At 61.7% G+C, this 112,178-nt stretch carries 107 protein-coding genes, 5 tRNA genes and 1 pseudogene (1 of these 113 cut by a window edge); 43 read left to right on the top strand and 70 right to left on the bottom strand.

The window, feature by feature from the left end:
* Positions 1–98: 98 nt before the first annotated feature.
* From F3H95_RS16565 to F3H95_RS16575, 3 genes are read left to right on the top strand one after another with little or no spacing between them, the layout of a single operon-like run.
* A complete protein-coding gene (locus F3H95_RS16565; RefSeq protein WP_142880975.1) occupies positions 99–686 on the top strand; it encodes a nucleoside deaminase in 588 nt (195 codons plus the stop codon).
* A 24-nt stretch (positions 687–710) separates the two neighbouring features.
* Positions 711–1,541, top strand: coding sequence for a nucleoside triphosphate pyrophosphohydrolase (mazG, locus tag F3H95_RS16570; protein ID WP_149746806.1), 831 nt, complete (start codon positions 711–713; stop codon positions 1,539–1,541).
* Between the two features lie 36 nt (positions 1,542–1,577).
* Entirely contained in the window at positions 1,578–2,168 is a 591-nt protein-coding gene (locus F3H95_RS16575; RefSeq protein WP_149746807.1) for a hypothetical protein, read from the top strand.
* 5 nt (positions 2,169–2,173) lie between these two features.
* Here F3H95_RS16575 and hflX read toward each other — a convergent pair whose 3' ends face one another.
* The 8 genes from hflX to dusB form a co-directional block, all read right to left on the bottom strand.
* Positions 2,174–3,535 carry a GTPase HflX gene (gene hflX / locus F3H95_RS16580; protein ID WP_149746808.1) on the bottom strand — a complete coding sequence of 454 codons (1,362 nt, stop codon included), beginning with the start codon at positions 3,533–3,535 and terminating at the stop codon, positions 2,174–2,176.
* Positions 3,536–3,757: 222 nt separating this feature from the next.
* Positions 3,758–4,000 carry an RNA chaperone Hfq gene (gene hfq, locus F3H95_RS16585; RefSeq protein WP_037155370.1) on the bottom strand — a complete coding sequence of 81 codons (243 nt, stop codon included), beginning with the start codon at positions 3,998–4,000 and terminating at the stop codon, positions 3,758–3,760.
* A gap of 324 nt (positions 4,001–4,324) precedes the next feature.
* Positions 4,325–5,701, bottom strand: a complete 1,377-nt coding sequence (trkA, locus tag F3H95_RS16590; RefSeq protein WP_149746809.1) for a Trk system potassium transporter TrkA — start codon at positions 5,699–5,701, stop codon at positions 4,325–4,327.
* 52 nt (positions 5,702–5,753) lie between these two features.
* Positions 5,754–7,118, bottom strand: coding sequence for a sigma-54 dependent transcriptional regulator (locus F3H95_RS16595; RefSeq protein WP_142880980.1), 1,365 nt, complete (start codon positions 7,116–7,118; stop codon positions 5,754–5,756).
* The gene (locus F3H95_RS16600; protein WP_142880981.1) at positions 7,108–9,378 is read right to left on the bottom strand and encodes a PAS domain-containing sensor histidine kinase; all 2,271 of its coding nucleotides are present in this window, start codon (positions 9,376–9,378) and stop codon (positions 7,108–7,110) included. Before F3H95_RS16600 ends, F3H95_RS16595 begins: the two co-directional genes overlap by 11 nt.
* Positions 9,379–9,571: 193 nt before the next feature.
* Positions 9,572–11,023 (bottom strand): nitrogen regulation protein NR(I), encoded by a 1,452-nt coding sequence (gene ntrC / locus F3H95_RS16605; protein ID WP_142880982.1) that lies wholly within the window; start codon positions 11,021–11,023, stop codon positions 9,572–9,574.
* Positions 11,020–12,171 carry a nitrogen regulation protein NR(II) gene (locus F3H95_RS16610; RefSeq protein ID WP_142880983.1) on the bottom strand — a complete coding sequence of 384 codons (1,152 nt, stop codon included), beginning with the start codon at positions 12,169–12,171 and terminating at the stop codon, positions 11,020–11,022. Before F3H95_RS16610 ends, ntrC begins: the two co-directional genes overlap by 4 nt.
* Entirely contained in the window at positions 12,168–13,190 is a 1,023-nt protein-coding gene (dusB, locus tag F3H95_RS16615; RefSeq protein ID WP_149746810.1) for a tRNA dihydrouridine synthase DusB, read from the bottom strand. Before dusB ends, F3H95_RS16610 begins: the two co-directional genes overlap by 4 nt.
* A 195-nt stretch (positions 13,191–13,385) precedes the next feature.
* Between dusB and F3H95_RS16620 the strand changes: the two genes are divergently transcribed.
* Positions 13,386–14,579 carry a bifunctional 2-C-methyl-D-erythritol 4-phosphate cytidylyltransferase/2-C-methyl-D-erythritol 2,4-cyclodiphosphate synthase gene (locus F3H95_RS16620; protein ID WP_149746811.1) on the top strand — a complete coding sequence of 398 codons (1,194 nt, stop codon included), beginning with the start codon at positions 13,386–13,388 and terminating at the stop codon, positions 14,577–14,579.
* Positions 14,576–15,076: a CinA family protein gene (locus tag F3H95_RS16625; RefSeq protein ID WP_149746812.1), complete on the top strand. Its 501-nt coding sequence runs from the start codon at positions 14,576–14,578 to the stop codon at positions 15,074–15,076. Before F3H95_RS16620 ends, F3H95_RS16625 begins: the two co-directional genes overlap by 4 nt.
* Here the strand turns inward: F3H95_RS16625 and F3H95_RS16630 are convergent.
* Positions 15,067–15,510: a type II toxin-antitoxin system RatA family toxin gene (locus F3H95_RS16630; RefSeq protein ID WP_142880987.1), complete on the bottom strand. Its 444-nt coding sequence runs from the start codon at positions 15,508–15,510 to the stop codon at positions 15,067–15,069. The genes F3H95_RS16625 and F3H95_RS16630 overlap by 10 nt on opposite strands.
* 207 nt (positions 15,511–15,717) lie before the next feature.
* Here F3H95_RS16630 and F3H95_RS27185 point away from each other — a divergent pair, with 207 nt between their 5' ends.
* A complete protein-coding gene (locus F3H95_RS27185) occupies positions 15,718–15,885 on the top strand; it encodes a hypothetical protein (protein ID WP_185969712.1) in 168 nt (55 codons plus the stop codon).
* A 12-nt stretch (positions 15,886–15,897) separates the two neighbouring features.
* On the opposite strand, the gene lipA is transcribed toward F3H95_RS27185, so the two are convergent.
* From lipA to eno, 10 genes are all read right to left on the bottom strand, one after another.
* A complete protein-coding gene (gene lipA, locus F3H95_RS16635; RefSeq protein ID WP_142880988.1) occupies positions 15,898–16,875 on the bottom strand; it encodes a lipoyl synthase in 978 nt (325 codons plus the stop codon).
* 36 nt (positions 16,876–16,911) lie between these two features.
* A complete protein-coding gene (locus F3H95_RS16640) occupies positions 16,912–17,160 on the bottom strand; it encodes a GlsB/YeaQ/YmgE family stress response membrane protein (RefSeq protein ID WP_142880989.1) in 249 nt (82 codons plus the stop codon).
* A 236-nt stretch (positions 17,161–17,396) separates the two neighbouring features.
* On the bottom strand, positions 17,397–18,842 hold the full coding sequence (gene lpdA, locus F3H95_RS16645; protein WP_149746813.1) for a dihydrolipoyl dehydrogenase: 1,446 nt from the start codon (positions 18,840–18,842) through the stop codon (positions 17,397–17,399).
* Between the two features lie 89 nt (positions 18,843–18,931).
* Complete coding sequence (locus tag F3H95_RS16650) at positions 18,932–19,198, bottom strand: DUF465 domain-containing protein (RefSeq protein WP_142880991.1); 267 nt, start codon at positions 19,196–19,198, stop codon at positions 18,932–18,934.
* A 90-nt stretch (positions 19,199–19,288) separates the two neighbouring features.
* The gene (locus F3H95_RS16655; protein ID WP_149746814.1) at positions 19,289–19,927 is read right to left on the bottom strand and encodes an SGNH/GDSL hydrolase family protein; all 639 of its coding nucleotides are present in this window, start codon (positions 19,925–19,927) and stop codon (positions 19,289–19,291) included.
* A gap of 62 nt (positions 19,928–19,989) precedes the next feature.
* On the bottom strand, positions 19,990–21,333 hold the full coding sequence (locus F3H95_RS16660) for a pyruvate dehydrogenase complex dihydrolipoamide acetyltransferase (RefSeq protein ID WP_149746815.1): 1,344 nt from the start codon (positions 21,331–21,333) through the stop codon (positions 19,990–19,992).
* A 15-nt stretch (positions 21,334–21,348) separates the two neighbouring features.
* Positions 21,349–22,770 (bottom strand): pyruvate dehydrogenase complex E1 component subunit beta, encoded by a 1,422-nt coding sequence (locus F3H95_RS16665; protein ID WP_149746816.1) that lies wholly within the window; start codon positions 22,768–22,770, stop codon positions 21,349–21,351.
* A 15-nt stretch (positions 22,771–22,785) separates the two neighbouring features.
* On the bottom strand, positions 22,786–23,826 hold the full coding sequence (gene pdhA / locus F3H95_RS16670) for a pyruvate dehydrogenase (acetyl-transferring) E1 component subunit alpha (RefSeq protein WP_142880995.1): 1,041 nt from the start codon (positions 23,824–23,826) through the stop codon (positions 22,786–22,788).
* 145 nt (positions 23,827–23,971) lie between these two features.
* On the bottom strand, positions 23,972–24,289 hold the full coding sequence (locus tag F3H95_RS16675) for a septum formation initiator family protein (protein WP_142880996.1): 318 nt from the start codon (positions 24,287–24,289) through the stop codon (positions 23,972–23,974).
* Positions 24,290–24,446: 157 nt separating this feature from the next.
* A complete protein-coding gene (gene eno / locus F3H95_RS16680; RefSeq protein ID WP_142880997.1) occupies positions 24,447–25,721 on the bottom strand; it encodes a phosphopyruvate hydratase in 1,275 nt (424 codons plus the stop codon).
* 302 nt (positions 25,722–26,023) lie between these two features.
* Between eno and F3H95_RS16685 the strand changes: the two genes are divergently transcribed.
* A complete protein-coding gene (locus tag F3H95_RS16685) occupies positions 26,024–27,841 on the top strand; it encodes a methyl-accepting chemotaxis protein (RefSeq protein ID WP_149746817.1) in 1,818 nt (605 codons plus the stop codon).
* Positions 27,842–27,925: 84 nt separating this feature from the next.
* Here the strand turns inward: F3H95_RS16685 and kdsA are convergent, their stop codons facing one another.
* The 11 genes from kdsA to F3H95_RS16740 form a co-directional block, all read right to left on the bottom strand.
* Positions 27,926–28,771 carry a 3-deoxy-8-phosphooctulonate synthase gene (kdsA, locus tag F3H95_RS16690; RefSeq protein ID WP_149746818.1) on the bottom strand — a complete coding sequence of 282 codons (846 nt, stop codon included), beginning with the start codon at positions 28,769–28,771 and terminating at the stop codon, positions 27,926–27,928.
* Positions 28,772–28,897: 126 nt separating this feature from the next.
* Positions 28,898–29,482 carry a hypothetical protein gene (locus F3H95_RS16695; protein WP_348530065.1) on the bottom strand — a complete coding sequence of 195 codons (585 nt, stop codon included), beginning with the start codon at positions 29,480–29,482 and terminating at the stop codon, positions 28,898–28,900.
* A 347-nt stretch (positions 29,483–29,829) separates the two neighbouring features.
* Entirely contained in the window at positions 29,830–30,186 is a 357-nt protein-coding gene (locus tag F3H95_RS16700) for a hypothetical protein (RefSeq protein ID WP_149746820.1), read from the bottom strand.
* Positions 30,187–30,502: 316 nt separating this feature from the next.
* Positions 30,503–31,396 (bottom strand): Mu-like prophage major head subunit gpT family protein, encoded by an 894-nt coding sequence (locus F3H95_RS16705; protein WP_149746821.1) that lies wholly within the window; start codon positions 31,394–31,396, stop codon positions 30,503–30,505.
* A gap of 11 nt (positions 31,397–31,407) precedes the next feature.
* Positions 31,408–32,364: a phage protease gene (locus tag F3H95_RS16710; RefSeq protein WP_149746822.1), complete on the bottom strand. Its 957-nt coding sequence runs from the start codon at positions 32,362–32,364 to the stop codon at positions 31,408–31,410.
* Positions 32,364–32,882 carry a hypothetical protein gene (locus tag F3H95_RS16715; protein WP_149746823.1) on the bottom strand — a complete coding sequence of 173 codons (519 nt, stop codon included), beginning with the start codon at positions 32,880–32,882 and terminating at the stop codon, positions 32,364–32,366. The genes F3H95_RS16710 and F3H95_RS16715 overlap by 1 nt, the downstream gene beginning before the upstream one ends.
* A gap of 414 nt (positions 32,883–33,296) precedes the next feature.
* Positions 33,297–33,737, bottom strand: a complete 441-nt coding sequence (locus tag F3H95_RS16720) for a regulatory protein GemA (protein ID WP_149746824.1) — start codon at positions 33,735–33,737, stop codon at positions 33,297–33,299.
* On the bottom strand, positions 33,737–34,156 hold the full coding sequence (locus tag F3H95_RS16725; RefSeq protein WP_149746825.1) for a hypothetical protein: 420 nt from the start codon (positions 34,154–34,156) through the stop codon (positions 33,737–33,739). Before F3H95_RS16725 ends, F3H95_RS16720 begins: the two co-directional genes overlap by 1 nt.
* Positions 34,157–34,247: 91 nt before the next feature.
* Complete coding sequence (locus F3H95_RS16730) at positions 34,248–35,030, bottom strand: AAA family ATPase (protein WP_149746826.1); 783 nt, start codon at positions 35,028–35,030, stop codon at positions 34,248–34,250.
* On the bottom strand, positions 35,030–37,048 hold the full coding sequence (locus F3H95_RS16735) for a helix-turn-helix domain-containing protein (protein ID WP_149746827.1): 2,019 nt from the start codon (positions 37,046–37,048) through the stop codon (positions 35,030–35,032). Before F3H95_RS16735 ends, F3H95_RS16730 begins: the two co-directional genes overlap by 1 nt.
* Before the next feature lies 1 nt (position 37,049).
* Positions 37,050–37,265: a DNA-binding protein gene (locus tag F3H95_RS16740; RefSeq protein WP_149746828.1), complete on the bottom strand. Its 216-nt coding sequence runs from the start codon at positions 37,263–37,265 to the stop codon at positions 37,050–37,052.
* 60 nt (positions 37,266–37,325) lie between these two features.
* Here F3H95_RS16740 and F3H95_RS16745 point away from each other — a divergent pair, with 60 nt between their 5' ends.
* Positions 37,326–37,922: a helix-turn-helix transcriptional regulator gene (locus tag F3H95_RS16745; RefSeq protein ID WP_188134405.1), complete on the top strand. Its 597-nt coding sequence runs from the start codon at positions 37,326–37,328 to the stop codon at positions 37,920–37,922.
* Positions 37,923–38,274: 352 nt separating this feature from the next.
* Positions 38,275–38,994, top strand: coding sequence for a transcriptional repressor LexA (gene lexA / locus F3H95_RS16750; RefSeq protein WP_142881001.1), 720 nt, complete (start codon positions 38,275–38,277; stop codon positions 38,992–38,994).
* On the opposite strand, the gene F3H95_RS16755 is transcribed toward lexA, so the two are convergent.
* Positions 38,975–41,407 carry a ComEC/Rec2 family competence protein gene (locus F3H95_RS16755; RefSeq protein ID WP_244618047.1) on the bottom strand — a complete coding sequence of 811 codons (2,433 nt, stop codon included), beginning with the start codon at positions 41,405–41,407 and terminating at the stop codon, positions 38,975–38,977. The two genes, lexA and F3H95_RS16755, sit on opposite strands and share 20 nt — an antisense overlap.
* 450 nt (positions 41,408–41,857) lie before the next feature.
* On the opposite strand from F3H95_RS16755, the gene gltA reads away from it, so the two are divergent.
* Together gltA and F3H95_RS16765 are read left to right on the top strand one after the other, a co-directional pair.
* On the top strand, positions 41,858–43,147 hold the full coding sequence (gene gltA / locus F3H95_RS16760; RefSeq protein ID WP_142881002.1) for a citrate synthase: 1,290 nt from the start codon (positions 41,858–41,860) through the stop codon (positions 43,145–43,147).
* Between the two features lie 149 nt (positions 43,148–43,296).
* Complete coding sequence (locus tag F3H95_RS16765) at positions 43,297–43,680, top strand: DUF4440 domain-containing protein (protein ID WP_149746830.1); 384 nt, start codon at positions 43,297–43,299, stop codon at positions 43,678–43,680.
* Here the strand turns inward: F3H95_RS16765 and lpxB are convergent.
* From lpxB to F3H95_RS16835, 14 genes are all read right to left on the bottom strand, one after another.
* Entirely contained in the window at positions 43,653–44,849 is a 1,197-nt protein-coding gene (gene lpxB, locus F3H95_RS16770; protein ID WP_149746831.1) for a lipid-A-disaccharide synthase, read from the bottom strand. The two genes, F3H95_RS16765 and lpxB, sit on opposite strands and share 28 nt — an antisense overlap.
* Positions 44,846–45,733 (bottom strand): UDP-2,3-diacylglucosamine diphosphatase LpxI, encoded by an 888-nt coding sequence (lpxI, locus tag F3H95_RS16775; RefSeq protein ID WP_149746832.1) that lies wholly within the window; start codon positions 45,731–45,733, stop codon positions 44,846–44,848. The genes lpxB and lpxI overlap by 4 nt, the downstream gene beginning before the upstream one ends.
* Before the next feature lie 4 nt (positions 45,734–45,737).
* A complete protein-coding gene (lpxA, locus tag F3H95_RS16780) occupies positions 45,738–46,553 on the bottom strand; it encodes an acyl-ACP--UDP-N-acetylglucosamine O-acyltransferase (RefSeq protein ID WP_149746833.1) in 816 nt (271 codons plus the stop codon).
* Entirely contained in the window at positions 46,550–47,017 is a 468-nt protein-coding gene (gene fabZ, locus F3H95_RS16785; protein ID WP_142881007.1) for a 3-hydroxyacyl-ACP dehydratase FabZ, read from the bottom strand. The genes lpxA and fabZ overlap by 4 nt, the downstream gene beginning before the upstream one ends.
* Positions 47,010–48,071, bottom strand: coding sequence for a UDP-3-O-(3-hydroxymyristoyl)glucosamine N-acyltransferase (gene lpxD, locus F3H95_RS16790; RefSeq protein WP_149746834.1), 1,062 nt, complete (start codon positions 48,069–48,071; stop codon positions 47,010–47,012). Before lpxD ends, fabZ begins: the two co-directional genes overlap by 8 nt.
* 50 nt (positions 48,072–48,121) lie before the next feature.
* Positions 48,122–50,443, bottom strand: coding sequence for an outer membrane protein assembly factor BamA (gene bamA, locus F3H95_RS16795; RefSeq protein WP_142881009.1), 2,322 nt, complete (start codon positions 50,441–50,443; stop codon positions 48,122–48,124).
* Positions 50,444–50,633: 190 nt separating this feature from the next.
* Positions 50,634–51,758, bottom strand: a complete 1,125-nt coding sequence (rseP, locus tag F3H95_RS16800; protein WP_149746835.1) for an RIP metalloprotease RseP — start codon at positions 51,756–51,758, stop codon at positions 50,634–50,636.
* A 24-nt stretch (positions 51,759–51,782) separates the two neighbouring features.
* The gene (locus tag F3H95_RS16805; protein ID WP_142881011.1) at positions 51,783–52,616 is read right to left on the bottom strand and encodes a phosphatidate cytidylyltransferase; all 834 of its coding nucleotides are present in this window, start codon (positions 52,614–52,616) and stop codon (positions 51,783–51,785) included.
* Positions 52,616–53,365, bottom strand: a complete 750-nt coding sequence (locus tag F3H95_RS16810) for an isoprenyl transferase (RefSeq protein ID WP_142881012.1) — start codon at positions 53,363–53,365, stop codon at positions 52,616–52,618. Before F3H95_RS16810 ends, F3H95_RS16805 begins: the two co-directional genes overlap by 1 nt.
* A gap of 48 nt (positions 53,366–53,413) precedes the next feature.
* A complete protein-coding gene (gene frr / locus F3H95_RS16815) occupies positions 53,414–53,974 on the bottom strand; it encodes a ribosome recycling factor (RefSeq protein ID WP_142881013.1) in 561 nt (186 codons plus the stop codon).
* A gap of 49 nt (positions 53,975–54,023) precedes the next feature.
* On the bottom strand, positions 54,024–54,749 hold the full coding sequence (gene pyrH / locus F3H95_RS16820; protein ID WP_142881014.1) for a UMP kinase: 726 nt from the start codon (positions 54,747–54,749) through the stop codon (positions 54,024–54,026).
* Between the two features lie 100 nt (positions 54,750–54,849).
* Complete coding sequence (gene tsf, locus F3H95_RS16825) at positions 54,850–55,776, bottom strand: translation elongation factor Ts (RefSeq protein WP_149746836.1); 927 nt, start codon at positions 55,774–55,776, stop codon at positions 54,850–54,852.
* A 232-nt stretch (positions 55,777–56,008) separates the two neighbouring features.
* The gene (gene rpsB / locus F3H95_RS16830) at positions 56,009–56,776 is read right to left on the bottom strand and encodes a 30S ribosomal protein S2 (protein WP_142881016.1); all 768 of its coding nucleotides are present in this window, start codon (positions 56,774–56,776) and stop codon (positions 56,009–56,011) included.
* Positions 56,777–57,048: 272 nt separating this feature from the next.
* Positions 57,049–57,888, bottom strand: coding sequence for a cell envelope integrity EipB family protein (locus F3H95_RS16835; protein ID WP_142881017.1), 840 nt, complete (start codon positions 57,886–57,888; stop codon positions 57,049–57,051).
* Positions 57,889–58,000: 112 nt separating this feature from the next.
* Between F3H95_RS16835 and F3H95_RS16840 the strand changes: the two genes are divergently transcribed.
* From F3H95_RS16840 to F3H95_RS16860, 5 genes are all read left to right on the top strand, one after another.
* Positions 58,001–58,471 carry a RidA family protein gene (locus F3H95_RS16840; RefSeq protein ID WP_149746837.1) on the top strand — a complete coding sequence of 157 codons (471 nt, stop codon included), beginning with the start codon at positions 58,001–58,003 and terminating at the stop codon, positions 58,469–58,471.
* Positions 58,468–59,205, top strand: a complete 738-nt coding sequence (locus F3H95_RS16845; protein ID WP_188134406.1) for a glycerophosphodiester phosphodiesterase — start codon at positions 58,468–58,470, stop codon at positions 59,203–59,205. Before F3H95_RS16840 ends, F3H95_RS16845 begins: the two co-directional genes overlap by 4 nt.
* On the top strand, positions 59,202–60,389 hold the full coding sequence (locus tag F3H95_RS16850) for a GNAT family N-acetyltransferase (RefSeq protein ID WP_149746838.1): 1,188 nt from the start codon (positions 59,202–59,204) through the stop codon (positions 60,387–60,389). The genes F3H95_RS16845 and F3H95_RS16850 overlap by 4 nt, the downstream gene beginning before the upstream one ends.
* 30 nt (positions 60,390–60,419) lie before the next feature.
* Positions 60,420–60,845, top strand: a complete 426-nt coding sequence (locus F3H95_RS16855; RefSeq protein ID WP_142881020.1) for an HIT family protein — start codon at positions 60,420–60,422, stop codon at positions 60,843–60,845.
* Positions 60,846–60,999: 154 nt separating this feature from the next.
* The gene (locus F3H95_RS16860) at positions 61,000–62,130 is read left to right on the top strand and encodes a GGDEF domain-containing protein (protein WP_149746839.1); all 1,131 of its coding nucleotides are present in this window, start codon (positions 61,000–61,002) and stop codon (positions 62,128–62,130) included.
* Positions 62,131–62,177: 47 nt separating this feature from the next.
* Here F3H95_RS16860 and F3H95_RS16865 read toward each other — a convergent pair whose 3' ends face one another.
* The 8 genes from F3H95_RS16865 to F3H95_RS16900 form a co-directional block, all read right to left on the bottom strand.
* Positions 62,178–62,513, bottom strand: a complete 336-nt coding sequence (locus F3H95_RS16865; protein ID WP_149746840.1) for an AzlD domain-containing protein — start codon at positions 62,511–62,513, stop codon at positions 62,178–62,180.
* The gene (locus tag F3H95_RS16870; RefSeq protein WP_149746841.1) at positions 62,510–63,280 is read right to left on the bottom strand and encodes an AzlC family ABC transporter permease; all 771 of its coding nucleotides are present in this window, start codon (positions 63,278–63,280) and stop codon (positions 62,510–62,512) included. Before F3H95_RS16870 ends, F3H95_RS16865 begins: the two co-directional genes overlap by 4 nt.
* Positions 63,281–63,371: 91 nt before the next feature.
* Positions 63,372–65,885 (bottom strand): ATP-dependent Clp protease ATP-binding subunit ClpA, encoded by a 2,514-nt coding sequence (gene clpA / locus F3H95_RS16875; protein ID WP_142881024.1) that lies wholly within the window; start codon positions 65,883–65,885, stop codon positions 63,372–63,374.
* A 9-nt stretch (positions 65,886–65,894) separates the two neighbouring features.
* Positions 65,895–66,248 (bottom strand): ATP-dependent Clp protease adapter ClpS, encoded by a 354-nt coding sequence (gene clpS / locus F3H95_RS16880; protein ID WP_142881025.1) that lies wholly within the window; start codon positions 66,246–66,248, stop codon positions 65,895–65,897.
* Between the two features lie 253 nt (positions 66,249–66,501).
* A complete protein-coding gene (locus tag F3H95_RS16885) occupies positions 66,502–66,852 on the bottom strand; it encodes a phasin family protein (RefSeq protein ID WP_142881026.1) in 351 nt (116 codons plus the stop codon).
* A gap of 215 nt (positions 66,853–67,067) precedes the next feature.
* Positions 67,068–67,271 carry a DUF3126 family protein gene (locus tag F3H95_RS16890; RefSeq protein ID WP_142881027.1) on the bottom strand — a complete coding sequence of 68 codons (204 nt, stop codon included), beginning with the start codon at positions 67,269–67,271 and terminating at the stop codon, positions 67,068–67,070.
* Between the two features lie 152 nt (positions 67,272–67,423).
* Positions 67,424–68,248, bottom strand: a complete 825-nt coding sequence (gene cysE, locus F3H95_RS16895) for a serine O-acetyltransferase (protein WP_149746842.1) — start codon at positions 68,246–68,248, stop codon at positions 67,424–67,426.
* 89 nt (positions 68,249–68,337) lie between these two features.
* Positions 68,338–69,117 carry an alpha/beta hydrolase gene (locus tag F3H95_RS16900; protein WP_149746843.1) on the bottom strand — a complete coding sequence of 260 codons (780 nt, stop codon included), beginning with the start codon at positions 69,115–69,117 and terminating at the stop codon, positions 68,338–68,340.
* A gap of 185 nt (positions 69,118–69,302) precedes the next feature.
* On the opposite strand from F3H95_RS16900, the gene F3H95_RS16905 reads away from it, so the two are divergent.
* Together F3H95_RS16905 and F3H95_RS16910 are read left to right on the top strand one after the other, a co-directional pair.
* On the top strand, positions 69,303–69,551 hold the full coding sequence (locus F3H95_RS16905; RefSeq protein ID WP_142881030.1) for a zinc-finger domain-containing protein: 249 nt from the start codon (positions 69,303–69,305) through the stop codon (positions 69,549–69,551).
* 14 nt (positions 69,552–69,565) lie between these two features.
* The gene (locus F3H95_RS16910; protein WP_142881031.1) at positions 69,566–70,732 is read left to right on the top strand and encodes an FAD-dependent monooxygenase; all 1,167 of its coding nucleotides are present in this window, start codon (positions 69,566–69,568) and stop codon (positions 70,730–70,732) included.
* Here the strand turns inward: F3H95_RS16910 and F3H95_RS16915 are convergent, their stop codons facing one another.
* Positions 70,733–71,923, bottom strand: coding sequence for a cystathionine beta-lyase (locus tag F3H95_RS16915; protein WP_149746844.1), 1,191 nt, complete (start codon positions 71,921–71,923; stop codon positions 70,733–70,735).
* Between the two features lie 361 nt (positions 71,924–72,284).
* On the opposite strand from F3H95_RS16915, the gene F3H95_RS16920 reads away from it, so the two are divergent.
* From F3H95_RS16920 to F3H95_RS16935, 4 genes are all read left to right on the top strand, one after another.
* Positions 72,285–73,307: an amino acid ABC transporter substrate-binding protein gene (locus F3H95_RS16920; RefSeq protein WP_142881033.1), complete on the top strand. Its 1,023-nt coding sequence runs from the start codon at positions 72,285–72,287 to the stop codon at positions 73,305–73,307.
* A gap of 120 nt (positions 73,308–73,427) precedes the next feature.
* On the top strand, positions 73,428–74,630 hold the full coding sequence (locus F3H95_RS16925; protein WP_142881034.1) for an amino acid ABC transporter permease: 1,203 nt from the start codon (positions 73,428–73,430) through the stop codon (positions 74,628–74,630).
* Position 74,631: 1 nt separating this feature from the next.
* The gene (locus tag F3H95_RS16930) at positions 74,632–75,786 is read left to right on the top strand and encodes an amino acid ABC transporter permease (protein WP_142881035.1); all 1,155 of its coding nucleotides are present in this window, start codon (positions 74,632–74,634) and stop codon (positions 75,784–75,786) included.
* Positions 75,787–75,804: 18 nt separating this feature from the next.
* Positions 75,805–76,584, top strand: a complete 780-nt coding sequence (locus F3H95_RS16935) for an amino acid ABC transporter ATP-binding protein (protein WP_142881036.1) — start codon at positions 75,805–75,807, stop codon at positions 76,582–76,584.
* A gap of 322 nt (positions 76,585–76,906) precedes the next feature.
* On the opposite strand, the gene F3H95_RS16940 is transcribed toward F3H95_RS16935, so the two are convergent.
* Positions 76,907–78,949 (bottom strand): flotillin family protein, encoded by a 2,043-nt coding sequence (locus F3H95_RS16940; protein ID WP_149746845.1) that lies wholly within the window; start codon positions 78,947–78,949, stop codon positions 76,907–76,909.
* Between the two features lie 672 nt (positions 78,950–79,621).
* On the opposite strand from F3H95_RS16940, the gene F3H95_RS16945 reads away from it, so the two are divergent.
* The 4 genes from F3H95_RS16945 to F3H95_RS16955 all read left to right on the top strand — a co-directional run bounded on the left by F3H95_RS16945 (position 79,622) and on the right by F3H95_RS16955 (position 81,122).
* Positions 79,622–79,879, top strand: coding sequence for a hypothetical protein (locus tag F3H95_RS16945; protein WP_149746846.1), 258 nt, complete (start codon positions 79,622–79,624; stop codon positions 79,877–79,879).
* A gap of 43 nt (positions 79,880–79,922) precedes the next feature.
* Positions 79,923–80,399: a hypothetical protein gene (locus tag F3H95_RS16950; protein WP_149746847.1), complete on the top strand. Its 477-nt coding sequence runs from the start codon at positions 79,923–79,925 to the stop codon at positions 80,397–80,399.
* 167 nt (positions 80,400–80,566) lie between these two features.
* Positions 80,567–80,695 carry a hypothetical protein gene (locus F3H95_RS27650; protein WP_280177849.1) on the top strand — a complete coding sequence of 43 codons (129 nt, stop codon included), beginning with the start codon at positions 80,567–80,569 and terminating at the stop codon, positions 80,693–80,695.
* Positions 80,696–80,876: 181 nt separating this feature from the next.
* Positions 80,877–81,122, top strand: a complete 246-nt coding sequence (locus tag F3H95_RS16955; RefSeq protein WP_142881039.1) for a DUF982 domain-containing protein — start codon at positions 80,877–80,879, stop codon at positions 81,120–81,122.
* Positions 81,123–81,283: 161 nt separating this feature from the next.
* Here the strand turns inward: F3H95_RS16955 and F3H95_RS16960 are convergent, their stop codons facing one another.
* From F3H95_RS16960 to F3H95_RS16985, 6 genes are all read right to left on the bottom strand, one after another.
* A complete protein-coding gene (locus F3H95_RS16960) occupies positions 81,284–81,853 on the bottom strand; it encodes an RES family NAD+ phosphorylase (RefSeq protein WP_149746848.1) in 570 nt (189 codons plus the stop codon).
* A gap of 104 nt (positions 81,854–81,957) precedes the next feature.
* A tRNA-Arg gene (locus F3H95_RS16965) sits at positions 81,958–82,034 on the bottom strand.
* 18 nt (positions 82,035–82,052) lie between these two features.
* Positions 82,053–82,358, bottom strand: a complete 306-nt coding sequence (locus tag F3H95_RS16970; protein ID WP_142881041.1) for an ETC complex I subunit — start codon at positions 82,356–82,358, stop codon at positions 82,053–82,055.
* A gap of 121 nt (positions 82,359–82,479) precedes the next feature.
* Positions 82,480–82,556: transfer RNA gene (locus tag F3H95_RS16975), tRNA-Pro, on the bottom strand.
* A gap of 150 nt (positions 82,557–82,706) precedes the next feature.
* Positions 82,707–83,183, bottom strand: a complete 477-nt coding sequence (locus tag F3H95_RS16980) for a DUF192 domain-containing protein (RefSeq protein ID WP_149746849.1) — start codon at positions 83,181–83,183, stop codon at positions 82,707–82,709.
* Complete coding sequence (locus F3H95_RS16985) at positions 83,183–83,761, bottom strand: cold-shock protein (protein ID WP_142881043.1); 579 nt, start codon at positions 83,759–83,761, stop codon at positions 83,183–83,185. The genes F3H95_RS16980 and F3H95_RS16985 overlap by 1 nt, the downstream gene beginning before the upstream one ends.
* A gap of 211 nt (positions 83,762–83,972) precedes the next feature.
* On the opposite strand from F3H95_RS16985, the gene gloA reads away from it, so the two are divergent.
* The 5 genes from gloA (at position 83,973) to F3H95_RS17010 (ending at position 85,951) form a co-directional block, all read left to right on the top strand.
* Positions 83,973–84,413, top strand: a complete 441-nt coding sequence (gene gloA, locus F3H95_RS16990; RefSeq protein ID WP_142881044.1) for a lactoylglutathione lyase — start codon at positions 83,973–83,975, stop codon at positions 84,411–84,413.
* 186 nt (positions 84,414–84,599) lie between these two features.
* Positions 84,600–85,181: a hypothetical protein gene (locus tag F3H95_RS16995; RefSeq protein WP_149746850.1), complete on the top strand. Its 582-nt coding sequence runs from the start codon at positions 84,600–84,602 to the stop codon at positions 85,179–85,181.
* A gap of 172 nt (positions 85,182–85,353) precedes the next feature.
* A tRNA-Glu gene (locus F3H95_RS17000) sits at positions 85,354–85,428 on the top strand.
* A gap of 168 nt (positions 85,429–85,596) precedes the next feature.
* Positions 85,597–85,671 (top strand) — tRNA-Glu (locus F3H95_RS17005).
* 205 nt (positions 85,672–85,876) lie between these two features.
* A tRNA-Glu gene (locus tag F3H95_RS17010) sits at positions 85,877–85,951 on the top strand.
* 102 nt (positions 85,952–86,053) lie between these two features.
* On the opposite strand, the gene recJ is transcribed toward F3H95_RS17010, so the two are convergent.
* The 5 genes from recJ to F3H95_RS17035 form a co-directional block, all read right to left on the bottom strand.
* Positions 86,054–87,856, bottom strand: coding sequence for a single-stranded-DNA-specific exonuclease RecJ (gene recJ / locus F3H95_RS17015; protein ID WP_142881046.1), 1,803 nt, complete (start codon positions 87,854–87,856; stop codon positions 86,054–86,056).
* A 123-nt stretch (positions 87,857–87,979) separates the two neighbouring features.
* Positions 87,980–88,198 carry a hypothetical protein gene (locus tag F3H95_RS17020; protein ID WP_149746851.1) on the bottom strand — a complete coding sequence of 73 codons (219 nt, stop codon included), beginning with the start codon at positions 88,196–88,198 and terminating at the stop codon, positions 87,980–87,982.
* A gap of 107 nt (positions 88,199–88,305) precedes the next feature.
* Positions 88,306–89,625, bottom strand: a complete 1,320-nt coding sequence (locus F3H95_RS17025; RefSeq protein ID WP_149746852.1) for a homoserine dehydrogenase — start codon at positions 89,623–89,625, stop codon at positions 88,306–88,308.
* 58 nt (positions 89,626–89,683) lie between these two features.
* Positions 89,684–90,907 carry an LL-diaminopimelate aminotransferase gene (locus F3H95_RS17030; protein ID WP_142881048.1) on the bottom strand — a complete coding sequence of 408 codons (1,224 nt, stop codon included), beginning with the start codon at positions 90,905–90,907 and terminating at the stop codon, positions 89,684–89,686.
* 99 nt (positions 90,908–91,006) lie between these two features.
* A complete protein-coding gene (locus tag F3H95_RS17035; RefSeq protein WP_149746853.1) occupies positions 91,007–91,405 on the bottom strand; it encodes an SHOCT domain-containing protein in 399 nt (132 codons plus the stop codon).
* 132 nt (positions 91,406–91,537) lie between these two features.
* Here F3H95_RS17035 and phaC point away from each other — a divergent pair, with 132 nt between their 5' ends.
* The 6 genes and pseudogenes from phaC (at position 91,538) to F3H95_RS17065 (ending at position 97,651) form a co-directional block, all read left to right on the top strand.
* Positions 91,538–93,379 (top strand): class I poly(R)-hydroxyalkanoic acid synthase, encoded by a 1,842-nt coding sequence (gene phaC, locus F3H95_RS17040; protein ID WP_149746854.1) that lies wholly within the window; start codon positions 91,538–91,540, stop codon positions 93,377–93,379.
* Positions 93,380–93,498: 119 nt separating this feature from the next.
* The gene (gene sfsA, locus F3H95_RS17045; RefSeq protein ID WP_149746855.1) at positions 93,499–94,215 is read left to right on the top strand and encodes a DNA/RNA nuclease SfsA; all 717 of its coding nucleotides are present in this window, start codon (positions 93,499–93,501) and stop codon (positions 94,213–94,215) included.
* Positions 94,216–94,245: 30 nt separating this feature from the next.
* A complete protein-coding gene (map, locus tag F3H95_RS17050) occupies positions 94,246–95,085 on the top strand; it encodes a type I methionyl aminopeptidase (RefSeq protein WP_149746856.1) in 840 nt (279 codons plus the stop codon).
* Between the two features lie 3 nt (positions 95,086–95,088).
* Positions 95,089–95,778 (top strand): annotated as a pseudogene (gene radC / locus F3H95_RS17055) (DNA repair protein RadC); the annotation flags it as partial.
* 188 nt (positions 95,779–95,966) lie between these two features.
* Positions 95,967–97,208: a site-specific integrase gene (locus F3H95_RS17060; RefSeq protein ID WP_149746858.1), complete on the top strand. Its 1,242-nt coding sequence runs from the start codon at positions 95,967–95,969 to the stop codon at positions 97,206–97,208.
* A complete protein-coding gene (locus F3H95_RS17065; protein WP_149746859.1) occupies positions 97,205–97,651 on the top strand; it encodes a nuclease in 447 nt (148 codons plus the stop codon). Before F3H95_RS17060 ends, F3H95_RS17065 begins: the two co-directional genes overlap by 4 nt.
* Before the next feature lie 290 nt (positions 97,652–97,941).
* On the opposite strand, the gene F3H95_RS17075 is transcribed toward F3H95_RS17065, so the two are convergent.
* Genes F3H95_RS17075 through F3H95_RS17090 form a run of 4 tightly spaced genes read right to left on the bottom strand, consistent with a single transcriptional unit; the run spans position 97,942 to position 103,390 of the window.
* A complete protein-coding gene (locus F3H95_RS17075) occupies positions 97,942–99,708 on the bottom strand; it encodes a UvrD-helicase domain-containing protein (protein WP_149746860.1) in 1,767 nt (588 codons plus the stop codon).
* A complete protein-coding gene (locus F3H95_RS17080) occupies positions 99,701–101,773 on the bottom strand; it encodes an ATP-dependent endonuclease (RefSeq protein ID WP_149746861.1) in 2,073 nt (690 codons plus the stop codon). The genes F3H95_RS17075 and F3H95_RS17080 overlap by 8 nt, the downstream gene beginning before the upstream one ends.
* The gene (locus F3H95_RS17085; RefSeq protein WP_149746862.1) at positions 101,773–102,804 is read right to left on the bottom strand and encodes a nucleotidyl transferase AbiEii/AbiGii toxin family protein; all 1,032 of its coding nucleotides are present in this window, start codon (positions 102,802–102,804) and stop codon (positions 101,773–101,775) included. Before F3H95_RS17085 ends, F3H95_RS17080 begins: the two co-directional genes overlap by 1 nt.
* On the bottom strand, positions 102,797–103,390 hold the full coding sequence (locus tag F3H95_RS17090; protein ID WP_149746863.1) for a DUF6088 family protein: 594 nt from the start codon (positions 103,388–103,390) through the stop codon (positions 102,797–102,799). Before F3H95_RS17090 ends, F3H95_RS17085 begins: the two co-directional genes overlap by 8 nt.
* A gap of 234 nt (positions 103,391–103,624) precedes the next feature.
* Between F3H95_RS17090 and F3H95_RS17095 the strand changes: the two genes are divergently transcribed.
* The 6 genes from F3H95_RS17095 to F3H95_RS17120 form a co-directional block, all read left to right on the top strand.
* Complete coding sequence (locus tag F3H95_RS17095) at positions 103,625–104,569, top strand: zincin-like metallopeptidase domain-containing protein (RefSeq protein ID WP_149746864.1); 945 nt, start codon at positions 103,625–103,627, stop codon at positions 104,567–104,569.
* A 160-nt stretch (positions 104,570–104,729) separates the two neighbouring features.
* Complete coding sequence (locus F3H95_RS17100; protein WP_149746865.1) at positions 104,730–106,841, top strand: ParB/RepB/Spo0J family partition protein; 2,112 nt, start codon at positions 104,730–104,732, stop codon at positions 106,839–106,841.
* A 126-nt stretch (positions 106,842–106,967) separates the two neighbouring features.
* Positions 106,968–107,384: a hypothetical protein gene (locus tag F3H95_RS17105; RefSeq protein ID WP_149746866.1), complete on the top strand. Its 417-nt coding sequence runs from the start codon at positions 106,968–106,970 to the stop codon at positions 107,382–107,384.
* The gene (locus F3H95_RS17110) at positions 107,381–107,644 is read left to right on the top strand and encodes a DUF6117 family protein (protein WP_149746867.1); all 264 of its coding nucleotides are present in this window, start codon (positions 107,381–107,383) and stop codon (positions 107,642–107,644) included. The genes F3H95_RS17105 and F3H95_RS17110 overlap by 4 nt, the downstream gene beginning before the upstream one ends.
* On the top strand, positions 107,641–107,937 hold the full coding sequence (locus tag F3H95_RS17115) for a hypothetical protein (protein WP_149746868.1): 297 nt from the start codon (positions 107,641–107,643) through the stop codon (positions 107,935–107,937). The genes F3H95_RS17110 and F3H95_RS17115 overlap by 4 nt, the downstream gene beginning before the upstream one ends.
* A gap of 152 nt (positions 107,938–108,089) precedes the next feature.
* Positions 108,090–112,178, top strand: the 5' portion of a protein-coding gene (locus F3H95_RS17120) for a bifunctional class I SAM-dependent methyltransferase/DEAD/DEAH box helicase (protein ID WP_149746869.1). It continues 258 nt past the right edge of the window; the window shows 4,089 of its 4,347 coding nt (coding positions 1–4,089); the start codon lies at positions 108,090–108,092; its stop codon lies off the right edge, out of view.

A 112,178-nucleotide genomic window follows, 5' to 3' on the forward strand; every position in this document is an offset into this window, starting at 1 on the left:
CTCCACACGCGGCATGTGCTCCTAGCCGAAAAGGGATTTCCCGCAGCGCACACAGCGCTTAAGGTGGAGATCGACAACAAGATTTGAGGACATCGCCCGTGAGCACTGCCACCATCGCCGCCCGTCTGCTGGACGTTATCGAAAACGACATTCTTCCCTTGACGGAACGGGGCGTCGCGGCCGGCAACAAGGTGTTCGGCGCGGCGATCCTGCGCAAGTCGGATCTGTCGCTGGTGCTGGCGGAGACAAACAACGAGCTGGAAAACCCGCTCTGGCACGGCGAAGTGCATACGCTGAAGCGGTTCTACGAACGGGGCGAGGTTCCGGATACCCGCGACCTGATCTTCCTCTCCACGCACGAACCCTGCACCATGTGCATGTCGGCGATCACTTGGGCGGGCTTTGACAATTTCTATTACTTCTTCAGCCACGAGGATTCGCGCGACGCCTTCGCCATTCCGCACGACCTGAAGATCCTGAAAGAGGTGTTCGATCTGGAGCCCGGCGGCTATCGCCGCCACAACGCCTTCTGGAACGCCTTTGCGATTGCCGATCTGGCCGAGACGGAAGAGGTAGCGGTGCGCGACGCTCTGAAGGCGCGGATCGCCGCGATCAAGGCGCGCTACGATGCGCTCTCCGAGACCTATCAGGCCAGCAAGGCCGACAACAAGATTCCCCTGAACTGACGCCTGCCGCAAAGGATCGGAACCATGGAGCCCTCCAAGGATATCGCGCGCCTGCTCGACCTCATGGCAGCGCTGCGTCACCCGCACACCGGCTGCCCCTGGGATGTCGAGCAGACCTTCGAGACGATCAAGCCCTACACGATCGAGGAAGCCTATGAGGTGGCGGACGCCATCGAGCGCAATGATCTGGACGATCTCAAGGATGAGCTGGGCGACCTGCTGTTCCAGGTGGTGTTTCATGCGCAGATGGCCTCGGAAGCCGGGGCGTTTTCGTTCGGCGACGTGGTGGAAGCCGTCATGACCAAGATGATCCGCCGCCATCCGCATGTCTTCGCCCGCTCTGACGCGGCCACGCCGGAAGCCGTGAAGGTGCAGTGGGACGAGATCAAGTCCGCCGAAAAACGAGAGCGCGCCGAACGCCGCGCCCGCCGCGGCATCACCGAGGATGTCAAGGCAGGCTTCCTCGGTTCCGTGCAGCGCAGCCAGCCGGCCCTGACGGAGGCCCTCAAACTGCAGGAGCGCGCCGCCAAGGTGGGCTTCGACTGGTCGGAAGCCGAACCGATCCTCGACAAGATCGAGGAGGAAATCGAGGAGCTGCGCGCGGCACTGAAATCCGGCGCACCGGATAAAGTAAAGGATGAACTGGGCGACCTGATCTTCGCCCTCGTCAATATCGGGCGCCACGTCAAAGCAGATCCGGAGCAATCCCTGCGCGGAACCAATACAAAATTCCGTCGTCGATTCAGCCATATAGAAACATCGCTTCAGGCGATGAATGTTTCACTTGAAGATGCATCGCTGGAGCAGATGGAAGGACTCTGGCAGGCGGCGAAGCAGCTTGAGAGACAAGACTGAGAACGTGATTCAACCGAGCAGAAAAGGCGGCAAGGCATGCGGCTGCGCCATATCCTGATCGGCGGCACCTCGCATGCCGGCAAATCCACGCTGGCGGCGGAACTTGGCAGACGGCTTCGATGGACGGTGGATTCGACAGATGCCATTGCCCGCCATCCGGGTCGGCCCTGGCCGGAGTTGCGGCCGCAGGTCGGCGAATTTTACAGGTCCCTGTCGCCTGAGACGATCCACTGGTTCCTGAAGGTGCACCACGACAACATGTGGCCGCTGATCTTGCAGCGCCTGGCTTCCGTTGCCGCAGACGGCGGCACGCTTGTCCTTGAGGGTTCGGCGCTCCGCCCGGAACGGATGGCTGCGCTTGTCTCAAGCGATCTGTTCGCCTGCCTGCTGCATATTGCGCCGGACCGCCTGACCGAGCGGATGTACATTGCCTCCGAGTATCGGAATCGGGACAGCGACAGTCGGCTGATCATCGACAGGTTCCTCGAACGATCGATCCGGGACGGCAGTGAGGTGTACGAAAGCGCGCGGCAACACGGTGTGCCGATCTTCGATGCCGAACAGACGGACCTGCCGGAGGCTGTCTTCCACGCCCTCGCCCAGCAAGGCACGCGGCCAGACGAATGACGCCCCTACCGCTCCCAGTCTTCCCGCTCGCGCACCGGCATCACGCCGAGCTTGCGCTCCAGCGCATTGGCCTGCTCCGCCGACAGGCGCAGGTCGAAGGCGACCGAGCCATCCTCGCGATCCTCCCGGTGCTCCACCATGGCATTCTGATAGATCCACGAAATCAGGCCGAGCTTTTCCGGCGGCAGAACCACGGTGGCTTCGGTCACGACGCCGGACAGGCGCCGGGCAATCTCGTCCATCAGCGGATCGATACCCTCGCCGGTGATGGCGGAGACGGCCATCACATTGTCGCGGCCGGCGGCCTTCTCGGCCACTGCGTCATGGGCTTCCGGCTCCAGCCGGTCGATCTTGTTCCAGACTTCGAGAATGCGGTCATTGCGCTCCTTCTCGTCGATGCCGAGATCGTCGAGGATGCGCAGCACGTCGGCGGACTGGGCAGCATTGTCCGGGTCGGACATGTCGCGCACATGCAGGATGAGATCCGCTTCCAGCACCTCTTCCAGCGTGGCGCGGAAGGCCGCGACCAGATGCGTCGGCAGGTCGGAGATGAAACCGACGGTATCGGAGACAATCACCGTGCGGCCATGCGGCAGCTTCAGGCGGCGCAGCGTCGGGTCGAGCGTGGCAAACAGCATGTCCTCGGCCAGCACGCCGGCACCGGTGATGCGGTTGAAAAGCGTCGACTTGCCGGCATTGGTATAGCCGACCAGCGCCACAATCGGGTGCGGCACCTTGCGGCGCTTGGCACGATGCAACTGGCGGGTGCGCACCACCTGCTCCAGTTCGCGCTCCAGCCGAACGATCCGGTCCTGCAGCAGGCGGCGGTCGGCTTCGATCTGGGTTTCACCGGGGCCGCCCATAAAGCCCGCGCCGCCGCGCTGACGCTCCAGGTGGGTCCAGCTGCGGACCAGCCGGCCCTTCTGATAGTTGAGATGCGCGAGGTCGACCTGCAGCGTACCTTCCTTGGTGGAGGCCCGGCGGCCGAAGATCTCCAGAATGAGGCCGGTGCGGTCGATGACCTTGGCGTTCCATTCCTTCTCGAGATTGCGCTGCTGCACCGGTGTCAGCGGATGATCGACAATGACGAGGCCGGCATCCCGCTCGTCGAGCAGTGCCTTGATCTCCTCGATCTTGCCCGTACCGATCAAGGTCGCCGGTCGCGGCTGGCCGACCGGCACGATCAGTCCCTGGGCAATCGTCAGTTCGATGGCGCGCGCAAGGCCCACGGCCTCTTCCAGCCGGCTCTCGTCGGAGCGACGCGGCGAGGACAGAGCGGCCTCGCCCTGGGGCGCGCGGGCCGGACGGTTCTGCTTGAGAACGGGCACGAGCACGACGGCGCGCATGTCGTCGCGCCGTTTCTCCATGTCCGGAACGATGGATTCGTTGCTGGTATCGCGAATGCTGATGGCCTTGGTCCTTCAGGAGAGCGCCACAGACGTTGCGCGATGCCGGCGCAAGCCGCCGCTTGGGGCATGCGAGCCGGCAACATTGAGCCGCGTCGTGGGAAAACTGTCTGACCGCCTAGATGGGACGATCAGACAGACAATTCAACCCATCGGCTTCGGCATCCGCAGGGCGCGAAACGATCAGGCCGCGTTTTCTTCGCTTTCGAACATCTGCATCGGCTGTCCCGGCATGATGGTCGAAATGGCGTGCTTGTAGACCAGCTGCGAATGTCCATCGCGGCGCAGCAGCACGCAGAAATTATCGAAGGAGGTGACAACCCCCGTCAGTTTGACACCATTGATCAAAAAGATGGTGAGAGAAATCTTTTGCTTCCGGACCGTGTTGAGAAAAAGGTCCTGAAGATTCTGAGAACGTTCCGCCATGGCGCCGCTTCTTTCTTTCTTTGTTGCCGGCCGGATCGCCGGGAATGATCACGCGTGGAAGGCCAGCCGGAAACCCTCTCCTGTCTCCGCCGCCCGCATGACTGGTTATCAAATCGCCGTCTTTTCCGCAACGCCGAATAAACCATGCCATAGAACTGCTTGGCGAGCTGTTCCGCGCTCTGACACACGTCTCAAAGCGCTTTCCGCCATGGCTGACGGAAAGCTGCGGCGTGCGGGAAAGGAAGGCTGGCGGCAGAGCCTTGTCGGGCTATCCACAGGCAATTGCGGCTGCCCCGAAAGCGAGCGATGGGCTGGCCCCGCCCCTCAGAAGTACTGGATGGAGACCCGGAACAGCTGCTCGACATGGCGCACGGTACCGGCGGTCGCAAACAGCACCACGCGATCCTTCGCGCGGATCCGGGTGTCGCCGTTCGGGCGAATGACCTGGCCGTCGCGTAGAAGCGCGCCAATGCGGATGCCAGCCGGCAGATCCAGCTGGCGAAAGGCGCGCCCGACCAGCGGCGAGGTTTCCAATGCTTCCGCCTCGATGACCTCGGCAGCGCCATTCTGCACCGCGTAGACCGAACGAATGCGCCCCTTGCGGACGTGCTGCAGCACGCGGGAAATCGTGACGGCCCTGGGATTGATCAGCGAATCAATGTTGAGCGACCGCGTTACCTCGCCCAGCGACGACGAGTTGACCAGCGACAGATTGGACCTGCAGCCAAGCGCCTTGGCCATCACCGCGCCCAGAATGTTCACCTGGTCATTGTTGGTGAGCGTCACCATCAGGTCCGCATCCTGGATGTCTGCCTGCTGGAGAATGGCCTGGTCGAGCGCGGAACCGTGCAGCACGATCGTGTGGCGCAACTGCTCGGAAATCGCCACCGCCCGCTCGCGGTCGCTTTCGATGATCTTGATGCGGGTCTTCGGCTGCATCTCCTCGATGCGGCGAGCGACATAGGTGCCGATATTGCCGCCGCCGGCAATCACGATCCGGGCCGCTTCCTGTTCCTCATGCCCGAACAGGCCCAGTGTCCGACGCGTGTGATCGCGCTGGCAGATGACATAGGCAAGGTCGCCCGCATGCAACTGATCTCCGGACCGCGGTACGCTCAACCGTCCCTGGCGATAGACGCCAACGACGGTGGCCACCAGATCCGGAAACAGCTGGCTCAACTGCTCAAGCGGCGTGTTGATGACCGGGCAGTCTTCCATGCATTCGATCGCCACCATGGCGATCTGGTCTTCCGCAAACCGCGCCACATCGGTGGCGCCGGGAAAGGAGATACGCCGCAGCACCATCTTGCCCACCTCGACCTCCGGAGAGATCGTCACGTCGATGGACATGTTCTTGCTGCTGAAGAGATCGGCATATTCCGGCAGAAGATAACTCTGCGACCGTATACGGGCGATCTTGGTCGGCACGCTGAACAGCGCATGCGCCACCTCGCAGGCGACGATATTGACCTCGTCATAGAGCGTGACGGCGATGATCATGTCGGCATCCTCCGCCCCGGCCCGCGCCAGGACATCGGGATGCGCGCCGTGCCCCACATAGCCGCGCACATCGAGCGTATCGGTGATGCCGTTGATCAGGGTTGCGGAGGTATCGATGACGGAGACTTCGTTGTCCTCCTGCGACAGGCGTTCGGCAATGCCGTATCCCACCTGCCCCGCCCCGCATATGATGACCTTCATGCCGTCCCCCCTGCCATGCCGCCCCTCGGCACGGCCCGGCCTTAACCTAGCCTCAGACGCCGAGCGACTTCAACTTGCGGTGCAGCGCAGAACGCTCCATGCCGACGAATTCCGCAGTCCGCGAGATATTGCCGCCGAAACGGTTGATCTGCGCCACCAGATAGTCGCGCTCGAACATTTCGCGGGCTTCGCGCAGCGGCAGCGTCATGATGTGATGATCGCCCTTGCCGGCAATCTTCGGCAGCATGTCGCCGAGATCGGTCGGCAGCATGTCGGCGGTGATCGGCGAATCGGGCCCGTCGGTGCGGGCGAGAATCATCAGCCGCTCGATGTTATTCCGCAGCTGGCGGATATTGCCCGGCCAGTCGTGCGCCTGCAGCACCGCCATCGCATCATCGCCGATCTTGCGCTGGCGGATGCCCGTCTGATCGGAGATCTGGCGCATGAACATGTCAACGAGGAAGGGAATGTCCTCGCGACGCTCCGCAAGCGACGGCACCTTGATCGGAACGACCGCCAGACGATGGTAAAGGTCCTCGCGGAAAATCCCCTCGCTGATCAGGTTTTCCAGATTGTAGGCGGTCGACGAGATGATGCGGACATCGACCTTCACCCGCTTGGAACCGCCGACACGCTCGAACTGCTGGTCGACAAGAACACGGAGAATCTTGTTCTGCGTCTCGCGCGGCATTTCGCCGACTTCGTCGAGATAGAGAATGCCGCGATGGGCCTCTTCCAGCGCGCCGATCTTGCGCGGCTGGCCGGGCCCGCCTTCGGTGCCGAACAGGGCGATCTCCATGCGCTCCGGCGTGATGGTTGCCGCGTTCAGCGCGACGAACGGGCCGGCCGAGCGCGACGAGCGCCGATGGATCATGCGCGCCACGAGTTCCTTGCCGGAGCCGGAGGGACCGAGGATCATGATGCGGCTGTTCGTCGGCGACACCTTGTCGATTGTCTGGCGCAGCTGGGAGATGGCGACCGAGGTACCGATCAGTTCCACCGCATCGCCGGTGCGCCGCTTGAGTTCCGTCACCTCGCGCCGCAGCTTGGAATTTTCCAGCGCCCGCTCGGCAATCAGGATCAGCCGGTCCGCCTTGAAGGGCTTTTCGATGAAATCGAAGGCGCCGCGCTTGATGGCGGAGACTGCCGTCTCGATATTGCCGTGTCCGGAAATCATCACCACCGGCAGGTCCGGATGGCGGGTCTTGATCTCGTCCAGCAGCGCCAGCCCGTCAAGACGGCTGCCCTGCATCCAGATGTCCAGGAACACCAGCCGCGGCACGCGGTCGGAAATGGCCGCCAGCGCGCTGTCGCTGTCATGCGCCGTGCGGGTCTCATGACCTTCATCCGACAAAATGCCCGAAACGATCTCGCGGATGTCGGCCTCGTCATCCACGACCAGAATATCAGACGCCATATGCCACTTCCTTGTCATTGCCGGTTTCGGGGGCTGCCGCAGCGGGAGGATGCGGCAGGATCACCCGGATCATGGCGCCCTTGCCATGATCGAAATCGGCGGGCGCATCGTGCAGTTCGAGCTGCCCGCCGTGTTCCTCGATGATCTTCTTGACGATGGCAAGACCGAGCCCCGTGCCCTTTTCGCGCATCGTCATGTAAGGTTCCAGAATGCGGTGCCGGTTTTCCACCGGCAGACCGCGGCCATTATCGATCACGTCCACACGAAACTGGTCGCGCGCCGCATCAAAGGCGGCCCGGACCAGAATGCGCTGCCCGTCCCGTTCCTCGTCAGCAGGCACCGCCTCGATGGATTCAACGGCATTCTTGATGAGATTGCCGAAGGCCTGTCCCAGCATGCGCGAATCGAACAGTCCCTCCAGAGGCGTCTCGCCGAGTTCGCGCTGGAACTGCACATGGCTTGCCCCCATCTCGCGCAGGAAGATCGCATCGCGCAGCACGTCACGCAGGTCCGCCCGCTCCTTGGCTGGCTTCGGCATGCGCGCGAAGGCAGAAAATTCATCGACCATGCGGCCGATATCGCCCACCTGCCGCACGATGGTATCGGTGCACTGGTCGAAAACGGCGCGGTCGCTTTCCTCGATCTGGCGGCCATAGCGCCGCTTGAGGCGTTCGGCAGAGAGCTGGATCGGCGTCAGCGGATTCTTGATCTCATGGGCAATGCGGCGCGCCACATCCGCCCAGGCCGTGGAGCGCTGGGCAATCACGAGATCGGTGATGTCATCCAGCGTGATGACATAGGATTCGGCCGCGTTGCGTTGTTCCTCGCGCGTCACCTGGACAGAGAGCGTGCGCTCCATGCCGCCGCGCATCAGGTTCACTTCCTTGCGCAGGTCGCCGCGGGCGCGTCCGGTTGCTTCCTTCAGCACCTGATCGACCTCCGGCACGATCTCGGCCAGTGAATGACCGATCAGGTCTTCGGCGGAAAGACCGAGAAGTTCCTCGGCGGAGGGATTGACGATGGAGATCCGGTGATCATCCTCGACGCCGATGACGGCGGCCGTCACGCCGGACAGCACAGCCTCGATGAAGCGACGGCGATCATCCACCTCGTCCTTGGCAACGAGAATCTCATCACGCTGGCTGCGGATCTGCGAAATCATCTTGTTGAAGGTGCGTGAAAGGTTGCCGACATCGCCATCGGCGGCGCGCACCGGCACGACGACGGAGAGATTGCCTGCCGCCACGCTGTCTGCGGCGCTGATCAGCAGCCGGATCGGACGCACGATGCGGTCGGCAACGGCAATGGCGGTCCAGATCGAGGCCAGAAGCACGATCAGCGCAAAGCCGAGATAGAGCACGGCGAAGGCAAGCTGCAGGCTGGCGCGACCGGCCTCCATTGCCTTGTATTCGGCGCGGTTGTCCTCCATCAGCCGCATGGCGCCCATGACCTTCGGATCGACGGCACGGATCGTGTAGAGGAAGGCGCCCGGGAGGGCATCCAGCTTGAGGATGGCACCGACAAGGTTCGTCACCCCAGGCGGAATGAGCGTCGGCTGACCGGCGGCCGAGCTTGCCAGCGCATCCTTCGGAATGGCGGGCAGAGGCCGGTCGGTCGGGATATCGGCCTGGGCAATCGCCGCACCGTCTTCGCGCACCAGGAAGGCTCCCAGCAACCCGCGCCCCCGGGCCTGCCGTGTCATCAACTCAACGAAGCCGGTGCGATCCAGATAAAACATCGCACGGTTGCGCTCGAGGTCATTGGCCATGGAGACCGTCTGGCCCTGCAGATAGCTCGCATTTTCCAGCATATAGGCCTGGGCCACATCGAGCGAGGACTGCACGATCGACTGCGTGCGCAGCGAGAACCAGCGATCGAGGCCCACATTCAGCGTCAGGGTTGCAAAGATCGCCACCAGCACCGCCGGCGTGATCGCGACGATGGAAAACAGCACCACGATGCGCACATGCAGCCGGGCCGCCGCCCTGCCCCGGCGCCGTGCCTTCAGCAGGCGCCCGACCTCGCGACCGATCAGGTACATCAGGCCCAGCACGAAGAGAGCGTTGAGCACAGCCGAGGCAATGACCACCTGCGAAGTGGGGGCCACCGGCGTCAGGCCAAGGAGGACGAACAGGGTTGCGATGGCGCACAGCAGCGCACCCCCCGCCAGCAGCAGGCCGGGAAGGGCAAACGAGGCCCTGCGATCCTGCACCAACGTCGCCGGATCGTCTCCGGCGGTCGTCGCAACGCCTTCATTCATCCGAAAATCACTCCCAGCCCCGATCGATCGGGGTTCATGCACGATGACGGATCAACCAGTGACGGGGCGCTTCCCCCAATCAGGCGCCAGACCTCTGGCACACACCACACATCATACCGGCTGACGTGACCACTGAGCAACACATTGTGGCGAAAATGCAACGAAGCTGCGACAGGTGTCAAGCAGCAACCGCTCATGCACTGCGCGAACTGCGGTAGACCGAGACGCCCAGTTCGCGGATCTTCTTGCGCAGGGTGTTGCGGTTCAGTCCGAGAAGATCGGCCGCCTTGATCTGGTTGCCGCGGGTGGCCGTCAGGGCCGCGAGAATCAGCGGATATTCCATTTCGGTCAGCACGCGGTCGTAGAGACCGGGCGGCGGCAGCGCATCGCCGAAGCTCGCGAAATAGGTGCGCATGTTCTCTTCCACCGCCTGGGCGATGGTAAGATTGCCGCTGCGGGCCCCCATCTTGTCAATCGGGCTGTCCGGCACGTCGGAGCGCAGTTCCTGATCGATGATCTCGCGGGTGATCACGTCCTGCGGATAGAGCGCCATCAGACGGCGAACGAGGTTTTCCAGCTCGCGCACATTGCCCGGCCACGCATAGGCCTTCATGATGTCGAGCGCCTCATTGTCGAAACGCTTGGCATCAAGCCCTTCCTTCTCGCCCATCTGCATGAAATGGCGGACAAGATCCGGAATGTCCTCGGCGCGGTCGCGCAGCGGCGGCAGGCGCAGCGGCACGACGTTCAGGCGATAATACAGATCCTCGCGGAACAGGCCCTGATTGATCAGCTGCTTCAGGTCCTTGTTGGTCGCGGCCACGATACGCACGTCGGTGCGGATCGGCGTGCGGCCACCGACGGTGGTATACTCGCCCTGCTGCAGCACGCGCAGCAGCCTTGTCTGCGCATCCATCGGCATGTCGCCGATTTCATCGAGGAACAGCGTGCCGCCTTCGGCCTGCTCGAAACGGCCGGTGGAACGGTTCTGCGCACCCGTGAACGCGCCCTTCTCGTGACCGAACAGTTCCGATTCGATGAGGTCGCGTGGAATGGCCGCCATGTTGATGGCAACGAAGGGCCCGTTGCGGCGCTTGCCATAGTCATGCAGCGCGCGGGCCACCAGTTCCTTGCCGGTGCCCGACTCACCGGTGATCATCAGCGTCAGGTCCGTCTGCATCAGGCGGGCCAGCACGCGGTAGATTTCCTGCATTGCGGCCGAGCGGCCGACCAGCGGCATGCCGTCCTGCATGTCGTCGTCCAGCTTGGCCGGCTTGCGCTTCGGCTCGGCGAGCGCTCGACCGATAATGGCGATCAGCTCCGTCAGATCGAAGGGCTTTGGCAGATAGTCATAGGCGCCCTTTTCCGAGGCCTTGATCGCCGTCATGAAGGTGTTCTGCGCGCTCATCACAAGCACCGGAAGCTCGGGGCGCGCCTTCTTGATGCGCGGCAGCAGATCGAAGGCATTTTCATCCGGCATCACCACGTCGGTGACGACGAGATCGCCCTCGCCCGCCGAAATCCAGCGCCAGAGCGTCGCGGCATTCGAGGTGATGCGCACGTCATAGCCGGCGCGGGTCAAGGCCTGGTTCAACACGGTGCGGATCGCCGCGTCGTCGTCGGCCACAAGGATCGTTGCGGTCATTTCAGGCTTCCTGTCGTGTTCAAGGGACGGTTCTCTTCCTGGGACCCGTCATCCTTGTGCATGGGCATCAATACGCGGAAAATGGTGCGGCGCGCTTGGCTGTCGCATTCGACGATGCCGCCATGGGCGCCGATGATCTTGGCGACAAGCGCCAGACCGAGGCCTGAGCCATTCGTCTTGGTGGTGATGAAGGGATCGAACAGATGCGGCAGGAGATCGCTCGGCACGCCGGGGCCGTTGTCGATCACGCAGAATTCGAGCGGCAGCGAAATCTTTTCGCGCGTGCCGGCCACCGACAGGCGAATGCCGGGACGATAGGCCGTCGTCAGCATGATCTCGCCATCCTGCTGGTCGCCGATCGCTTCCGCCGCATTCTTGATGAGGTTCAGGAAGACCTGAACCAGCTGGTCGCGATTGGCAAAGACAGAGGGCAAAGACGGGTCATAGTTCTCGAGGATCTTGATGTCGCGCGCAAAGCCGGCCTTGGCCACCGCCTTCACATGGTCGAGAACCGAATGGATATTGAGCGGCAGGCGATCCACCGGCCGTTCATCGGAAAACACCTCCATGCGATCGACCAGCGAAACGATCCGGTCGGTCTCGTCGCAAATGAGCCGGGTCAGCGCGCGGTCCTCGTCGGCCACGGAGGTTTCAAGAAGCTGCGCGGCACCACGAATTCCGGACAGTGGATTCTTGATTTCGTGTGCCAGCATGGAGGCAAGCCCGGTGACGGAGCGCGCGGCCGCCCGGTGCGTCAGCTGGCGGTCGATCTTGTCGGCCATGCTGCGCTCCTGGAAGACCACGACGACGGAGCCCGGCTCGCTGACAACAGGCGCGACATAGAGGTCGACCAGCTTCTCCTGGCCGAGCCGCGGCGAAGACAGGTCCACGCGGTATTCGTTGACGGGTGCGCGACGCTCGCGCACCTGGTCGATCAGCGCCAGAAGCGGACTGCCGAACGGAATGAAGGTAGAAATCCTGTTGCGGGCCAGATGCGCAGCGCTTGCCCCGAAGAAGGCTTCCGCCTCCCAGTTGGCAAAGGCGATCACGCCAGCCTCGTTGACGAGGATCACCGGATTCTGAACCGAATTCAGAACGGCCATGGCAAGCGCATTGCCTGCCGCCGCCTCCTGCGACGCCTTGCTCATGCGGCCTCCCTGCTGCTTGCATGGCCGCGATAAGCCGCCAGTTCCTCACCGAGAACACGGAGCACCATGTCCGGATCCTTTTCCGTCATCAATCCCGCCTTTCGCTCCGGCGCCATCTCGGGCGCGAAGCGGTCCAGATACCAGCCGACATGCTTGCGGGCGTGGCGCAAGCCAGCCTCGCGGCCATAGAAACCGAGCATCAATTCGTAATGTTCGCAGGCAACCGCCGCCATTTCCGTGGGAACGGGATGGGCGCGGCCGGCGAAAACACCCGGATGCCACGGTCGCCCCTGCGCGCCGCGGCCGAGCATCACCGCATCCGCCCCCGAACGCCGCAGGATCTCCTGCGCATCGCCATGCGTCTCCACATCGCCATTCGCGATCAGCGGGATCGAGAGAACCTCGCGGACACGACGAATGGCATCCCAGTCGGCGCGCCCCTCGTAAAACTGCTGGCGCGTGCGCCCATGCACGGTGATCAGGCTGACGCCCGCCTGCTCGGCGCGTGCGGCAATCTCCGGCGCATTGATCGATTGCTCGTCCCAGCCGAGCCGCATCTTCACGGTAACCGGCACCTTGACCGCCGCGACAACCGCCTCGATGAGGGACAGCGCATGGTCAGGATCACGCATCAGCGCAGAACCGGAATAACCGCCGGTCACCTTCTTGGCAGGGCAGCCCATATTGATGTCAACGATGTCGGCGCCGTTTGCTTCGGCGATCCGGGCCGCTTCCGCCATCCAGTGCGCCTCGCGCCCGGCAAGCTGCACCATGTGCGGCCGGATACCCGTCCCCTTCAGACGCTCCCAGGATTCGCCGCGGTTATGCGCAAGCTCGCGACTGGCCACCATCTCGGTCACGACCAGCCCTGCCCCGTAGCGCCAGGCCAGCTGGCGGAACGGCAGATCGGTGACGCCCGACATCGGCGCAAGCACGACGCGATTGCGGATGACCACCGAACCAATCAGAAAGGGGCTTGCGAGAGTGATGGGACTCAAATGATGATCTTTCGGGCACACACGAGTTTTGCACTATTTTTATTCAGAGTTTGGGTGTTTGCCAAGTGCTATTCCCAAACTGCGTTATTTCTGGGCGACGTGCTGGAAATGGGCGTTTTCAGTCTATAGTTCTGCGCTGTCAACCGGCGAAGTCCACCCCTTGGCGGCGATCTGAGTCGTTCATCAACCGAATAAGCGATCCTGACAGGCAGTTTCATGAAGATCGGCATCGTTATCGTGGCTGCCGGGCGCGGCGAGCGGGCCGGCGCTCCACACGAGGGGCCCAAGCAATACCGCAGGATCGGCGGCGAACCGGTCATCCGCCACACGCTGCGTGCCTTTCTCACCTGGGAAAAGGCAGGACCCGTGGTGGTGGTGATCCATCCGGATGATGAATCCCTGTTTGCCGCGGCCGTGCATGGGCTGGCGAAGGCCGATCGCATCATCATCACCCATGGCGGTGCAACGCGTCAGCAATCGGTGTTCGAAGGGCTCCGCACCTTGTCCACGACAGACGCCACGCATGTGATGATCCACGATGCGGCACGCCCCTTCATCGATCATCCGCTGCTGGAGCGCATCGAAGCCCTGCTGGGCGCCGGCCATGTGGCCGTGCTGCCGGCGCTTGCCGTCACCGACACGCTGAAACGCGCCGGCGAGAATGGCATCGTGCAGGAAACCGTGCCGCGGGCCGGCCTCTATGCCGCCCAGACGCCGCAAAGCTTTGCGCTGACCGCCATCTGTTCTGCGCATGAGAAGGCCGCGGCCGCCCGCCGCAGCGATTTCACCGACGATGCCGCGATTGCCGAATGGGCGGGCCTTGCCGTCACGCTGGCGGAAGGCGCGGCCGACAACATCAAGCTGACGATCAGGAGAGACATTGCCATGGCCGACGAGAAGCTGAGCCGCCAGACCGCCCTGCCGGACGTGCGCACCGGCAACGGCTATGACGTACACCAACTGGTCTCGGGCGATGGCGTAACCCTCTGCGGCGTATTTATCCCGCACGACCAGAGCCTCAGCGGCCATTCCGATGCGGATGTGGCACTGCATGCGCTGACCGACGCGCTGCTCGCCACCTGCGGCGCCGGCGATATCGGCGACCACTTTCCGCCCTCCGACCCGCAATGGAAGGGCGCCGCCTCCCGCATCTTCCTCGCCCATGCGGCCGAGATGGTGCGCCAGCGCGGCGGCGTGATCACCAATGCCGATATCTCGCTGATCGCGGAAGCGCCGAAGATTGCGCCGCATCGGGAAACCATGTGCCAGAACCTTTCCGAGATTCTCGGCATTTCCCGCGATCGCTGTTCGGTGAAGGCCACCACCAACGAGAAGATCGGCTTTATCGGCCGCAGAGAAGGCATCGCCGCCATCGCCACCGCCACTGTCGTCTATGGAGTTCTCGCATGAGCATCTTCGCTGCAGACATTCTCGACCAGGCCGAAGCCATCATCCGGCACTATGCCGCGCTGGGCCAACGGATCTCTACCGCCGAATCCTGCACCGGCGGCATGATTGCCGGCGCACTGACCGAAATCTCCGGCTCGTCGGCCGTCGTCGATCGCGGCTTCGTCACCTACAGCAACGCGGCGAAGATGGACCTTGTGGGCGTCACGCCCGCCACGCTGGACCGTTTCGGCGCCGTGTCGCGGGAAACCGCGCTGCAGATGGTCCGCGGCGCGCTGTTTCGCTCGCTGGCCGACAGTGCCGTCGCCGTCACCGGCATTGCGGGACCGGGGGGAGGTTCGGCGGAAAAGCCGGTCGGGCTCGTGCATCTGGCTGCGATGAGCAGGAAGGGCACCCTCCTGCATCGGGAGATGCGCTACGGCGATCTCGGGCGCGACGGCATCCGCACCGCCACCATCCGCACCGCACTGGAGATGCTGGCGGAACTCGTTCAGGCGTAAATCTTGTCGGCTCTGGCCTCGAACGCCTCCGCGAACATGCGGAACGCCCGGTCGAACATCGAGCCCATCACGGCGCCGAGGATGCGGCTCTTGAACTCGTAATCGATGAAGAAATTCACAACGCATCCTTCCGGGGCGGGTGAAAAGGTCCAGCGATTGTCGAGATACTTGAACGGGCCCTCGATATATTTGACGTCGATGGTCAGTTCGGCCGGATTGAGCAGGACCTGCGTGGTGAAGGTCTCGCGGATCGCCTTGTAGCCCACGGTCATGTCGGCAATCAGCAGTGTCTTGCCATCCCGCTCCTTGCGCGAGCGTACCGTGAGCCCGTCGCAGAGCGGCAGGAACTGCGGATATTTTTCCACATCCGCCACGAGGGCGAACATGTTTTCCGGCGAATGGCGGACGGGGCGGTGATTTTCGAACTTTGGCATGGACGTGAGCTAATGGCAGGTCGGTGGCTTGGCAAGTGACAGGTGGTCGCGGCCGAGGCAAGGTCGTAACACGCACAGACCTAATGCGAAATTAACCTTTATCCCCAAGAATTGTGCCACACAAACCTCTGATTTACCGATCATCACGCAGTTGCGCGTAAAAGCAGTATGCAGAACAGCCCTGACAAGAGCCCCACAGACAGGACAATGGACGATTTTACCCAGATCATGCGACTGCTGGAATCAACACGGCAACTTGCGGACATGAACCAGCTACCCATGCTGGTCTATCTCGTGGAAATGGCAAAGGCGGAGGCCCGCAGCCACCGTTTTGAGCTACGGGAAAGAAAGCGCGGCCAGGCGATCCCCAAATAGGGGGGCCGAGGCTTACTCGGCTGTAGCGAGAAGCTTCTTCTCGCGGGCGGCCTTCAGCCGGGCGAAATCGTCGCCGGCGTGATGCGAAGAGCGGGTGAGCGGGCTGGACGACACCATCAGGAAACCCTTGGTGTAGGCCACCGTCTCGTAGGACTTGAACTCCTCCGGCGTCACGAACTTTTCCACCTTGTGGTGCTTGCGCGTCGGCTGGAGGTACTGGCCGATGGTCAGGAAGTCGACGTCGGCGGTGCGCAGGTCATCCATCAGCTGAAGCACTTCGTTGCGCTCCTCGCCGAGGCCGACCATGATGCCGGACTTGGTGAACATGGTCGGATCCAGTTCCTTCACCCGCTGCAGCAGGCGGATGGAGTGGAAATAGCGGGCGCCGGGGCGAACCGTAAGGTAGTTGCCGGCCACCGTTTCCATGTTGTGGTTGAAGACGTCCGGCTTGGCAGCCACGACACGCTCCAGCGCGCCCGGCTTCTTCAAAAAGTCCGGCGTCAGGATCTCGATCGTCGTTGCGGGCGAGGCGGCGCGGATCGCCCAGATCACCTTCTCGAAATGCTCGGCGCCACCATCGTCCAGATCGTCACGGTCGACGGAGGTGATCACGACGTGGCTCAAGCCCATCTGGCGCACGGCCTTGGCAACGTTTTCAGGCTCGTCCTGGTCAAGCGCATTGGGCTTTCCGGTCGCCACGTTGCAGAAGGCGCAGGCGCGGGTACAGATCTCGCCCATGATCATGAAGGTCGCGTGCTTCTTGTCCCAGCACTCGCCGATGTTCGGGCAACCCGCTTCCTCGCAGACGGTGACCAGCTTGTGGCTGCGCACCAGCTCGCGCGTTTCCTGGTATCCCTTCGAGGTCGGCGCCTTGACGCGGATCCATTCCGGTTTGCGCATCACTTCCGTATCGGGACGATGCGCCTTTTCCGGATGCCGGACGCGCTTTGAATCGTCCGGGGACGACATCCGATCGAGGATTGTGACCATGACTAACCTGCTTTCAAGCCGCCTTCAGCCGGCGGATTAGCGTCTTACGAGTTTGGCGACAAATAACAGAGCACAGGCGCCGAGGAAACCGCTGACAAGACCGCCCCAGGCACCGGGTTCCACCCAGATGCCGGCGCGCTCCAGAACGGCAGTGGCGATCGCTGCACCCACGACGCCGATGACGATGTTCATGAAGACGCCGAAGCGCAGATCCATCAACATGCCCGCCAGCCAGCCTGCAAGACCGCCGACGATGATGGTGCCAAAGAAACCCAAACCTTCCATGACCGTCCTTCCGTTTTCGGACACTCATATGGTCCCGACGAGGGCGAAGCGCAATGCGACATGCGCGGCTTTCGCCAGCGCCACGTTGCGGCAGCCCCCCTCATCCGGCCCTTCAGGCCTCCTTCTCCCCGAGAGGAGAAGGGACATCGTTGCGGCCTCTCGTCCAGCCTGCGTATCGCCAGCCGGCAAGAGAGCTCCCCCTCCCACCCCACAGCGGGAAAGGGATGTCGACCAGATCAGGCGTTCAGCACCTTGCCATAGGCGTCGAGCACGCTTTCCTTCATCATTTCCGAGAGCGTCGGATGCGGGAAGATGGTGTGCATCAACTCCTCTTCCGTCGTCTCCAGGTTCATGGCGACGACGAAACCCTGGATGAGTTCCGTCACTTCCGCACCGACCATGTGGGCGCCGATCAGTTCGCCGGTCTTCTTGTCGAAGATGGTCTTGATCATGCCCTGGTCCTCGCCGAGCGCGATCGCCTTGCCGTTGGCAGCAAAGGAATAACGACCGACTCGGATGTCACGGCCCTCGGCCTTCGCCTTGGCTTCCGTCAGACCCACCGAGGCGACCTGCGGGTTGCAATAGGTGCAGCCCGGAATCTTTGCCTTGTCCATCGGATGGACGCCCGGCACGCCGGCGATCTTCTCGATGCAGATGACACCCTCGTGCTCGGCCTTGTGGGCGAGCATCGGCGGACCGGCAACGTCGCCGATGGCGTAGAGGCCCGGCACGTTCGTCTTGCCGTAGCCATCGATGACAATGCAGCCGCGATCGGTCTTCACGCCGAGCGCTTCGAGACCGAGGTTCTCGATATTGCCCTGCACGCCGACGGCCGAGATCAGGCGGTCAGCGGTGATCGTCTGAACCTTCCCGTCCTTGGTCTCGACATGGGCGGTGATGGAGTTGGCGCCCTTCTCTACCTTCGACACCTTCGCTTCGGTGATGATCTTCAGGCCACGCTTTTCCAGCTGCTTGCGGGCGAAGGTGGAGATTTCCACGTCCTCAACCGGCATGATGTTCGGCATCAGTTCGACGACCGTCACATCGACGCCCATGGAGCGATAGAAGGAGGCGAACTCAATGCCGATCGCGCCCGAACCCATGACCACCAGCGACTTCGGCATGAAATCCGGCTTCATCGCCTCGAAATAGGTCCAGATCAGCTTGCCATCCGGCTCGATGCCGGGGAGCGCGCGCGGACGTGCGCCGGTTGCGACGATGATGTGCTTGGCCGTGTAGGTGCCCTCGCCCAGCACGCCCTTCGGAACCGGGTTCTGCGGCTGCACCGCCGGCTTCGACGGCGCACCGACGACGATCTCGCCGGGTTTGGTGAGCTTGGCTTCACCCCAGATCACGTCGATCTTGTTCTTCTTCATCAGGAAGGCGACGCCACCGTTGAGGCGGGCCGAAACGCCACGCGAACGGGCAACCACATCCTTCACATCAGCCGTCATGGTGCCGTTCAGCGTCAGGCCGTAGGCCTTGGCATGGTTGGCGTGATCAAGGATTTCGGCCGAGCGCAGCAGCGCCTTGGTCGGGATGCAGCCCCAGTTCAGGCAGATGCCGCCGAGATGCTCGCGTTCCACGATGGCCGTCTTCAGGCCAAGCTGGGCGGCACGGATGGCGGTTACATAGCCGCCGGGGCCGGAACCGATGATGATGACGTCGTAGGATTGAGCCATGGGCGCTTCCACTCCTTCAAGAATGTGTCGAACCGGCGCGGAGCCGTCTTCTGTCGTTTTTCTCGGGAGTGGAAGCGGCGGCAGAACCTCTAGACTTCGGCCTCCTCGGCCAGCGGTTCCGCCCGCATCAACATCCCGTGTATTTCATCCTTCAGGGCCAGGCGCTCCTTGCGCATGCCCGCCATGCGGACGTCATCGCAGGGTTCCAGATCCGTTTCGGCCCGATGGATGCGATGATTGATGTCCTCGTATGCGGTTGCGATCCGGTGAAAGTGGCCATCCGTTTCACGCAGGTGGCGCATCTTCACAAGATGCTCCGGAAATTCCTCCGCGAGATGGTGTGGGGTATTCGACATGACCGTCCCTCCGTCTTCGTGACTTCGACTGTCATGCTACTCTCACCGTCTGCGTGTCCTCCTTGACCCTGATCAAACTTTTGCGCAGCCTCACAGGCCGAGCATCATCCGCACCACCGGCTCGATGCCGCGGCCGATGGCGCGCGTGTTGTCCGCATCGAGGTGAATGCCGTCGAGCGGCGTGGTGCTTGCGACGGAGCCAGCATCAAAGAAGCCGCAGCCCAGTTCGTCAGCCGCGTCGCGATACATGCTGGCGAGCATCGCCCCCTCGTCGATCGCCTGATTGAACTGCGCGCCGAAAAGGGCATCCGCCGTCTCGCAGATCGGCGGCGGCGAGACAATCAGCACGTCCGGCGTCTCGAAATCAAAACCCCAGTCGTGATGCTGCACCAGCTTCACCAGCCGCTTGACGCCATTCGTCGCACCGATCGCCGTGCCCTGGATTCCGCGCTTCAGATCGTTGGTACCCAGCATGACGATAACGAGATCGAGGGGCTTGTGCGTCGCCAGCAGACTCGGCAGAAGTTTTACCCCGTTGCGCTCGCCATCGCCGAGATGATCGTCATAGGCGGTGGTCCGGCCGTTCAGCCCTTCGGCGATGACCCGCACTCCATGCCCCAGCGCCTTCTGCAGAACGCTTGTCCAGCGATCCTCGTAGGCGTGGCGGTTGCGCGACACCGGGTCATAGCCCCAAGTCAGACTGTCGCCATAGGCAAGAACGGTTTTCATCGGCAGCCTCCCTCCCGGAGAAAGACGTGGAGAGGTAGCACAAGCCACCTCTCCTCATCTCGTCACACCAGCATGCCCATCGGGTTTTCGATGTAGCGCTTGAAGGCGCCGAGCAGTTCGGCTCCCAGCGCGCCATCGACAGCGCGGTGATCGGTCGAGAGCGTGACGGTCATGACATTGGCGATCTTCATCTCGCCCTTTTTCACGACCACGCGCTCCTCGCCGGCACCGACGGCCAGAATGGTGGCATGCGGCGGATTGACCACGGCGGCAAAGTTCTTGACGCCCATCATACCCATGTTGGACACGGCCGTCGTGCCGCCCTGATACTCTTCCGGCTTCAGCTTGCGTTCCTTGGCGCGCTTGCCATAGTCCTTCATCTCGTTGGAGATGGCCGACAGGCTCTTCGTCTCGGCCTTGCGGATGATCGGCGTGATCAGGCCGCCCGGGATCGATACGGCAACGCCGACATCGGAATGCTTGTGCTTGACCATGGCGCTGTCGGTCCAGGAGACGTTGGCATCCGGAACATCGCGGAGCGCCAGCGCCAGCGCCTTGATCACCATGTCGTTGACCGACAGCTTGTAGGCCGGCTTGCCATCCTTTTCAGGGGAAGCGGCATTGAGCTGGGCACGCAGGGCCAGCAACGCATCCAGCTCGCAATCTACGGACACGTAGAAATGCGGGATGGTCTGCTTGCTTTCCTGCAGGCGCTTGGCAATCGTCTTGCGCATGCCGTCATGCGGCACGAGTTCGTAGGAACCCTGCTCGAACAGCTTGAGGACGGCCTCGTCCGACGGACCCTTGGCAAGCGCCGGTGCCGGTGCGGCAGCAGGGGCCGGTGCGGCAGCCACGGGTGCGGCCTTTGCCGAACCGCCCGCCACGGCCTTCTCGACATCCGACTTCACGACACGGCCCTTCGGACCGGAGCCCGATACCTTGGCAATGTCGATGCCGGCTTCCTTCGCCACGCGACGGGCAAGCGGCGAGGAGAAGACGCGGTCGCCATTGGTCGCAGCCGGAGCCGGTTGAGCGGCAGGCGCGCCAGCCGGTGCAGCGGACGCGGCAGGCGCGGCCTCCGCCTTGGCCGGAGCCGGTGCAGCGTCCGCCTTCGGTGCCGGTGCGGCCGAACCGCCGCCGGCGGCAGCGGCCGCCACATCCTCGCCATCGGCGGCGAGGATCGCGATCAGCGCGTTGACCTTGACGGCCTCGGTGCCGGCGGGAACGACGATCTTGGCAACGACGCCTTCATCGACGGCTTCCACTTCCATCGTGGCCTTGTCGGTCTCGATCTCGGCGATCACATCGCCGGACTTGACCGTGTCGCCTTCCTTGACGAGCCACTTGGCGAGATTGCCCTCTTCCATCGTGGGAGAGAGGGCGGGCATGGTGATGTTGATCGGCATGAGCCTGCCCTCCCGTTACTTGTAGCAGACGGCTTTGACGGCCTGGACCACTTCGCCGACATTCGGCAGAGCGAGCTTTTCGAGATTGGCCGCATATGGCATCGGCACATCCTTGCCGGCGATCGTTATGACCGGGGCATCGAGATAGTCGAACGCCTCGCGCTGCACCGAGTTGGCGATGAAATCGCCGACGGACGACTGCGGGAAGCCTTCTTCCACCGTCACCAGACGGCCGGTCTTCTTCACCGACTCGATCACGGCCGGCAGGTCCATCGGACGCAGCGTGCGCAGGTCGATCAGTTCGACATCGATGCCGGCCTGTTCCAGCTCGGCAACAGCCTTGACCGCATAGGTCATGCCGATGCCCCAGGAGACCATCGTCACGTCCTTGCCGGGGCGATGAATGCGGGCCTTGCCGATCGGCAGCACGAAATCGTCGAGCTTCGGCACTTCAAAGGACTGGCCGTAGAGGATTTCGTTTTCGAGGAAGATGACCGGGTTCGGATCGCGGATCGCCGCCTTCAGAAGGCCCTTGGCATCGGCCGCCGTATAGGGCTGGATGACTTTCAGGCCCGGGATGTGGCTGTACCAGGCGCCGTAATCCTGGCTGTGCTGGGCCGCCACGCGGGCAGCGGCACCATTCGGACCACGGAACACCATCGGCGCGCCCATCTGGCCGCCCGACATGTAGAGCGTCTTGGCGGCCGAGTTGATGATCTGGTCGATCGCCTGCATGGCGAAGTTGAAGGTCATGAACTCGACGATCGGCTTCAGGCCGGCCATGGCCGCACCGACGCCGACGCCGGCAAAGCCATGCTCGGTGATCGGCGTGTCGATGACGCGGTTGGCGCCGAATTCCTGCAGCAGCCCCTGGGTGATCTTGTAGGCGCCCTGGTATTCGGCGACTTCCTCACCCATGACGAAGACGTCCGGGTCGCGGCGCATTTCTTCCGCCATGGCATCGCGCAGCGCTTCGCGCACCGTCATCGTCACCATTTCTGTGCCGGCCGGAATGGCCGGATCGGCAGCCACGGCCGCCTTCGGCTGGGCCGGAACCTTGGTGTCCGTGGCAGCGGTCGGCTCGTAGGACGATTCGCGTGCCTTGCCACCGGCGGCATCCGAGGTCGCAGCCGGCGTATCAGCATCGGCCTTCGGTGCGGATGCCGGTGCCGCCGAGATCGCATCGGCACTTTCGCCTTCCTGCAGCAGCACGGCGATCGGCGTGTTGACCTTGACGTTTTCGGTGCCGGCATCGATCAGCAGCTTGCCGATCACGCCTTCATCGACGGCTTCCACTTCCATGGTCGCCTTGTCGGTTTCGATTTCGGCGATCACGTCGCCGGAGGTGACCTTGTCACCTTCCTTCTTCAGCCACTTGGACAGCGTGCCTTCTTCCATGGTCGGAGAGAGGGCGGGCATGAGAATATTGATCGGCATGGGTTCCCTCCCCGATTAAAGCAGAATGTCGGTGTAGAGCTCGGACACATCCGGCTCCGGATCGTTCTGGGCGAAATCGGCGCTGTCGGCCACGATGTCACGGACATCCTTGTCGATGGCCTTCAGTTCGTCTTCCGAGGCCCAGCCCTTTTCCACCAGACGCAGACGCACCTGCTCGATCGGGTCATGTTCGGAGCGCATCTTCTGCACTTCATCCTTGGAGCGATACTTCGCCGGGTCGGACATCGAGTGACCACGATAGCGATAGGTCAGCATTTCCAGAATGATCGGACCCTTGCCGGAACGGCAATGCTCGACAGCCTCGTCGGCGGCCGCCTTGACGGCGCGCACATCCATGCCATCGACCTGAATGCCGGGGATACCGAAGGAGGCACCGCGCTGCGAAAAATCGGTCTGGGCGGAGGCGCGCGATACGGCGGTGCCCATGGCGTAGCGGTTGTTCTCGATCACGTAGATGACCGGAAGCTTCCACAGCTGCGCCATGTTGAAGCTTTCATAGACCTGACCCTGGTTTGCGGCGCCATCGCCGAAATAGGCAAGCGAGACATTGTCGTTGCCGCGATACTTGTTGGCAAAACCGAGACCGGTGCCGAGCGAAACCTGCGCACCGACGATGCCGTGACCGCCATAGAAGTTCTTTTCCTTGGAGAACATGTGCATCGAGCCGCCCTTCCCCTTGGAAAGACCGCCCCGACGACCAGTGAGTTCCGCCATGACGCCGCGCGCACTCATGCCGCAAGCCAGCATGTGACCATGATCACGATAACCGGTAATGACCTGATCGCCTTCCTTCAACGCCATCTGCATGCCGACAACGACAGCTTCCTGGCCGATGTAAAGGTGACAGAAACCGCCGATGAAACCCATGCCATAGAGCTGGCCGGCCTTTTCCTCGAAACGGCGGATGAGGAGCATTTCGCGATAGGCCTTGAGTTCCTCGGCCTTATCGAATTCAGCGATAGCTCCACCATTGGATTTTGCAGGCTTCGCTGCCGTCTTGCGACCGGCGGCGGACGCGACTTGCTTCGGCGCCATTCATAACCTCCCTGCGTGTTTGATTGGTTATGCGTACCATAGGCAAGAATGTTCGCCCCAGCAATGCCATAAATGCATGGCTCACATGATAATCAAAGCCATGAAATTTCAGGGAAAAAGCTGAATTAACTGGAATTCGGTTAATTTAGAAATAGTTGTTGAAGATCACGATCTCATCGCCGCGCGACACATTCAACTGATAGCGCGCAGTCTCGTCCAGCATGTCCTTTTCCAGCGAACCGTCGCTCAGCAACTGCACCTGACGCTCCAGCGCCTGCCGCTTCTGAACCAATTTGGCCAGTTGCGCGGCCCGTTCAAGGCGCATGCGTTCGAATTTCTCGGTCGCGATCAGGCCAAGATCGCCGTGAACGGAATGATAGCCGAAATAGGAAAGGAAGGCGGCGGTGATCGCCGGAAGGATCAGGCGACCCAGTTTCCGTTCTTTGTGATGCCTCGTCCACATGCGAGATTTTGCCCTGAAACGCATTACGTTCTGTCAGATTGGCAGAAGTTGATTAAACAATCGTTGACCATCTTTATCGCCACGGCCCGGCAAAAGAAAAAGGGCGGAACCGTTTTCGGCACCGCCCCTCGTTTTCTGTTTCGTTGTCGAAGGCCGATCAGGCCTTCAGCACGGCGCGGCCGGCAAAGGCAGCCTGCGGACCCAGCAGTTCCTCGATGCGGATCAGCTGGTTGTACTTGGCAATCCGGTCAGAACGCGACAGCGAGCCGGTCTTGATCTGACCGCAATTGGTGGCAACGGCGAGATCGGCAATCGTTGCGTCTTCGGTCTCGCCCGAACGGTGCGACATAACGGCGGTGTAGGCCGCCTTGTGCGCGGTTTCGACGGCATCGAGCGTTTCCGTCAGCGAGCCGATCTGGTTGACCTTCACAAGGATGGAGTTGGCAACGCCCATCTTGATGCCGTCGCGCAGGCGCGCCGAATTGGTGACGAACAGATCGTCGCCGACCAGCTGCACCTTGGAGCCGATCTTGTCGGTCAGATACTTCCAGCCGTTCCAGTCATCTTCCGCCATGCCGTCCTCGATCGAGATGATCGGGTACTTTGCAGCAAGCTCGGCGAGGTACTCGGCCATGGCTTCCGGCTCAAGCGTGCGGCCCTCGCCTTCCAGCGCATATTTGCCATCCTTGAAGAACTCGGTCGAGGCGCAGTCGAGAGCGAGATGGATGTCGTCGCCCGGACGATAACCGGCCTTCTCGATCGACTTCATGATGAAGTCGAGCGCTTCAGGTGCGCTCTTCAGGCCCGGCGCAAAACCGCCTTCGTCACCGACATTGGTGTTGTGACCGCCGGCAGCCAGCTCCTTCTTGAGAACATGGAAGACTTCCGAACCCATGCGCACGGCATCACGAATGCTTTCCGCGCCGACCGGCATGATCATGAATTCCTGGAAGTCGATCGGGTTGTCGGCATGGGCACCGCCATTGATGATGTTCATCATCGGCACCGGCAGCAGGCGGGCATTCGGACCGCCGACATAGCGGAACAGCGGCAGGCCCGCCGATTCGGCAGCAGCCTTGGCAACGGCGAGCGACACGCCGAGGATGGCGTTGGCGCCGAGGCGAGACTTGTTCGGCGTGCCATCCAGCTGGCACATCAGGTTGTCGATCAGAATCTGGTTTTCGGCGTCATGGCCACCGATGGCATCGAAGATTTCGCCGTTGACGGCTTCGACAGCCTTCTCGACGCCCTTGCCGTGATAGCGCTTGCCGCCATCGCGCAGCTCGACGGCCTCGTGCGCGCCAGTGGAGGCGCCCGACGGCACGGCCGCCCGGCCCATGCTGCCGTCTTCGAGGTGAACATCGACCTCAACGGTCGGATTGCCTCGGCTGTCGAGAATTTCGCGCGCGATAATATCGGTGATGGCTGTCATGGACTTTTCCTGCTGGTAAGTGCGGTGGAAATCACTGCCTGTCTTATCCAACGGTACAGAAAATACAATGGCAGGAGAATGACAGTTCCGTCGCCGGCCCCATGATCACGCGCTGTGCGGCGGATGCCGGCTGAGGGCTAAACCGAGACCGGAAGCAGAACAGGCAGTTCCAAATCTGGGAGCGAAACCTTGGCTTGGCTTTTATCAAAAAAGTAATTCATTTCGCATGAACTATTGACCCGGCGGAGCCCGCACAACAGGCGGCACAACCAGCTTTCGCCCTTTGGCCGGGAGGGCATGCAATGAACCTGACGATCGCGCGAAGCCTCACGCTTTTTGGCATCCTGGTGGGCAGTGGCGTGGCCCTCGCCATCGGGCTGCAGACCTACGCCTTCGACCGTCTGCGGGTGAACGGACCGGTGTATCAGCAGATCGTCTACGGCAAGGATCTGGTCGCCGATATCCTGCCGCCGCCGCTTTTCGTGGTGGAAGCCTATCTGCTGGCGACCGAAGGCGCCTATCATCCGGAGGCGGCCAGCGGCAATCTGGCGAAGATTGCCGACCTGAAGAAGTCCTATGACGAGCGCAAGGCCTATTGGCCGGGCACAGGCCTTGCATCGGACCTGAAGGCGCAATTGAAGGAACAGCTCGAACCGACCGCCGATGCCTTCTGGACGATCCTTGCCGGGCGCTATGCGAGCGCTGTCACGTCCGGCAACGCAGATGAGGTCAAGGCAGCGACGGTCGCCCTGAAGGCGGCCTTCGAGCGCCACCAGGCCAATGTGCTGCAACTGGTGGCCAAGGCAAACGATTTCCTGGCAGCGGCAGAGAGGCAGGCGTCTGCCGAAACGACCGGGCTGACGCTGATTTCTCTCTGTGCAGCCGGCAGCGCGCTGCTTCTACTCGGGGCCGGTCTTTATCTGCTGCATCGTCGTGCCGTAAGACCGCTGAACGGCATGCGGGATTATATGAGTATTCTTGCCAAAGGCGATTACAGCCAGCCGGTTCCCTTCCATGATCGTGCCGACGAGATCGGAGAAATGGCCGGCGCGGTGACCGTGTTTCGCGAAAACGCGCTGGAGCGCATCGCAGCCCGCAAGAAACAGGAGGAGGCGCGCGAACAGGCCATGCAGGCAGAGCGGGACGACATGGAGCGCAAGGCCGGCGAAGACGCCGCCCGCGCCAAGGTGATCGCGACACTCGCCGCAAGCCTCGAATCGCTGTCACGCGGCGACCTGACCATTCGCATAGAGGACCGCTTTGCACCGGACTACGAGATGCTGCGCGAACAGTTCAATGGCAGCGTCCAGTCGCTGGAACAGGCGCTGTTGAGCATCGCGGTCGCCATGCAGACGGTGCAGTCCGGGGTCTGCGACATTTCCACCGGCACCGACGACCTGTCGCGCCGAACGGAAGCGCAGGCGGCATCGCTGGAGGAGGCGGCATCCGCGCTCAGCCAGATCACCGTCACCCTGCGCGCCACCACAGAGCGGGCGCAGGAGGCAGACCGCCAGATGGCAGAGAGCCGGCGCGGCGCGGAACGGTCGACCACCATCGTTCGCGATGCCGTCGCCGCCATGGGCAAGATCGAGGAGTCATCGACGCAGATTCGCCAGATCATCGGCGTGATCGACGAGATCGCCTTCCAGACCAATCTCCTGGCGCTGAACGCGGGCGTGGAAGCGGCCCGCGCCGGAGAGGCGGGCAAGGGCTTTGCAGTCGTCGCCATGGAGGTCCGCGAACTCGCAAGCCGCTCCGCCAATGCCGCGCGCGAGATCCGCCAGCTGATCGACGTGTCCAACACGCAAGTCGGCCTCGGCGTTGGCCTCGTCAACCGCACCGGCGACGCACTGACGGAAATGGAACATCAGATGGAGCAGGTTGGTACCCTGATCGATGCCATCGTGCAGTCAGCGCGCGACCAATCCCGCGCTCTGGACGAAGTCAGCGATGCGGTCGGCCAGATGGATCAGGTCACGCAGAAAAATGCGGCCATGGCGGAGGAGGCGAATGCGGCCTGCCGCGACCTCGAAACCTGCGCACGGGATCTGGGAAGCCAGCTTGGCCGTTTCCGAACCGTCAGCACACGGTCGCAGCAAGGCTTCCGACTGGCCTCCTGAGGACCCGTCATCCTGGAAGTCGACACCAAAAGGGGGCCTGGACGCCCCCCTTCTGATGACTGCCTGACGCCGGGGTTCGCCCGCTCAGCCCTTGGCAACGGCGTCAAACGCCAGAAGCTTTTCCAGCAGACGTTCAAGCTCCGAGAGGCGCACCATGTTCGGGCCGTCGGAGGGCGCATTGTCGGGATCCTCATGCGCTTCGATGAAAACACCGGCAACGCCGACGGCGACCGCGGCACGCGCCAGCGTTTCGACGAATTCACGCTGGCCGCCGGTCGAGGCACCCTGACCGCCCGGCTGCTGCACCGAGTGAGTCGCATCGAAGACCACCGGCGCGCCCATGGCCGCCATGATCGGCAGCGAGCGCATGTCGGACACCAGGGTATTGTAGCCGAAGGATGCGCCCCGTTCACACAGAAGCACATTCGGATTGCCGCTTTCGGTGAACTTGGCCAGAACGTTGCGCATGTCCCAGGGGGCGAGGAACTGGCCCTTCTTCACGTTGATCACGCGCCCGGTTCTGGCAGCAGCCACCAGAAGATCGGTCTGCCGGCAGAGGAAAGCGGGGATCTGCAGGATGTCGACCGTCTCGGCAACGATCGCACACTGCTCCTCGGTGTGAATGTCGGTCAGCACCGGAAAGCCGAACTCCTTCTTCAGGTCGGCAAACACCTCCATGGCCTTCTCGAGGCCAATGCCACGCTTGCCGGCAATCGAGGTGCGATTGGCCTTGTCGAAGGAGGACTTGTAGACAAGACCGATGCCGAGACGGTCGCAGATGTCCTTGATGGCACCGGCCATCATGAAGGCATGCTCACGGCTTTCCATCTGGCAGGGACCACAGATGAGCGACAGGCGTGCGCTGTTTGAGAACTGGACCTGGCTTGCACCCTCGCCGACGGATACCACTGCATTGGCTGTGACTGACATGATCGATCCCACATTCCGGTAAAACCATGGATCCGGCACGTCCGGATGCCACCTTCGTGAGCGCGCTCATACCAGCCGAACGACAGCCTGTCACCCGCGAGCCCGCCTGGGCAGGTGATAGGGAGATCAGCGTGCCGTCACGTCCCGTGGTGCAAAGCCGAGGATGCTCTTTGTGTAGGTCTCGACCACCACGCTGAATGGCGTGCCGGACGGCGTTGCGAGATAGGCATGATGGCGCAGCAGATAATCGGGCATGTCGAGACCGCCGGACGTGGCGGCCTGGGCCGCGGCTCCCGTTTCCCATCCCGCCGGCAGCGGCTGCCACAGGAGGTCGGCGGAAACCGTGTGGCGCTGGAAGTGCAGCGGCTGCACCACACGGCCAAAGGCGGTGTCGGTGGTCTCCAGCGTCCTGTTCATTTCGGGCGTCAGAAGAGCAGGTATATACCAGTTGTCCGCCTCCGAAAGCACGACGGATCCGCATTTCAGCCGCACGTGACGATAGGCAAGTGGCGTGTCCCCGGACACGTTCAGCAGATGACGCACCTCCTCTGAAGCGGGCTTGTCTTCGCCCTTTATCCGTTCGGCAACGATTTTTTCGCCATCGGCGAGGTGGTGGGCTGCACACCAGCGATCGAGCGTCAGTGTCGCGCTGTCATGACTGAGCAATTCGGCATTCAGCGTCTGCAAAAGGGCGAGCGCTTCAAGCCGCATGACCGGAGTATCTGGCCAGACAGGAGCCGCGGCAGATGCGGGAAGGGAAAGGGACATCGAGATTGCAAACGGCAGGACGGACGAAAACAGCATGCGCATGATGAAGACTCCCGGCTGGAATGACCATCCCTCACGGATGGCATTTTGTGCACTGCATCACCCCAGCCGGCAGCATCCACCGATTCCCGCCGAATCTGTGGCGAGGGTCCTCACCAATGAGCCCGGATTGTCTCTTCGGCTCAGTGTACATGTTATCAATAACCCGGAACGTAGCCCTTTTCATGGGAACAACCGGGAATATCAGGTCTTTGTCGAGTTGTCTCGATTTCCGGCGAAAAGACATGAGTTCAGTCCTTCCGCCTGCCCCCCATATCCTGGGCGAAACGATATAGTTGCGAGCGCGAAATCAGCCCCTCGCCGAATTCTCTCACAAACGCCCCCATGATCTCGCTCACAGTCATTGTGGGCAAGCGCCGCAACACAAAATCGGCGTGCATTGAATTGCGGGCGATTCGTGTCCTGGAGAGATTTCGATAATTCTTGATCAAACCGAGATCGACCGCACAGGCCTTCGACTTCAAAAGCTCATACTCATCCAAGGCTAACGTGACCGTTCCCTTCGGAAAGGCAAAACGGCCACATTCCGCGCATTTTTCGAACGTCGCAGTCACGTGAACGGTGGCATCTTGTTTTGCTTCAGACATCAAACGTTCCTTTTTGCGCTTCGTAGGCCGTCCGCGAATATCAGCTCGGCGAAGGATATTTCGAAATTGCCTCAAACAAGGATTGAAGCGGCTTCGAACCCGCCCAAGCGTGCCGGTTCAATATCCCCGGCAGCGCGGTCGGCGGACGCTGCCGGGGCGGCTGGCGAACCAGCCGAGCATCATCCCCCAACGAGGACAAGGGATGATGGGTATCCGCTCCCAGTTCATCCGTGGTGAGCGAAATGGAGCCAGACGGCATGGTCGCCTCATGCCGTCTGGCAGGGCCTCGTTGCAGATCAGACGAGGCCGAAAAGCATCAACCAACCCAAGGCGTGACCAGAAGTTCGACTGAGTCCCGCCACGGGTTGCTCTCGCCAGCCGCCCTGGTCTGGGAAAGGATGAGTTCCCGTGCGGCTTCTTCAAGGGCAGGCCCGACGACCAGCAGCGTCGGCGTGATCCCGAGAAGACGGCCACTGTCTCCACGAAGGCTCATCATGGAGGCGCGAGCCGCAGCGTAGTTGGTTGCGTCGAGAACCTGTTTCGAGCCATAGGCCAACTGCCACAGGCCGAAGCCCGCATTGGCGCGCATGCGCACGCCGTAGACATACTCGTCACGCCAGAAGACGTTTTCGTCGTTGTCGTTGTCGAGGCTGGTCAGTTGCGGCTTGGTGCGATCTTGGTAGATGATCGGCTTGATCGCCCGGTTCCCATCCAGCAGGAACCAGGGTGAGCCGCTGCCGCCGTCCGAGTTGGAGGCAGAGACCAGCTCTCCGTTAGCGTTCTTGACCGGATGATCGGTATCGAAGAAATACTGCCCGTCATAGCACTTGCTGCTGAATCCGAGCGTAAGGAGGGCATAGACCAGTTCGTCAGGCAGTTCCTTTGCGCCTTTGCCCATCTCTTCGAAAAGCGGGCTGAAGATGCCGTACTGATCGTCCTCGAACTCCTCACGCTTGACCGTGATGGTGTTCTCAAACTTCCGGTTCGTGATCGTATGGCTGTGGGCCGACAGATTGTTGACGATCCGGTCTCCCAGCCATTCCCGCATCTTCGGGATCTGACCCAACCAGCCGTAGTTTTCGCTGGACGACGTCGATGGGATCGTCATGGCAACGCGGCTGTACGAAGGCTTTGCACCTTCAAAACCGCGATTGAATGAGGCTTTGAAGCCGGTGAATGCGGTCTCGATATTTGCTCGGTTGATAAGCATGGTGGTCCTCGTTACGCGCCTTCACGGGCGCTGATGAATTCGGCCTCGGTAAGCCCCATGGTCCGGCAGACGGCCAGTTCGCTGTCGGAAAGAACGGCGGTCTGGCCGCTGGACGGTGTGGCTGATCGCACCTGGACGGACATCATCTGCGTGAAGTGCGGGCCGGTACGGGCAATGAAACCGTCAAGCTGCGGCTTGTTGATCGAACACAGGTTGACTGCCCAACCCTTCAGGAAGGGTGCGAGTGCTCCACCCTTGATGAGCCCGTCAACATGTGCCTCTGCGGCCTGCTGCCCTATGCCCTGCCGCAGCTTATTGCCTTCCGACACGACGCGTTCGAATTCTCCGATTGGTACGAACTTGGACGGGTCCGGACTTGCGGTATTTGCGGAATGCATCAAGGTCGCGACCGCATCTCGAACGGTTGTGAAATCCGCGTCGGCTGCGAGACCGAGAAGATTGCGCAGTTCGGCCATCTGTTCTTCATTCATGGAAAAGACCTCCGACCGCGCCACGGCGGTCAAATCAAGATTGGGGGTATTGGTGAGGGCAACGTTGATCACGCGGGTGACATTGCCCGCAGCATCATGCTGAAAGACCGGAGACAGATAGCGGTAAGCCTTGCCTCGGATTAGGTTCGCGGCCTCTACGGTCCATTGCACTTTGGCCCAGATGCCGTTTGGCCGGGCTTCAAGACCGGAAATCCATCCGGCAGCCGGAGCCTTATGTCCACCCTTTGAGGCCGTCAGGGACTGGTGTTCGTAATCGACCACCATCTGTGACGTGCCGTGATAATGACTGGTTGCCAGCATGACGGCAGCGGGATCGGTAAGGGACCACGGTCCGCGCCCATCCCGACCCTGAGATTTTCCGGCTGGCAGGATGTGAACCCACTGCGAGTTATCAGCGGCGATCTGGTTGGAAAGGTCAACTGTCAAGGCTGACGGGTTGCCGTCGGTCACCGCCATCACAGTGCCGCCTTCTGCGGTTGCTTGACGCGAACGACCAGGCCAAGAGACACAGCCTCTTCAATCGCCTGGTCCAATTGTCTCCTGCGCGCATGCTCCCTTAGTCGCTGCCGCTCCTGTTCTGACTTCAGGTGTTTCCCGACGGTAACGTCAGTGGTACCCAGGCGGTTGGCAATCTCAGCGACCTTCAGGCCCTTGGAGCGAAGGTAACGGCTTAAGAAGGCCGTGGCACTCGGAACCCGATAGCTCTTGCCGTTTTGGTAGCCATAACCTGCATTCGTCAGAGCCTCTGAAATTCTTCCAATTTCCTCAGCCCCGAACAGCTTAGAAGCGGCGCTTACTTTTTTACGTCTATTCGAACCGACGTAAAAGTACCGCCCCCTGAAATACAGCAGAAACTCCGCCGCGACATGGATACCTACAGCATCAATGATAGGCCGCAGAGATGCCTCGACTTTCGCCGTATTCTCTTCGCCGTCGAGGTTTGCCCAACTGATTTCCATCTTTTTATGAACCATCCCACTTTCCGGCTCATACCAAATCAGCCGCAAGAGGTTGTGAACAGCCACAAGGAATTGTGGACCACGGTGTCAGGCGGATCGACGGGTTAGGATGGTTGGCGCGAACGCTATCCGTTCGCCCTGGTCTTCCGTTCTACGGTCAGGCCGGATAGCGGCCTCGAACGAAAGACAATCGAAACTCACACAGAGCACCGGGAAGAGCAAGAGCGGTATCGTCAGCGGTATCCGGCCCGCCGATCCCTCAAACGGCCTCTATGGGCATTGAGGAGGCTTCGAAATCGTGGTGAGGACCGGATGCTGTTCGACGCCCGTGGGATTTAAAATAAGGAACGCCTGACGGCCTTTGACAGGCTGAGATAGGCGGTTCACGCAACGCAAGCCCAAACCGCGCCAGAGGGCTTCAAAACCCCTTTAATTTTGATCCTGCTTGCGAGCAAGCATCGCCTTGAGCGCGGAAATGACCTTCGCGGCCTTTTTGTTGTCCACGAACCGCAGCGCGCCAACTTTGTGAAATCGGCCAAGCCACTTGTTTAGCTCGACATCATCAGGATCATCAGACCCCTTCCATTTGACCCATAGCGAACGGATAAGATCGATCTGGGGCGGTGTCGCCATCGTCGGTCGGTAGCCATAGGTTCGCTTCGTCCAGGTGGAACGGAAACCGCATGCCGTCATGTACCGCATGACATGATTGAAGCCCGACAAATCCAGATTGGCCGTACTCTCCGCTTTACCGTACCGGGCAAGGATCGCCCGGTAGTCTTCGTCGCTCAACCCCAGATCACGCTTTGCCACATGAAGGAGTGCGATCTGCTTTTTGGTAATGCCGTTTGAACTTGCGCGCACGATCATTATCTCTCCCTCCGAGAGTGCTCGTCCCGTGTGAGGGCGAAAGTAGCAAGGTATGCCTCGTAATCCTGTTGGGATCTGAACGCCTCTGGCGATAACGGCTTGCGGCGAAAGTCCTCGCTGGTTTTCAGTTTGGATAGCGATATCCGGCTCAAGTCGAATTCAAGTTCGTCGGATAACTGGCTCAGAGCATCCATCTTCCCGTCTACGTATTCATAAAAAGCGGAAAATATAGAAGTCAGGTCTTGGTAATCCTGCTCCATATTTCGGATGCTGTGGCACGCGTTATCTTCATAAACTTGCATCACGCGACACATGGCGCGAACGTGCCTTTCCGTATCCCTGATGATACTGGAAACCGTCATTTCGCTTTGCGGCAGGCCTGTGCGAAGCATGCTGTGTTCGGAATGTTTTTCCTTCATTGTCGTCCTCATTTTGGCATAGCTCCGCCTACGCCGCACAAAGGTGCGAAGCCTCGGGTTTCAGGTGATGTGAACTTTCAGGAAGCGGCGATCAGGCCGCTTCGGATTTCAAAAGCTGCGGTGATCCGAGCTTCGGATTACCTTCTAAAACTGCGCGGATATGGGCCAGTTTGATTCCGCCGCCGCTATGGGTTAGCAGCTTCGCGCTCTCGAGCAGTTGGCCCAAAAGGCGGGCGCTGGTCTGAGTGCCGTAGTTTGAGACTGCCTTGTAAGTGTCCATGCCCTCAACGCCATAAGCGGCGGCAATTAGCTGGCAGTCGTGTTCTGTCAAAGGGTTGAGGACGATTTCCATCCCTACCCGGCTGTCAATTTGTTCCCATGCGGCTTTGTCAATCCGCGACCCCGCAAGGCGTACGCCATTACCGCTCATAACCAGCGCGAGGTTGCAGGTTTCTTGGATATTCAGCAATTCACGCTGTGCCGTTGCGACGAGGTTTTGCACCTCATCTACGACCAGAAGCTTGCGCGGTCGCTTATGAGCCAAACCGTCCCAATTTCTGTCTTCGAACGTCGAAATGACTTCGGCGAACAAGTCGCGGGTGAACTTCTTGTCGGTAAGACGCCCTGCCGCTTCCAGCAGCATGCGGTACATATCCGGCGTGCTGTTCTGCGCCTGCCCTACGTGGCAATAGACCCCGCCAAGCTCCTGCGATAGATAGTACAGGGCCGTGGTTTTGCCGCAGCCAGGAGGGCTGATAATACGTGTAGGCCATCCGAAGTTCCGCGCATAAGCGATACCGCCACGGATATCGTGCACCGGCGCGATTTCAACGAAGAGGCTACGATCCGGGACTTTTGGCTTGGAGAGACGCATTAGAGGCCCTTTCCACTGATTGCGGTATTGATCATGAGCATTCGAGCCTCACGAAGGCGCTGCTGCTCTTCTTCCATTTGCTGGCGCGTCTTTTTGGCCGTCTTGCTCGGCACGATGGCCCGTTCCCGGTTCCAATCCACATCGACCGAGATCAGCGCGGCAGGTGGGTTCGGGACGACATCCGGCGTTGACTTGCCGATGTCGATCAGCTTTTCCAGCGGATCGATGTCAGGCACCGAACGCTTCATCTCGCGAAGAGCGCGCTTGCGGTTCTTGTCGCGGGCGGCACTGGTCTGTGCGCCTCTCGGATCATCGTACGGGAGTTGGACGTTCGGCTTTGCCCAACCAATCCGTTCTCCCTGGAGCGTTTCCACCAGCAGCTCATTGAAGCCGTGATAGGCTGGCACGCGGACGATGACTGTGTTTTCGAAGCATCTGTCGAGTTCGTCGCATGTCCATTCCCGCCCGTCCAGGCTGAAGACATGTTTACTCAGCTTGCGCTTTTCCGGCTTGGTGAACGCCATGTAGAACTGAGCTTCATCGATCAGCGTTGCCGCCCATCCATCCTTCACATGCGCGGCAAATGCCTGTTCTGGCGACTTTCCGCCCAAAGCACCGCCCTGCGGCAGACGCTCGTAGGCACTGAGAAGCCCGAAAACCGTTTCGCAGAAGGCGTCGAAACCGTCCTCGAACGGCGGCATCGGCTTCCCGAGTTCGCGCCGCTTCGGGTTCATGCGGTTGTCGTCTATCCAGCCTGGAATGTGCCGGAAATACTGCTGGTTCATCTGCCGGAAGAAGCCTTCGACCACCTTGGCGGAGGCGTTGTATGGCTTGGCGCGAATGACGCGGGCGCGATCCTCGGAATTGAAGGTCGTCACACTGCAATTGAGCTTCAAGGCGTCTTCAAGATAGTCCGCGAACCCGTATTCCGAGCCGTTGTCGCAATAAAGCTTCTGCGGCATGCCGAAGGCCGGATGCTGGCACATGCGCTTGAAAGCATCGATCACATCGACATTGCGCACCCCGCCCCGCTCATTCAGGAATACCAGATCGCCGAACACGCGGTTCGTTGCCACGTCATGGAAGGCGAGAAATTTCGGCGTGGCACAGGTGCCGTTCTCCCGGCGCACCATGACGTTGATATGGTGCACGTCCATGACGACGATTTCCATGGGCTGGAGACCGGCGATCGTGCGGCGGATACGGGGCTTGTTATCCTCGCTGGCCTTGCGGTCGAAATCATGCCGGTAGACAGCCTTGAAGCGCGCCTCTTGCGTGATCAGAGCATCGGGAATGCCGAAGAGCTTTTCCGCTTGTGCATTGTCATCCACCGGATAACCGTAGGCCGCTGTCAGGCGGCGCAACTCGGCGGACGCCATGAACTGGATGATCTTGCGCGTTGTTCCCTTCACGATCAGCCCGCGAATGAACTGCACGATATCCTCGGCAATGGTTTCCTTGGCGAAATCGTCAAAAGGAACGGCGTTCGACCAATACTGGTTGATGAATACCCGTTTCTGCCCCTTGTCGCGCCGGACCTTCTGCGCAAGCGCGTGAATGCCCTCGTTCTCGTAAATCTCGATCCACCTGTAGAGGGTGGATTTTGTCAGCTTGCGCCGCGATCCCGTCCAATCGAGCTTCCATTCACCGTCGAGCTTATCGATTACCGCCCTGCGTTCCGGGCTGCGGAACGGGTGAGCCAATGCCGGGGCGATGATCTCGTATTTCCAGGCCCGTTCGAAGCGGGCCGTATCATCGCCAAGACGGAGCCTTGAAACGGCCTCATCGGTCATTTGAAAGGCCTTCAAACGCTCCTGGAGATGCGGCGGAAGGCTGGAAACCTTGACCTGATATTGAATGCCGGATCGACCGCCGCGACCGTGGAAGGTTCGGACTTCAAGGGGGTGGCCATGCCAGGACATGCTTCGCCCGACCATTATCCTGTGGCAGCCACGACGAGCGTTTCGCTGATCGACGCCATACAAGCTCGCCAAGATTTGGCTGTCGATCCACTCCATCTTAAGCGGCCTTCAAGCCCGGAATGGTCGAAGGACTCTCTTCCTTCAGACCCAAGTCAACAGCGATGCGGTGACTGACACCACGCTTCCCACCCAGAGAACCGTTCAAAACCGCATAGACTGTGCGGGGATTGTAGCCTCTCCGCTCTGCCCATTCCCTGATGCTGATGCCTGCACATTCAAACTGTCGTTTGACATCTTCCCGGTTACTGATCATAGCAATCTCCTAGATGTTTCGCTGTCGAAGCACTCCATCAATATGTTTCAAAGGTGTCACATGTCAACACGAAAAAGTTTCGATAACGAAGCATCCAAGGCAATTGGGAAGCGGATTAGAGAAATTCGTGGTGACAAAACTCAAGCGGAGTTCGCCAACCTCGTCGGTGTGGATCGTGCAACATTATCGAACTACGAGAGCGGACGCAGACAACCCAATAGTGAAATTATCAAGAAGATAGCAGGAATAGGAAACGTAACTGTTGCCGCCTTGATTTTTGGCGAATACAAAACCCCATTTGAAGAATATCAAATGTCTATCAACCGAAGCATTGCTCAAGCTTCTGCGGAAAATCCGGGGTTCATACCAAAATGGTACATATCTCAGGACGAGATAGACGTAATTTTCTCGCTGAGGCGGATGTATGACGATGATGCGCGGCTAAGCATCATTCAAGAGATCGTCAACAAAGCCGAGGAATCCATAGATCATGACCGCGAACTAGATCAGGGTAAGGTTCCCCCCTATGGAGAAGCCGCTGTTGAGCGGTTGCGAGCGATACTCCAAACAGGGCGTTTCAACGAGGGATACGACCCGGAAGTTCAGTATTGGGCAACCCTCTGGGAAGAGGTGAAAAGCCCGCACAAAAAGGATTAGATTGATCACTATCCGCAAAGGTATCCGCAATCTTTTCGATCTGCGGACAAAAACATGGACGCTATCCCCAATAATGCAAGCCAACTCAGTTACTTAACCATTATGCCGGAACGGCGCAAAACGCTTCCACCGATTGGCGCATTGCGCACCCCCATTTTCCAACGAAAAATCTTTATAAATCAAGCGCGCAGGCCCGTTTTCATTCCAGAATAATTATGCGCGCCATTCCCGATTAATTATCGCGCCTCCATCAGCCGGTCACCCCAAAAACACCCGGCTTTTGGGGGCTTGCAGAACACATAAGGAACAGATAGGGTCTGTTCTGTATTTGTTTCGGGCTCGGGGTTGCCATATGCTGACACGCAAACAACAGGAACTGCTTCTGTTCATTCATGAACGCATGAAGGAGTCCGGTGTGCCGCCCTCCTTCGACGAAATGAAGGATGCGCTTGATCTGGCGTCGAAGTCCGGCATCCACCGGTTGATCACAGCCCTGGAGGAGCGCGGTTTCATTCGCCGCCTGCCAAACCGTGCCCGCGCGCTGGAAGTAATCAAGCTGCCGGAATCCTATGTGCCGCCGGCCCAGCCCCGTCGCGGCTTCTCACCCAGTGTTATCGAAGGCAGTCTCGGCAAGACGCCGCCCGCCAAGTCCGCCGCATCAGCGGCACCTGCGGAAGAATATACGGGAACGGCAACTGTTCCTGTCATGGGACGCATTGCTGCCGGCGTGCCCATCTCGGCCATCCAGAACAATACGCATTCGATTGCGGTACCGATAGAGATGCTGGGAACCGGCGAGCATTACGCACTCGAAGTGAAGGGCGATTCGATGATCGAGGCCGGCATTCTCGACGGCGATACGGTCATCATCCGCAATGGCAGCACAGCCACGCCCGGCGATATCGTGGTGGCGCTGGTGGATGACGAGGAGGCAACCCTGAAGCGGTTCCGCCGCAAGGGGGCCTCGATCGCACTGGAAGCGGCCAATCCGGCCTATGAGACCCGGATCTTCGGACCGGACCGGGTGAAGATACAAGGCAGATTGGTCGGCCTTATCCGCCGCTATCACTGACCAGCCGGCGCACCGGTTCCGGCACATCTGTCTCGAAGCTGCGGCGTCGCCAGTCATAGCTGCGATGAACGCTCCAGGGGCGCTCATGTGACATGATGGCAGCTTCCGCGCGCCAGTCTTCGACTCGTCGGCTGTCGCGAAAACGAACGATCAGGGATCCGGTGCGGCGCAAGGTCTGGGCGCTCAGCAGGAGAGCGCCGGAACGGCACTCATCGAAGCGGGCCTGTGGCGCAATGACGAGATCTGCGCGGTCGCAAGCGGTTCCGGTGAGACGATTGTCCTCAACGGTTATGAGTGTCGCCCCCTGCGAGGTGATCGCAAGACAGCCGGACGAGGGAAGACATACAAAGCGTCCCGGCTGTTTTTCGGCGTCTCTGCGCAGGGTCTGCAGGATGGTTTCCGCCTCGCCGGCCTTCAGCGGCACTTTGGCAGCGGCTCGCTGAGACTGTCTGTCGGTCGTCGTCGTGACAGTTGACGCCGGCTCCCGTTCTGTTTGCTCGATTCTCTTATTCTGTGCAGAACCCCTCTGGATTCCAGGGGCTGCCTTTCGGTTGGCCGCAGCGTCAGGCGGCGGCGACAACAGGCGCGGTGCGCTGGTCTGTTCGATGCGCAACGCATCCTGCCATTGCCGGTATAGAAAATCCGAAGGTCGGCGCCGGTTGGTCGCCGCGGCCTGCCCGTCCAGAAGGGCAACGAGGATCCCATCCTCCGAGACGAGCAGATCCGGCGAACTCGCACGCTCCGGAATGATCGTCATGGCGACAGCGGCCAGGATCAGCGGCAGACCAAGCAGACGCAGGCGCGTCCGAAGCAGCGTGAGCAGCAGGAAGCCGGCCGAGGCCAGCGGCAGGAAGCCAGCTGGCGGTCGCCCCGTCGCCACCTCGCCTCCCCAGCCTGCGACCGTTTCGGCAATCGCGATCACGCCCTGCAGCGCCCATCCCATCAGTGTCAGGAAAGGGACATCAAGCCCCAGGGGCATCAGCAGCATGCCGACCAATCCGGCCGGCATCACGACAATCGAAATCAGCGGCATGGCTGCCAGATTCCCCGCAAGACCATAGGCGGCCAGCCGGTGAAAATGAGCAAGCGAGAAGATTGTCGTCGACAGCATGCCGATCAGCGAAGTGGCCAGCACGCCCGCCGCGAAGCCGAACAACGGCAGGACGAGTCGCCCGAGGAATGAGTGCGCGCCCGCAAGCAGCCCGCGATCCTCCCAAGCTCCACCGCGCATCCAGACCTCATAGCCGGCCACGAGGGCAACAGTTGCCGCAAACGACATCTGAAAGCTTGCGCCCAGCACGGCGGATGGCGTCAGGACCAGAATCAGCACGGCTGCGAGGGCCACATTGTGCAGGCTGATCGAGGGCCGGTCGAACAGAACCGAGGCCAGCATGATGACCATCATCACGTAGGCACGTTCGGCCGAGACACCGAAACCGGAAATCAGGTAATAGGCCGTGACCAGTAGAAGCGCACCCAGGGCGGCAATCTTCTTGATCGGCACACGCTCGGCAAAGCCAGGGATGAGGCTGAGGGCTCCCCGCAGACCAACGAAGGAAATGCCGGCCGCCAGCGCCATGTTGAGCCCGGAGATCGCCACGATATGGGCAAGGCCGGCAAGGCGCAGCGCCTCCACGGTGGCTGGCGAAATCGCCCGCCGCTCATCCGTCACAATCGCGGCTGCAAAGGCACCGGCATCGCCCCCGACCACATCACGGATGCGCTGGCCGATGCTGGCACGCAGATCGAAGAGTGCGCCGTGCAACCCGGCCAGAAAGCCGCCTGGCGGTTCCGCCACGCCCAGGATGAGCGGACGCCCGTAGAAGAAGCCGACCGCACCGGTTCCTTCGAAATAGGCGGTGAAGCCGAAATCCAGCAGGCCCGGAAGCGCGGGCCCGGAGGGGGGAGACAGGCGCACACGCCCCTCGATCCGCGTGCCCGATGCCAGGGGTTCATGCGGCGCGCGCCACAGGAGCGCCACCCGCTCGGGGGGCCGGGAGAGTACCGGCTCGAAAGTTCTGAGAACATGCACCGTATAGCGCCAGCGGCCGCCCGCCACAGCCTCACGCCGCTCCACCACCCCCTCCAACCGCGTCACGACGGCTTGATCGAGAATAACGGTGGCATTCCGCAGACTTTCCAGATGGGCAAGCCCGAAGCCCGACAGGACGAGCCCCGCGACCAGCAGGCATGTTCTCCCGGCCCCCTGCCCGCGCCGTCCGGTCCAGATTGCAAGCGCGACCAGCACCGGGCCCATGGCAGACAGCCAGGCCGGTGGCGCGGCAGTGGCCGAAAACCAGAGAATGACCCCCAGCCCCAAAAACACGGGCAGAAGCAGAAAGCCGCGTCCATGGGCAAGCTCCTCCGCCAGCATGGTCTGCCACCACCGTGTCGGATCGGACCGATCACGCAATATTGACGGGGTGTCCGCCGAGATGTCCCAGGTCAGCGGAGCACGCGCCGTTCCCTCCCCCAGAAGGGCCGGAACAGGCAGAAAGGAAGGCTGGCGGAAGGCTTCCGCCTCTCGTCTCGATTCGCTCGCCGGGGTTTCCGCCTGCCTCACGCACCCTCCGCAGAATGGCGCCCGCCCTTAACAGAAATACAACCTGAACCTGTTTAGCTGCGGCGGTCAATTGCCGCTTTCTGCGGCAGAACAGGGCCAGCCTCAATTGGATCGATTGAAACGCAGAGAACCCGCCAAAGCGCTTCGCGGGAACCCGAAAACCCGGGTGAAGTTACGGATTTCGCGGTGCACAATTACCCGCGGCAAGTGCTTGGCAGCACGCGTTAGATCATATAGCTACTTTCAGAGGCTTCACTCATCTGGCGCTTTCAGCGCCTTTCCGCCCATCGGAGGATCAGTATGACGGACACAAGCGCACATCTTGGATTGGGAGAGAAGAAGGTTGACCTTCCGGTCAAGAAGGGCACGATCGGGCCTGACGTGATCGACATCGGCGCGCTCTACAAGCAGACCGGCGCCTTCACCTATGACCCCGGTTTCACCTCGACCGCGGCCTGCGAATCCAAGATCACCTTCATCGACGGCGACGAGGGCGTCCTCCTGCATCGCGGCTATCCGATCGAACAGCTGGCGGAGCATGGCGACTTCCTGGAAACCTGCTACCTGCTGCTCTACGGCGAACTGCCGACGGCTGCGCAGAAGAAGGACTTCGACTACCGCGTAACGCACCACACCATGGTGCATGAGCAGATGAGCCGCTTCTTCACCGGCTTCCGCCGCGATGCCCATCCGATGGCCGTCATGGTTGGCACGGTCGGCGCGCTCTCCGCCTTCTATCACGATTCCACCGACATCACCGATCCGCACCAGCGCATGGTCGCTTCGCTGCGCATGATCGCCAAGATGCCGACGATCGCCGCCATGGCCTACAAATACCATATCGGCCAGCCCTTCGTTTACCCGAAGAACGACCTCGACTATGCGTCGAACTTCCTGCGCATGTGCTTTGCCGTTCCCTGCGAGGAATATCAGGTCAATCCGGTTCTGGCGCGCGCCATGGACCGCATCTTCATCCTGCACGCAGATCACGAGCAGAACGCCTCCACCTCGACCGTTCGCCTTGCCGGCTCCTCGGGCGCCAACCCGTTCGCCTGCATCGCGGCTGGCATTGCCTGCCTCTGGGGCCCGGCACATGGCGGCGCCAACGAAGCGGCACTCAACATGCTGATGGAAATCGGCACGCCGGACCGCATTCCGGAATACATTGCCCGCGCCAAGGACAAGAATGACCCGTTCCGCCTGATGGGCTTCGGTCACCGCGTCTACAAGAACTATGATCCGCGCGCCAAGATCATGCAGAAGACCACGCATGAGGTTCTGGGCGAACTCGGCCACAAGGACGATCCGCTGCTGCAGGTCGCCATGGAGCTGGAAAAGATTGCGCTGACGGACGACTACTTCATCGAAAAGAAGCTCTATCCGAATATCGACTTCTATTCCGGCATCACGCTGAAGGCGATGGGCTTCCCCACCACCATGTTCACCGTGCTGTTCGCGCTTGCCCGCACCGTCGGCTGGATCGCGCAGTGGGCCGAAATGATCGAAGATCCGCAGCAGCGCATCGGCCGCCCGCGCCAGCTCTACACCGGTGCTGCCCAGCGCGACTACGTACCGGTCTCCAAGCGCTAAGCCGGCTCACAGACAGTAACAACACGGCCCGCGACCATCATCGCGGGCTTTTTTTATACCCTGCTTCTGCGACAGTGAATGCGGTTGCGATCGCGCGACGACCCTTGACTGGGACGAACGGGACGCTGCCACAACGGGAAGAGCTGCCCATGAACCGGCAAACGGCCGAGACAATCATTGCACTGGAACAGTGCCTGCACCAACCCGCCATCCGCACTGCACAAGATCGGGTGACCCATCTTCTGGCGGAGGATTTCATCGAGTTCGGAAGCTCCGGGCGTATCTTCGACCGGCAGACGACGGTCGCGGCCCTTGCAGCGGAAACACCATCCGCCCCTGATGAACGCCTCGAGACGTTGGACTATGTCGTGAAGGAGCTGGCGGGCGAGGTCGTGCTCATCACCTATCGTGCCCGCCGCACGGGATCATGGACGGGCAGCATTCGCGAAACGCTGCGCAGTTCCATATGGGCCTTCAGAGACGGCCGCTGGCAGATGATCTTTCATCAGGGAACTGTCGTGCCATCCGCGTGAGCACGGCGGTCAAGCAGCGCAAGGACCAGTCCTGCCCCGGCTTCGCCGGGTGCAACCGCCGTTGCCAGCCGCTGCCAGACAGTATTGAAGCCCTGCAGCATGGCGTGACGCTGTGGCGTATCCGCACACAGGCATTCCGCCCAACGCGCGAGATAGCCGGGCCGGACGAGATCGTTGATATGTTCGGGCAGGACCGGCTGGTCGGCAATCAGGTTCGGCAGCGAGGCGGACCAGATCCTGATGCGTGACAGCATGAACTTCATCAGCCAGTCAACCTTGTAGATGGAGACGGTCGGCACGCCGCAGAGCGCCAGTTCCAGGGTCACCGTGCCGGAAGCTGCGATCGCCATGTCGCCGTCTGCAAAGGCACGCCACTTGCTCTCGGCGCCCACCGTGATCTCGGGCCTGACGATCCAGTCGGCGGTCAGGCTGCGCACCAACGCTTCCTGCCGCGGCACGGTGGGCAACAGAAACCGCACGCGGCCATCATTGCGCTCGGACAGCAGTCGCACCGTTTCCTCAAGGGCCGGCATCAGGATTTTGATCTCTGTGGACCGCGATCCCGGCAGGATGATGATCGTCTTGATACCTTCGTCCCCGGGAAGTCCGCGCCCGGCACGCGCTGCGCGGACCCTGAGGACATCTGGGTCCGCCGTCAGACGGTGACCGATGAAGTCCGTCTTCGGGCCGCCGAGTCGCTGCATAGCCTCCGGTTCGAACGGCAGAACAGCCAGCACCTGATCGACATAGGCGAGCATCTCGGTTGCCCGGTGCTCCTTCCAGGCCCAGACGCTCGGGCACACATAATCAACGACAGGCAGGTCCGGCAGCGCCTTGCGTACGCGCCGGGCGACACGATGGGTGAAATCCGGGCTGTCGATGATGATCAGCACATCGGGCCGTGCCGCAATGATCGCATCTGCCGTCTGACGGATGCGCCGCATCAACTGCGGCAGGCGCTTCAGCACCTGGGTCAGGCCCATGATGGAAAGCTCCGAAAAGTCGAACAGCGAATCCAACCCCTCGGCTTCCAATGCGTCCCCCCCGACGCCGATGAGTTCAATAGAACCCGGCCAGCGATGCTTCAGATGCGCAACGAGATCTCCGCCCAGCAGATCGCCGGAAACTTCACCGGCAATGACACCGATTTTCAGCACCCGTTCGCTCATGATCCGATGCCCAGCGACGGCAATCCCGCGTCGATGCCGCAGACGAAAACACCAGCATCATCGGCGGCCTTCAACATGGTTTCGCGCTCCACGATCAAAGCCCGGCCGGCTTCCACGGCAATGCCCCCGAGACCCGCCGATACGATGGCGGTGATGGTGGAGGGGCCAATCGTCGGCAAATCGGCCCGCATGTCCTGTTGCGGCTTGCAGAGCTTGACGAGGGCGCCGCGTCGGCGTCGCGACACGCGACCCGAGGCGCGCAGCTCGCCAACGCGATACACCATGGCATCGGTCCCTTCCACGCCCTCCAGGGCAACGATGCGTCCGCCAACGCTGACGGCGCCCTGTCCTACATCGAGCTGGCCGAGAAGCCTTGCAGCCTCTGCACCGCGCGCAATATCGCGACGATCCTCGTCGGTCGGCGTGTGGCGGCCGAGCGTGCCGGTATCGGCCAGCAGGCCAGGCAGAATTTCATGGACCCCGACCACCCGGCAACCCATGCCTTCGAACAGGCTGATGACCATGCGAAGCACCGCGTCATCCCCGCCAGCAAGCAGGGTCTTCAACGCCTGCGGCAGTTTGAGGAGGGTCGAAACCGTCGGGCGAATCTGGCGCAGTTCAGGACGCCGCCGCACCCCGCCGGACATCACGACACGCTTGACCCCTCGCTCGCGCAACAGCCTTTCGATACGCACCTGGTCGCCCACGCCGGCCACAGCATGATCGAAGGCGGAAAAATCGCGATCCGCCTCATCCTCAAGGCAGATGACAAAGGGCTCATCGCCTGCCGCACGGGCGGCTTCCGCCACATGCAGAGGCAGGAAGCCATGGCCAGCAATGATCGCCAGACGTCCCGTCCGGTCGCGAACGGGAGCGGACGCCACGGCCTTACGCCTTGCCGCGATAGGGCGAAGAAATCGCCCGGTCGCTGTCGGCCAGGATGAAGTCGATGACCTCAATCGCTTCCGGGCAGTCAAGAAATTCGTCGCGGATCGCAGCCGCCTTCGGGCGAATGGCGCCCTCGCCGTCAAAGATCGCCTTGTAGGCCTTGCGCACCTGATGGATGACGGCACGGTCGATCCCGGCACGGGTCATGCCGACGACATTCAGTCCCCCCAGCAGACCCGGATTGCCGTTCAGCATGCCATAGGGAATGACGTCGTAATTGACGGCAGACAGGCCGCCGATGAAGGCCTGACGGCCGATGCGGCTGAACTGATGCACGGCGCAGCCACCGCTGAGGATCGCGCGATCCGCCACCTGCACATGGCCGGCCAGCATGACGTTGTTGGACAGGATGATGCCATTGCCCAGGCGGCAATCATGCGCCACATGCGAATTGGCGAGGAAGAGGCAGTCATCACCAACGCTGGTGATGCCGCCGCCGCCGACCGTTCCGGTGTTCATCGTGACGCCTTCGCGCATGGTGCAGCGCGCGCCAATCACCAGACGCGAATCCTCGCCGGCCTCATGAAGGCTCTGGGATACGCCCCCGATCACTGCCATCGGAAAAATGCGCGAGCCCTTGCCGACCTCGGTCAAACCCGTGACGACCGCATTCGAAACGACCTCGACATCATCATGCAGGACGACACGCGGGCCGATCCGGCAGAACGGCCCGATGACAACGTTCTCGCCAATGACGGCGCCGTCTTCCACGACGGCATGCGGATGGATTCGGGCGCTGGCAGCAATCGTGCTCATGCATCGTCCTTCGTGCGGATCATGGCGCCGATATCGGCCTCCGCGACGAGAACACCATCCACCTTGGCATCGCAGTGGAACTTCCAGATATTGCCGCGCTGCTTCAGCTTGGCGACATGATATTCCACACGATCACCCGGCACGACCGGACGGCGGAAGCGCGCATTGTCGATGGTCATGAAGTAGACGAGATTGCCGGTTTCACCCTGTTTTCGTGCGCAGATCGCACCTGCGGTCTGCGCCATCCCCTCGACGAGCAGCACACCCGGCATGATCGGCCGCTCTGGAAAATGTCCGGTGAAATGCGGCTCGTTGGCGCTGACATTCTTCACACCAATAGCACTCTCGTCGCCGTTGATCTCGATGATGCGATCAACCAGCAGGAAGGGATACCGATGCGGCAGAAGCTTCATGATCTCCTGAATATCGACGGAGTCGAGCGTTGCCTTTTCCTGCTCAGCCATTCCTTTTTCCTCTTTTCTTCGACCGTTCGTCAGACCGCGCAAGCACCTCTGCCATATCGCGCAGGTAATCCTGCATGGGCCGGGCCGGGTGGCCACCAAAACGGGCGCCTGCCGGCACAGATCCGATCACGGCAGCCGCTGCACCGATCTGTGCGCCATTGCCGATGGTGATATGGCCATTGACGCCGGTTGCACCGCCGATCTGCACGCCATCGCCGATACGCGTCGAGCCCGCTATACCAACACCGCTGGCAAAAGCGCAATGCCGGCCGATCCTAACATTGTGGCCGACCTGAACCTGATTGTCGATTTTGGTACCTTCGCCGATCACGGTATCGTCCATCGCGCCGCGGTCGATCGTCGTGTTCGCGCCGATTTCGACATTATCCTGAATGATAACCCGGCCGATCTGCACCATTTTCAGCATGCCGGCAGGACCAGGCGCAAAGCCGAAGCCATCTTGGCCGATGCGCGCCCCATTGTGAATGATCACGCCATTGCCGATGAGCGCACACATGACAGACGCCGTCGGCGCAACACAGCAGTTGCGACCGATCTTGACATCCGCACCGATAACCGCACCTGCACCGATGCGCGTTCCGGACCCGATTTCAACATGCGCGCCAATGACCGCCATCGGCTCAACGGTGACACCGGCCTCCAGCCGGGCAGTCGGGTCGACATAGGCTGCCGGCGAAATGCCCTCGCCAGAGACAGTCGGAACAACCCGCATCGCCTTTGGATGCAGAAACGCGCCGGCACGCGCAAAGGCCGTATGCGGCTTCGGCGTGGACAAGATGGCGATATGACTGGGGATCAGAGGCTGAAGTGCCGGCTCACAAAGAATGGCTGTGGCATTGCAGGTCTCGAGCTCGTCTCGAAATTTACGCGAGAGAATGTAGCAAACATCCCCTTCGCCCGCCCGCGAAACTGGCGAAACGGAGCGCACCAGACGCTCCGCCTTCGTTTCATCCAGCAATTCCGCCCCAAGATACGAAGCCAGCTCACGAAGGCTCACGCCATCATGCGGCGGAAAGAAGTCGTTGTTGTCCATTGCCCTGAGCTCCAGAACAGTTTTCCAGTTCGCGTTCTGGACGCCAGATATCAGAACTGGTTGGCCATGCTGAAGCGGAAACGCTGTTCCCTGTCGTAATCTTCCTTCGCGACAGGGACGGCATAGTCGAAGCGCAACGCGCCAAACGGCGAGGCCCAGGTAACGCCCATACCGACCGAAGCGCGGATGGAGTTATCCGACTGAAGCCCGCTGGCGACAGGAACGTCATTGCCATAGAGCGTACCGGCATCGGCAAAGAAGTTGGCACGCAGACCGGCATCCTGCGGCAGGGCCGGCATCGGCACGGAGACTTCGGCCGACGCGTTGAAGTATGTCGTACCACCGATCGCATCGCTGCCAGCGCGCGGACCGATACCATCATTCTTGAAGCCGCGAACCTGACGACCACCAAAGGTGAACTGGTCAAAGACGTTCAGATGATCACCGGTAGCAACCACATGACCCGCACCAACGGCGATCTGACCGATCATGTCGAGTTCATCCGACAGCAGCTGGAAATAACGGGCGCGACCGGAAATCTTGTAGAACTGCGAATCGCCACCGAGGCCGGCATATTCCTGCGTGACCGACGCGTAGATGCCTTCGCGCGGCAGGGTCATGCTGTCCAGCGTGTTGTAGGTCAGCGTCTGCGAAATGGACGACTGGACATAGTCGCCGCCACGGACAAGATCCTGGAACGGCTGCGACAGGTTTGTCTGCCAGTCATTCGTGCCGTCGTAGTTGATTTCCTTGTAGGTGTAGCGGAATGTCGTCGCCAGCGTTTCGGTGATCGGCGCCGTGACGCGCAGGGTGAAGCCCTGCTCGTTGTAGTCATAATAGTCGTTCGACGAGGTCTGGTTCTTGAAGACGTCGAAACCAGCCGCCAGACGATAGCCGAGGAAATACGGCTCGGTGAAATTCAGCGAGTAGGTGCGGGAGTCGTTCAGACCGCCACCAGCAGCCACACGGATGTACTGGCCACGACCCAGGAAGTTCTTTTCCTCAATGGAGGCTTCGAGAACGACACCGTCATTGGCCGCATAACCGACACCGATACCGAAGGCGCCCGTCGACTGGTCCTCGACGTCCACAACGATCACGACACGGTCGGGTGCCGAACCCTGCTGCGTGGTGATGTTGACCTTCGAGAAATAGCCCAGAGCTTCCAGGCGACGCTTGGCGCGCGTGATCATCAGCTGGTTGAAGGCATCGCCTTCGCTCATATCGAACTCGCGACGGATGACATAGTCACGCGTACGGGTGTTGCCGCGAATGTCGATGCGCTCGACATAGGCGCGCTCACCCTGATCCACCAGATAGGACAGACCGATCGTGTTGGTCTGGAAGTTGCGATCGCCACGCGGGGTGACGCGAGCAAACGGGTAGCCGGCTTCGGCAACCTTCTTCTGGATTGCCTCGATCGACTTCTGGACGTCGCTTGCCTTGTAGACATCGCCCGCATTGGTCTGAACCACGTTCTTCAGGGCGGATGCATCGAGACCCTGAACGGTGGAGTCGACAGTCACGTTGCCGAAGCGGTAGCGCGCACCTTCCTCGACGGTGAAGGTCAGCGTGTATTCGTTCTTGGCTTCGTTCAGCACGGCATCGGAGGAGACGATGCGGAAGTCCGGATAGCCATGGTCGTAATAGAACTTGCGAAGCGCCTCTTCATCGGCCTTCATCTTGTCTTCGGTATAGACGTCCTTGCGGGTCAGGAAAGACAGCGGGCCGCTTTCCTTGGTCACCAGCACGTCATGCAGACGGCTGCTGCTGTAGGCGCTGTTGCCGATGAACTTGATGTCGGAAATCTTGGTACGGTCGCCTTCGTTGATCACGAACGCGAGGTTCACGCGCCCCTGCCCAACCGGCACGGTCTGCGTCGTAATCTGCACATCGCTGCGGCCGATCTGCTTGTAGGCCTCACGGATACGCTCGATATCGGCCTTCACCATGGCTTCGCTGTAAGGACCGAGCGGCTGGGTGTTGACCGTAGACTGAAGCTTGTCGTCCTTGATCTTGCGGTTGCCGTTGAACACGACCTGGTTGACGAGCTGGCTTTCGTTGACGGTCACGACAAGCGTAGAGCCAGACACGGCGATCTTCACATCCGAGAAGAAGCCGGTCGCATAGAGGCGCTTGACCGACTCATCGATGTCGGAATTCGAGAAATTCACCCCGGGACGAATGGTAAGATTGGAGCGGACGGCAGCCGCCCCTGCGCGCTGGGCGCCACGAACATCGATTTTCTGGATGACGGCAGCCTCGGCGGAAAGAGCAGAAGCAACAACGACAGCACCGGCCCCAGACGCGACAACACCAGCAGACAGCGCAAACGCCGATACTGCGTTCAAAAACTTTGAACCAGCTTTCATTTTCAATACTTACCTTTTCCCGTTGTCCCTCGGCGAGCCAGGCCCGACTCCGGCCACGTGTGTCGTTTTACCTGCTTTTACCCTACAAGCAAGGCATCCCGTTAATTTCTGTTTACTTCCTTCCAAGGCGTGACCCAATCGCCACGAACACCTGAAATTAAGGTAAACAATTGGTTTACAAGAAACTTCTTCAGCCGATCAGATTGCTGATGTCGTTCCACGTGGCAAAGACCATGAGGCTTAGAACCATCGCCAGACCGATGCGGAAGGCAACCTCCTGCGCCCCTGCTCCCAACGGCTTTCCCCTCACGGCTTCAATGGCATAAAACAGAAGATGACCGCCGTCCAGCACCGGAACAGGCATCAGGTTGAGCAATCCAATGGAAACCGAGAGCACCGCGGCAAGCTGTATCACGGCGGCAATGCCGAGCGTCGCCATCTGTCCCGAGGCCTGAGCAACCCGGACAGGGCCGCCCAACTGGTCTGCCTTCATGCGCCCCGTCACCAGGTTGCCGATATAGCGGAAGGTCCCGGAGATGATCTGGCCGGTCTCGATGACGCCCTGATGCACCGCCTGAACCGGTGTATAGGTCACATGACGGAAATTGCCGCTCTGCTCGTTCGTGACGATCCCGATCAGGCCCATCTCGATCTTGTTGCCGAACTGATCGGTAATCTCCGAACGGCGCGGAACGACAGGAACGTCCATCTCCTTCCCACCGCGCTCGATCGTCACGATGATGCGCGCCTCGGGGCGTACGCTCACATAGCGGCGCACATCGTCAAAGGTGCGGATCTTCGAACCGTCGAGTGCCATCAGCCGGTCGCCCGGCTGCAGGCCGGCCTCGGCCGCAGCACTATCAGGACGCACTTCCGACACCACGGGATCGGCGATCATCCGGCCGTAGACACCAAACAAAACGGCAAAGATGGCAATCGCCAGCAGGAAATTGGCGACAGGGCCCGCAGCCACCGTCGCCGCCCGTTTCCACAGTGCAGCCCCTGCCAGTGTCTGGGCACGCTCCGCCTCGGTCATTGCGTCAAGCCGCTCGTGACCCGGCCGGCTGGCGGCATCCTCGTCACCGTAAAATTTCACATAGCCGCCCAGTGGAATGAGCGACAGCTTCCAGCGCGTACCATGCCCATCGGTAAAACCGAAAAGCTCCGGCCCGAATCCGATGGAAAAGGCTGTCACGCGGATCCCGCTCCAGCGGCCGACGAGGTAGTGGCCCATTTCATGCACGAAGACGAGCAGAGACAGGACGAGGATGAACGGAATGATGTAGCCGGTGATGAACCCTGCCGTTGCCAACATCTCTTGCCCCTAACCTCCCGGTGCCTAAAGCCCGAACAGAACTGCCGCCACCGACGTTCCGCCATCTTCGGACCATGCCGCATGCATGATTGCAAGAAGAAATGCTGCGAAACCGGCAAAAACGAGGCCGTCCACGCGGTCCATCACGCCACCATGCCCGGGAATCAGATGGCTGGAGTCCTTGACGCCAAAACGCCGCTTGATGAAAGATTCGAAAAGATCGCCCGCCTGACTGGCCACCGAAAGCGCAAAGGCGATGACGACGGTGCGCGGCGAGAGCGCCGGAAAGAAGGCAAGCGACAGAAGGCAGCCGGCAGCGACGCCGGAAACGGTGCCGCCAATCGCGCCCGACCAGGTTTTGCCGGGCGAGATGCGCGGCGCAAGCTTCGGCCCCTTCAGCCTGCGTCCGACGAAATACGCCAGGATGTCCGTCGCCCAGACCACGGCAAACACGAACAACATGGCCACGAAACCCGGCTGGTCAGCGCCGCGGATCGCCGCCAGCGAAATGCCGCTGAAACTTGCATAGGCAATGCCGCCCGGAAGCCACGCAGTGCCGCCGCGCACCAGCATGAACAGGATCGCAGTGACGATGAAGCCGCCCGCAATGGGCGTCCCCAAACCTTCGTCTCCAATGAGCAGATTGAGCGCAACGGCAGCAACCGACAGCCAGCCCAGCGCATGACCGCGAAAATCACGCTCCGCCAGCCGGGTCATCCTCGACCATTCGTAATAGACGAGAACGGCGATCAGAGCCGCAAGCGCGCGGAAGGCGAGACCGCCGACCCAGGTGGCAGCCAGCGTCACCGCCGCCATCACGATGCCGGACAGGATCCGCTGCCTCAGTTCGACCGACATCAGCCCGCCACCGCCGTGGCCGCCTTGCTCGCCGACAGGCCGCCAAAGCGTCGGTCACGATTGGCAAAGCTCCGCAGCGCCTTGAGGAACAGGTCGCGGTCGAAATCCGGCCAGTATTCGGGCACGAAGACGAATTCGGAATAGGCGGCCTGCCAGAGCAGGAAGTTCGACAGCCGCTCTTCACCGCTGGTGCGGATGATGAGATCCGGGTCGGGAATGCCCGCGGTATCCAGACGCTCGGTGATCGCGGACGCGGTCACATCCTCGGCCGCGATGCGTCCGGCCTCGATATCCCGCGCAAGACGGCGCATGGCCCGTACCATCTCGTCACGCGCACCATAATTGAAGGCAATGACAAGAGTCAGGCCGGTATTGTTGCGCGTGGTGTCCTCCGCTTCCAGCAGCAGCGGCAGGATGTCGCCCTGCAGACCGTCCCGTTCACCGATGACACGGATGCGGACATTGGACCGATGGAGTTCGGCAAGATCGCGCCGGATGAAGCGGCGCAGAAGCCCCATCAGTACGGACACCTCTTCTTCCGGCCGGCTCCAGTTCTCCGAGGAGAAGGCAAACAGCGTCAGGTATTCGATGCCGAAATCCGCCGCCGCCTCCACGGTGCGGCGCACGGCCTCCACGCCCTTGCTGTGCCCGACAGTGCGCGGCAGCCCCCTTTCGTTTGCCCAGCGTCCGTTGCCATCCATGATGATCGCGACATGTCTGGGAGGGGAGAGAAGGTCACCGCTTGCCATGGAGCATCCGTTATTTCGCGTTGGAGGAAAAAGCGTCAGGCAGGTCCATTAGACCTGCATGATTTCCTTTTCCTTCTCCGCAAGCAAGCGATCGACGTCAGAAATCGTCTCGTCGGTCATCTTCTGAACCTTGTCGGACTGCACGCGGCTGTCGTCCTGGCTCATGCTCCCGTCCTTCTCCGCCTTCTTCAGCGCGTCCATGCCGTCACGGCGCACGTGGCGGATCGCCACCTTCGCCTTTTCGGCATAGTCGTGGGCAACCTTCACCAGCGACTTGCGGCGCTCTTCGTTCAGTTCCGGCAGCGGGATACGCAGGTTCTGGCCGTCGATGATCGGGTTGAGGCCGAGATTGGCTTCACGGATGCCGCGGTCAACGGCGTTGACCATGGACTTGTCCCAGACGGAAACGCCGAGCATGCGGGGCTCCGGTACCGTCACGTTGGCCACCTGGTTCAGCGGCACGCGCGAGCCATAGGCTTCCACCATGACCGGATCGAGAACGTTGGCCGAGGCGCGACCGGTGCGCAGCGACGCGATATCGTTCTTGAAGGCCGTGATGGCGCCGTCCATGCGACGCTTGATGTCATTGAGATCGATGGCTCCGCTCATCTTCTACTCCATTCTGGAATTGCAGGGGCGCAAGGTGACGCGCCCTGCCTCAATTGTCGGTCACGATGGTCTTGAGGCCACCGCCAGTCAAGATTTGTCCGAACCCGCCCTTTTCGTGGATCGAGAAGACGATGATCGGAATGGCATTTTCGCGCGCCAGCGCCACGGCGGCGACATCCATCACGGCCAGTCCCTTTTCGAGGACCTCGCTGTGCGTCAGCCTCTCGAAACGGGTGGCGTCCGGATCCTTCTTGGGATCGGCGGAATAGATGCCGTCGACCTGCGTGCCCTTGAAGATCGCCTGGGCACCGATTTCGGCGGCGCGCAGCGCACCCGCCGAGTCCGTCGTGAAGAAGGGATTGCCCGTGCCGCCGGCGAAGATCACCACGCGGCCCTGGTCCATGTGATGCAGCGCCTGGCGCTGCGAGAAGCTTTCGCAGATTTCCGGCATCGCGATGGCAGACAGCACTACCGTGTCGATGTCGAGCTTGCGCAGCGAGGTGGCGAGCGCCAGCGCATTGATGACGGTCGCCAGCATGCCCATGTGGTCGCCGGTGACACGGTCACCACCCTTGGAGGCCACGGCGACGCCACGGAAGATGTTGCCGCCGCCAACGACGACGCCCACTTCCACACCCATGCGGCGTGCCTCGGCAATGTCGGAGGCGATGCGGTCGGCCACGGCAACATCGATGCCGAAGCCCTGGCTACCCATCAAAGCCTCGCCGGAGACTTTCAGCAGCACACGTTTGTAGACGGGAGTGGAGGATGACATGGAAACTCCTTCGAGGATCGCACCGAATGCCCGATACACGAAGGGCGCCGCGTTGTCACGCGACGCCCTTGTTCTTTACCCAGGAATTCTCGAATGAGAATCAATGCTTGACGGCTGCAGCAACTTCGGCAGCAAAATCGGTTTCTTCCTTCTCGACACCTTCGCCGAGCAGAAGACGAACAATGCCGGTGATCTCGACGGGAGCGCCGATTTCCTTTTCGGCTTCCTTGAGGGCAGCAGCAACCGTCAGGTCGGGGTTGATGACGAAAGCCTGCGAGAGAAGGGCCACTTCCTCGAAGAACTTGCGCATGCGGCCTTCAACCATCTTTTCAATGATGGCATCCGGCTTGCCCGACGCGCGCGACTGCTCGATGAAGACGTTGCGCTCGCGCTCGGCAACCGCTGCGTCCACTTCCTCGGCGCGAACGGCGAGCGGGTTGGTGGCGGCGACGTGCATGGCAACCTGACGGCCGATGGCGTTCAGCGCCTCCTTGTTGCCGGTGGACTTCAGGGCAACGAGAACGCCGAGCTTGCCGAGACCGTCGGCAGCAGCATTGTGGACGTAGGTGGCGACCACGCCGTCCTCGACGGAGAGCTTTGCCGCGCGACGCAGGGTCATGTTTTCGCCGATGGTGGCGATCGCATCCTTGATGGTGTCGGCGACCGGCTTGCCGGTGGCCGGGTAAGAGGCGGCGCTGATGGCATCAACGGTACCGTCGGTGGAAAGGGCAACCGAGGCAACGCCACGAACGAGATCCTGGAAGGCATCGTTACGGGCGACGAAGTCGGTTTCCGAGTTCACTTCGACGACGACAGCGCTGGTGCCGGCGGAGGCGATGCCGACGAGGCCTTCGGCAGCCGTGCGGCCCGACTTCTTGTCGGCCTTGGCAATGCCCTTGGCGCGCAGCCAGTCGATCGCGGCTTCCATGTCGCCATTGGTCTCGGCGAGCGCCTTCTTGCAGTCCATCATGCCTGCGCCGGTCTTTTCGCGCAGTTCCTTCACCATTGCGGCTGTGATTTCGCTCATGTTTGCCTCTTGTCCAATCAGGGGGTGCGCCTGCCGGAATCGGAAGGGCCGGCGCCCGTTTGGGGCACGAATGTACCCGGAAGTATGACAGCGTGATGAATGATCGTCCGCGCGATATCACGCATCTGATGGCGAAATTGCGTTTTCGCCGGCGTCGGACGCCTTGGCATCCGGGGACCACCTTACGCGGCCCCCGAAAAGATCAGGGGAGGACAGCGCCCTCCCCGGCCAATCAGGCTTCGGTCTCTTCGGAAAGAGCCGGCTCGATCGGGGCTTCGGCCATGGCGCCGATGTCGCGGCCGGAAGCGCCCTGCTGGCGGGCGATGCCGTCGATTGCAGCGCGTGCAACCAGGTCGCAGTAGAGCGCGATGGCGCGCGACGCATCGTCGTTGCCCGGGATCGGGTAGTCGATCAGGTCCGGATCGCAGTTCGAGTCGATGATGGCCACGACCGGGATACCCAGGCGCTTGGCTTCATCGATGGCGATCTTTTCCTTGTTGGTGTCGATGATGAACATCAGGTCCGGGGTGCCGCCCATGTCGCGGATACCGCCGAGAGCCTTTTCAAGCTTCTCGCGTTCGCGCTCGAGGTTCAGGCGCTCCTTCTTCGTGAAGCCCTGGGCGTCGGAGCCGAGGATTTCATCGAGCTTGCGCAGACGCTGGATCGAGTTCGAGATCGTCTTCCAGTTCGTCAGCATGCCGCCGAGCCAGCGGGAGTTGACGTAGTACTGGGCCGAACGCTTGGCGCTGTCGGCGATCAGTTCGGAAGCCTGACGCTTCGTGCCGACGAACAGGACGCGACCGCCACGGGCAACCGTGTCGGAAATGACCTGCAGGGCGCGCGACAGCATCGGAACCGTCTGGGCGAGGTCGATGATGTGGATGTTGTTACGATCACCGAAGATGTACGGCTTCATCTTCGGGTTCCAGCGATGCGTCTGGTGACCGAAGTGAACGCCAGCTTCAAGAAGCTGACGCATGCTGAAATCAGGCAATGCCATGCCTTTTTCTCCTAGTTTCCGGTTTAACCCCCGCGAGACGAACAGTCGGATCTCACCGACCACCGGCGGAACGATCCGGATTTCTCCCGGATAGCCCCAAGCCTCACGTGTGGAATGGGCTGCGCATAATTGCATTGTGATGGAAATGCAAGCCTTTTGCGGTCTGATTTTCATCAGGGAGCCGGATTATCCGGATACCGGAGGTGACACGGCAGCCCACGCACCGCCATGACTGGCAGCGACAGCCGGTACGGAGGCGCCCCCGCCCGCAATCAGTGGCAGTTGTCCTGCGGCTGTCCCTTGTCCAGCACTTCCAGCTTGGACAAGGTGCCCGAGAGAACGAAATCGCCGTAATCCATCGTGAGGTCACGGGTGATGCCGTTGTCGTAGAGCTTGAAGGACATGCGATAGATCGGCAGCGAATCCGTCTTCTGATCCTCGTTGTAATAGGCAATCGTCACCGGCCAATAGGGCTTCTTGGCGAACTCGCCGGCATTGCCTGCATCCACGTCATCAGCGGCCGGCGTCTGCGGCTTGCCGATCACCGTGGTGGTGATGAGGCTCTGGTCGCCATCCTCCGAGCCGTCGAACAGGCGCTCCTCGAAGAAGCGCTTGCCCTGCCGGGCATTCTCGATGACTTCAAGCATGTGTTCCGTCGGAAACTGCGCAGGTGTGAGTTCCACCTGCCGCGCATCGGGCTTCGCCAGCGCCACCTTGATGCCGGTCGTCTGATCACTCGCCTCGCCTGTCACCTGCCGGTCCAGCTTGTCATCGGTGAAGGATTTGGTGTCGAAGCGGAAGCTGCCGGCCTTCAGGTTCTCGAAGGTCGTCGTCTGCTGATCGGTCAGGCGCATGTCCTCACCGGTATCGACGCGGGTTACGAAACGGAAATTGGTGGTATAGCCGGCACAGGCAGAGCCCGTGAACTCATAGACCATACGGCCATACATGCCCTCGATCCCGGACCGTTCCGACACATCCTTGAGCTTGAGATCATAAACCGCCCGGTGCGGGATGAGCGTGCGCGCGCCCTCCATGCCCGCAAGGGCAGGGCTGACGACGGCAAGGGTGCTGCCTGCAAGAAGGACGGTCGCAAGGCTCGGTCGCAACATCCACAAACTCCTATGGGACTCGATAGGCAATGTTATAAGAACGCCATCGAGTGATGCTTAGCGTCATGTGTGACGGAATCGAGTCAATTTTACAATCAAAGCGGAGAATGAAATGTCGGAAGCGATTGAAAGCCGCCTCAAGGAGATGGGGATTGAATTGCCCGTTGCGGCAGCGCCCGCGGCCAATTACGTGCCCTACACGCTGAGCGGCAATACGCTGTACATTTCCGGCCAGCTGCCGATGGAGGCCGGAAAGGTCGCAGTCACCGGCCTGGTCGGCGCCGAAGTGGACGTTGCAACAGCCCAGCGCGCCGCAGAACTGTGCGCGATCAACATTCTGGCGCAGGTAAAGGCAGCGCTTGGCGGCGATCTCGGAAAGGTCCGCCGCGTGTTGAAGCTGAACGGCTTCATTGCCTCCGCTCCCGGCTTCGTGGAACAACATCTCGTGATGAACGGCGCCTCCAACCTGATCGCCAACGTGCTCGGCGATGCCGGCAAGCATGCGCGTGCCGCCGTCGGCATGGCCGCCCTGCCCTTCAATGCGGCCGTCGAGGTCGACGCTATCCTGGATGTCGACGCATGAGCACGGATGCCTCCTGGATCAAGGATCTGCCGGTTGCCCATCGCGGCTATCACGACATGAACCATGCCGTGTGGGAAAACACGCTCTCGGCCTTTTCGCGCGCCGTCGAGGCCGGTTTTGCCATCGAATGCGACCTGCAGCTTGCCTCCGACAGCGAACCGGTCGTCTTCCATGACGATGTGCTGGACCGTCTGTGCGGGATTTCCGGCAAGGTGCGCGAACGCACCTCCGCCGAACTTGGACTGCTGACCGTTGGCGGCACCGCCGACCGCGTGCCCAAGCTGCGCCAGCTTCTCGATCTTGTGAAGGGCAAGGTCCCGCTCGTCATCGAACTGAAGGGGCAGAGCGCTGCCGAGGACGAGGGCTTTGCCGAAACGGTGCTGGAACAGCTGGACGGATACCAGGGCAAGGTGGCGCTGATGAGCTTCGACCATCATCTGCTGAAGGACCTGAAGCGCGCCGGCTCCCCCTATCCGGTCGGACTGACGGCGATGGGCGATACGCCGGAGGAATTCTTCCGCCACGACGAGGCCATGCAGCTCGGCCTCGATTTCATTTCCTACCACTGGGCGCATCTGCCCAACAGTTTCATCGATGCGCAGAAGCGTCGCGGCATTCCGGTGATTACCTGGACGGTGAGGGATGAAAAGGCGCGCGCGCATACCTATACTCATGCAGACCAGATGACCTTCGAGGGTTTCGACCCGAGAGAAAGCGCTCCTTCCGCCGCATGACAGACACACTTACCCTCCGCGTCGAAAAGTCCTTCTCTGCGATCAGCCCCGACCGCTGGTCGGCATTGTCGGGAACACGACGCGGGGGTGGGGTGCCCTATAATCCCTTCCTGTCGCATGCCTTCCTCTCGGCACTGGAAGATTCGGGCTCTGCGACAGCAAAGACCGGCTGGCTTGGCCATCACCTGCTGCTGGAGGATGGCGATGGCCGGCTGGTCGGTGCCGTGCCCGGCTATCTGAAGAGCCACAGCCAGGGCGAATATGTGTTCGATCACGGCTGGGCCGATGCCTTCGAGCGGGCCGGCGGGCGCTACTATCCGAAAATCCAGTGCGCCATTCCCTTCACGCCGGCAACCGGTCCGCGACTGCTGACACTGGCAGGAGAGAACAGCACTCCCCTTCAGCAGACTTTGGCAGCTGGTCTTGCGGAAGTCACGCGCCAGGCAGGCGTCTCCTCCGCGCATGTCACCTTCCTGCCGGAGACGGAGATCGAGGCTTTCGAGGAAGCCGGCTTCCTGCACCGCACGGACCAGCAGTTCCATTTCATCAACAGGGGCTATGCCAATCACGAGGCATTCCTCGCGGAACTCTCCTCCGCCAAGCGCAAGAACCTGCGCAAGGAGCGTCGTGCTGCGCTGGAGGGCGGCATCAGCATCGACTGGCTGACGGGGCGGGACCTGACCGAGGACATCTGGGACCAGTTCTTTACCTTCTACATGGATACCGGCAGCCGCAAATGGGGCCGCCCCTATCTCAACCGCCGCTTCTATTCGCTGATCGGCGAACGCATGGCCGATGACATCCTGCTTGTCATGGCGAAACGCGACGGACGCTACGTGGCGGGCGCCATCAACTTCATCGGCGAAGAGGTGCTGTTCGGCCGCCATTGGGGCTGTATCGAAGATCACCCCTTCCTGCATTTCGAGGTCTGCTATCATCAGGCGATTGATTTCGCGCTGGCGCGGGGTCTGGCGCGTGTGGAAGCCGGTGCCCAGGGCGAACACAAGCTGGCGCGTGGCTACCTGCCGGTCACCACCCATTCGGCGCATTACATCGCTCATCCGGGCCTGCGGCGCGCCGTCGCCGACTATCTGGAACAGGAGCGCCGGCAGGTGGAATATACCGGCGAGGTCTTGACCGAGCACAGCCCCTTCCGCAAGGGAGAGCGGCAGGACCACGACTGACCAACGACATAGCAGGGGAGCGAGCAAGCGATGAGCGTGCAGGCCTACGACGAGAACAACATCTTCGCAAAAATCCTGAAGGGCGAGATCCCTTGCCACAAGGTCTACGAAGACGAGCATACGCTGGCCTTCATGGACGTGATGCCCCAGGCACCCGGCCATCTGCTTGTGATTCCGAAGACCGGTTCGCGCAACCTGCTGGACGCCGATCCGGCCGTCCTTGCGCATGTTATCCCGGTTGTCCAGAAACTTGCGGTCGCCGCGAAGGATGCCTTCGAAGCGGACGGCGTGTTCATTGCCCAGTTCAACGAACCCGCCGCCGGACAAACCGTGTTCCACCTGCATTTTCACGTCATCCCGCGCCGCGAGGGCGAACCACTGAAGCCCCATACGGGCAAGATGGAAGACCATGCGGTGCTTGCGGAGCATGCCCGGAAGGTGCGTGACGCCCTCTGATCGGCAAAACGGCGCTTGCCTGGGCTTCACGCGAAGCTGACGGGCGCCGTTCACGCCTTTTCGAGAAAGGATCAGACCGGGGTGAGCACATTCTTTCCGCGGCTTCGCCCTGTATCAGGTTGCCGGCAGCCACCGTTTTGCAACAGGCAAGAGCATGACGTCCCATCGCACGAAGCACGCCCGGATCGACCGGGAAGCGCCGATCAAGGCCGAGCTGGTGGACCAGCTCTACGCCTCCACCTTCAATGTGGTCTTCATCGGCTTTGCTGCGGCTTTCTTCTGCGGCCTCGTGGCCTTTACCTCCGGTGACGCCGTCTTCGCAGCCTTTGCAGTTCTGGCCCTTCTGATTGCAAGCCTCCGTTTTGCCATCGACCGGGCCTATCGCCGATGGCGGGAGCGTCGATCGGTTCGTGTCTGGGAGCGGTCACATGCAGCCGGCAGCCTGCTGTTTTCCCTGCTGGTGGCTGCGATCGGCGGCTATACCTTTCTCGGCGGCCCAACCGAGGCACAGCTTTTTTCTACCGTGTTCCTGGTCAGCTACTGCACCGGGGTGCTGTCGCGCCTGGCGGTGCGTCCGCGCCTTGCCATTGCCTGCACCCAGATTGCCGCTCTCCCCTATATCGTTGTCCTCCTGTTTCACCCGGTCCTGCTGCACAAGCTGCTCGGGCTGTTCCTGCTGATGATGTCGCTTGCGAGCATCCAGTTGATCCAGACAACCTACCGCCTGACCTTCGAGGCGCTGATCACCCGCGCCGAACTGGCCGCGCTGGCCGGCAGCGATGCGCTGACAGGACTTGCCAACCGCTTCACGGTGGACCGGGAATTGCAGAGGCTGTTCATGGCGCAGGAAGTCCGTCCGGGGCAGGCGGTCGCCGTGCACTTCATCGACCTCGACCATTTCAAGGCCGCCAACGACACCTTCGGCCACGACGCGGGCGATTCCATCCTGGTCGAGGTAGGGCGCCGCCTGCGGGCACTTCTGCCACCACAGGCGCTCGCCGCGCGACGCGGCGGCGATGAGTTTCTCGTCGTTCAGCCCAGACTCTCCTCGTCGGACGAGGCGGACCGGCTTGCCCGGCAGATCGCAACAGGACTGCAGATGCCCTATCTGCTGCAGGGACAGGAAGTCGCGATCGGCGCAAGCCTCGGCGTTGCCGTGACGGACGATCCCACCGACACGCCGCAGCGCCTCGTGGCAGCGGCCGATCAGGCGCTCTATGAAGCCAAGCGAAAGGGCCGCGGCTCGGTGGAATTTTCCGAGGTTCACGTCATCCAGATCGCCTGATCTTTTGAGATCAGGGACAAGGGCAAGGCGGTGACCGCCGACATTTTTCAGAGAAACGCCAGCCCTGCGATCAAAAGCGAGATCGACACCGCCACGCAGACAATGACCCGCTGGCCCGCGACGAGGAAGGCGGCGAAGCCGATGCCGAGCGCGCCGAGCCGCAACCACAACGGCGAATCGGCGAGCGTTCCCGTCGGAAAGAAGACCAGCTTCGAGGTGACCGCCATCACGAGTGCAGTTGCCACCGCCCGCACAAGGTGCAGGGCCTCGGATTCCTCGTCCAGGCGGTTGCCGACGAGGACACCCAGCCAGCGCCAGATGTCGGTCGCCAGCCAGCCGGCCACGATGATGACAAGATAGATCCACCAGCCATGGTCCGTCATGGCGTATCCTCCAGGGAGGACGCAGGCGTCATCCTGCGCCCTGCCCTGCGGATCACGAAACGGTCGAACAGATAAGCAAGCGCGCCGCCGCCAAGACCGGCATAGACGATATCGAAGCGCGGATCGACCAGCGCCATCGCCGGCCCTGCCGTGGCCCCCACCACGAAGGCAATCCGCACGACGGAATGGCGGGCACTAGCCCAGATCGAGGCGAAGAAATAGACCGGCGTCATCATGAACAGCGCACCGGACACCAGCGGGGGAAACTGCGCGACGATGCCGTAGCAGACCCCGACGATCACTGCATTGACGAGCGTCAGGGTGATGGCAAAGCCGCCGAAATAGGCGGTGCGCCGCTCGCGCGGCACGTTTTCCAGATGCTGGATCGCAAAGACCCAGGAGGTGATCGCCACGAAATGCGAGAGAAACAGCAGAAGCCAGGTAGGGCTCTTCTCGCTCTTCATGTCCGGCATGATCGAGGCGACCATCGGCATCATGCGGATCGAAGAAAGCGTCACGGCCAGAAAGCAGGCTGCAAGCGGCGCCCCGCCCGCCATGGTGCCGATCAGGATCATCTTGGCCGGCAGCGCCCAGACGGCAAGCGTCATGAACACCGCCTGGTCGCGGGTGATGCCGGATTCGAGCGCAAAGGCGCTGAAGCCGACAAAGGAGGTCATCAGGATCAGCGCAGGCAGCGAGGTAAGACCCCGCATGCCGACAAAGAACCAGAAAAAGTTGGAACGCACATCAAGCGGAGGAGAAGACATCGGTCAGTCCGGGGAACGCCGCTCGGAACCGACCGGCAAAACGCAATGTGCCGGGACGCAAGCCCCGGCACGACATCTCAGGCAAGACGCCTTACTTCTTCTTGGGTACCCGAGGAACGGTTGTGCCCTTGCGCGGCTTCTGCGGTTCCTCGGTCAGCACGTCACCTTCCGCCTCCGCCTTTGCTGGCTTCTCGCGACTGCCAGCAGATTTACCGGGCTTTTCCTTACCCGGCTTCGCCTTGGCCTTCACCTCTTGCTCGACCTCTTCCACCTCGGCTTCCGGCTTCGGCTTTACCGGTGCGGCTTCCGGGATCGATTCGAGGATCAGACCATCCTGGCCGTCATCCTTCTTGCCGACGGTGACACGCACCACGCCACCCTTGCGCAGCGCGCCGAACAGGATTTCGTTGGCGAGCGGCTTCTTGATGTGTTCCTGGATGACGCGCGACAGCGGACGCGCGCCCATGCGTTCGTCGTATCCCTTGTCGGCGAGCCAGGCGATCGCATCCTGATGCAGGTCGAAGGTCACATTGCGTTCGGAGAGCTGGGTTTCCAGCTGCATGACGAACTTCTGCACCACCTGATGGATGACCTCGGTTGGCAGCGGCGCGAAGGGAATGATCGCGTCGAGGCGGTTGCGGAACTCCGGCGTGAACAGCCGGTTCAGCGCCTCCTCGTCCTCGCCGGTGCGCTTGGACGAGCCGAAGCCGATGGCCGCCTTGGCCATCTCGGCGGCGCCGGCATTGGTGGTCATGATCAGAATCACGTTGCGGAAGTCGATCTTCTTGCCGTTGTGATCCGTCAGCGAGCCATGGTCCATCACCTGCAACAGGATGTTGTAGATGTCCGGGTGCGCCTTCTCGATTTCATCGAGCAGCACGACGGAATGCGGATGCTGGTCCACCTGGTCGGTCAGAAGACCACCCTGGTCGAAGCCGACATAGCCGGGAGGGGCACCGAGCAGGCGCGAGACCGTGTGCCGCTCCATGTATTCCGACATGTCGAAGCGCAGGAGTTCCACGCCGAGCGAGGAGGCGAGCTGCTTCGCCACTTCCGTCTTGCCAACGCCGGTCGGGCCGGAGAACACGTAGGAGCCGATCGGCTTGTTCGGTTCGCGCAGGCCTGCACGCGCCAGCTTGATGGCGGTTGCCAGCGCCTCGATCGCCTTGTCCTGGCCATAGACGACGGAGCGCAGTTCCTTTTCCAGGTTGGCGAGAACCATCTCGTCGTCCTTGGACACCGTCTTCGGCGGGATGCGGGCCATGGTGGCGATGGTGGCCTCGATCTCCTTCTCGGTGATCAGCTTGCGGCGCTTCGACGCCGGCAGCAGCATCTGCGCGGCACCGGTTTCATCAATCACGTCGATCGCCTTGTCCGGCAGCTTGCGGTCGGAGATGTAGCGGGCCGACAATTCGACGGCCGACTTGATCGCCTCGTTGGTATAGCGAAGCTTGTGATACTCCTCGAAATAGGGCTTGAGGCCCTTCATGATCTCGATCGCATCATCGATCGACGGCTCGTTGACGTCGATCTTCTGGAAGCGACGCACCAGCGCCCGGTCCTTTTCGAAGAACTGGCGATATTCCTTGTAGGTGGTCGAACCGATGCAGCGGATCGCCCCTGAGGAGAGCGCCGGCTTCAGGAGGTTGGACGCATCCATGGCCCCGCCGGACGTCGCACCGGCGCCGATCACTGTGTGGATCTCATCGATGAACAGCACGGCGCCCGGAAACTCTTCCAGTTCCTTGACGACCTGCTTCAGGCGCTCCTCGAAATCGCCGCGATACCGGGTGCCGGCAAGCAGCGTGCCCATGTCGAGCGAGAAGATCGTCGCATCCGCCAGCGCTTCCGGCACCTTGCCTTCGATGATGCGCTTGGCAAGACCTTCGGCGATCGCCGTCTTGCCGACGCCTGGATCGCCCACATAGAGCGGGTTGTTCTTGGAACGGCGGCACAGCACCTGGATGGTACGGTTGACCTCGTCGTGGCGGCCGATCAGCGGATCGATGCGCCCGTCACGCGCCTTGTCGTTCAGATTGACGCAATAGGCCTTGAGCGCATCCTGTGGCTTCTTGGCCGAACCGTCCTCCTGCTCGCGCGAAGAAGGCTTGGCATCTGCCTCGCCGTCATCGGCTCCGCGCGGCGTGCGCACCTGCGAGGAGCCCGGCCGCTTGCCGATGCCGTGCGAGATGTAGTTGACCGCATCGTAGCGGGTCATCTCCTGCTCCTGCAGGAAATAGGCCGCATGGCTTTCACGCTCGGCGAAGATGGCGACAAGAACGTTCGCCCCGGTCACTTCCTCGCGACCGGAAGATTGAACGTGGATGACGGCGCGCTGGATGACGCGCTGGAAACCGGAGGTGGGTTTGGAATCCTCGTCGTAACCGGTGACGAGATTGGCCAGTTCGTTGTCGACGTAATCGGACACCGTCTTGCGCAGGGCGTCCAGGTCGACATTGCATGCGCCCATCACGGCGGCCGCATCGGAATCGTCGATCAGCGCCAGAAGCAGATGCTCCAGCGTCGCGTATTCGTGGTGCCGCTCATTGGCGAAAGTCAGTGCCTGATGCAGCGCCTTTTCAAGACTAGGCGAAAATGTTGGCACGCGCGGTCCTCACTTCTTTTCCATGACACATTGCAGCGGGTGCTGGTGCTGGCGGGCAAAATCCATGACCTGGCTCACCTTGGTCTCAGCGACCTCGTACGTAAAGATCCCGCATTCGCCGACCCCGTGATTGTGAACGTGCAGCATGATGCGGGTGGCCGCTTCGCGGTCTTTCTGGAAAAAACGCTCCAGAATGTGAATGACGAAGTCCATCGGCGTGTAATCGTCATTCAGCAGAAGGACGCGGTAGAGGTTCGGCTTCTTCGTCTTCGCCTTGGTGCGCGTAATCACCGAGGTGCCGCGATTGCCGCTGTCTCCCTGTCCATCCTTCCCGTCTTGCATGTAGATCGGCAAAGCGATCATCTTTCCTTCAATCCCCAACTGTCCGAAGCCTCGTCCGAACGATCAGCCGGAGCCGGACATCAGATGCACATATCTAGTTCGCCTGAAGCTGATTTTAAGCCCCTCGCGGCGGCACGCAATCACTATTCGTTGCATGAGGGGACAGGAGGGACAATTTCCCGTCAGACGAAGGGCGTATACAAAGCAAAAACCGGCCACGCGTCTTGCGCAGCCGGTTTGCCGAAGCTCTTGCGGGCTCGAATCTGTCGGGGAATCAGGCGGCCGCCGAGGTCACCACGGCCGTTGCACGGGCGACTGGCGCCTCATAGGGCTTGTAGGCGGTCTTGGCGAGATCGGCATACATGCTGCTGATCTTCGTCGCCTCGGCCACGAAGCCTTCGTAGGAACTTTTTGCGAACTTCGTCTGAAGCTCGTAGAGGCTCTCGACGCTCTTCACGCCCACCAGTTGCTCGAAGAAGCTCGTGAGATCCTCGAAGGACTTCTTCGAGTAGTCGCCGGTCTCGGTGGCAATGGCCTGGAAGCCCTTGGCGATTTCGGAATAGCTGCGCAGCGCGGTATCGAACGCTTCCTTGTTCTTACGGCTGATTTCGTCGAAGTTGAACATTGTCCGCCTCCTGTAGGTGAATTCGCAATTACTGATGGAATATTTTTGCACTGCGAAAGTCAAGGCAAGAAACTGTGACGCACCTGCGAAATGGCAGTTTTGGACCGAATGCCGCAGGATTCGCGATCAACCAGGACGCGCACCCATGAAAAACGGCGGGTCTCGATCAGAGCCCGCCGCAATCAGTCAACCCGTGCGAAAACGGTTCCAAAGGATCAGAGATCGACGTCCAGGATCGCCATGGAGAAATTGTAGGAGCGCTCTTCGTCTTCGTCATCGACGTAGACCACGCCCAGGAACTCGTCACCAGCATAGACCTCGGCTGAATCGTCCTTGCGCGGACGTGCCTTGACGCTCATGGAAGGGTTGAAAACCCGTTTGAAGTAGGCATCGAGCTTCTTGATTTCGTCGGCTTTCACTGGTGTCTCTCCGTCAGTGTTCTCGGTTGCGGGGCTTTTGCCACGGGATCACGGCGAAAGTAAAGAACGCTGCGCCGCTCATCCCCGCATGCCTGCCCTGCCCGCACGGCGCTTGGCTGGCCGCGGGAAACATGGCGCCGCTTTCGCCGACATCAATCCTCTGAACGCAGGATCTGGTCCATCAGGCGCGATGGTTCCGAACACCCGGCTTCTCCAACCACCTTGGCCGGCACGCCGGCAACCGTGGTCTTCGGCGGAACCGGCTTCAGGACCACGGATCCTGCTGCAACGCGCGAGCAATTGCCGATCTGGATATTGCCGAGGATCTTGGCGCCGGCACCGATCAGCACGCCGTTGCCGATCTTCGGATGACGATCGGCCCCCTCCTTGCCGGTACCGCCCAGCGTCACCCCGTGGAGGATTGACACATTGTCGCCGATCACCGCCGTTTCGCCGACCACGAAACCCGTCGCATGATCGAGGAAGATCCCCTTGCCGATGCGCGCCGCGGGGTTGATATCCGTCTGGAACACGCTCGACGCACGGCTCTGGAGATACATCGCGAAGTCGCGCCGGCCGCGCTCCATCAGCCAGTGCGCCAGACGATGCGTCTGGATGGCGTGAAAACCCTTGAAATAGAGGACCGGCTCAAGAAACCGCATGCAGGCCGGATCGCGGTCGTAATAGGCCTGGATGTCGACACGCAGGACGGCGCCCCATTCCGGCCAGTCCTCCAGCATTTCCTCGAAGGCCTGACGCAGCAGGACCGCCTGCAGATCCGGATGATCCAGACGCTCGCAGATCCGATGGACGACGCATTGCTCCAGCGAACGATGGTTCATCACCGTGGAATAGAGGAAGGCGGCCAGCAGCGGATCGCGCTCGGCGCCGGCGCGTGCTTCATGGCGCAGCGTGTCCCAGATCGGATCGACGGAAGCAATCGGCTCCTGCGGGCGGATTTCAGTGCGTGCCGACATGGCAGTACCCTCGTTTATGGGAGAGACCATTTATAGAACAATCTTGCGCAAAACACCAATGCCGGCGAATGGCGCCGGCGGAACCGGGTTCACGCGATCTCGCGGTAGAAGTCCAGAACGGCGGCCTTGAACACCCGGTCGCCGACGGCCAGCATGTGGTCACGGTTTGGAATGTCCAGCGCACGCGCATGCGGCATCAGCGCCGCCAGTTCCTGCGGCGAGCCGGCGATGTCGTCCTTGGTGCCAACGCCGATCAGGGTCGGAACCTCGATACGCCCCATCGCCTCGCGGGCCACGAGGTCGCGCGAGCCGCGAATGCAGGCGGCAAGCGCCGCGCGGTCGCTTTTCGTCTGGTCGGCAAAGGCACGGAACATGCGCCCGCGCTCATGGGTCACCACATCGAGCGACGGCGCCAGCAGCGCGTCGGCGATCGGGTCCCAGTCGCCAACGCCATCGGTCAGTCCGATCCCGAGGCCGCCGAGCACCAGCGAGCGCACCCGGTCTGGATGGGCCAGCGTCGCGAAGGTGGAGATGCGTGCGCCCATGGAATAGCCCATCAGATGCGCATCCGGCAGCCCCAGATGATCGAGCAGCGCCACCACATCCTCGGCCATTACGGCCGGACGATAGGCTTCTGCATCCTTCGGCTTGTCGCTGGCGCCGTGGCCGCGGTTGTCGAGCGCGATGACCCGGTAGCCGGCATCCGACAGCGTTTTCAGCCAGCCCGGATAGACCCAGTTCACATTGGCGGTGGAGGCAAAGCCATGAACGAGCACCACCGGCTCGCCAGCCGGTTCGCCCTCATCGAAATAGGCAAGCGTCAGGCCCTGATGGGTAAAGGTAGAAAAAGCGGGCGGGTTCAGGTTCATGGCAGGCTTCCTTGTCAAGGCGGGACCATAGGCGAAGAGTGCGGCCGCTTGAACCGCCCTGCGACGAAAATCCCCATGCGGTGCCCCGTTTACCCCTACACTTTCGCGCGGGCAATCTGTAAGGTTCGCGTCAACGTCTGGCCGATCGTCAGGGCAGGCACGAATGAACAGCATGGAGTGCAAACATGGCCGGTCATCACGGTATTCCCCATTTCCAGAACGACGCCGGGCACCGCCTCATCGAGGTCGGCGTCAAGGAGTTCATGTGCACGGGGGCCAACGTGCCGTTCGACCATCCGCACATCTACATCGACATGGGCGACGACAACGAGAAGATCTGCTCCTACTGCTCGACGCTCTATCGCTACAACCCGGCCCTGAAGTCCGGCGAAACCAATCCGCCGGGCTGCACCTTCCACGTCAAGGCCGCCTGATCGGGCGCATTCCCATGTCCATACGCAATGCCGCGATCATTGGCGCCGGCATGGCGGGTCTGACCACCGCCCTGGCGCTTTCAAACCGTGGCATTCGCTGCCATGTGATCGAACAGGCTCCCTACCTCGCGGAGGTCGGCGCTGGCCTGCAGATTTCGCCCAATGCCAGCCGCATCCTGGCGCGTCTCGGCGTTCTGTCCGCGCTGGAGCGAGAATGGACGGAGCCGGAGCGGATTGCGCTTGTCTCCGGCAAATCGCTCGGCCGCCTCGGCCATGTGCCGGCCGGCCGTTTCGCTCGCGAACGCTGGCGCGCGCCCTATGGCGTTGCCCATCGCAGCACGCTGCAACGCGTTTTGATGGATGCTGTCGTGGCCGACCGCAACGCCGTCCTGCATCTTGGACGACGCATCGACCGCAACAATCGCGACGTCCTCGCCGACCTGATTGGCGAAGCCCCGGACGTGATTGTTGGCGCAGACGGCGTCTGGTCCAGTACCCGCGACGAGATTGCCGCGGCGCCCGAGCCGGATTTCTCCCGCAATGTCGCCTGGCGTTTTACGCTTGCCAGCAGGGACGCACCGTCCTTCCTGCAGCCCGATACGGTGACCGCCTATCTCGGTCCCTCCTGCCATCTCGTCTGCTACCCGCTCCGCGAGATCGATGGCTTCAACATCGTGGCAATCGCCGCAGGCCTCAATCCCGGGGAAATCTGGGAGGCCAATGCCAGCATCGAGCAGAAGCGTCTTCTGCTGGAGCAGTTCGGCGGCTGGCATCCGCAGATCGTTTCCCTTTTGAAATGCATGGATTCCGGTCGCTTCTGGCCGCTCTACCAGGTGAGCGACGGCGCCTGGCAGAATGGCAGGGACACGGTCCTTGTGGGCGACGCCGCCCATGCCATGATGCCGTTTGCCGCCCAGGGCGCGGCCATGGCGATCGAGGATGGCTGGGAACTGGCCATGCGGCTGTCCACGGCCGCCACCGTGCCGCAGGCGTTGGCAGACTATGAGAAGGTGCGCAAGGCGCGGGCGGCACGCGTGCGAGCACGCGGCGCCTTCAATCGTTTCGCCTATCACGTCCGTGGCCCCTTGCGGATCGGCCGCGACATGGTTCTCGCGCTGCGTCCGCCGCAAGCGCTCGCGGCGGACCTCGACTGGCTCTATGGCTACGACGCGACCACCTGATCAGGCGCTCGCTGCCGCGGCAAAACCGGCCTCCAGATCCTTGATGAGATCGGCCACATCTTCCAGACCGATCTGCAGGCGAATGACCGGGCCTTCCGGCGGCGCCTTGCGGATGGTGCGGTCTGAGAGATTGACCTTGAGCGCCAGACTCTCATAGCCGCCCCAGGAATAGCCGAGCCCGAACAGCGACAGCGTATTGAGGAAGGCATGCGCCTTCTTGCGCCCCTCGGCCGCATCGCCTGCCTTGAGGATGAAGGAGAAGATGCCGCTGGCTCCCTTGAAGTCCCGCTTCCAGACCGCATGACCGGGAAAGCCTTCCAGCGCCGGATGCAGCACGCGCGCGACCTCGGACCGGCCTTCCAGCCAGCGGGCAATCTCAAGAGCGCTCGCCTGATGGTGGGCCAGACGCACACCCATGGTGCGTAAGCCGCGCAGGATCTGGTAACTGTCATCGGGCGCGCCGCAGATACCGAGGGTGATCTGCGTCTCGTGCAGGCGCGGCCAGTGCTTCTCGTTGGCGGAAACCGAGCCCATCAGGATATCGGAGTGGCCGGAAGGATATTTGGTCGTGGCATGGATCGACACGTCGACGCCGAAGTCCAGCGGACGGAAGAAAAGCGGCGTCGCCCAGGTATTGTCCATGGTCACCACGCAGTCATGCCGGTGGGCAGCCTCGGCAATGGCCCGGATGTCCTGCATCTCGAAGGTGTTGGAGGCCGGCGCCTCGGTATGCACGAGCCTCGTGTTCGGCCGGATCAGCGCCTCGATCCCTGCCCCGATTTCCGGATCGTAATACTCGACCTCGACACCCAGCCGCTTCAGCATGGTGTCGCAGAAATGCCGGCACGGCGTGTAGACCGAATCGACAATCAGCGCATGGTCTCCGGCCGAGAGATAAGCGAGAAAAGGCACCGTGATTGCGGCAAGCCCCGAGGGCACGAGAACGGTACCCGCCGCCCCTTCCAGCGCATTGAAAGCCTCGCACAGGGCATCCGTGGTGGGCGTCCCGCGCGTGCCATAGGTATATTTCTGGCCACGATTCTCCATCGTCTCGACATTGGGAAACAGCACGGTCGAGGCGTGCACCACGGGTGGATTGACGAAGCCGTGATAGCTCATCGGATCGTGACCGAGATGGGCAAGACGGGTGTTGTCACCCGCACCCGCCAGCAGGGAATCTTTGCTTTTCATGGGATGCCAGAGTTTTTAGGTTGCAGGAAGCCGGAGTTGTGAGGCCAAGGCCGGCACGGGTCAAGACCTGCCCGCATGGTTGCCACTACACCCATGCGTGGAAAGCACGGCAACCTGTCGTCGCAATAGGCATCCACTGCACAAAAATGCATGAACTGCCTAATATATTACCAACTCACTGCATTTTGTCGGATTTGTGGCGCTAATTTAAAGTGCAAGACTTGACCCCTGCCCACATTTGCGACTGTGATAAGGCCAGCTCGTTTGGGAGGCCTTACGCGAGCGGTCTTGCCCCGGTGCCTTCACGGCGTGGTGATGCGAGACTTGGGTCGATAAAGAACAACAGACAAAGGTTGGGAAAATGAAAAAGACGATTCTGTCAGCCGCGATTGGCGCGGCAGTCCTTGGCGCTGCCTCGGCTGCATCCGCTGCCACGCTTGCCGACGTCAAGGCAAAGGGCGTTGTCACCTGCGGCGTCAGCCAGGGTATCCCCGGCTTCTCGAACCCGAACGACAAGGGCGACTGGTCCGGTATCGACGTCGATTACTGCCGCGGCATTGCCGCTGCCGTATTCGGCGATCCGTCCAAGGCCAAGTTCGTGGCTCTCTCCTCCAAGGACCGCTTCCCGGCCCTGCAGTCCGGCGAAGTGGACGTCCTGACCCGCAACACCACCTGGACGATCAGCCGCGACACCTCGCTCGGCTTCAACTTCCGCACCGTCAACTACTATGACGGCCAGGGCTTCATGGTGAAGAAGAGCCTCAACGTGAAGTCGGCTCTGGAACTCTCCGGCGCCGCTGTCTGCGTGCAGCAGGGCACCACCACCGAACTCAACCTCGCCGACTACTTCAAGGCCAACAACCTTCAGTACAACCCGGTCGTGTTCGAGAAGGAAGCCGACGCCACCAGCGCCTATGACGCCGGCCGTTGCGACGTCTACACCACCGACCAGTCCGGCCTCTATGCCATCCGTCTGAAGATGAAGAACCCCGACGAAAACGTGGTTCTGCCGGAAGTCATCTCCAAGGAGCCGCTCGGTCCGGCCGTTCGCCAGGGTGACGACCAGTGGTTCGACGTGGTGAGCTGGGTTCACTACGCCATGGTCAGTGCCGAGGAATTCGGCATCACCTCGAAGAATGTCGACGAGATGAAGACCAAGGGCGGCCCGGACATCAAGCGCATGCTGGGTGCCGAAGAAGGCAGCAAGATCGGTACCGATCTCGGCCTGACCAACGACTGGGCCTACAACATCGTCAAGACCGTCGGCAATTACGGCGAAGTCTTCGCACGCAACCTTGGCCCGGAAACCCCGATCAAGATCGAGCGTGGCCTGAACGCTCTGTGGACCAAGGGCGGCCTGCAGTACGCTCCGCCGATCCGCTAAGCGCCTTTCGAACCTCCGAAACCACGAAAGGCGGGGTATACTCCGCCTTTCGACGTATAAAAGAACCCGATACGGGCAATAACGAGCTCTAACGAGCATGAAAAAGAGGGAAAGGCGCCGATGGCAGGCTTCGCGCCAAGTTTGGCAAAACCGGATACTCAGCAGTCTTCAACATCATCGCTTATCTACGACCCGAAGGTTCGTGGCATCTTCTACCAGGTTCTGACGGTCGCGCTGGTCGCGCTGTTTGTCTGGGAGATCACCCAGAACACGATTCACAACCTTGAAAAGGCGAACATCGCCTCGGGCTTCGGCTTCCTCCAGGGCCGTGCGGGCTTCGACATCGCCCAGACACTCCTCCCCTACAGCAGCGATTCCACCTATGGCCGCGCCCTGCTGATCGGCCTGCTCAACACGCTGCAGGTTGCCTTTTTCGGCATCATTACGGCCTCCATCCTGGGCTTCGTCGTCGGCATCGCCCGCCTGTCGAAGAACTGGCTGATTGCCCGTCTGGCGCAGGTCTATGTGGAAATCTTCCGCAACATTCCGCCGTTGCTGGTCATCCTGTTCTGGTACAAGGGCGTGATCGCGGTGCTGCCGCAGGCACGCGACTCGATCGCGCTTCCGCTCGCATCCTATCTCAACAATCGCGGCCTTTTCTTCCCGAAGGCGATCTGGGGCAACGGAGCATGGATGGTGGGCGTGGCGCTCGTCGTCGCCATTGTCGCCTCGATCGTGATCTTCCGCTGGGCGCGCGCGCGCCAGGCCCGCACCGGCCAGCAGTTCCGCTCCGGCTGGACGGCGATCGTCCTGATCATCGGCCTGCCTGCCGCCACCTTCCTGGCGCTCGGTTCGCCTGTCACCTTCGACTATCCGATTGCCGGCCGCTTCAACCTGACGGGCGGCAGCACGGTCGGTCCGGAATTCATCTCGCTGTTCCTGGCGCTGTCCTTCTACACCGCCTCATTCATCGCCGAAATCGTGCGCGGCGGCATCATGGCGGTTGCCAAGGGCCAGACCGAAGCGGCAAGCGCGCTCGGCCTTCGCCCGGGCGTGACCACCCGCCTCGTCATCATCCCGCAGGCGATGCGCATCATCATCCCGCCGCTGACCAGCCAGTTCCTCAACCTCACGAAGAACTCCTCGCTCGCCGTCGCCGTCGGCTTTGCCGACGTCGTGGCGGTCGGCGGCACAATGCTGAACCAGACCGGTCAGGCCGTCGAGATCGTCGCGCTCTGGCTCGTGATCTACCTGTCGCTGTCCGTCACCACGGCGCTGTTCATGAACTGGTTCAACGCCAAGATGGCTCTGGTGGAGAGATAAGATGGCTGTGACCGACTTCTCCTATGTTCGCCGCCAGATGGAACCGGCCAAGCCGGCGCCGTCCAGCCAGGTGGGCGTCATCCACTGGCTGCGCACCAACCTGTTTGCCTCGGCCGGAGATACGATCCTGACGCTCGCAGCCCTTGCGCTGCTGGCCTATATCCTGCCCGGCCTGATCCAGTGGCTGTTCATCAATGCGAGCTGGACAGGCGCCGACCGAAAGGCCTGCGCCACCGTCTCGCAGGGCGGCATCCTGCCGGATGGCCAGTCGGGCGCCTGCTGGGCCTTCGTCTCCGCCAAATTCCAGCAGTTCATTTTCGGTCGCTATCCGTCCAGCCTCTACTGGCGTCCCATGCTGGTCATGGCGATGTTCGTGGTGCTGCTCATCCCGATGCTGATGCCGAAGGCGCCATTCAAGGGCTGGAACGCCCTAGCGCTGTTCATCGTCCTGCCGGTCGTCGCCTTCTTCCTGCTCGGCGGCGGTTTCGGCCTCCAGCCGGTCGAAACCCAGCTGTGGGGCGGCCTGATGGTCACGCTGATCCTGTCCTTCTTCGGGATCACCGTCTCGCTTCCCTTCGGCATCCTGCTCGCGCTCGGTCGCCGGTCGAACATGCCGGTCATCAAGATGCTCTGCGTGCTCTTCATCGAGATCATCCGCGGCATTCCGCTGATCACGGTGCTGTTCATGGCAAGCGTCATGCTGCCGCTGTTCCTGCCGGACGGCTGGACCTTCGACAAGCTGCTGCGCGCGCTGATCGGCGTGTCGCTCTTCTCCTCCGCCTATATGGCGGAAGTGATCCGCGGCGGCCTTCAGGCCATGCCGAAGGGCCAGTTTGAAGGCGCCGATTCGCTCGGTCTCAGCTACTGGCAGAAGATGCGACTGGTGATCCTGCCGCAGGCGATCAAGCTGGTCATCCCCGGCATCGTCAACACCTTCATCGGCCTCTTCAAGGATACCTCGCTGGTCTACATCATCGGGATGTTCGACCTGCTCGGCATCGTCACGCTGAACCAGTCGGACGCCAACTGGTCGACCCCGGTCACGCCGGTCACCGGTTACGTGTTCGCCGGCTTCGTCTTCTGGATCTTCTGCTTTGCCATGTCGCGCTACTCCCTGTTCATGGAGCGCCATCTCGACACCGGCCACAAGCGCTAAAAGGATAAGGATAAACTCATGTCTGCAACGACCACCAAGCCGCAGGCCATGACGGTATCGAGCACCGATGTGGCCATCCAGATCACCGGAATGAACAAGTGGTACGGGGATTTCCACGTGCTGCGCGACGTCAACCTCACCGTCATGCGCGGCGAGCGCATCGTCATCGCCGGTCCGTCGGGTTCCGGCAAATCGACGATGATCCGCTGCATCAACCGCCTGGAGGAGCACCAGGCGGGCAAGATCGTGGTGGATGGCATCGAACTGACCAACGACCTCAAGAAGATCGATGAGGTGCGCCGCGAAGTCGGCATGGTGTTCCAGCACTTCAACCTCTTCCCGCACCTGACCATCCTCGAAAACTGCACGCTGGCACCGATCTGGGTGCGCAAGATGCCGAAGAAGGAAGCGGAAGAGATCGCGATGCACTATCTGAAGCGTGTCAAGATCCCGGAACAGGCGCACAAGTACCCCGGGCAGTTGTCCGGCGGCCAGCAGCAGCGCGTGGCGATTGCCCGTTCGCTCTGCATGAAACCGAAGATCATGCTGTTCGACGAGCCGACCTCCGCTCTCGACCCGGAAATGGTCAAGGAAGTGCTCGACACCATGGTGAGCCTCGCCGAAGAGGGCATGACCATGCTCTGCGTGACCCACGAAATGGGCTTTGCCCGCCAGGTGGCAAACCGCGTGATCTTCATGGACCAGGGTCAGATCGTCGAGCAGAACTCGCCGGCCGAGTTCTTCGACAATCCGCAGCACGAACGCACCAAGCTGTTCCTCAGCCAGATCCTGCACTGATCCGTGTCCGGGACAGCGATCCGTTGAAGGGGCGCCACGCGGCGCCCCTTTTGCATCGTCAATGTCTTCCCGTGGGTGGGTATACAGTCGAGAGCGAAGCAACGCCGCCTTTGACCCGCGCAGCGGCTGCCCTGCCGGAAGGCCGGCAACGCAGCGGTGAAACTTCTGAGCAGAAGCCTGCCTGCGCCTCAGACAAGTCACCGGCTGAACGGGAGCGCCCACCGCCGCATGAAACCAAAGCGCGATGGCACGCGGCCCCTGGTCCACCGACGGCAACGACGATCCGCTGCTCCCCCCGCGGACGGCGCTCGCGATCAGGCCGTCATTTCGGATCTGTCGGTGCCACCTGTTGCGGTGACGCGTGTTGCTGACCTGCGCGATCCGCGATCAGCATGGACAGCATCATCTCCACCAGACCGTTGGCGCTTCCCTTTTCGCCAGCATTGCCGACCTGGAACTGCGGGACGAGCGGCAGCCTTCCGTTTTCGATCGCTTCGGCAAAGCGCATCAGAACCTGCGAATGCAGCTGATAGTCCGGGCCACCGAAGGCGGCGACCTTCTTTTCGGTTGCTTCGGCTTCCGCCAGACCGACAGCCCGCACCTTTTCAGCATCGGCAAAGCCGGTCGCCTTGATACGCTCGGCATCGGCAAGGGCAACGGTCTTGATCCGGTCCGCCTCGCCCTGGCCGGACAAACGGACCCTCTCGGCTTCGGCCCGCGCCGTGACCTGTATCGTCTCGGCCTGCTGACGGGTGCGCGCGAGCTGCGCCTTGCCTTCATTCTCGCTGATCTCGATCGTCAGGGCCGAGGTCGTGATCTTTGCCTGCTGCTCCGCAAGTGCTTCCTTTTCCCTCAAGGTCCGTTCCTGGATCGCAGCAGCCTCCTGCAGCTTGTAGGTTTCCACCTTTTCGACGGCAATCTGGCGCTCTCGCAACTGCATCAGGATCTGCTCGATACTGTTCTGGCCGTTATTGGCCCGTGGCGTGCCGATCAGAACCTCCTGCAGCTCCAGATTATAGCCCGCGAATTTTTCCCGCATCTCTTCGCCGGACTTGCTCTGGATCTCGCTACGCTCCTGCAGGAGCTGAATCAGGGTCTTGGTCTGGGCAATATTCTTGAAATAGGCCGACACCATGGGGTCGAGCGTCTGTTCGACGAGCCGCTTGATATCGCCAAAACGTTGCACGACCAGGGGCGCCTTCATGTAATCGATATGCACGACCACAGAGAGCGGCAGGACGGGCTCGAAGGCATCCCTGGTGATCAGCGAGACTTCGGAGAGATTCTCATCCAGCCGGTGTTCGCCAAACTGTTCCTTCGTCCATTTCAGAACGAAATTCGTGGTCGGCACGATGACGATATTGCCGGCATAGGTGTTGAACGCATATTTCCCGGGCAAGAGGGGTGTTGACCAGACGCCGCGTTCGCCAATGTCGACCAGTTCCCCGTGACGGTAACTCTGGCCGGAAAGGTCCGTGCCACGGCGGCCGGTATAGGAGACGACCACCCCGACCGTTCCGACCTGGATGACCGTCTTGTTGACGAGTTCGACGGTCGCAAAGATGCGGTTGATGAAATAGCTGCCGTCAGCCAGCACCTGCAATTGTCTGCCGCGATAGCCGCCAGCAGCCAGAAACCGTTCCGGATCCTGGAAATTGTTATGAAAATGCGGGTCGGCGGGATCGTTCGCGACCGTGGGCGCAATGATCTCGCCTTCGGCAAGCGCCGGGCCGTCATGCACGGTCACGATGCCGATCATATCCGAGGCGTTGTCGATGATGACAGGTTCGAAGCCCCTGCGTTCGGCAATCAGCAATGACATGTCGGAGAACAGCTTCTCCTCGGCGGCATTGAGATTGATGGCATAGGTTGACTGCGCCGTCAGCACGATGAATTGCGCGAGATTGATGGCGTAGGTTCCTTCGCGCAGGATCTTGCGCTGCGGTCCTTTCTGGCCGCCCTTGGTGAGGAAATCGCGCACATCCTGAAAATCGTCGGCTTCCACATTGGAGGCAAGCGTCTGCGTGGGGGGCAACGGCTTACCATCGCGGGCAAAGACATAGCCGATCTGACCCTGCGGTATCGTCACCAGATTGGCGCGGTGGAGCGCGTATTGGAACGGCATGAAAAAGTGGAGGCCGCCGCGCACCACCTTCGGCTGGAACCCCGCTTCTCCGTTGAGCGCAATGAAACCATTCTCGACGGAACCGCGCATGCTCCACAGCTTTTCGAGCACGCCCAATCTGTCATTGGGGATGTAACGCACACATCCGCTGCGCCACAGGATGAGCAACAGCAGAAGGACGAGGACCGCAATCTCCGCGACCTGTACGACGGCCGGACTGAACTGATGTAGAATATCCATATGTCTGTCCCGCGAGCGCACGATCCTTCGACCCGCAGCCCGCTCCGGTTGAAGTTTGATTGTGATGGGTGGGGGGATGATCACGCATGCGGGTTCAATGCGCCCGCATGGATATTCACGTGTGACTGATCACTTGCATGACAGACTGTGCCGTTGTCGTCGGTACGCGGGCCTGTCTTCCGAGTTTTCACAGCGCTGTCGCCTTGACGAACATGACGACACAAAAGCTAATAGATGTTCAGGACCATTTGAAGGGGCTATTTTCCGCCGGCTTCTAAACCGTTGCCGCGAAACCGGGATTTCGAGCATTCAGAACCTCTAACATGAAACGCAGTCCCATGCAGGCACGGGGGCTGCCCTTGGTGGGTACGGTTACATGCGCTCTGTCGGATTCCCCTCGACCGTTTCCATCCCTACGCGTCGTCGAGCGCTTGGCAGGATGATCAGATACCTCTGGTAGAGGCACGACGTGGATGACTGTTCCGCTCGGCAGCGCGTGCGCTTTCCGCATCTGATCCATCGTCTCACAATGGGACAGCAATACATGTGGAATATCAAACCGCAACAATTCTTGAATGATTGCGACACAGACTCCGTGTTATAACAGCGTGACTCAAACAGGGATCCTCTCAGTGGACAGCAGGCAAGGAAACAGCATGCCGACACAAGGCCTTGGCCTACGCCCAGCGATTTTTGAAGCCTTACGGAACAATCGTCTGCAGGCAGCGTTTGGCTGCATCAGCAGTGATTGAGCGCAATCGAGTGACCATGACATCCCTGCCCTTCGAGCCTGCACCAAATCAGTCAGAAGCCACCGACGCGGGTCAGGATCAGACACGCCACGCCCTTTTGCTTCTGGCGCGTCGCGCAGCCCTGGCGATGTTGCTGATGATCGCAATCGTCTACTGGCGCGACAGCGGGATCTGGTAGCAGCCCCTCAAAGAGACTACCGCTTGCGCCACAGGACCTTCTGTTGCCGTATTTTCTGCGCATCACGAGCGCCCTTGTGGCAGACGATTCGCCTGTCCGCGGCGCATTGCTGGAGCGTATGAGACATGAAAACCCGAGGCTGTATGGCGTATCGGCACAAAGGCCGGATATGAGCGAGGAATCGCGCCGCATTATCGTGGAAAGAGTCATTGCAAGACTCGACAGACACGGCATGTCGCTGGACACGGATCCGCGCTTTCTCGCCCTGATCGAAGGATGGGTCAGCGGCAGCCTGAGCATGAGCGAGGTTCGCGCCGGCTTTCTCGCGCAATTGCACGACCGACAAGCCGCCGTGCGACTTCGCTACCGATCCATGCTGTCACCCAGGCATGGCGCCATCTCTGCCGGAAATGAGAAAGGGCGCTCGACCCTTGCGGGGAGCGCCCTTTCTGACCTGGACGGCATCGAACGCGCAGCAGAGCCACAGCAGGAAGCCATCGATACAGGTGATGTGCGTTAGATAGTCACAAATCTTTCGCATTGCAAGCGTGGTGAGGGATTGTCGGAAAGAAAATGCGGTAGACCGCCCGTTCACACGCGGATTTGCCTGTACGAGGCGCCACCTTTTTGTCACAATCTGCCTTAACGAACATCGAACCGGGTTCGATGGATTTCAAGAGGTGTTCCATGGCGATCCAGGGGCCGGCATTCATCGTTGCGCTCATTCTCTTTACCGTCGCCCTGCCTGTTGTCGTGCAATATGCGGAAACCCACCGCACGCACGCACCTCTGCAACTGGAACGTCAGCACCGCTGATCGGCCTGCACCACCTTCCGGAAAGACGCGAATTTTCTCGCCTCGCCAACTGAATCAGGCTACAGCCCCGCAATATGAACCTTTCCTGATCGGGAACAGACAAGCTGCGGATCCGATGACGCGCCTTTCAGCGTAGAGCAATCCGCAAGCGTCATCCGCCGATCACCAAGCGAGACAGAGCATGAGCAAAGCATGGAAGAAGTCCGTCGTCGTACGTCTTGGCGATCCCGCAGAAGACGTCGTGATCGATTCGACGCAGGCAGCCGCCTGGGCGATGATCGAGGACTGGCCTCTGGACGAGGGGCCTGCACTGGACCGCGCCCTCCTCGTACTGGCTGCGGTGGATGCCGGCCGCCAGACCGATGACGCAGCCCGCGAGGCCTTCGTTGCCGCCGCAGAAGAAGCGGCTATCCTTCTCAAGGCATGAGCGTTGCACATTCCGACGCCCTCAAGATGTTGATATGGGCATGCGCCCCTACCTACGGCGGAACATCATCAAGACGCCGGGCAGCCAAGGTTTCACCGCGGCGTAACACGATCACCACTGACAACGCCGCGTCCCGTTTCAGAACGTCCAGTCGAGCGGGATCACAGTCCCCATTTGGCGCCGCCGGACGATAGCTTGATATCGATGGGACCGCCGCAGACCGTCACTTTCGGCCCGCCCAAGTCGTTCCAGCGAAACAGGTTCAAATGCCATCCGCCCGGAATCATTCTGGACCGGTCGACAAGCCCGTCTGCGCCGCAGGCACGTGCCTTGTCGGCGTTCCGCCAGGAGCCCGGCTCCCGCCCTTCCGCCAACGCCCTCGCCCAGGATTCGTTGGACAAGTCCCGATCAATACCAAGTCGCAGGCAGGCGCCTTCATCATGCTGATCCAGGACAAGCGCATCATCGACGCGCAAAGGCACAACGACGCGCGGGCAATTATCGTCACGCATGTATCCGGAAACGGCGATGATCGACCAGTCAAGCGTCGCGCTTGTATACAGAATGGGTTGCCCGGGCCTATGATAACGACCAGCCTTGTCGCTGACCGGCGGCGTAAGGACCTGGTCGGCATGGTCTGACGGGACGGATCGAAAGAACAGACCGCTTATCCGCACGAGATCGCCCGACCTTTCGACCTTCTCGAGATGCGATTGCGCGAAAACCGACATTGATCGTTCCGTGGAGATCCCCTGTCGGCGGCGTTTTTTCGCCGCTTTCGGCGCGGAACTTACCGAAGCAAGCAGATCGGCGGGCGAAATAACATCCTAGCCAGTGGCGACCCCTGCAGGACTCGAACCTGCGACCTACTGCTTAGAAGGCAGTTGCTCTATCCAGTTGAGCTAAGGGGCCTGAGAGGCAGAACCCGGATCAATGCGTCCAGGGCTGAAGGCGATTGAAGCGGAAGTTGTCGCTGTAGGATACGGCCTGACGCGCAGCTTCCTTCGGCAGGATCACGCGGTACTCGATGCCATTACGCTCGGCATAGGCCTTGGCCTGTTCCAGCGTTTCGAAGGTCAGGCGAACCTGCTGCTTCATGTCGCTGGAAGAGGTGTAGCCAAGGACGGGGTCGATGCGGCGCGGCTCTTCCTGATCAAACTCAAGAACCCAGAGATGAGTCTTTGCCTTGCCGGACTGCATGGCTGTCTTTGCGGGACGGAAAATCTTGGCCGTCATACGTCTCAACGCTCCCTTAGGCGCCAATTACACCGACCGAAGCCGGGTATCCGCCGCTGGCGGCCTATGCCCAGAGGCATTGCCAGCCCGCCGGCGGTCAACCAGACGCCTTCGGCAGCGATGGTCGGAGTGGAGAGATTCGAACTCCCGACCCTCTGGTCCCAAACCAGATGCGCTACCAGACTGCGCTACACTCCGTGCCAACGATGAAAGTCGAGATACACGGTTCGCGTTTTGGCCGCAACTGCAAAATAACACCGTCTTCGGCAAGTCACTGGAAAGACTGGAACCGCTTCCCGGGGTAATCAAGACAAGACCGCGAAGCCCCCGCGCGCCCCTGCCCGCCTTTCAGCGCCCCCGGGCGATCTGGGCGCTCTCCACGCGGTCGCCGATGGCAATGCCACGACTGGCCACGACCCCGCCTTTCAGCTCCAGCACGTAATTCACAGGGCCACCGGAAGAGATGATCGCTTCCGACAATGGCACGGCGCCCTGGTGAATGTTCACAACACGGCCTGCGGCATCGATGAACAGCATGTCGAGCGGCAGAAGCGTGTTGCGCATCCACATGGACACATCCCTTGCGCCGCCGAAATCGAACAGCATGCCGCGATCCTCGGCCATCTCTGTGCGGTACATCAGCCCCTGCTGGCGCTGTTGCGAATCAAGCGCAAGCTCAACCGTAAAGTTGTGGCGCACACCGGAGGCCGTGACAATTGCCAGCGGCTGCGTATCGAAACGCAGCTGCGCGACCGATGCGGAGGCAAAAAACGCAAAGAGCGCCATGATGGCGCTCGCGACAAGACCGGTGAAAATACGACGCATCAATGAGCCCTTGGGAGAACGCTCGGACCATCCGGGTGAATTTCGGCAGCCATAAGGCCCTTGTCACCATAACCGAAGCGCACCAGAACGACCTGACCCGGACGAAGTTCCGTCAGGCCGAAGCGGCGCAGCGTTTCCATGTGGATGAAGATGTCTTCGGTGCCTTCACCGCGCGTCAGGAAGCCGAATCCCTTGGTGCGGTTGAACCACTTGACCAGTGCACGTTCCAGCCCGCTCGTCGGCGTCACCTGCACATGGGTGCGTACCGGCGGCAGCTGCGAAGGATGCACCGCCGTCGACTGGTCCATGGAAAGGATACGGAACGCCTGATAGCCGCGATCACGCCGCTGGATCAGCGCCACGATCCGGGTTCCCTCCAGAATGGTCTGGTAGCCGTCACGCCGAAGGCAGGTCACATGCAGCAGCACGTCCTGCATGCCGTTATCGGGAACGATGAAACCGAATCCCTTGGCAACATCGAACCACTTCACCACACCGGTGATCTCGATCAGTTCTACCGGTTCGCCACCGAGCTCCTCGAAACTCGCAACGTCCTTCGATGACATTCTGTCCGCCATACTGTCAGCCCCTGGATTACGCGTCACGGTCGATCGGTTAACTGATTCTTAGAGGATATGTTAACATTGCGCCGTTCGTCCAGCGCAAGACCCTGCTCACGTGTTATCCCTTTCTTTATAGGGTAAACGCCTTGCCTGAGGCTGACCAGTGCTGCATATCCCAGCAGCGCCCGGCATGACCGGGACCGCCCGATCAGGAGGAAAGCCATTCATGCGCTACTTGCACACCATGGTCCGGATCAAGGACCTTGATGCCTCGCTCGATTTCTACACCCGCATTTTCGGACTGAAGGAAGTCCGCCGTATCGAAAACGAAAAGGGTCGATTCACGCTGATCTTCCTCGCCGCCGAGAAGGATGTGGAAGCCGGCGAAACCCTGCGCGCCCCGCTTCTGGAACTCACCTACAACTGGGACCCGGAAGACTATACCGGCGGCCGCAATTTCGGCCATCTCGCCTATGAGGTCGACAATATCTATGACACCTGCCAGCGCCTGGCAGACCTCGGCGTGACGATCAACCGTCCGCCGCGCGATGGCAACATGGCCTTCATCCGCTCGCCGGACGGCATCTCCATCGAACTGCTGCAGAAGGGACCGGCCCTCGAACCGGCAGAACCCTGGATCTCGATGCCCAACACCGGCAGCTGGTAAGCCGATAGCTGATAAGCCGGCACAGAGCCTGCCTGCAGGCGGTCTTGTCCCATGTTGAGCCGGCGCCACGCGCCGGCTTTTTCATGCGCGCGAATTGCCGGCCTCGATCCGCATCCCGGCAAGCCTGACACAGGCTTGCCGGCGCATGCTCGGCGGCAGTGATGATCCAGCAGGACCGGGAAGCGCATGCAGACCACGCCACACACCTCCAAGACCTTCCAGGTGCCAGGCGCACTGTTCGCCGTGATCGGCATCAGCCTTGGCCTTACCGGCTGCGTCAACCTGCTCTCCGCACCAAAGCCGGCCATCACGGCTGTCGCAAAGCCGGCACCTGCGGCCGCAGCGAAGATGCCCGAGGCGCAGCAGGTGGCGACGGCAGCGGTGGCGGCGCCCGCAGACACAGCCGCCAGCGCTTATGTCGATCCCATGATCGTGTCCGCCGATGGTTCGCTGCAGCGGCGCAGCCGCGCCTACCGTCCGCCGGAAACGCCCCCCTCGGAGAGCGCGATGCACCAACCTCAGGCAGCGCAGCAGCCCTCGTCCGATTTCGCTGCACTGGTCAACCAGCCAACGGCGGTGCGTGCCGGCGCCAGCAGTCTTTACGCGATGTCCTCCCCCTCAGCCACAGCCCCCGGCATGCCCGCGATGGATGCGCCGGCTCCGGTGCAGGTTGTCGGCCGCATCAACCCCATGGCGGGCAGCGTGTTCAGCGCACAGGCCTCCCCGGCAACGCCATCATCGGGCGGAGCAAAGGACGGCCTATGGTGAGAGAGCCCTCGTAGGCTGAATCAACGTTGGCAGTTAACACACTGATAGAATGCAACTTTCTGTTATCCACAGATCGTATCGCACATGCTGCGGATTTTGTGTCGCTTGCGCAAAATCACGCTTGCCTCCCGGATTTTGCCCGCCTATAAGGGCGCCACACCACGAAGCGCACGCGCCCTTCGTCTATCGGTTAGGACACCAGATTTTCATTCTGGGAAGAGGGGTTCGACTCCCCTAGGGCGTGCCACTTTCCTTCTTGCAAACAGTCTTCATTGGCTTCCAATCTTACTGGCTTGCGCCGTCGCGCACGCGGCGCGACATGCATTTCACTTGTCCAAAAAAGTTCAGAGATGCGGCAACTTTTCGCTTGCATGTCAAAAATCTCCGCTTATAAGGGCGCCACCACGAAGCGCACGCGCCCTTCGTCTATCGGTTAGGACACCAGATTTTCATTCTGGGAAGAGGGGTTCGACTCCCCTAGGGCGTGCCACTCTCTGCGATGTTTTCCTGTTTAGAACGCTGACATTCTGCGCAGTTCCTTTGCGATACCTCTTTGTATTTGCGTCGCTTTCCGCCTTTCCACAGCCGCCGCTCAGCACGATGATTTTTTTGCGATTCACAAGGCGAAAAGTGAAATTTGACGCTTGCATGACAATCGGCGCCCGCCTATAAGGGCGCCACACAACGAAGCGCACGCGCCCTTCGTCTATCGGTTAGGACACCAGATTTTCATTCTGGGAAGAGGGGTTCGACTCCCCTAGGGCGTGCCACTTCACTTTCTCAATATATCGCTAAATTTGGCTTTGGGTCGTTCGTTTCGAACGTTTGCCTGTACTCTTCTGATGCAGAGCGGAACCATCCCGCGCGCCTTGTCAGACGGCCTTCGCGGCATCCAGAATGCGCAGTTGAATGCGGCGGCTGCCCTGCCAGTGATCCGCACCGAGCGATCCCGCCACATGCAGCGTCTGACCGCGCGACGACAGCAGCAACTGCCCGAGCGGCGTGTCACCGGCGCGAAACGCGATTCCGTCGAGGCGACTACCATCCATGCCCTGCAGCGTGACCTTCACATGCGACGTGCCAATCAGTCGCGAATCGGTGATGCGGTGCGCCGGCAATGCAAAGACCGGCTGGCTGTGGCCCGAGCCATAGGGACCGGCCTGCTCCATCTGATCGATCAGGGCCAGCGTTGCCCCGGAGGCCGCCAGAGCGCCATCGATCTTCAGCATGTGATTGGCGACCAGATCCGGTACCGTCTTCTCAGCCACCGCTTCGAAATGGGCGCGCAGCAGCCCAAGCTTGCTGCGTTCCACGGTGAGACCCGCCGCCATGGCATGGCCACCGCCCTTGACCAGCAGGCCATCATCGACGGCAGCACGCACCATGCGCCCCATGTCGAAACCGGGGATCGAACGGCCGGAGCCGGTTCCCCGTCCCGACGGATCGAAGGCAATGGCAAAGGCCGGCCGCTTGAACTTTTCCTTTAGCCGCGCCGCCAGCAGGCCGACAATGCCGGGGTGCCAGTTTTCCCGCGCGGTGACGATGACGGCGGCATTTTCGCCGGTGCCGTATTCGGCGATCACCTCGGCTTCCGCCTCCATCAGCATGGCCGCCTCCATGGCTTGCCGTTCGCGGTTGAGATCGTCGAGCTGCGCTGCTATCGAATCGGCCATGGCCGGATCATCGAGGGTCAGCAGCCGGCTGCCGAGCGCAGCATCGCCGATTCGCCCGCCCGCATTGATCCGGGGACCGATCAGGAAACCGAGATGATAGGGCGTCACCGGACCGCCAAGGCCCGCCTTGCGAAAAAGTGCGGCCAGCCCCGCATTGCCCATGTGCCGCGCCGTCAGCAGACCTTTCACCACATAGGCGCGGTTCAGCCCCTTCAGCGGCACCACATCGCACACGGTGGCGAGCGCCACCAGATCGAGCAGGCCGAGCAGATCGAGGCCCTTGGTGCGGCCATCGCCGCGCTCGCGCAGCAGCCGGGCGGTGGCGACCAGCACGATGAACACGACGCCCGCCGCGCAGAGATGCCCCTGCCCCGACAGGTCGTCCTGACGATTCGGGTTGACCAGCGCCTGGCACGGCGGCAATTCATGCCCCATCTGGTGATGATCGATCACCACCACGTCGCATCGCTCTTCTGCCGCGGCGGCCAGCGCCTCATGACTTGTCGAGCCGCAATCGACGGTCACGATCAGCTGCGCACCGCCGGCAACCAGCTGGCGTAGCGCCGCCGCGTTCGGGCCATAGCCTTCGAAGATGCGGTCAGGGATATAGATCTCGGCATCCACGCCGAAATGACGCAGGAACCGCGCCAACAGCGCAGAGGAAGCGGCACCGTCCACGTCATAATCGCCAAAGATCGCCACCTTCTCCCGGCGCGCAACCGCATCCGCCAACCGGATGGCCGCCTTCTCGCAATCGATCAGCGAATAGGGTTCCGGCATCAGGTTGCGGATCGTTGGATCAAGAAAGCCTGGCGCATCGTCCAGCGTCACGCCGCGACCGGCGAGCACACGCGCAATCAGCTCCGGAATGCCGTGCACCTGCGCCATGGCAAGCGCCCGGTTCTGGCCGGCCTGATCCAGCCGGGATACCCAGCGCTGGCCAGTAGCAGAACGCTCCACGCCCAGAAAGGCGCGCGAGACGGGGTCAACCGGTTCGGACATGGCGAGGGGCTTTCAGACGCTGCAGTCGTGCAAAGGCATACATGCCCTGCCTTCTAGTGCATGGCGCGGCAAATCTGAAGTGCCGTTGTTGTCCGGCGCGCCGGAGCCTCTCGATCACATAGGTCAGATGACAGCAAGAACCGCCGAAGCGCCCAGGCAGAGAGGCCAGCTGGCCAATGCCATGGCAACACCCCAGTGGTGATCGGATTCGGTGTCGAGCGCATCCTCCTCGCTCACCTCGCTCGGCTGCACCGGCGGACCGGTCACAAGCAGACGATCCTCCGGCCCTGCCCGCAGATCGGGCTCGGTCCTCCGACGCAATGAAAATGGAATAACGGACATCACAGGCGCCTCCCTTCGCTCATGAAGTACGAAGGGAAGTCTACGCCCAAAATCGACTCATGACCAGAGTCGCTATTCGCAAGGCCTTATGACGAGGGTCTGCCGCCTCAGAGGGCCTTCGGACGCTCGATGCGGATGACCTGCGGTTCGCCTGCGAGATAGCTGCCGGACTTGATGCCCGCCACCGCCTTGCGCACGGAATCCTCCGTCGTGGCATGGGTCACGAGAATGATCGTCTTGGCATCGGTCGGTGCACCGCCATTGGCCCGCTGCACGATGGATTCCAGGGAGATGCCGTTCTGCGCCATTTGCGTGGCGACGCTGGCGAACACGCCCGCACGGTCGAGAACCGTGAGGCGGATGAAATAGCCGCCCTCGTGGCTCTGCATCTGGGCCTTGCGGTAGGGCGCAAGGCTTGCTGCCGGCGTGCCGAGCACCGGCACGCGCTGCGCGCCGGGCCGGCTCTTGGCGATGTCGGCGATATCGCCAAGCACGGCGGAGGCGGTGGCATTGCCGCCGGCGCCGGGGCCGACCATTAGCAGCTCGCCCAGAATGTCGGATTCGATCGCCACCGCATTGGTCACGCCATCGACCTGGGCAATCACCGAATCATGCGGCACCATGGTGGGATGCACGCGCTGCTCGATGCCGCTCTCGGTCCTCTGGGCAACGCCGAGCAGCTTGATGCGATAGCCAAGCTCGGCCGCCGCATGGATGTCCTCGATCGAGATGTTCGAAATGCCCTCGAGATAGATCTCGTCGGCGGCGATTTCCGTGCCGAAGGCGAGCGTCGTCAGGATCGCAAGCTTGTGGGCGGTGTCATTTCCTTCGATGTCGAAGGTCGGATCGGCCTCGGCATAGCCCAGACGCTGGGCTTCCTTCAGGCAGGCCTCGAAGGTAAGCCCCTCCTTCTCCATCCGGGTCAGGATGTAGTTGCAGGTGCCGTTCATGATGCCGTAGACGCGGCTCACCGTATTGCCGGTCAGCGATTCGCGCAGCGCCTTGATGACGGGAATGCCGCCGGCAACGGCCGCCTCGAAGTTCAGGAGAACACCCTTTTCCTCGGCCACGCGCGCCAGTTCCACGCCGTGGCGGGCGAGCAGCGCCTTGTTGGCAGTCACCACATGCAGGCCGCGGGCAAGTGCGGCACGCACCGCCCGTTCGGCCGAACCTTCCGCGCCGCCGACAAGCTCCACGAAAACGTCGATATCAGCCGTTTCGGCCATCGCTTCCGGCGTGTCGAACCAGGTTGCAGCAGACAGATCGACGCCGCGATCACGGCTGCGATCCCTGGCGGAAACAGCAGCAATGGCGATTGGACGCCCGCAGGTGATGGCCAGTTCGTTGGCACGCGAAACGAGGATGCGTGCCAGCGCTGCGCCAACGGTGCCCAGACCCGCAATACCGATTTTGAGGGCGTCTGCCATGCGTCAATTCCTGTCGAGAAAGAGCGGGCGACAGGACGCCGCCCGGGATGAAAAAATCCTAGCGATGTGCGTTGAGCGAAATCACATTGTGCAATGTGTCGTCCGCGGTTCCGAGGAACCGCTTGATGTTGCGCGCCGCCTGGCGGATGCGATGTTCGTTCTCCACGAGCGCGATGCGCACGTAATCGTCCCCATGTTCCCCGAAGCCGATGCCGGGCGCGACGGCGACGTCTGCCTTCTCGATCAGCAGCTTGGAAAACTCCAGCGAGCCGAGCGGGCGGAACTTTTCCGGGATCGGAACCCAGGCGAACATCGAGGCGGCCGGCGGCGGAATATCCCAGCCGGCGCGCCCGAAGCTTTCGACCATCACGTCGCGGCGGCGCTTGTAGGTCTGGCGCACCTCATCGATATGCTGCTCGATGTCGGGATCGTTAAGCGCCGCGGTGGCCGCCACCTGGATCGGCGTGAAGGCGCCGTAATCGAGATAGGATTTGACCCGTGTCAGCGCCGAAATCAGCCGGTCGTTGCCGACGGCAAAGCCCATGCGCCAGCCGGCCATCGAGAAGGTCTTGGACATGGAGGTGAATTCCACCGCCACATCGATGGCACCCGGCACCTGCAGGATGGAGGGCGTCGGCTTGCCGTCGAAATAGATTTCCGAATAGGCAAGGTCGGACAGCACGAAGATGCCGTGCTTCTTCGCGAAGGCCACCACATCCTTGTAGAAGTCCAGTTCCACGACGGTCGCCGTCGGGTTCGACGGGTAGCAGAGGATCATCGCGATCGGCTTCGGAATCGAATGCGCGACCGCGCGCTCCAGCGCCCGGAAGAATTCCTCGTTCGGCTCCACCGGAATGGAGCGGATGACGCCGCCCACCATCAGGAAGCCGAAGGCGTGGATCGGATAGGACGGATTCGGGCAGAGCACGACGTCACCCGGTGCGGTGATTGCCTGCGCCATGTTGGCGAAGCCTTCCTTGGACCCCAGTGTCGCCACGACCTGCGTGTCCGGGTTGAGCTTCACGCCGAAGCGGCGGGCATAATAGGCGGCCTGGGCCCGACGCAGGCCGGGAATGCCCTTGGACGACGAATAGCCATGCGTATCGGGCCGCTGCACCGTCTCCACCAGCTTGTCCACGATGAACTTGTTGGTCGGAAGGTCGGGATTGCCCATGCCGAGATCGATGATGTCCGCGCCTGCCGCTCGCGCGCTGGCTTTCAAACGGTTGACCTGTTCGAAAACGTAGGGCGGCAGTCTGCGGACTTTGTGAAACTCTTCCATCATGATCCTCGCGGGGAAAATCCAGGGCCCGTGGGATGCGCCGATCGCAACGCCTCCCGACGCGGTTGCTTTGCGTCCAAAACCGGTCGAACGCAAGCGCTATTTGGCGATCTGGCTCTCGGTATCCGATGCATGCTGGGCGGCCAGACGGCGTAGTTCCGCAACGCGGCGCTGGTACTCCGCCTCGCTCATGGCACCCGAGGCACGCGCGGCGGCAAGCCTGGAAAGCTGCGCCTGTGACGTGGTCGCCTCGTCATCGCCAATCTGCGTATTGGCAGCCGTCAGCGGCTGGCCGAACGTCGGATAGGTTCCGGTATCCTTCTTCGTCAGGCCGACCGGCGTCGGCACGTCCTTCGGACCCACCACCACAGCCTTCGGCGGGGCCGTCGAATTGCCGTTGTCGAGCGCAAACGAGTTACAGCCGGCCAGAGCCAGCGGTACCGCCACGATCGCGATGATCCCCGGCAAACGCTTGAGCCCCAGCGCCAGTCCTACCATTGATGCAACCCTATTCTGCTTCAAAAATGACCCATATCGGGCCTGTCTTGCTGGCACTTGTATTCGGTTTCGGGCACAATGTAAAAACCAAAACAACGAACAAGCAGGGCAGAACGAGGGGAGCGGACAGCCATGGATGCGCGGGAGAAGACAGGAGCCTCCGGTGGCGACTACGCGGGTTTCGATCCCAGGTCGCTGGAAGCCTATATCGTCAAGGATCCGCAGAAGCTGGCCGTCAACCTGGCAAAGGCGGCGGAAAACCTTGGCAAGGCGGCCACCGAGTGGCTGGCGCCGCGTGAGCGCGGCGAGGTGGTCGACACCATCGACCCCGTGGCCGACATGATCAAGACCCTCTCCAAGGTCATCGAGTACTGGATGTCCGAGCCGCAACGCACGCTGGAGGCACAGGGGCTTCTGCTCCAATCCTACATGGGCATCTGGATGCGCACGCTGAACCGGCTGTCCGGTGAGGGCGATCCCGGCGAGCCGGACACGCTGCGCAAGGACAAACGCTTTGCCGACGAGGAGTGGCGCAAGAACCCCTTCTTCGCCCTTCTGCGCCAGATCTATCTGGTCACCGCAGAATGGGCGGAAAAGATGGTGGAGAAGGCGGAAGGACTGGACGACCACACCCGCCACAAGGCCGCCTTCTACGTGCGGCAGATGACAGCGGCGATTTCCCCCGCAAACTTCGCCTTCACCAATCCCGAGGTCTATCGCGAGATCGTCTCGACGGACGGCGCCAATCTGGTGCAGGGCATGAAGATGCTCACGGAAGATATTGCCGCCGGCCGCGGCGAGCTTCGCCTGCGACAGACCGACTACCAGAAATTTGCGGTCGGCCAGAATCTGGCACTCACCCCCGGCAAGGTGGTAGCCCGCAGCGCCGTCTGCGAGGTCATCCAGTATGCGCCGACAACGGACACGGTGTTCAAGCGCCCGCTGCTGATCGTGCCGCCCTGGATCAACAAGTTCTACATTCTCGATCTTGGCCCGGAAAAGAGCTTCATCAAGTGGTGCGTCGATCAGGGACACACGGTCTTCGTGATCTCCTGGGTCAATCCGGATGAGCGCCATGCGGAGATGACCTGGGAGACCTACAGCCAGGAGGGCATCGATTTCGCGCTGTCGGCCGTCGAGGAGGCAACCGGCGAGCAGGACATCAATCTCATCGGCTACTGCGTCGGCGGCACGCTGCTTGCAGCAACGCTGGCCATCCACGCCAGCCGCGGCGACAAGCGCGTCAAATCCGCCACCTTCCTCACCACCCAGGTGGATTTCGTGCATGCCGGAGATCTCAAGGTCTTCGTCGACGAGGAACAGCTCGACGCGCTCGAAAGCCAGATGAAGGCGACCGGCTATCTGGCGGGCTCGAAGATGGCGAGTGCCTTCAACATGCTGCGCGCCTCCGAGCTGATCTGGCCCTATGTGGTCAGCAACTACCTCAAGGGTCGCGAGCCCATGGCCTTCGACCTGCTCTACTGGAATTCCGATTCCACCCGCATGACGCCGGCCAACCACGCCTTCTACCTGCGCAACTGCTATCTGGAGAACAGGCTGAGCAAGGGCGAAATGACCCTGTTCGGCCAGAAGGTGAACCTCGCGGACGTGACGATCCCGGTCTACAACCTCGCCGCCCGCGAAGACCATATCGCCCCTGCCCGCTCGGTGTTTGCCGGCTGCCGCTTCTTCGGCGGACCGGTGGATTTTGTCCTGAGCGGCTCCGGCCACATTGCCGGTGTCGTCAACCCGCCGGACAAGAAGAAGTACCAGTACTGGACCAACGGGCCGGCAATCGGCGCGCTGGACGAGTGGATCGCCGGCGCGCACGAGACGCCGGGGTCGTGGTGGCCGCACTGGCAGGCCTGGATCGAGGCACGCAATGCTGACCGCGTGACGGCCCGGAAGCCTGGCGCGAAAGGCCCTGCCCCGCTGGGAGAAGCACCCGGAACCTATGTGCTGGTGCGAAGCTAGCGCCGCTCCAGCAAAACGTGGAAACCGGATTTCGTCGAAAGACAAGTGCCCGCAAAGCCATCTAGGATCGGGCAGGCTCAGCCCGAGCCTCGCCCATTCTGCCAGAGGGATTTTCGGACATGCAGTTCGATCCGCCGCTTGTATCGGCACGGCTCATCAGCAGGTACAAGCGCTTTCTGTTCGATGCCATTCTGGAGGATGGCACCGAGATCACCGGCTCGTGCCCCAACACCGGCTCCATGCGGGGCCTGACCACGCCCGGCTCGCGTATCCTTCTGTCCGAGCACGACAGCCCGAGCCGCAAATATCGCCACATGCTGGAAATGGTGGAAGCCGACGGCACGCTTGTCGGCATCAATACCGGCCTTCCGAACAGGCTGGCGGAAGAGGCTGTTGTCAGCGGCCTCATTCCGGCGCTTTCCGGCTACGCAACGCTGAAGCGCGAGCAGCGCTATGGCCAGAACTCCCGCATCGACCTGCTGCTTCTGGATGACGCCCGACCACCGGCCTATATCGAGGTGAAGAACGTCCACTACATGCGGCAACCCGGACTTGCCGAATTTCCCGATTCGGTGACCAGCCGCGGCGCCAAGCATCTGGACGAACTGGCGGCGATGGTGACGGCGGGCTACAGGGCGGCCATGCTCTACGTGATCCAGCGGGCCGATTGCACCCGTCTTCGCATCTGCGAGGAACTGGATCCGGCCTATGGCGTGGCCTTTCGCCGGGCGAGAGCCCAGGGCGTGGAGACCTATGCCGTCTCCTGCACGGTTTCACCGCAGGGAATCCGCCCGGAAAGGCCGATCCCGATAGACGAAGACGGACCGGCTGGTTAAAAACAACCTGACCGAGACGAAAGTGAATCCATGGTAACCTATATCGAGGCGGCCTCCGCGCCGAAGAAGAACACGGGAGCGATCCGGCTCTACAATACCGGCGAGGATTTTGACGGCATGCGCCGCGCCTGCCAGTTGACGGCACGCTGCCTGGACGAACTGGCCGGAATGGTCAAGCCCGGCATCACCACTGCCGCGATCGACCGTTTCGTCTTCGAATTCGGCATGGACCATGGCGCCCTGCCCGCCACGCTGAACTATCGCGGCTATAAATATTCGGTCTGCACATCGCTGAACCACGTCGTCTGCCATGGCATGCCGGATGACAAGCCGCTACGTGAGGGCGACATCGTCAATATCGACGTGACCTATGTGCTCGACGGCTGGCACGGCGATTCGAGCCGCATGTACCCGGTCGGCCAGATCAAGCGCGCCGCCGAGCGGCTGCTGGAAGTAACCCATGAATGCCTGATGCGCGGCATTGCCGTGGTGAAACCCGGCGTGCGTACCGGCGCGATCGGTGCAGCCATCCAGACCTATGCGGAGAAGGAGCGCTGCTCGGTGGTGCGCGATTTCTGCGGCCACGGCGTCGGCCGCCTGTTCCATGACAGCCCGAACATCCTGCATTACGGTACGCCGGAGGAAGGCCCGGAACTGCGCGAGGGGATGATCTTCACCATCGAGCCGATGATCAATCTCGGCAAGCCCCATGTGAAGGTTCTGTCCGATGGCTGGACGGCGGTGACCCGAGACCGTTCGCTCTCGGCGCAGTACGAGCATGCCGTGGGCGTCACCGCCACGGGCTGCGAGATCTTCACCCTGTCGCCGGGCGGTCTCGATCGTCCCGGTCTTGCGCCGCTCAAAGGGTAATCCATGCCGCAACCGCCTCTGCCTTCCTCCAAGACGTCTGACGGACCCGACGAGAGGGCGGCGGAGGTGGATGACCTGTTTTCCGACGAGCGCGGTTTCTTTGCCGAACAGGCGCCCAGGCCCGGCAACGGGAAGAAGTCCCATCCCGTCAAGGTGGAGGAACCGCCGGCGCATTATCACGGCCACCGCGACCGGCTGCGCAACCGCTACCGCGAACATGGCGACACGGCACTTGCCGATTACGAGATCCTCGAACTCCTGCTGTTCCGTCTGATCCCGCGGCGCGACACCAAGCCGATAGCCAAGGCGCTGATCGATCGCTTCGGCAATCTCGCCGGCGTCTTCGGTGCGGAAGCAACCCTGTTGCAGGAGGTGAAGGGCGTCGGCGAAAGCGTGGCGCTGGACCTGAAGCTGATTGCCTCGGTCGGCCAGCGCATCCTGAAAAGCGAGTTGCGCGGCAAGCAGGTGCTGTCCTCCTGGTCCTCCGTGATCGATTACTGCCATGCCGCCATGGCCTATGAGGCACGCGAACAGTTCCGCATCCTCTTTCTCGACAAGCGCAATGCGCTGATCGCCGACGAAGTGCAGGGCCGCGGTACGGTGGACCATACGCCCGTCTATCCGCGCGAGGTGGTGCGCCGGGCGCTGGAACTGTCCGCCACCGCCATCATCCTCGTGCACAACCATCCCACTTGGCCTTTCAAATCACGCTCAATCACGCACCATCACTCTGAAACACAAGACATTTTTGGCTTGTCGTAGAGTCGGTCACTGTGGCATATTGGGGTCGGTTTTAAGGGGATCGAAGCCCTTTTTGCCCCCAGTCGCCGACCCCACGAACCCGTCGAGCGACCCCAGTTGGAAGCCGACGGAGAATCCCAATGCCAAGCCTTACAGATGGAGAAATTCGCCGCGCCTTGAAGCAGGTGGAAACGACCGGCAAGCAGCTGACCTTAGTCGATGGCGAGGGACACGGAACGGGCCGCTTGATCCTCGTAATGAAGCCCATGCCTACCCGCGTCACCGCGGACTGGATGGCGCAGCAATGGCGCGACGCTAAGCGCCTCAAGAAGAAGCTCGGCTCCTATCCATCGATGCCCCTCAGCAAGGCGCGCGAATTATTCAATCGCGACTTCGCTGATATGATCCAGAAAGGCCGAAGCATAAAAATAGCTGGCGACACTCGACCGGGGACGGTTGCTGACCTGTTCGAGGCGTATGTAGCGTACCTCAAGGAGGGCGGGAAATCGTCCTGGAAGGAAGCTGAGAAAGGCCTCAACAAAATCGCGGATACGCTCGGCCGTAACCGCCCGGCCCGCGACATCGAGCCGGTTGAGATCACGGCGATCATTCGACCAATATATGAGCGCGGCAAGCGTTCAATGGCCGATCATGTACGCAGCTATATTCGATCCGCTTTCAGCTGGGGCCTGAAATCCGAGCACGACTATCGGTCCACAGCCGCGCGTCGCTTCCGCCTGACCTACAATCCCGCGGCGGGCATACCGACGGAACCCAAGACAATTGGGACGCGCTGGTTGAGTGAGGACGAGTTCGTTCGCCTCTATCGCTGGCTCGAATGCCCCGACACCCCGGTTCATCCCTCCTATGCACGCGCCGTTCAGATTATCATGTTGACCGGCCAACGAGTCGAGGAAATCGCTCGCCTTCATGTCGATCAATGGGACGCCAAGGAACGGATCATCGACTGGACTAAGACCAAGAATCTTCAGCCGCACGCTGTTCCGGTGCCCTCGTTGGCCGCTGAGCTGATAGAATCGATCATCCCAAATGAGTACGGCTGGTTTTTCCCGTCTGCCAAAGACCCCTCAAAGCCCGTCAGCCATGGCACCCTCTACAGCTTCATCTGGCGCCAGCGAGATCGCGGCGTGATCCCCCACGCGACCAACCGCGACCTTCGTCGCACCTTCAAAACCTTGGCCGGCAAGGCTGGCATTCCCAAGGAAATCCGCGACCGCCTCCAAAACCACGCCTTACAGGATGTCAGCTCCAAGCATTACGACCGCTGGAACTACATGGTTGAGAAGCGCGCTGGCATGGCCAAATGGGACAAGTTCGTCCGCGCCATGCTCGCCAAAAAGCGGTTGAAGGCAGCAGCATGAACCATAAACGTCTCAAAATTGGGTTGGCAATGCTCACGGTGCTGGCTACAGCGACCATCGCCAAAGCCGATCCCTGCAAGGCCATTCCAGATCGTGGTCCGATGCCGTCCTATCTACACCGCGGCGCGCACTTTTCCGGTCCCGTGGTATATGTCGGTGACGGCGACTCGTTGTGCGTGGCTGTCGGCCAAGGGCCAGCCAACTGGGTGGAGATCCGGCTGGAGGATTTCTACGCACCCGAACTCCACTCCCCCACCGGATCTACCGCCAAGGCCGCGCTGGAAGAGATCGCGATGGGTCGGAACACGGAGTGCATTGCCAACCATCAGTCATACGACCGCGTAGTCGCCACCTGCAGGATCGGTGTGCGCTCCATCGGGGATATGTTGAAAGCGGCCGGGATCGTCGAAGGCGGCAACGGCTACGACCAGGGCAAGCGTTAGCGTGACCTTTGGCAGCACTCATATGTGGTCTGAAAACCGATCATACGCATCGATCCGCGGGATCGTGAGATCGAACCCATACCGATGATTTCCGTTCTCATCCCGCGCTTTCAGGACATCGTTGAGATCGAAGGGCGACTTCTCCGCCCAGGTGCGCCAAGATGCGACACCGGCACCGTCAACGAGGCGGCCAAGACCCATGACACCAGATCGTGGCAGCCGCATTGCCAGCAACTCGACCGTAGCAAGACAGTCATTGTCACGCAGATGTCCTGGTGCTGGCCACAAGGTCACACCACCTCTTCTACTGGCTCCGCCGGCAATGCGATGATGTTGTCGGCCCCAAACCATGCCGCAAGCCGCGCCATCGCATTTTCACTGAGCACCTGCGTGAACAAGAGGGCAAGGCGGACCTTGGGCCGGGAGCATGCAACGTAGAAGAGGTTGCGGTTGTTCTCGAAGAACTCGGTCTTGTCGGCGGGCGGGCCGGGCTCGATCCATTCGAGCATCTGGCCGAAATTATATTTGTTCCATCCGCGACCGACAATCACCAGTACGTTCTCAAACTCCGCTCCCTTTACGCCGTGCTTGGTGGCGAAAGGTGTGTGCCCATCGATGAAGCGGTCAAGGGCAATCAGTTCGGTATACGGGATCGCACGCAGCTTTCGAAGCCGGGTAACGCGACGGGGCTCTCCTTCCACCGGCTCAGGGCCGGCGTCAGCCAGCCGTCGCTCAGCTTCTTCCATAGGCTCGGGAAGGCGCATGTGCGGCTGAGCGGCCATGAAGTCGACAACATCGCCGATCGTTCCCGATGCCCGCAGCGCTATGAGTGCGGTCATGGCCTCCGTCCACGCCACCTTGTCCGCGTGCTTGTGGATTTTCGGTGTCCCGGTTCCAAAACATCCGAACATTTCACCGTATCGCTTCGCTTCAAAGGCGGCGCAGGCCGGCTCCAACTGGTCGGCGAGAAACTTGAGGTGGGGATCATCCTTCTTCAGCCAAGGATCGTTGAACTGGCCATAGATCGGTGGGATGCTGGAATAGCCCTGCTCGCGAGCTAGGACGCTGTGGCTGAGCATGAGAATCTTGGTTTTCCCGACCGCGAGATCCCAGCCCTCGGTCGCGAGCCTATGCTTGATATGCGCGAAATACGCCTTTGCGGCCTCGGGGCTGGTATCCCCGGTCCAGTGCCCACCGCCTTGTCCGGTCCGCCTGACGCCGGGCCAGAGGTTGGTGTGAAACACACGCGCTTCGCCCGGCATGGCGGGATCGCGCACCATTTGTGGCAGCGTCGGCCGCATTCGATTGAGAACCTGGACGATTGGGTCAGTGGATCGGAAATTCGCGTTCTTGTCGATCACTTCCAGCGCAGCGTGCTCGACCAGCCCGCAGCCCTCGCCATAGATCTTTTGCCAGTGATCGCCGAACAGGCCCAGTTGCGGACCTTGGCCCATGTCCAGGAACCACGCCTTGATCGCATCGACGAAACCGGCGTCAGTGTCCTGGTATTCGTCGATAAGCAGGATGGGATAACGCGCCGTCAGGACCGATCGGAACTTCGGATAGGCAAGCGCCTGAATCATCAGCGCCAGAACGTCGTCATGCCGAATCGTTATCTGATGGTCGCCGACGCTGGGGTATCCCAGCTCGTAGTGGACACGGCGGGCTCCAATGCCGCCAACAGGTTCGAGACGCTCCGCCCAACCCTCAAGAGCTGGCACAAGCGCGCGGAGCGTCGATTGGAAGTCCTGCAGAATGGACCAGCAAAAACCGTGGATCGTTTCAGGGCGCACCGCCGGATGAGCCTGGATGCGGGAGATGATCTCGTCCTTGGCAACGTTGGTGTAGGTGATGCAGCCGACTTGCTGGCTCCGGCGAAGCAACTCGGCACCTCGGCGATCGATCAGGCGGCGGAGCGCCTTGTCGAGCGAGTAGGTCTTCCCGGCTCCAGCGCCGGCCTCCAGACGAAAGCTGCGCCCCTCGTCGAGACAGGCAAACATCCGCTCAAGCGCGACGCGACCAGCGGCGTCTGCGGGATTCTCCGCTTCCTCAGCCATTGTCGCCAACCTCGGCTACGTTCGCCGCGACGCCTACGGCGTCAGCAACGATCTCGACCGCGACCGGCGGAACCGGCTCCGCGGGGGCGGGATTACCTTCCGCCAGCCAGCGCAGTCCCTCGGCAATATATCGAGGAACATTCCAGTCGGTGTGCTCGATCGCGTGCTCTAGCGCGAAGCTGGACTTCTTCTGATCGCTGGCCAGCGCGTAGGCCGCAAGCGCGTGGTCACCGTCGCCAAGAGGAAAGCGTGCCGGATTGGCTAGGATGAATGCGTCCTCGAAGCTCCGGCCGCACGGTCCGCCCGATACTTCTGGTATCTGAAACGCGATGCGCCGAATGCCAGTTGTCTTCTCAGCCACGGTCTTTCCTAGCAGCGCCTCCGGCGAAACGTCGTCCCCGAACGCGGCTTTCAGGCACCCATTGCTGGTGAACAGACCCTCCGCCACGGGCACGGCGACACGCTTTCCGCCATCGTTCGGCTTCACCGCGTCGATGTCGGTGATGATGAGGTTGCGCAATTCGAGAAACGACAGGAGATCAAAGAAGCGGTGCGCATAGGCGCCGCCGACCTCCATCACCGTGAGATACTGGCTGCCGAGCTGCGGTTGACCAGCAGCAGCGCTGTCAGTCTTGCGGATCATCGCCGGAAGCAAGATACGCTCCGCGGTGCCCTCGATTAGGACCGCCTTGTCAGCGAAGAACAGATCACACCGCGTCAGGGTCAAATATTGATGTAGAAATTCGCGATCGGACTCGGGTGCGCCGCCCATGCCCTTGCGCAAATCCTTCACAACCGAGCGGCGCATGCCCTCCCCATCCGGAACTGAGAGGAAGTAACGCATGGCCTCAAAGCGCGCTTCATTCGCCATATGCGGAGAGTGGGTAGTTACGACGAACTGGACCGGCCAAGGTATGTTCTCGTTGAGCTGGACGACGAAGGCGCTAGTGATCTGGTCGAGCTGTCGGATGAAGACCTCCTGCATCTGGGGATGCAGGTGCGCCTCCGGTTCCTCGATAAAGATCAAATGCACGCCGGCTGCTGTCGGCGCAGCCTGATACTCGCGGAAGAACCGCAGCAACTGAAGTAGCATGTAGACCAGATTGCGCACCCCGAGCCCATTGTAGGTTTCGGGCAGGGTCATGCCATTGACACCGACGTAGCGAACTTTGGTGTGATCGTTCAGCAGCTTGTCGACGTCGAAGCTGGTCTCAGTAACTAGGCCGGGATCGGAGAGTCCTGGATAACCGAACAGGTCGAACGTCGGCAGAAGCGAGGTGAGCTTCGCGTTGAAGCCGGCGTGCAGATCACCCTGAATTTGCTCAACGGCAGCCTTGAGCTGCTCAGCCGTCGTCCGCTTCTCGGGATCGACGGGATCGGTGAGAGCCGACTGGAAGAGCACCTCAACGACTTTTCCGAGCACATCCCGCTCGCGGTGCGTGTCGTCGTCGAGGCCGCGCTGTGCATTGATGAAGCCGCCCCGAACCAGCGCCGTGAGCGTTTTTGGCTCTAGCGACTTTCGATTGGTCGGGTCATTGGGATCGACCGCCTCCAACGACGCCGCGTAGGCACCTGGCAGGCGACTGCCCAATGCCCGAAACAAGGTTAGACGGTTGGCCGCAACATCCTCAACGACCGCCAGGTCAGCGAAAAGCGTTGCCGGCGCGGTCGCCCGAGGGCCATACATGAAGATGAGCCTTGCCTCGCTACAGTTCGGGTCAAGATCGACGATGCAATCGCTCAGCGGCCCGAGGTCTGGAGCGTTGACGTCATAGGTGATGTCGATCGTGACCTTGATTGAAGGGAGTAGTGCGACGACGTCTGGCGCTGCCCCCCCGACTTGGAAGGCTTCGAACGCCGTCCAGAAACGTTCGTGGCAACCCAGGGAAAAATCTTCGATCTTGAATGACGGCACCTTCTCGCCGAGGAGCCGTCGGAACAGCTCCGCGATCGAAGTCTTGCCGCTATTGTTTCGTCCTACAATCAGCGTAGTGCGTTCTTCTAGGCCAACCGCAACATCTCGCAGTAGTCGGAAGTTTTCGATTTCGACTCCCTTTATCCGCATCAACTTCCTCCCTCTTTGTTCGCCGCATCTTTGGCTCTTGCTGTGATTTCGGTGCATCGTGCCATGAGCGCCTCGAAGGGTTCGGCGTCATCGAAAAGCAGCCCATCCTCGACCATGCGGGCATAGTCATCCTCCAGCGCCTTCGCGCCGTCGCCGACCGGCACGAGCTGCAAGCCGCCATTGACCGCCGCTGCATAGTCGATCGGCGTGCGGTCGGCTGCCTTCTCCGCGAAGAACATCGACTTGTGGCGAGCGACAGCTTTGGCCAAGCCGCGATCGGCAAAAGCGGCGTCGGCGAAGCCGGCTTCATCCAGCCGAACAACATCGTGCCAGTGGCGCGCAAAGCGATCGCCGCGCAGCCTTTCCTGGAGGCAGAAGACATGGATCGCCGTCGCCTTCTCCCAAAAGGTCCGCTCGGCGTGCATGACGCGCGGTCGCGCCGCCGGGAATACCAGCCCATCGATCAGGCCGGCCGCATCGCAAACGACGTCGCGCAGGCTCGCCGGTTCACCCGTCGAGCGGGCGCCGAACTCCAGCATGACGCTGGGCGCGACATAGCCGGACCCGACCGCAGTTGCCTCATAGTCGATGAAGAGCTTATCATCCTCGACACGAACGGCTGCCGCCAATCCTTCGGCGGCCAGCGCATTTCCGATCACCGGCTGTACGGCATCCGCGACCCATGCCGGCAGCCGCTTGCGGACCTCGCTGGACCAGCGCTTTTCCTCGCTTCGCGTTTTCGGCAGCCCCTCGCCATTGTCTCCGACCAGATCGGGTCCGATCGCTCGAATGTCGTAGGTCAGGTCCACATCCTCGGAAAACCGGCGGATGACTTGATAGGCTTTCGACAGTGATGTGCCACCCTTGAAAACCAGATGTTCTCCGAGAGGCGCTTCGTAGAGTGTCGCCAGCGCCCACACCACCCACACATCCTTTTCGAGAAGATGGATGGGACGGCCCGAGCGATCGGCGATTACGCCCAGCGCATCGCGTCGATCCTCATCCGAAAGCTGGAGAAAGACGTCAGCCATAGGCCACCTTTCCTACGCTCTGCGCGAGCCATGTCGGAAGCTGCGGTGCAGCGGCAACCAATTCTCCAAATACGCCGGGCGGCATCTTCCGCTTCAATGCTGTCAGCGCGGCTTCCGCCCTTTCGGGGCCGAGCCAGGCCAGTGCCCGCACGGCCTCCCCCGCCGGGCGATTGGCGAGGGCCAGTTGCCAGCGCGGCGCGTGTCGCAATTCCACGACCTGCTTTCCGAGGTGCATTTTCCGGCTGCGCCCGGAGGTCAGATAGACCGAGCGGACGGGCACCTGCGTCGTCAAGCCAAGGGCGTTCGCCGCGGCGGCGCCGTTCGAAACGATGATTTCTCCCTTTTGGCTGGCAAGAGCCTCGACTGCCTGCTCGACAGAAGGGGCACGCGTCCCAAACCGGCTGGCTATCGGACGCAGATAGACGCCACGACCAGCACGGATAAGTTGCCCGCGCTCGGCCAGACGCGACAATGCCTGATCCACGGCCGCCCGATTTCCGAGGTGAAGCAAGCCCTTGGCGGACAAAGGGGTGCCTTCGGGCAATCCCGTTGCATGGGCCAAAATCTGTTCGGTCAGTCGTGTCATTGTCGTTCTCCTGTCGGAAATATACGCGAGTTTCTGACAGTTTTCAAGGAAGCCCTTGGGAATGCAGCCTGATATGGGGGAAGGCATTCCCCTGTGACCGAGCCGAGGTCTCGGCCGCCCCCTTCTGCGGGGAGCCCCCGCAACGCCCCCTTTAGAGTGAGAGTGCCGACGGGCTTTCCGTGACGGGTTGAGGGCTGGAGAAGAGGTCTCCGGCGCCCGTCGCGGAGAACAACGATGTTGAGGAATGACCGCAGCGGGCGCGCCGGTTCCGACCGATCGAGCCTTTATGACGATATCACCGACAAAATCATCGGCGAGCTGGTGGCCGGGCGCGTGCCCTGGGTCCAGCCTTGGGGATCAGCTTCTGCTAAGGCACCCTTGGCCATGCCGAGGAATGCCGCCACCGGACGGCAATATTCCGGAATCAATGTCCTGATCCTCTGGGGTGCCGTGATCCAGCAAGGTTTCCCCGGCCAGAGCTGGCTGACCTTCCGCCAAGCCCTGTCACTCGGAGGCAACGTCCGCCGCGGCGAACGCGGCACGACTGTTGTTTATGCCGACCGGTTCACGCCGGAGGACGAAAAGCGCCGCGCCCGCGAGACCGGCGAGGAAGCGTCCGCAATCCCGTTCCTCAAGCGCTTCACGGTGTTCAATACGGCGCAATGCGACGGCCTCCCGGAGGATGTCGCCATCGTCGCCCCGCCGCCCGGCCTCATCGAACCACAGGTCGAGGCGCTGATCCGGGCGACAGGCATCGACTTCCGCATAGGCGGCGACCGCGCCTTCTATGTGCCCGCACACGACTACGTACAGGTGCCCCCGCCCCAGGCCTATTTCGAGCCGATCAACTGGCACAGGACGGCCCTGCATGAGCTAGGGCACGCCACGGGCCACCCCTCGCGCCTGAACCGTGATTTCTCGGGTTCTTTCGGCTCGAAGACATACGCCTTCGAGGAGCTGGTCGCCGAGATCAACGCGGCCTTCTGCTGCGCCTCGCTCGGCATCACACCCACCGTCCGCCATGCCGACTATATCGGCTCCTGGCTCGAGGTGCTGCGCGAGGACAATCGCGCCATCGTGCGCGCCGCTTCCCAGGCCAGCAAGGCGGCCGACTGGCTGCTCGGCTTCCTGCCGGGCGCCGACGTCGATGCAGCCGACCACGAACGGCAGGCGGCGTGACGATCCTCAAAAACCGGAAAGGCGGAGAAGTGGGCTGCCGACTTTACGCCTTTCCGCCCGCCCGGCGCTGCCCTCTGAGAGTGAGAGGGCGGCGCTTCGCTTCGTGACGGGTTGGAGGTCGAGAGAGAGGCTCCCGGCCGCCCGTCGCGGAGTAACGAACATGGCGACTGCCATTCAGAAGATCACCCTGTCGTCGGCGCGCGACATCCCCTTCAACAAACTGGTGCTAAGCCAGTCCAATGTCCGGCGCGTCAAGGCCGGCGTCTCGATCGAGGAGCTGGCCGAATCCATCGCCCGTCGCGGTCTCATCCAGAGCCTCCATGTCCGTCCCGTCCTCGACGCCGATGGCACCGAGACCGGCATGTTCGAGGTGCCCGCCGGCGGCCGGCGCTATCGCGCGCTCGAACTGCTCGCGAAGCAGAAGCGCTTGGCCAAGACCGCACCGGTGCCCTGCGTCGTCGGCGACGCCAACAGCGACATCCTGGTCGACGAGGTCTCGCTGGTCGAGAACATGGAGCGCGCGCCGCTGCATCCACTCGACCAGTTCCGCGCCTTCCAGGCCATGCGCGACAAGGGCATGACCGAGGAAGCCATCGCCGCAGCCTTCTTCGTCGGCGTCAATGTCGTGAAGCAGCGCCTTCGCCTCGCCTCCGTCTCGCCGACTTTGCTCGAGATCTATGCCGACGATGGCATGACGCTCGAACAGCTCATGGCCTTCACCGTCAGCGCCGACCATGCCCGTCAGGAACAGGTCTGGGAGGCAGTCAAGGATAGCTGGCAGAAAGAGCCCTATCAGATCCGCCGGATGCTGACCGAAACCACGGTACGGGCCTCCGACAAGCGCGCGGTCTTTGTGGGCATCGAAACCTATGAGGCGGCCGGCGGCACTGTGCTGCGCGACCTGTTCCAGTCCGACGATGGCGGCTGGCTTCAAGATGCCGCCTTGCTCGACCGCCTGGTGGCCAAAAAGCTCAAGAGTGTCGCCGACGAGATCGCGGGAGAAGGCTGGAAATGGGTCGAAGCCAGCTTGACCTTTCCTTACGGCCACGCGCATGGACTTCGGGCGCTTGTCGGTGTCACGGTCGACCTGACCGACGAGGAACGTGCCACTCGTGAGGCGTTGCGCGAGGAATGTGACCGGCTCGAAGCCGAATATTCTGAGGCCGACGAGTTGCCCGACGATATCGACGCGAGACTGGGCGAGATTGAACAAGCGCTCAACGCCTTTGAGCAGCGCCCGTCGATCTACGACCCGGCTGACGTCGCCATCGCCGGCGTCTTCGTCAGCCTTAATGCCGACGGCTCGCTTTCGGTGAATCGCGGCTATGTCCGCCCCGAGGATGAACGATCCCCTGGGACCGATGGCAGCGATGCGCCAGAGGTTGACGGTGGAGCTGGCCAGCAGGCGGCGCCCGCGGTTCAACGCGCCTTCGTCACCATCGGCGGTCAGGCCGCGGAGCCAGAAGACGACGAAGAAGACGGCATCAAGCCGCTGCCCGAGCGCCTCGTCATCGAATTGACCGCGCATCGTACCCTGGCTCTGCGCAACGCGGTCGCCGAACATCCGGATGTCGCCATGACCATGCTGCTGCACAAGCTGGTCAGCGACACCTTCCGGCGCACTCCACCGGCTGGCTGCCTCGAGGCCCGCGTCAATCATGTCTTCTTCTCGGCACAGTCCGAGGAGCTGAAAGACAGCACACCCGCGCGTGAGGTCGCCGAACGGCACGAACGCTGGGGCGATCATGTTCCCGCCGACGATCAGGCGCTGTGGGATTGGTTGAGCCACCTCGATGATGGCACACGCCTCGATCTGCTCGCCCATTGCGTCAGCTTCGGCGTGAACGCCCTGTTCGAGCGGCCAAACCCTTACGGATCGGGCATCAGTCAGCATGGTTTGGATGTGCGCATGGCGCAAGCCGACCGGCTGGCGCGAGCGGTTGACCTCGACATGGCGACGGCAGGCTGGAAGCCGACCGTCGGCAACTATCTCGGCCGCGTCACCAAGCCCCGCATCCTCGAAGCCGTGCGCGAGGGTGCCGGCGAACGGGCAGCAGGGCTCATCGACCATCTGAAAAAGGGCGACATGGCCAAGGAAGCCGAACGCCTGTTGGCCGACACCGGCTGGCTGCCCGAGCCGCTGCGCCTGATCGATCAAGACGAACCGGCCATGAACGGCGAAGGCGACGAAGCGCTCCCTGCATTCCTCGATGACGACGAGGCGCTCTCCGACGAAGAGGACGAGGCTTCGCACGCCGTCGCCGCCGAATAGCAGGCAATGCGGGACGGCAACTGTCGTCCTGCACCTTCCTTCTCCACCCTATCAGCCCGGCCCCAAGACCCAAAGTTTGCTTAGTGACGAGACGGGGCTCGCGCTTTCTCATATCAGGAGCCTGTCATGGCAGATTATTTCACTCATTTCTCGTGCCTGCTCGACGTGACCACACCCGAGAACGCCGCCCGTGCGCTCGACCTCTACAACGCGCTCTCCGCTGAAGGCGCGTCGGAGGAACCGCCCTCCGAAGGCTTTCTTCTCTCGATCCAGCCCGAGCACGGCGGCGGCCAGCTTTGGATGCGCGACGACGTGACCGGCGATCCCGAGCGCGTCATCCAGTTCGTAAAACGCTGCGCCGCCGAGTTCGGCCTCACTGGCAGATGGGGCTTTCAATACGGCAATACCTGCTCGCGGCCGCGTCTCGACGGCTTCGGCGGCGGTGCTCACGTCCTCGACCTCGCCACCGGCGAGACCGTGGACTGGATCTACACCGATGGTTGGCTTGCCGAGACTATCTCTGGCGAGGGAGGCCCGCTATGAGCATCCCCTCCCATGCCCGGAGCAATTTTCAGACCCTGCTGCGCGCGGCGGGCGACGGCAATCTCGCCCTCATGGAGTGCCTCGACGCGGCGACGGGCATTCCGCGCTACGTCATCTGCGCCGTGGGGCGAGACGATGGTGATTACGTCTTCACGCCTTTCGGCCATCTCGCCGAAGGCAACCCCTATGACGCGTACCTGCCGCCCGATCCTGACGATCCTGAAGGCTTCGTACGGAACGATCCGGGACAGGCGCCATGACCGACATCGACGCCATCTTCGCGGCGGATCGCCAGCATCCGCCGCATGAACGGTCCCTGCCCTGGCCGGAAACCAGAGGCGGCCTCACCGTCGTTGTCGAGCCCAAGCCGCATTGGGCCAGCGACATGCGGGCGTTTCGATCCAACGCTCGAGAATATTGCACCTATGCCGACTGGACAGAAAATGGCGCGCGTGCCCGTTTTTTCGGCCACGTCGATACCTGCGGCGACGACCTGGTCCGCAAAGCCCGCAGACTCGTCGCCTCCGAGATCGCGGACGGGCTCTGGAACTGAACCCCTTCGAAAAGCGCCCACCTCGCGGTCGGGCGCTTTTTCCATGCTGACGTCGTGAGAGTGAGAGGGCTGCCGGGACGGGTTGAGCCGGAGCGGTCGAGAGAGAGCGCCGCGCAGGCTCGTTCCTTCCCGCTCTCCGTGAGGTTCCCACAATGAACATGATCTCCACATCCGCGACGGCCGCCGCTGCCGTGACGCTTCCGCTTGGCCGCGACCCCGAGCCCGCCGCCGCCATCTTCGCCGCAGCCGACCTACTGTTGCCGCATCTCGAACGTGGCGAGCGTGTCGAGGCCGCCGTTTTGCGTGCTGCGATGGAAACCGCCTTTGGTGCGTCGGATACGACCGGCGCTTGGAATTGGAAGACGGCTTATGACGCCTGCGAGGCTGCAACCGTCCTGTTTCTCCGCAAATACGGACATACGCTTTTCCGCAAAGCCGGAACGCCCACTGCACGGCTATCCGCGCTGACGAAAATCGCCGGCCTTCTGCCAACACATACGCGGCGCTCGACCGAAAGCCAGACCTTCCAGCAATTCTCGACGCCGATCCCGCTTGGCCTGGTCGCCGCCCATGCCGCCGCCATCACCCGGGCCGACCGGGTGCTGGAACCCTCGGCAGGCACCGGCCTGCTGGCCATCCTCGCAGAGATCGCCGGCTGCACCCTCGTCCTTAACGAGCTGGCCGATACCCGCGCCGGGCTGCTGAACCTTCTCTTTCCGGGGATTTCCGTCACCCGCTTCGACGCGGCGCAGATCGACGATCATCTCGATCCGGCAATCAGGCCCAGCGTCGTGCTGATGAATCCGCCTTTCTCGGTCATGGCCAATGTCGAGGGTCGCACGGCGGACGCCGCTTACCGCCATCTCGCTTCAGCCTTGGCGCGCCTGGCTCCCGGTGGCCGTCTGGTCACGATCACCGGCGCCAGTTTCGCTCCCGATAATCCGGCCTGGACGGACATCTTCATGCGATTGCAGGAACGCGGGCAGATCGTGTTCTCTGCCGCCATCGACGGCTCGGTCTATGCCAAGCATGGCACGACGTTTCCGACGCGGCTGACCGTCATCGATAAGCGCCCTGCCGATGCTCCCACCGTCTTCCCGGTCACGCCCGGTATCGCGCCCAACGCAGCCACCTTGCTGAGTTGGCTCACCGAGCACCTGCCGGAACGGCTTTCCCTCGACCCCTCCATCATGGTCCCAGCGGCTCCGGCCACTGCCCCGCGCAGCGTGCGCGGCTATATCAATCGTGCCTCCAAGGTCGCGCCAGCGACTGCGCCTTTGGCCGAACCCGAGGGCTTGCCGCTTGCCTACGAGACCGTCGACAGGCCGAACGGCGACGGCGGACGCCTGTCCGATGGCATCTATGAAGAATACGGATTGCAGTCGATCCGTATTATCGACTCTCAGGCGCACCCGACCAAGCTCGTGCAATCCGCCGCGATGGCATCGGTCGCACCGCCCAAGCCGAGCTATCGGCCACGCCTTCCCGCCAATATCCATGATCTGCTGTCCGACGCCCAACTCGAGACCGTCATCTATGCGGGCGAAGCGCACGCCGACCATCTCGCCGGATCATGGACGGTGGACGCCACCTTCGACCTGGTCAGTGCTGCGCGCGAGGATGCGAAAGACGCCGTGCGATTTCGGCGCGGCTTCATGATCGGTGACGGCACCGGCGTCGGCAAAGGCCGCCAGTCTGCGGCGATCATTCTCGATAACTGGCTTCAGGGTCGCCGAAAGGCGGTATGGATCAGTAAATCTGACAAGCTGATCGAAGACGCCCAGCGTGACTGGTCGGCGCTCGGCATGGAGCGCCTGCTGGTCACGCCGCTGTCGCGTTTCCCCCAAGGGCGGCCGATCACATTGCCGGAAGGCGTCCTATTTACGACCTATGCCACGCTACGCTCCGACGACCGCGGCGAGAAGGTTTCCCGCGTCCGGCAGATCGTTGAATGGTTGGGCTCTGATTTTGACGGAGCGATCATTTTCGACGAGGCGCACGCGATGGCAAATGCCGGTGGCGGCAAGGGCGAACGCGGCGATGTGGCCGCCTCACAGCAGGGTCGCGCTGGCCTGCGCCTGCAGCATGCCCTGCCGAACGCCCGCGTTGTCTATGTTTCGGCGACTGGTGCCACCACGGTCCTCAACCTCGCCTACGCCCAACGGCTCGGGCTCTGGGGCGGCGAGGATTTTCCGTTCTCGACCAGGGCCGAATTCGTTGAAGCGATCGAGGATGGCGGCGTTGCAGCGATGGAGGTGCTGGCCCGCGACCTGCGTGCGCTCGGCCTTTACACCGCCCGTTCGCTCTCCTTCGACGGCGTGGAATATGAGCTGGTCGAGCATGCGCTGTCGCCGGAGCAGACCCGCATCTACGACGCCTATGCAGGGGCCTTCGCCATCATTCACAACCATCTGGATGCGGCTATGGAAGCGGCCAATATCACTGGCGCTTGCGGCACATTGAACCGGCAGGCCAAGTCAGCCGCACGCTCGGCCTTCGAGAGCGCCAAGCAGCGCTTCTTCGGTCATCTGCTCACCAGCATGAAGACGCCGACCTTGATCCGGTCGATCAGTAGCGATCTCGAAGCTGGCCATGCCGCCGTGATCCAGATCGTCTCGACCGGTGAAGCGCTGATGGAACGCCGTCTGGCCGAACTGCCAACCGAGGAATGGAACGACGTTCGCATCGACATCACGCCGAGGGAATACGTTCTCGACTACCTCGCCCATTCCTTCCCCGTGCAGCTCTACGAGCCGTTCACCGACAGTGAGGGCAATCTGACCTCGCGGCCAGTCTATCGCGACGGTCAGCCCGTCGAAAGCCGCGAAGCCGTTGCGCGCCGCGACGAGCTGATCGCGCAGCTTGCCTCCCTACCGCCGGTCCCCGGCGCGCTCGACCAGATCGTCCAGCATTTCGGCACGGAGTTGGTGGCCGAGGTGACGGGCCGTTCGCGGCGCATCGTCCGCAAGAGCACGCCTTCGGGTGGCGACCGCCTTGTCGTCGAGACCCGCGCGGCCGCGGCCAATCTCGCCGAGACGCAAAGCTTCATGAATGACACCAAGCGTATCCTGATCTTCTCGGACGCGGGCGGCACCGGCCGCAGCTACCACGCCGAACTCTCGGCCCGGAACACGCGGCTGCGCGTCCACTATCTGCTTGAACCCGGCTGGAAAGCTGACGCTGCGATCCAAGGGCTCGGCCGCACGCACAGGACCAACCAGGCGCAGCCGCCGCTGTTCCGGCCCATCGCCACGGACGTCAAGGCGGAGAAACGCTTCCTCTCCACCATCGCCCGCCGCCTCGATACGCTGGGGGCGATTACGCGCGGCCAGCGTCAGACGGGCGGTCAAGGCCTGTTCCGCCCCGAGGACAATTTGGAAAGCCCCTACGCTCGCGATGCACTGCGCCAGCTCTATCTGTTGCTGGTGCGAGGCAAGGTCGAAGGCTGCTCGCTCGAGCGATTCGAGTCCGCCACCGGCCTGAAGTTGATAGACGCGAACGGCATCAAGGACGAGTTGCCCCCGATCACCACCTTCCTCAACCGGCTGCTGGCGCTGACCATCGAGCTTCAAGGCGTGCTGTTCACCGCCTTCGAGCAGCTTCTCACCGCCAAGATCGAAGGCGCCATCGCCGCCGGCATCTACGATGTCGGACTGGAGACGCTGACAGCGGAAGGCTTCACCATCACGGACCGCCAGACCATCTACACCCATCCGGGCACGGGTGCCGAGACCCGGCTGCTCACGATCGCGCAGCGGACCCGTAACCATCCGGTCGCGTTGGACGACGTGCTCGCCCATCTGGGCGAATCCAGCGCCAAAATGCTGGTCAACGAGCGTTCGGGCCGCGCCGCCGTGCAGATCCCCGCCACCTCGATCATGCTCGATGATGGTGAGATCGAACGCCGCGTCCGGCTGGTCCGGCCAATGGAATCGCACACGATTCCGTTGAAGATGATGGGCGAGACCCATTGGATCGAGGCAGAACGCAGCACCTTCGTCACGGCCTGGGCCGCCGAGGTTGCGGATGTGCCGGAGTTCTCCGACAGTACGATCCATATCGTCTCCGGACTGTTGCTGCCGATCTGGAAGCGGCTGCCGAACGAATCCACCCGCGTCTATCGGCTCCAGACCGACGACGGCGAACGAATCGTCGGCCGCAAGGTCTCGCCGGCCTGGGCGGCCAACGCCACCACGACCGGCGCAGCTACGCTCACGCCCGCCGACGCCTTCATGGCGCTG

The sequence above is a fragment of the Rhizobium sp. RU35A genome, assembly GCF_900156005.1.
Lineage (GTDB): Bacteria > Pseudomonadota > Alphaproteobacteria > Rhizobiales > Rhizobiaceae > Neorhizobium > Neorhizobium straminoryzae.

What these genes read in the sequence shown, in the direction of transcription:
- F3H95_RS16985 (WP_142881043.1), bottom strand. Translation starts at nt 83,761, where the DNA reads ATGGCGGACAGAATGTCATCGAAGGACGTTGCGAGTTTCGAGGAGCTC.
- F3H95_RS17075 (WP_149746860.1), bottom strand. Translation starts at nt 99,708, where the DNA reads ATGGCTGAGGAAGCGGAGAATCCCGCAGACGCCGCTGGTCGCGTCGCG.
- F3H95_RS17090 (WP_149746863.1), bottom strand. Translation starts at nt 103,390, where the DNA reads ATGACACGACTGACCGAACAGATTTTGGCCCATGCAACGGGATTGCCC.
- F3H95_RS16725 (WP_149746825.1), bottom strand. Translation starts at nt 34,156, where the DNA reads ATGAAGGAAAAACATTCCGAACACAGCATGCTTCGCACAGGCCTGCCG.
- F3H95_RS17080 (WP_149746861.1), bottom strand. Translation starts at nt 101,773, where the DNA reads ATGCGGATAAAGGGAGTCGAAATCGAAAACTTCCGACTACTGCGAGAT.
- lpxA (WP_149746833.1), bottom strand. Translation starts at nt 46,553, where the DNA reads ATGAGCACGATTGCTGCCAGCGCCCGAATCCATCCGCATGCCGTCGTG.
- pyrH (WP_142881014.1), bottom strand. Translation starts at nt 54,749, where the DNA reads ATGTCATCCTCCACTCCCGTCTACAAACGTGTGCTGCTGAAAGTCTCC.
- F3H95_RS17025 (WP_149746852.1), bottom strand. Translation starts at nt 89,625, where the DNA reads ATGGCAGACGCCCTCAAAATCGGTATTGCGGGTCTGGGCACCGTTGGC.
- F3H95_RS16695 (WP_348530065.1), bottom strand. Translation starts at nt 29,482, where the DNA reads ATGCGGCTTGAAGCGCTCGCCCTTTTGCAGACGCTGAATGCCGAATTG.
- F3H95_RS16700 (WP_149746820.1), bottom strand. Translation starts at nt 30,186, where the DNA reads ATGTCTGAAGCAAAACAAGATGCCACCGTTCACGTGACTGCGACGTTC.
- F3H95_RS16745 (WP_188134405.1), top strand. Translation starts at nt 37,326, where the DNA reads ATGTCAACACGAAAAAGTTTCGATAACGAAGCATCCAAGGCAATTGGG.
- F3H95_RS16840 (WP_149746837.1), top strand. Translation starts at nt 58,001, where the DNA reads ATGTCGGAAGCGATTGAAAGCCGCCTCAAGGAGATGGGGATTGAATTG.
- F3H95_RS16610 (WP_142880983.1), bottom strand. Translation starts at nt 12,171, where the DNA reads ATGAGCAAGGCGTCGCAGGAGGCGGCGGCAGGCAATGCGCTTGCCATG.
- bamA (WP_142881009.1), bottom strand. Translation starts at nt 50,443, where the DNA reads ATGAAAGCTGGTTCAAAGTTTTTGAACGCAGTATCGGCGTTTGCGCTG.
- F3H95_RS16740 (WP_149746828.1), bottom strand. Translation starts at nt 37,265, where the DNA reads ATGATCAGTAACCGGGAAGATGTCAAACGACAGTTTGAATGTGCAGGC.
- map (WP_149746856.1), top strand. Translation starts at nt 94,246, where the DNA reads ATGGTAACCTATATCGAGGCGGCCTCCGCGCCGAAGAAGAACACGGGA.
- F3H95_RS16980 (WP_149746849.1), bottom strand. Translation starts at nt 83,183, where the DNA reads ATGCGTCGTATTTTCACCGGTCTTGTCGCGAGCGCCATCATGGCGCTC.
- trkA (WP_149746809.1), bottom strand. Translation starts at nt 5,701, where the DNA reads ATGAAGGTCATCATATGCGGGGCGGGGCAGGTGGGATACGGCATTGCC.
- F3H95_RS16650 (WP_142880991.1), bottom strand. Translation starts at nt 19,198, where the DNA reads ATGTCGAATACCCCACACCATCTCGCGGAGGAATTTCCGGAGCATCTT.
- F3H95_RS16600 (WP_142880981.1), bottom strand. Translation starts at nt 9,378, where the DNA reads ATGAATGAAGGCGTTGCGACGACCGCCGGAGACGATCCGGCGACGTTG.
- F3H95_RS16850 (WP_149746838.1), top strand. Translation starts at nt 59,202, where the DNA reads ATGACAGACACACTTACCCTCCGCGTCGAAAAGTCCTTCTCTGCGATC.
- kdsA (WP_149746818.1), bottom strand. Translation starts at nt 28,771, where the DNA reads ATGTCAGTCACAGCCAATGCAGTGGTATCCGTCGGCGAGGGTGCAAGC.
- hflX (WP_149746808.1), bottom strand. Translation starts at nt 3,535, where the DNA reads ATGGAGAAACGGCGCGACGACATGCGCGCCGTCGTGCTCGTGCCCGTT.
- F3H95_RS16620 (WP_149746811.1), top strand. Translation starts at nt 13,386, where the DNA reads ATGAAGATCGGCATCGTTATCGTGGCTGCCGGGCGCGGCGAGCGGGCC.
- mazG (WP_149746806.1), top strand. Translation starts at nt 711, where the DNA reads ATGGAGCCCTCCAAGGATATCGCGCGCCTGCTCGACCTCATGGCAGCG.
- F3H95_RS16765 (WP_149746830.1), top strand. Translation starts at nt 43,297, where the DNA reads ATGAACCGGCAAACGGCCGAGACAATCATTGCACTGGAACAGTGCCTG.
- lexA (WP_142881001.1), top strand. Translation starts at nt 38,275, where the DNA reads ATGCTGACACGCAAACAACAGGAACTGCTTCTGTTCATTCATGAACGC.
- ntrC (WP_142880982.1), bottom strand. Translation starts at nt 11,023, where the DNA reads ATGACCGCAACGATCCTTGTGGCCGACGACGACGCGGCGATCCGCACC.
- F3H95_RS17065 (WP_149746859.1), top strand. Translation starts at nt 97,205, where the DNA reads ATGAACCATAAACGTCTCAAAATTGGGTTGGCAATGCTCACGGTGCTG.
- pdhA (WP_142880995.1), bottom strand. Translation starts at nt 23,826, where the DNA reads ATGGCGCCGAAGCAAGTCGCGTCCGCCGCCGGTCGCAAGACGGCAGCG.
- eno (WP_142880997.1), bottom strand. Translation starts at nt 25,721, where the DNA reads ATGACAGCCATCACCGATATTATCGCGCGCGAAATTCTCGACAGCCGA.
- F3H95_RS16710 (WP_149746822.1), bottom strand. Translation starts at nt 32,364, where the DNA reads ATGGCGGTGACCGACGGCAACCCGTCAGCCTTGACAGTTGACCTTTCC.
- F3H95_RS16835 (WP_142881017.1), bottom strand. Translation starts at nt 57,888, where the DNA reads ATGTTGCGACCGAGCCTTGCGACCGTCCTTCTTGCAGGCAGCACCCTT.
- F3H95_RS17030 (WP_142881048.1), bottom strand. Translation starts at nt 90,907, where the DNA reads ATGGAAGAGTTTCACAAAGTCCGCAGACTGCCGCCCTACGTTTTCGAA.
- F3H95_RS17095 (WP_149746864.1), top strand. Translation starts at nt 103,625, where the DNA reads ATGTTGAGGAATGACCGCAGCGGGCGCGCCGGTTCCGACCGATCGAGC.
- F3H95_RS17115 (WP_149746868.1), top strand. Translation starts at nt 107,641, where the DNA reads ATGACCGACATCGACGCCATCTTCGCGGCGGATCGCCAGCATCCGCCG.
- clpS (WP_142881025.1), bottom strand. Translation starts at nt 66,248, where the DNA reads ATGATCGCTTTGCCGATCTACATGCAAGACGGGAAGGATGGACAGGGA.
- lpxB (WP_149746831.1), bottom strand. Translation starts at nt 44,849, where the DNA reads ATGAGCGAACGGGTGCTGAAAATCGGTGTCATTGCCGGTGAAGTTTCC.
- F3H95_RS16970 (WP_142881041.1), bottom strand. Translation starts at nt 82,358, where the DNA reads ATGACGGCCAAGATTTTCCGTCCCGCAAAGACAGCCATGCAGTCCGGC.
- F3H95_RS17110 (WP_149746867.1), top strand. Translation starts at nt 107,381, where the DNA reads ATGAGCATCCCCTCCCATGCCCGGAGCAATTTTCAGACCCTGCTGCGC.
- F3H95_RS27185 (WP_185969712.1), top strand. Translation starts at nt 15,718, where the DNA reads ATGGACGATTTTACCCAGATCATGCGACTGCTGGAATCAACACGGCAA.
- F3H95_RS16655 (WP_149746814.1), bottom strand. Translation starts at nt 19,927, where the DNA reads ATGAAAACCGTTCTTGCCTATGGCGACAGTCTGACTTGGGGCTATGAC.
- rpsB (WP_142881016.1), bottom strand. Translation starts at nt 56,776, where the DNA reads ATGGCATTGCCTGATTTCAGCATGCGTCAGCTTCTTGAAGCTGGCGTT.
- F3H95_RS16720 (WP_149746824.1), bottom strand. Translation starts at nt 33,737, where the DNA reads ATGATCGTGCGCGCAAGTTCAAACGGCATTACCAAAAAGCAGATCGCA.
- gltA (WP_142881002.1), top strand. Translation starts at nt 41,858, where the DNA reads ATGACGGACACAAGCGCACATCTTGGATTGGGAGAGAAGAAGGTTGAC.
- F3H95_RS16915 (WP_149746844.1), bottom strand. Translation starts at nt 71,923, where the DNA reads ATGAAAAGCAAAGATTCCCTGCTGGCGGGTGCGGGTGACAACACCCGT.
- F3H95_RS16995 (WP_149746850.1), top strand. Translation starts at nt 84,600, where the DNA reads ATGCAGACCACGCCACACACCTCCAAGACCTTCCAGGTGCCAGGCGCA.
- recJ (WP_142881046.1), bottom strand. Translation starts at nt 87,856, where the DNA reads ATGTCCGAACCGGTTGACCCCGTCTCGCGCGCCTTTCTGGGCGTGGAG.
- F3H95_RS16955 (WP_142881039.1), top strand. Translation starts at nt 80,877, where the DNA reads ATGAGCAAAGCATGGAAGAAGTCCGTCGTCGTACGTCTTGGCGATCCC.
- cysE (WP_149746842.1), bottom strand. Translation starts at nt 68,248, where the DNA reads ATGTCGGCACGCACTGAAATCCGCCCGCAGGAGCCGATTGCTTCCGTC.
- lpdA (WP_149746813.1), bottom strand. Translation starts at nt 18,842, where the DNA reads ATGGCTCAATCCTACGACGTCATCATCATCGGTTCCGGCCCCGGCGGC.
- F3H95_RS17020 (WP_149746851.1), bottom strand. Translation starts at nt 88,198, where the DNA reads ATGTCCGTTATTCCATTTTCATTGCGTCGGAGGACCGAGCCCGATCTG.
- F3H95_RS16705 (WP_149746821.1), bottom strand. Translation starts at nt 31,396, where the DNA reads ATGCTTATCAACCGAGCAAATATCGAGACCGCATTCACCGGCTTCAAA.
- F3H95_RS16935 (WP_142881036.1), top strand. Translation starts at nt 75,805, where the DNA reads ATGTCTGCAACGACCACCAAGCCGCAGGCCATGACGGTATCGAGCACC.
- F3H95_RS16640 (WP_142880989.1), bottom strand. Translation starts at nt 17,160, where the DNA reads ATGGAAGGTTTGGGTTTCTTTGGCACCATCATCGTCGGCGGTCTTGCA.
- F3H95_RS16715 (WP_149746823.1), bottom strand. Translation starts at nt 32,882, where the DNA reads ATGGTTCATAAAAAGATGGAAATCAGTTGGGCAAACCTCGACGGCGAA.
- F3H95_RS16870 (WP_149746841.1), bottom strand. Translation starts at nt 63,280, where the DNA reads ATGTCTTCTCCTCCGCTTGATGTGCGTTCCAACTTTTTCTGGTTCTTT.
- F3H95_RS16920 (WP_142881033.1), top strand. Translation starts at nt 72,285, where the DNA reads ATGAAAAAGACGATTCTGTCAGCCGCGATTGGCGCGGCAGTCCTTGGC.
- F3H95_RS16810 (WP_142881012.1), bottom strand. Translation starts at nt 53,365, where the DNA reads ATGGCAAGCGGTGACCTTCTCTCCCCTCCCAGACATGTCGCGATCATC.
- F3H95_RS17035 (WP_149746853.1), bottom strand. Translation starts at nt 91,405, where the DNA reads ATGGTAGGACTGGCGCTGGGGCTCAAGCGTTTGCCGGGGATCATCGCG.
- F3H95_RS16910 (WP_142881031.1), top strand. Translation starts at nt 69,566, where the DNA reads ATGTCCATACGCAATGCCGCGATCATTGGCGCCGGCATGGCGGGTCTG.
- F3H95_RS16925 (WP_142881034.1), top strand. Translation starts at nt 73,428, where the DNA reads ATGGCAGGCTTCGCGCCAAGTTTGGCAAAACCGGATACTCAGCAGTCT.
- F3H95_RS17085 (WP_149746862.1), bottom strand. Translation starts at nt 102,804, where the DNA reads ATGGCTGACGTCTTTCTCCAGCTTTCGGATGAGGATCGACGCGATGCG.
- F3H95_RS16865 (WP_149746840.1), bottom strand. Translation starts at nt 62,513, where the DNA reads ATGACGGACCATGGCTGGTGGATCTATCTTGTCATCATCGTGGCCGGC.
- F3H95_RS27650 (WP_280177849.1), top strand. Translation starts at nt 80,567, where the DNA reads ATGGCGATCCAGGGGCCGGCATTCATCGTTGCGCTCATTCTCTTTACC.
- F3H95_RS16665 (WP_149746816.1), bottom strand. Translation starts at nt 22,770, where the DNA reads ATGCCGATCAATATTCTCATGCCCGCCCTCTCTCCGACCATGGAAGAA.
- frr (WP_142881013.1), bottom strand. Translation starts at nt 53,974, where the DNA reads ATGAGCGGAGCCATCGATCTCAATGACATCAAGCGTCGCATGGACGGC.
- F3H95_RS16675 (WP_142880996.1), bottom strand. Translation starts at nt 24,289, where the DNA reads ATGTGGACGAGGCATCACAAAGAACGGAAACTGGGTCGCCTGATCCTT.
- F3H95_RS17060 (WP_149746858.1), top strand. Translation starts at nt 95,967, where the DNA reads ATGCCAAGCCTTACAGATGGAGAAATTCGCCGCGCCTTGAAGCAGGTG.
- F3H95_RS16630 (WP_142880987.1), bottom strand. Translation starts at nt 15,510, where the DNA reads ATGCCAAAGTTCGAAAATCACCGCCCCGTCCGCCATTCGCCGGAAAAC.
- F3H95_RS16685 (WP_149746817.1), top strand. Translation starts at nt 26,024, where the DNA reads ATGAACCTGACGATCGCGCGAAGCCTCACGCTTTTTGGCATCCTGGTG.
- rseP (WP_149746835.1), bottom strand. Translation starts at nt 51,758, where the DNA reads ATGTTGGCAACGGCAGGGTTCATCACCGGCTACATCATTCCGTTCATC.
- phaC (WP_149746854.1), top strand. Translation starts at nt 91,538, where the DNA reads ATGGATGCGCGGGAGAAGACAGGAGCCTCCGGTGGCGACTACGCGGGT.
- F3H95_RS17105 (WP_149746866.1), top strand. Translation starts at nt 106,968, where the DNA reads ATGGCAGATTATTTCACTCATTTCTCGTGCCTGCTCGACGTGACCACA.
- hfq (WP_037155370.1), bottom strand. Translation starts at nt 4,000, where the DNA reads ATGGCGGAACGTTCTCAGAATCTTCAGGACCTTTTTCTCAACACGGTC.
- F3H95_RS17100 (WP_149746865.1), top strand. Translation starts at nt 104,730, where the DNA reads ATGGCGACTGCCATTCAGAAGATCACCCTGTCGTCGGCGCGCGACATC.
- F3H95_RS16660 (WP_149746815.1), bottom strand. Translation starts at nt 21,333, where the DNA reads ATGCCGATCAACATCACCATGCCCGCCCTCTCTCCCACGATGGAAGAG.
- lipA (WP_142880988.1), bottom strand. Translation starts at nt 16,875, where the DNA reads ATGGTCACAATCCTCGATCGGATGTCGTCCCCGGACGATTCAAAGCGC.
- tsf (WP_149746836.1), bottom strand. Translation starts at nt 55,776, where the DNA reads ATGAGCGAAATCACAGCCGCAATGGTGAAGGAACTGCGCGAAAAGACC.
- F3H95_RS16735 (WP_149746827.1), bottom strand. Translation starts at nt 37,048, where the DNA reads ATGGAGTGGATCGACAGCCAAATCTTGGCGAGCTTGTATGGCGTCGAT.
- F3H95_RS16860 (WP_149746839.1), top strand. Translation starts at nt 61,000, where the DNA reads ATGACGTCCCATCGCACGAAGCACGCCCGGATCGACCGGGAAGCGCCG.
- F3H95_RS16625 (WP_149746812.1), top strand. Translation starts at nt 14,576, where the DNA reads ATGAGCATCTTCGCTGCAGACATTCTCGACCAGGCCGAAGCCATCATC.
- F3H95_RS16900 (WP_149746843.1), bottom strand. Translation starts at nt 69,117, where the DNA reads ATGAACCTGAACCCGCCCGCTTTTTCTACCTTTACCCATCAGGGCCTG.
- F3H95_RS16575 (WP_149746807.1), top strand. Translation starts at nt 1,578, where the DNA reads ATGCGGCTGCGCCATATCCTGATCGGCGGCACCTCGCATGCCGGCAAA.
- F3H95_RS16940 (WP_149746845.1), bottom strand. Translation starts at nt 78,949, where the DNA reads ATGGATATTCTACATCAGTTCAGTCCGGCCGTCGTACAGGTCGCGGAG.
- sfsA (WP_149746855.1), top strand. Translation starts at nt 93,499, where the DNA reads ATGCAGTTCGATCCGCCGCTTGTATCGGCACGGCTCATCAGCAGGTAC.
- F3H95_RS16855 (WP_142881020.1), top strand. Translation starts at nt 60,420, where the DNA reads ATGAGCGTGCAGGCCTACGACGAGAACAACATCTTCGCAAAAATCCTG.
- F3H95_RS16930 (WP_142881035.1), top strand. Translation starts at nt 74,632, where the DNA reads ATGGCTGTGACCGACTTCTCCTATGTTCGCCGCCAGATGGAACCGGCC.
- F3H95_RS16595 (WP_142880980.1), bottom strand. Translation starts at nt 7,118, where the DNA reads ATGGCGTCTGATATTCTGGTCGTGGATGACGAGGCCGACATCCGCGAG.
- F3H95_RS16905 (WP_142881030.1), top strand. Translation starts at nt 69,303, where the DNA reads ATGGCCGGTCATCACGGTATTCCCCATTTCCAGAACGACGCCGGGCAC.
- F3H95_RS16960 (WP_149746848.1), bottom strand. Translation starts at nt 81,853, where the DNA reads ATGTCGGTTTTCGCGCAATCGCATCTCGAGAAGGTCGAAAGGTCGGGC.
- lpxD (WP_149746834.1), bottom strand. Translation starts at nt 48,071, where the DNA reads ATGGACAACAACGACTTCTTTCCGCCGCATGATGGCGTGAGCCTTCGT.
- F3H95_RS16805 (WP_142881011.1), bottom strand. Translation starts at nt 52,616, where the DNA reads ATGTCGGTCGAACTGAGGCAGCGGATCCTGTCCGGCATCGTGATGGCG.
- F3H95_RS16730 (WP_149746826.1), bottom strand. Translation starts at nt 35,030, where the DNA reads ATGCGTCTCTCCAAGCCAAAAGTCCCGGATCGTAGCCTCTTCGTTGAA.
- F3H95_RS16885 (WP_142881026.1), bottom strand. Translation starts at nt 66,852, where the DNA reads ATGTTCAACTTCGACGAAATCAGCCGTAAGAACAAGGAAGCGTTCGAT.
- F3H95_RS16845 (WP_188134406.1), top strand. Translation starts at nt 58,468, where the DNA reads ATGAGCACGGATGCCTCCTGGATCAAGGATCTGCCGGTTGCCCATCGC.
- gloA (WP_142881044.1), top strand. Translation starts at nt 83,973, where the DNA reads ATGCGCTACTTGCACACCATGGTCCGGATCAAGGACCTTGATGCCTCG.
- fabZ (WP_142881007.1), bottom strand. Translation starts at nt 47,017, where the DNA reads ATGGCTGAGCAGGAAAAGGCAACGCTCGACTCCGTCGATATTCAGGAG.